Here is a 114,013-nt window from a genome sequence, read left to right as displayed (position 1 = left end):
GCCGACGGAGATGCCGGTGCCGTGGCCGAGGGCCCGTAGGGACTCGGACTCCGGCCGACCACCCGGTGCGAGACGAACGACCACCCCACGCACCCGGCGCACAGCACCGCGGCGATCACCACACCAGCAAACGCCTTGCCCAGCCGCTCGTCCACGGTACGCCGCTGCCGCTGCCCTCCGAAGAGCACCGCATCCCGCAACCGCCTGCGCCGCACCGAGACGGACTCGAGTAGCTGGCTGTCGTAGTCCTGGGCTGACATGACTCATTCCTTGTTCGTCCGCCGGGGGAGGGGGCCGACGCCTCGGTCAGCCCGTGATGGAGAAGAAGATCGTGTCCTGGGTGTACCAGTCGACGTTCTTCGTGGCGTACTCCCATTCCGTGTGCTCGAATTCGAGCTTGTCGATGATCTCTTGGACGTCGTACCGCAGATTTTCGTCCATCCGGTCCAGCACGGCACGGTAGGCATCGGCCGCCGGCTTGGCCTTGACCAGCGGAAACATACCAATGTGCGGACCATCCACGGGATACGGAATGCGGAACGGTATCTCCTCGGGCGGACCGGCGAACAGGTGGTCGTGCAACAGCAGATCGGCGCTCACACCCAGGCGGCGCAGCTCGTCGTCCACCAGCCCGAAGAAGGTGGAGGGCCTGGAGTACACGCCCAGTTCGCTGGGATCGGACGCATTGCAGTCGATGATGCGCTGGAGGGCGCAGTAGTAGGCGCCTGCCGCGTACTCCGCGTCCGAGTTCGCATGACCGGCCACGAGATGGTCGAGCGCGTCGGGGACGCTCAAGCCCCAGTCAAGTCCCTGCCGTTCGATTTCGAGCTGGCTCGCCCGCGCCTTCTCACGCATCACGCCGAGAAGGCGCTGCTGATCGGCTGTGAAGTCCCCGCCGCCTACGAGAAACGCCACGACATCGGCCTTGCCAGCCGTGCTGTACGAGATGATCCGGCTCATGCTCCCCATGCTGCCAGCCGCCACTGACATCGAGCCTTGGCGGGCGGGGTCTGGAGCGATGGCGGCGGTCATGAGGCTGCGCCCGTCGGCGCGGTGGTGCCGACCTCGGCCCAGACCGTCAGACCACCGTCGCCGCTTCGACTGGTACCCCAACGAGCAGCGAGGGCAGCGGTGATCAAGAGCCCTCGTCCGTGTTCCTGCTCGGGGCACGGTGGCCGGGGCAACGCGGGGACCGTCGGCGCCGTGCGGCCGTTGCCCTCGTCCGTCACACTGATCGCGAACGTTCCGGCGCTGAGGGCGCAGGTGACCGTGACGGTATGACTGTCGCTGTGCTCCAGGGCGTTCGCCATCAGCTCCGCGGTGATCGACTCCAGGTCGTCCGCCGCTTCCCGGGAGAGATCCCAGGCTCGGGCGATGCCACGGACGTGACGCCGGGCGAGACATGCGGATGCGAGATCGTGGCCGGGCAGGGTGAGCAGGCTGTACACCCGGGGGCTGGGCGGTTGGTACGTCAGTGGGGCAAGGACATTCTCAGCAGGCGACGGATCGGCGGAATCCGCGTCCGAGTCGGCCGGTTGCCCCTCTCCGAGCCGAGCACCCCGGGATCTGGCGATGAGCAGCGCGTCGGCCAGGGCTTCCGCCAACTGCAGCTTCAGCAAACGTAGTTCTTCGCCTTGTGGCCCTCCCCCGTTATGTTTTCCGCGGTCCTGCAAGAGGACCGCTGGCCTCCGGGCCCGGCATGGCTGTTCCCCCCTGTCGAACGGATGACCTGGGGGGTGGTGTCACCGGGCCCGAGAGGCGCCGTTGGAGACGCTGATGAGAGGTCCGACTACCGCCTGGCCCGGTGCAATGCCGGGCCGTTTGCGGGCGGCAGGTCTGCATAACGTGGATGCGCGCATACGACGCCAACGCCTGGGCCAGCACCGCACGAACCCCGCTTGGGAGGATGGGTTGGACGACATCGACGACGTGGGCGTCTTCCTCGGCCTGGACGTCGGCAAGAGCGCCCACCACGGGCACGGGCTGACCCCCGCCGGCAAGAAGGTCTTCGACAAGCAGCTGCCCAACAGCGAGCCGAAGCTGCGGGCCGTCTTCGACAAGCTGGCCGCGAAGTTCGGCACCGTCCTGGTGATCGTGGACCAGCCCGCCTCGATCGGAGCCCTGCCCCTGACGGTCGCCCGGGACGCCGGCTGCAAGGTCGCCTACCTGCCGGGTCTGTCCATGCGGCGGATCGCCGATCTCTACCCGGGCGAGGCGAAGACCGACGCCAAGGATGCCGCAGTGATCGCGGACGCCGCACGGACCATGCCGCACACCCTGCGCTCGCTGGAGCTGACCGACGAGATCACCGCCGAGCTGACCGTGCTGGTGGGCTTCGACCAGGGCCTGGCAGCCGAGGCCACCCGCACCTCGAACCGGATACGCGGCCTGCTCACCCAGTTCCACCCCAGCCTGGAGCGCGTCCTGGGCCCGCGCCTGGACCACCCCGCCGTGACCTGGCTGCTGGAACGCTACGGATCTCCGGCCGCCCTGCGAAAAGCCGGACGCCGCAAGCTGGTCGAGGTGATCCGGCCCAAGGCTCCGCGCATGGCCCAGCGGCTGATCGACGAGGTTTTCGACGCGCTCGACGAGCAGACCGTCGTGGTCCCGGGCACCGGCACCCTCGACGTCGTGATTCCGTCGCTGGCCCGCTCGCTCGCGGCCGTCCACGACAGCGACGGGCCCTGGAAACGCAGATCGGGCAGCTGCTGGAGGCTCACCCTCTTTCCCCGGTCCTGACCTCGATTCCGGGGGTCGCGGTCAGGACCGCCGCCACGCTGCTGGTCACCGTCGGCGACGGCTCCAGCTTCCCCACCGCCGCTCACCTGGCCTCCTACGCCGGCCTCGCCCCGACCACGAAATCGTCGGGGACCTCGATCCACGGCGAACACGCGCCCAGAGGCGGCAACCGGCAACTCAAACGGGCGATGTTCCTGTCCGCGTTCGCCGCCTTGCACGATCCCGCCTCACGCACCTACTACGACAAGTGCCGGGCCCGCGGGAAGACCCACACGCAGGCCCTTCTCCGCCTGGCCCGACACCGCATCAGCGTGCTGTTCGCGATGCTCCGCGACGGCACCTTCTACGAACCCCGAACCCCACGCCTCGCTTGACCAAAGACATAGAGGCACCCCCCCGCGAGTAAGAAGCCGCGCAGATAGGCATCGAGGGCTGGGCGAACAAGTGGGCGAAGGAGGAAGGTTCCGGGACCTTCGCGGCTCTGGTCGTCGTCACCATGTGCTTCGGCGACCGCGAGACCGTCGCCGCCTTTGATGAGGTCCTCGTCCCAACGTCCTTCAGAACTTGCCCGTTTGATCAGGTGGGCAGTCCCGCGTCGCGGGCCAGGAGGGCGGCCTGGACGCGGTTGGTGACGCCCAGGGCAGTGAGGATGCGGCTGACGTGGGCTTTGACGGTGCTTTCCCGCATCGTGAGGCGGGTGGCGATGTCAGCGTTGGTCTCGCCATGGGCAAGCAGGGCCAGAACGTCCAGCTCCCGGGGGGTGAGCCGCTCAAGCCGGGCCCGCGCGGCGGTGGCCTTCGGCTGGTTGCCGGTGTGGTAGCGGTCGATGAGTCGGCGGGCTGCTGTGGGGTGGAGCATGGCGGAGCCTGCCGCGACCAGGTGGACGGCGCGCAGGATCTCGGCCGGGTCGGTGTCCTTGAGGAGGAAGCCGTCGGCTCCGGCGGCAAGGGCGTCGTAGACGTACTGGTCGAGGTCGAAGGTGGTCAGGGTGATGACCTTCGGCGGGTGGGGCAGTGCCCTCAGCCGGGCGGTGGCGGTGATGCCGTCCATGCGGGGCATGCGCACGTCGACCAGGGCGACATCGACGCGGTGGGCGCTGGCCCGTTCGATCGCCTGGAGGCCGTCGGCTGCCTGGGCGACGAGGTCGATCTCTGGGTCGCTGTCGAGGAGGTCGGCCAGGCCGAGGCGGACCAGGGCGTCGTCGTCGACGATCATTGCGCGGATCATGCGGGAGTGCCGTTCTCTTCCGTGCCGGCCGGGTGGGGGATGCGGGCGGTCAGGCGCCAGGAGCCCGCGCCGGCCGGTCCCGCGGTGAGATGGCCGCCGAGGGCGCTGACGCGTTCGCGCAGGCCGACGAGCCCGTAGCCGGAGCTGACGGCGGCCGCCTGTCCGGGGGGACCGGCGGGGTTGGTGACCTCCACCAGCGTGGCCGGCGGCCGGTAGTCGATCGTCATGGTCACCAGGGGGCCGTCGGCGTGCTTGCGGGCGTTGGTCAGGGCTTCCTGCACGATGCGGTACACCGCCAGGCGGTGGGTGGTGGGCGCGTCCTCCGGCCGGCCGTGGACCGTCATGGCAATGGGCTGGGAGGCGGCGCGGGCGTCGTCCACCAGTTGCTGGACGTCTCCGGGAACCGGCGAGGGCACAGCATCGGCACTGTTCGGTGATGTGCCGGGAGCACGCAGCACACCGAGCACGTCCCGCAGGTCGGCGAGCGCTTCCGTGGAGGCGCCCCGCAGTAGAGCCAGTCGTTCGGCGACCGGTCCGGGCAGGGTGTCGCCGCGGGTGGCCAGCACGCCCGTGTGCAGGGCAATCAGGCTGAGGCGGTGGGCGAGGACGTCGTGCATCTCCGCCGCGATCCGGGACCGCTCCGCGATGCGCGCGGCCTCCTCGCGCAGCTGCGCCTCGACGCGCAGGTGCTCCACATCGGCGGCCAGCGCCCGCACCAGACGCCGACGGCTGCCGATCCACATGCCGACCACATACGCGAAGGCCCACAGGAACAGCGCGGTGACGTAGTCCTGGTGGTGCCACAGCCGGGTCGGCGGATAGCCGAGGAGGTTGGCGCCCAGCACCGCGGCGACGCACAGGACCGCCGCCTTCGTCCGGCGGGCCGCGGCCAGGTCGTACAGGACAACCGTCAGCAGCAGTGTGCCGAGCCACCCCCACCACGCGGTGACCGCGGCGACCACGACGGGCGCGAGGGGCCAGCGCAGCCGCGGCACGAGCAGCACCACCGCGCACGCCACGGCCGAGGCACCGATGGGAACCCCATACCGGCCCTCGCTGACCAACTGCGCGCCGTTCACTGCGGTGACGCCGGCGAAGAACGTCACGGTCGCGCCGCGCCCGACGGCGGCCGCCCTCGCCTGGATCTTGCTGCTGTTCACCGTCAGAATCCTAGGCAGGCACCCGCCTGCCGCCCCTCGACGACCGGCGACGCCCACCCCCTACTTTCGTCGGGGGAAGCCGTCGAACAACGGCGGATCCGCTGTCGGGCGGCGATTCCTAGCGTCGTATGCATGGATGACTGGACCACCTCCCACCAACGTGTCCTGGCGCAGCGCGAAGCCGACGGCTGGATGTTTCTGATCGAAGCAGCCCGTGATCTGCGCACCACCGGCGCGATCGCCCCCAGCAGTAAGGCCCTGGCCCGCGCCCTGACCGACCCCGTGCGGGCCCAGGCGTCCCATCCGCTGGCCGTCCTGGAAGCCGGCGCCGGCACCGGCCCCATCACCAGGGCCCTGATACCCCACCTGACCGGCGGCAGCCGCCTGGACATCGTGGAGGCCAACCCCCGCTTCGCAGCCCAGCTGCGCCGCCTTATCGCCGCAGACCCGGACCTGGTCCACGCGTCCGGACGGGTGAGCGTGCACGAGACTTTCGTCGAGCAGTTCGACACCGACCAGCGCTACGACGTCATCGTCTCCGGCCTGCCCCTCACCAACTTCACCCCCGCCCAGGTCGAGCGGATCATGGCCCGCTACATGGACCTGCTGCATCCTGGCGGCACACTCACCTACTTCGCCTACGTCGGCACCCGCAGGGCACGCGCCCTGACCGCCTCCCGGGCCGAAGCACGCCGCCACGCCGCGGTGGACGAGGTCATGACGACCTACCAGCGCGCCTACGCCACCGGCCGCTGGACGGTCTGGGCCAACCTGCCCCCCGCCCACGTCTGGCACCTGCGCCGCCCCCTGGTGCCTTCCCAGCCCTCCGCCGACGGCCAGCAGCACCGCCCGGACCAGGTGAGTCAGTAGATGCACGTCCTGACCGACCTCCTCGCCCACCTCCCGGCGCCGGCCGCCTACGGGGTGCTGGCCCTGGCCGTGCTGGCCGAGTCGATCCTCCTGGTCGGCGCCTTCGTCCCGACCCTCACCCTGCTGCTGACCGCCGGCGCGCTGGCCCGCGCCGGCCACATCAGCCTCCCTCTCGTCATCGCCACCGCGGCCGGCGCCGTCATCGCCGGAGACCTCCTCGCCCACCGCACCGGCCGCCTTCTCGGTCAGCGGCTCCGCACCGGCCGCGCGGCCCGCCGCATCCCCGCCCCCCTCTGGCACCGCGCTGAGGCCCTGACCGCCCGCCACGGCGGCCGAGCCATCCTGCTGGCCCGCTTCATTCCCGTCGTACGCACCCTCGCCCCCCACTTCGCGGGCGCCACCAGCCTGTCCTACCGCCGCATCGCCCCCTACAGCGCAACCGCCGCCTGCCTGTGGGCCACCGCCGAAGCCGGCGCCGGCTACGGTGCCGCCGCGTCCCTCCAGCGAATCATCACCCTCGGCGGGCCCGCCCTTGCCATCGCCGGCGTGATCACGGCCGGGGGCGCGGCCCTGTGGATGAAGAAGCGCCGACGGTTCCCGCAACCGCAGGACGCCAGCTGACAGTCAGCCCCGCCCGGTGCGGACGTGACTGACCGACAGCCGGTACCTCCAACGCCACACAGATCACAGGGCCGCACCATCTCGGCACATCCATCCGAGGCTTCCGGTACAGCGCCGCACTCCTCGCGCCCCGATCTTCCGCGCCGTCAGGCTCACGGAGCAGCCGGAATCGGTACTCCGCACGCCAACCCTGCCGCGTCCACGCCGCGACGGGCGGGGGCCGCGCGGACTGATCTTGAGCGGCACCGTCTCATCCAGTACGCCTTCAGGGCCTTCGACAGAGCCCCCGGTGCACGGGTGCACAAGAGCCGCCGGCCGGTGTGCTGATCACAACACCTGAGATCATTTACGAGACAGTTCGTGGAGAAACCTGTGCCTGTGCTGCCGTCATGGCTGACCGAACCGCTGTGGGAGCAATTCGCCGCCCTGCTGCCCAAGCGGCCGACGTTCGATCCAGCCCACCCGTTGGGCTGTCATCGACGCCGGATCAGCGAGCGGATCGTATTCGACAAGCTGCTGCAAACCCTGCGATTTGGCTGCTCCTACGAAGCGATCGCCGACGCGACCTGCTCGGCCACCACTATTCGCAACCGCCGCGACGAGTGGATCAGCCTGGGAGTCTTCTCCCGACTGAAGCAGATTGCGCTCGACGCCTACGACCGTGTCGTTGGCCTCGTCCTTGACCAGATTTCCGTGGACGGTGCCATCACCAAGGCCCCCGGCGGCGGCGAAGCGGCCGGACGCTCACCCGTCGACCGGGGTAAACAAGGTATGAAACGGTCGGGTATGACCGACGGCTACGGCATCCCGCTCGGTCGCGTCCTGGCAGGCGCCAACCGTCACGACTCGCCACTTCTGGCACCAACTCTGGATCTCTTAAACGGACTTGGTCCACTTCCTGACCAGGTAACCGTCCACCTCGACGCCGGCTACGACTCGGTCACGTCCCGCTCCGTACTCAATGAGCGGAATCTGCAAGGTCAGATCGCACGCAAGGGGACCAAAGCGCCCGTCCAGGCAACCCGGCGGTGGCACGTCGAGCGCACCCACGCCTGGCAGAACTCCTTCCACCGCCTCGCCCGCTGCTACGAGCGCCGCACCAGCGTCATCGAAGCGTTCTTTGACCTTGCCGACACGGTCATCACCGTACGTAATCTGCTCCGCCGAGCTTGGACCACCCACCGCTGGGACACACGTCCCCGACGCCGCCCATGACCGGCCACCTATCTGCGCGGCCTCTAAGTCCCAAGTCCGACCAAGCAGCCTTCCTGCGAGACCGAGTTGCGTTTCCTCAATCCGGTCCGCCAGCCGGGACACGAAGCCGCTGACGCCGTCCGCGAGCAGGAGAGAGGACTGGCCGTGCGAACCGGTCCAGGGCAGGAGCCGTACGAGGACGGGCCGGCCGCTCATGACGCCGCTCCCAGGAAAGCGTGGATGTCGCGGGTGTCGAGGTCGACGCCGTACGCGGCCAGCCACAGGGCGTCGCGCCGCAGGCGCTGGAGGCGGGCCTTCTCCTCGCGCTCGTGTGCCGTGAGATAGGGGCGGACGAGAGGGGTGGTGGAGCCGTCGATGGGCTCGCACCAGGGGCGAACACCGACGGTGAGGCGGTGAGGTGGCGGCCCGGAACAGGGGACTCTCGGCGCCCTCGGACCCGCGAGCCAGTCTTGCGTTGCGCTGTCGGCTGCCGTTTCAGGCCGATGCCTCCCGCGCGGGGCGAAGAAGACTCGGATGTGGTCGAGTCGGCGAGAGATCACATCAAGCATAAGAACAACTCCGTTCTACAGATCAGGTGTTGCGGCTTCAGCGCTGTCCCCGCCGCCGACCTCGGCCCAGACGGTGGCACCGCACGACGTCACGTCATGGCCGTACCGATCCGCCTCGGCGAGAGCCACGAGCAGGGAACAGCGCCGTATGTCATTGAGCTGCGCGGGGAGTGCGACGATGACGCGAATGCGGTCGGCGAGTTCTTCGACGTGCGCCACTTGACCGGTCAGCGCGGTGAACCTGGCGGCCAGGGCGACAGCTCGCGTCTTCGCAGAGCACACGAAGAAGCCCTCCGTACAGAAGTGAGTGCGCTGAGTAATGCTTCTTAAGAAGCTTCTACCTAATGCAGTAGCTTGTCAACGTCATTGGAATCACCCGCCGCCCCACGGCAGAGGAACCGGAGAGCCGCCCATGCCTCGCGAGGCGCCGTATCTGCAAGTAGCCGAGTCCCTGCGCGCCCGAATCCTGGCGGGAGAGTGGGAGGTTGGCGCTCGCCTGCCTTCCGGGGCTCGGCTCGCCGAGGAGTACGGCGTCGGGCGCAACGTCACGCAGCGCGCCATGGACCGGCTGATCATCGAAGGGATCCTGGAAGGACGCGCAGGATCGGGAACGTACGTCCGCAAGCCACGCGAGCGGACGCGGATGGTCCGCTCCCGGCACGGTGAGCGCCGGGGCGCCTCGCCCTTCCGGGCGGACATGAAAGACCACGGCAGAACGGGCACTTGGGAGTCACACAGTCAGGCCCGCGTACCCGCACCCGAGGCCATCGCCGAACGGCTCGCCATCAACCCCGGCGATCTGTGCGTGACCACCCGGTACGAATTCCTGGCCGACGGCCGACCCGTCCAACTCTCCACCTCGTGGGAGCCCATGGCTGTCACGGATGGAACACCGATCGTGCTGCCGGAAATGGGGCCCCTCGCGGGAATGGGTGTCGTCGAGCGTATGCAGTCGATCGGCGTGGAGATCGCCACCGCGGTCGAGGTACCCCGCCCCGCGCGCGCCACCCAGGCCCAGGCGAACCTACTGGGCATCAGCGTGGGCGACCTGCTGCTCGAGATCGAGCGGACGTATTACGACACCGACGGCCGACCCGTGGAGACCGCGGACATCGTCGTGCCGCACATCCGGTGGGAAGTGGCCTACGAGTTCGGGGTGGAGCGGCCTTAGCCGCGCCTTCACCTGGGCCGCCTATGACCGGCGACCGACCCCCGTGTGCAGCGTGTTCGGCACTGCGGAGACGAGGTTCCTGACCTGCTGGTCAACAGGTCAGGAATCCGGCGCGAACGTCGTTACTCCGTATGGAGGGCGATCGTCACCAGCGGCCCGAGAGATCTTCCAGTGAGTCGAGGTTCGGGCACGCTTGGGGCTCGTCCTCTGCGATGTGGCCGATGACGTGCGGGGCGGCCTGCTGGGCAAGCCAGGTGAGGACATCCGGCGCCTGCAGACCCAGGCGATGAGCCTCTCGCAACCGAAGCAGCCAGGCCCGTCCTGCCTCAAACGCCCGTTTGCCCGCTGCAGTCCGAGGCTCGAATCCGGCTGCATTGTCCGCCTGCGCAGCCCACACGTAGCCCAGAATCTGTCCCTGGTCCCGCACGGTGTAATAGTGCACGGGATGCTCGGTGGTCTCCGGGTACTCCTCCTCGGAAGGCGGCAGCAAAGACCGGAGCCGTCGTGACCGGGCAGGGACCTCGAAGGTGCCCCATGCATCGACGTACGCGGGCCCCTCAATCCTGAGGTCCTCGAAGCCGGTTTCGGTTGGGGTCGCGTAGCGGTTCTCATCACCGGGAGTGGGAGCGCAGCCGAACAGCTCGGAAATCTCTTTCAAGGCCAGCGCCAGCCGGGGGGCGTTCTCGTCGTACGTGGCGATCTGCTCACGACCGCGCGTGTCCATCGTCAGCCATACGTCGGAGTAGGTCTCCAACGTCACCGCCACGAGACTGCGCTTCCAGACATCGGCCTGAATGGTGAAGAGTTGCTCGGCACGATGCCGGGTTCCCGGGACCGACCACACTCCAGGGCAGCGCATGCGGACAGCGACAACGAAGTCACCCTGGAGGGCATCAGTATGAGATGCCGCACGGGCCAGCGCGGTATGGGGCGCAAGCGGATCCTCTTCCAGGGGGATCCCGGTCGCCTCGAATCGGATGTCACGCATGTCCCCCATAGAACGCACGGTGACACTGACCTCGGCAACAGGGGCTGCGATGCCGACCCCGGCCAGGACGTTCCAGATCGCTGCGGCAATTTGGATGGCTCGCGAGGGCTCAACGCTGCGGCCTTCGGGGGTGATCTCCCAAGTCCACTCGCCGATCGGGTCCGTCGTAATCACAGCATGTCCTGGCGCCCATCGTGGCACTGGTCAGCGCGGAGGCCGTCGACACCTTCGCCAGGTTCTTCCACGCCTCACCCGCCGCGTGCCAGCCGTCCCAGCCGACCATCGTGCCCACACCATGAACGGTGCCGAGGACACCGTCCTGCCAGACGCCGTCCCACACCTGCTTGCCCTGATGCGCCAGCCACGCCCAGCCCTCGTACTCCCGCTCCACCGGCGCACCCCACGGCGTCTCCTTCGCCTGATCCAGGGCCTCGGCCGTGCAGCCGTACGTGTTCGTGCCGTGCGAACCGTCGTCCGCCCTCAGCTGCGTCCCGCCGATCAGCGCCATGACCCGGTCGTACGCCGTGCGCTCGGCCGTCCGGAACGCGGCGACCGTGTGGTTCACGTCGTGCCACAGGTCGTTGTTGTGCTCGACCTTGTCCTGGTCCCGGCGCCAGTGCCCGTCCCCCGCCAGCGAGTTCACGAACGCGGTCGCATCCGACCTGAGCGCCTCCAGCCTCGCCACCAGGGGCTGGACCTCCGCGCCGTAGTCCGACAGCACCGAGGCCACCTTCTCCAGATCGCCCGCGAACGCGTCCGACTTCTCCTTCACCGGGAGCGTCGAGGCGAACAACTGCTCCGCCTCCGGCGCCCGATAGAACGCGGACAGACCCTGGAAGTCCGTGTGCACGTCCGAGCCGGCGGCGCGGAACTGGGCCGCGTCCGCCGTCAGCAGCATCACATCCGTGTCCAGCGTCGACAGATCACCGACGAAATGCGGAATCCCCGACGGATCGATCAGCTTCGCCTCGTCGGCCACTGCTAACGGTCCTTGTTGCCGGGCAGATCCACCCTCGGTTCCCTGGCCGCCGCTCGCTGCGCGTTCGCCGCCTGCTCCAGGGAGCCGGTCACGTAGTGGTAGGTGGCCTGCTCCGCTCCGTTCAGGGAACTCGACGTCCGTTTGGCGATGTAGAGAAGATCCCGGGTCCAGTGCTCCAGGAACTTCGCGAGCGCCGAACCGACCAGCCCGGCCGTGCTGGTGTACGGGCCGTACTGATCGGTCAGCGTCCCCGCCGCGGACGCCGCTTCCCGCAGGTTGCCCTGCATCGCGCTGCCCGCGTCCGACATGTCCTTCGCCGCCGTACGGGTCTTGGACAGCACGCTGTGCACGCCTGCCGGTTCGATGTCCCACCCCGTCACGGGATTCCCCCTCGTTCCCACACCGTCGGCGTGTCAGCCGATGTTGTCGACGGCCGCCTTCGCCTTGGCGAGGGTCGACTGGGCGGTGCCGTCGTTCTGCTCCAGCGTCGTGCGCACGAGCCGGATGATGTCGCGGACCTCGTTGGCCGCCCGGTGCCAGCGGACCTCCTTGCCGTGGTACTCGTCCGAGACACCGTCGGCCTGGTAGTCGGCCATCGCGGCCTTCACCGCGCGGTCACGGTCGCCGAGCACCCGCTCCAGCTGTCCGATGACACCCTGCAGACTGGTCTGTACGTCGGCGGAGGCGCCGGTGTCGTAGGAACGACGGTCCAGGTTGCCCATTGCTGCTCACATCCCCCTCGTGGTTCAGCCGCGAAAGCTCGTAGCTCAGCCGCGGAAGCGGGCCGCTTCGAAGTTGGCGGCGCTCATCGTCCTGTGCGCGTTCTCGGACTGTTCCTGATCGCCGCTGGAGAAGGCGGTGTCCATCCCGGACTGGCCACCCAGAATCGCGCCGAGCGAACCGTTCAGATCGCTGGTGATCTGGTCGGCGTGCGCCTTGAACGCGTCGAACGCCGCCTTGCCCTCGCCGTTGAACTTCCCCTCCAACGGCTCCGCCGCCCGAATCAGCCACTTGATCAGCGTGCCCAGGTCGTCCACCGAGCCGGTCGTGCTCTTCCCCAGATCCGACAGGGTCGTCGCACCCATGTCGAACTTCATCTGCCCACCCCCGTGCGTCACTTGTGTCGCATCACATCGAACATAGTCTCCCATCCCTGGTTGCATACGCAACGTGATGGGGGGTCGTATGGCGGGATCCGGACGGTCGACGGCCAAGCTTCAAACAGCCACCCCCGCCGACTCCTCCACCTCCAGCAGGGACGCGCTGTGCCGCTCCTCCTCGAACGCCCTGCGGCCACCCCGCAGGCCGAACAGCCGCTTGGCGACGGCGATGTAGAGGACCGCGAGGATGTTGAGGACCAGGGTGGCGATCTTCAGCCAGCTGACGTGATCGGTGAGTTCGTAGATCTCCAGCGGCAGGAAGGCGGCGGTGGCGACCACGGTCAGGTACTCCGCCCACCGCTTGGCGTACCACAGGCCGACCGCCTCGACCAGCTCGATCAGCGCGTACGCCAGCAGCAGCACCGCCACCAGCAGCAGCGTGGAGTGCTTGTAGCCGAACGCCTTCTGGATCGAGCCGACCACCGGCGAGTGGTCGAGGTCGTAGTGGAAGTGCCGGAACACCGGTCGGAAGACGTCCATGTTCTCGTTGAACAGCCGCCGCACCGCGTCCTGGCTATTGCTGAACTTCCACACCGCCACCGCGACCAGCACGATGAACACCCCGCGCACGGCCCGCTCGATCGCCAGGAAGCGGAGGATGAACAGGTCGCGCAGCACCTTGCCGCGCGGCACCAGCGGCGCGTCGTCGGCCGCCCCCGAGCCGTGCGGTTCGCCGAGCACGAAGTCGCCGCAGCGCAGACAGCGCCAGACGTCGCCCAGCGCGGTCACGGCGTGCAGCCGTACCCGCAGTCGGGGGTCGTCCGGCGCGTAGGTCACGTGCCCCTTGCGGGCGCAGGTCCGCCGGTCCCAGTCGATCTTCATCCCCCGTGCCTCCACACGTCACTCGCGCACTCACGCACGCACACCTTCACGAACTCGCGTACTCCCGAACCATACGGACGTACGAACGTGCCGCTCCGGTTGTCCGGTGACGGCACGTTAGTGGATGAGCCCGGGCGATGAGGACCCGGGCGGCTGAGCTTACGGGGGGAGTCTCAGCCGCCCGGAGCGGTGGGCCGGGCGCCCGGCCCAGGTTCAGGCAGGGCCGGGCGCCCGGGGTGCGGGGGACGTCGTACGGCGGAAGAGCGGTACGGCGGTCAGGCCTTCGCGAGCTGCTTCTCGTCGCCCTCGCTGGGCTCGGGCAGCTCGGCCGCCGGGGCGGGAGCTGGGGCGTGGCCCTCGTCCAGCAGGGTGGTCTCGTCGAAGGGCAGCTCACCGGCGAGGACCCGGTGGACGCGGTCCCGGTCGATCTCCTTGGTCCAGGTGCCGATCAGGACGGTGGCGACGGCGTTGCCCGCGAAGTTGGTCAGGGCGCGGGCCTCGCTCATGAAGCGGTCGATGCCGACGATCAGGCCGACGCCGTCGACCAGCGCGGGCTTGTGCGACTGCAGGCCACCGGCCAGGGTCGCGAGGCCGGCGCCGCTGACGCCCGCCGCGCCCTTGGAGGCGAGGAGCAGGAAGAGCAGCAGGGGGATCTGCTCACCGACCGACATCGGCGTGCCGAGGGCGTCCGCGATGTACAGCGACGCCATGGTCATGTAGATCATGGTGCCGTCGAGGTTGAACGAGTAGCCGGTCGGGACGGTGATGCCGACGACCGGCTTGCTGACGCCCAGGTGCTCCATCTTCGCGATCAGCCGGGGCAGCGCGGACTCGGAGGAGGAGGTCGACAGGATCAGCAGGAACTCGCGGCCCAGGTACTTGAGCAGGGAGAAGATGTTCAGACCGGTGACCACCCGGAGAACGGCGCCGAGGACGACGAAGACGAAGAGCACGCAGGTCACGTAGAAGCCGAGCATCAGCACGGCGAGGCTCTTGAGGGCGTCCAGGCCGGCCGAGCCGACCACCGCGGCGATGGCGCCGAAGGCACCGACGGGGGCGGCCCACATCACCATGGACAGGATGCGGAAGACGAGCCGCTGGATGTGCTCGATGCCGCGCAGCACCGGCTGCCCGGCCGATCCCATGCCCTGCAGCGCGAACCCGGCGAGCAGGGCGACCAGCAGGGTCTGGAGGACCTGGCCCTGGGTGAAGGCGGACACGAAGCTCAGCGGGATGATCGACAGCACGAAGTCGACGGGCGGCAGCGCGTCGCTGGAGACCTGGGCGTGGCCGGTCTGCTTGAGCGCGGCGGTCAGGTGCAGCCCGTCACCCGGGTGCAGCACGTTGCCGACGACGAGGCCGATGGCCAGCGCGACCAGCGACATCACCAGGAAGTAGCCGAGGGCTATGCCGCCGACGGCGCCGACCTTGGCGGCCTTGCGGACGGAGCCGATCCCGAGCACGATCGTGCAGAAGATGATTGGCGAGATCATCATCTTGATCAGGTTCACAAAGCCGGTGCCCAGCGGCTTGAGCTGGACCGCGGCGTCCGGCCAGATCAGTCCGACCGCGATGCCGAGTCCCACCGCGACGATCACGGCGATGTACAGGTAATGGGTGCGGTCCCGCTTCGCGGCGGGTGCGGCAGGTGCCGTATCGGGGGTGCTGGCGGCCACGGCTGCCCTCCTTGACGTCTTCGTCGGCGAACACCGGCGTGCGGCTCACGTCCGGGCGTTATAGGGGAATGCCGTGACTATCTCCCGCCCTGTGAGGGCGGTCACCCTTCCGTTCATTTAGTTCACGCTTGACCCGGAGGCAGACTGACGACATGCGTGTTCCAGCCATCCCGAGGCCCCGCAGCCTGGCCGGCCAGCTCTTCGCCATGCAGGCCGTGCTGATAGCGGTGGTCGTGGCCGGTTACGCGCTGTTCACCTACGTCAACGACCGCGGCCAGGCCAAGGACGCGGCGGCCAGCCAGGCCACCGCTGTGGCCCGCTCGGTGGCGGACGCGCCCTCCGTGCGGGCGGCGATCCTCACGGCGAACCCGACGGCCCGCCTGGAGTCGTACACGCTGCGGGTCCAGCGGGACACCGGCGTCGACTTCATCACGATCATGGACCCGCAGGGCATCCGCTGGACCCACCCGGTCCGGTCGCAGATCGGCAAGCCCTTCCTCGGCCACATCGCCGTGGCCCAGCGCGGCGGTACCTTCACCGAGACGTACACCGGCACGCTCGGCGCCTCCGTCCGCGCCGTCACCCCGGTGTGGGACGGCAAGCGCGTCATCGGACTGGTCAGTGCCGGCATCCGGGTCGAGGCGATCAGCAAACGGGTCGCCGACCAGGTCACGGCGCTGCTCGGGGTGGCCGCGGGCGCCCTGGCCCTGGGCGCCATCGGCACGTACGTCGTCAACGCCCGGCTGCGCCGGCACACCCATGGGATGAACGCGGGCGAGCTGAGCCGGATGCACGACTACCACCAGGCAGCGTTGCACGCGGTACGTGAGGGGCTGCTGATGCTCGACGGGCAGTACCGGGTGGCGCTGATCAACGACGGCGGCCGGGAGCTGCTCGGGGTGGGCGCGGAGGTCGACGTGGTGGGGCGTTCGGTGGCGGAGCTGGGCCTGCCGGCGCCGCTGACGGGGGCGCTGCTGGCCTCCGGGCCACGGATGGACGAGGTGCATCTGACGGCGTCCCGGGTGCTGGTGGTGAACACCTCACCGGTGTCGGGGGGCGAGCGCCGGGGCACGGTCGTCACGCTCCGCGATGTGACCGAGCTGCAGTCGCTGATGGGCGAGCTGGACTCCGAGCGGGGCTTCACCCAGGCGCTGCGTTCTCAGGCGCACGAGGCGGCGAACCGCCTGCACACGGTCGTCTCGCTGATCGAGCTGGACCGTGCGGAGGAGGCGGTGGACTTCGCGACGGCGGAACTGGAACTGGCCCAGGCGCTCACCGACCAGGTGGTGGCGGCGGTGAGCGAGCCGGTCCTCGCCGCCCTGCTGCTGGGCAAGACGGCCCAGGCGAACGAGCGGGGTGTGGAGCTGGTGGTCTCCGACGACAGCCGACTGGATGACGGCGTGCTGCCGCAGAGCTTGTCCGCACGGGATCTGGTGACCATTCTCGGCAACCTGATCGACAACGCGGTGGACGCGGCACAGGGAAGTGTGAGGGCACGGGTGACGGTGACGGCGTATGCGGACGCGGATGCCTCCGAGGTGGTCCTGCGGGTCTCGGACACCGGCCCGGGGGTGGATCCGGCGCAGGCGGAGCAGGTGTTCGAGCGGGGGTTCTCCACCAAGCCGGCGGGGCCGGGCGGGCGGGGGCTGGGTCTGGCGCTCGTACGGCAGGCGGTGACCCGGCAGGACGGGACGCTGTCCGTGTCGGACGCGTCCGGCGGCGGGGCGGCCTTCGAGGTGCGGCTGCCGCTGAAGGGCGCCGGGACGTGAGACCGGCCGAGGACCCCATTCGGGTGCTGGTGGTGGAGGACGATCCGGTCGCCGCGGACGCGCATGTGATGTACGTGGGCCGGGTGCCGGGGTTCGTCGCGGTGGGCAAGGCGCACACCGGTGCGGAGGCCCGGCGCCTGCTGGACCGTACGCCGGTGGATCTGCTGCTGCTGGATCTGCATCTGCCGGATGTGCACGGGTTGCAGTTCGCGCGGTCGCTGCGGGCGGCCGGCTACCACGCGGACGTGATAGCGGTGACGTCGGCGCGCGATCTGACCGTGGTCCGGGAGGGGGTGTCGCTGGGGGTCGTGCAGTACGTGCTGAAGCCGTTCACCTTCGCAACGCTGCGGGACCGGCTGGTGCGGTACGCCGAGTTCCACGCGGCGGCGGGCGAGGCGAGCGGCCAGGACGAGGTGGACCGGGCTCTGGCCTCCCTGCGCGCGCCGTCGCCCGCGGCGCTCCCCAAGGGGCTGAGCGCGCCGACGCTGGAGCGGGTGACGGCCGTGCTCCGGGAGGCACCGGAGGGGTTCACCGCGGCGGGGGTCGCGGAGACGGTGGGGATCTCCCGGATCACGGCCCGCCGCTATCTGGAGCACCTGGTCGAGGCGGGCAGAGCCGAAAGAAAGCCGGTGTACGGGCAGGTGGGAAGGCCGGAACTGGTATACCGATGGGTTCCGCAGGGCCGGTGAGCACCCGCACCACGACCCGACCAGAACCGTAGGTTCGCACGTTCGCACGGTCCGTGATCCTGTCCGAACCGCCCGTAGCCGCCGAAGGGACGCGCCCCTAGCTTGTGCCGGGTGCGCCCGACCCCAGCTCCCCCGTTCAACGCCCCCGCCGTCCGCAGGCTGCGCGCCGCGCTCGGCATGGGCCCCGAGCACGTCGCCCACGGCATGCGGACCTCGTACGGGCTGCGGTACGTCACCCCGGACCTGGTGATCGCCTGGGAACGCGGGATCGCCGCCCCCGCCGGCCCCGAGGTGACCGCGCTGGCGGGTGTGCTGTGGTGCTCGCCGGGCGAACTCCTCGCCCGGCCCCGGACCCTGCGCGAACACCGGATCGCCCGGGCCGTCGCGCCCGAGGACGTCGCCCACGCCGTCGGCATGGACCTGCGCGGGTACCTGCGCACGGAGGAGACCGGGCAATGGCGGGGCAACGAACGCCAGTCGGCAGCGCTCGCCCGGGTGCTGGAACTGGCCCTGCCCGACTTCGTCGCCGTCACGGGCCGCGAGGCGAGGCTGGCCGAACTGCTGCACAGCGCGGTGACCACCCGCTGGCAGGCCTATGTACGGCCGGTGATGAAGGTGGCCCCGGTGGACCGGAGCGTCCTGGAGGAGGTGCTGAGGGGGCTGCACCGGGACTACCAGGGGCACATGGCCGCCACCCTCAGCTGGGGCGGTGGCGGCAGCGGTGCCAGCGACTCCGGCCGTGACTTCCTCGACCGGATCGTGCGGTACTTCTGGGAGAAGGCCGGGGAGGCGGCCTAGCGGAGCGAACGGGGAGAGCGGGAAGGGTGGGAGGTACGGGAAGCGCGGGTCAGAAGACCGACTCCGTCTCGTCCATCCGGTCCTTCGGTACCGTCTTCAGTTCGGTCACCGCGTCCGCGAGCGGCACCATCACCACGTCGGTGCCGCGCAGGGCGGTCATCCGGCCGAACTCGCCCCGGTGCGCGGCCTCCACCGCGTGCCAGCCGAAGCGGGTGGCGAGGACGCGGTCGTACGCGGTCGGGACGCCACCGCGCTGGACGTGCCCGAGGATGACCGGCTTGGCCTCCTTGCCCAGGCGGCGCTCCAGCTCGTACGCCAGCGCCGTGCCGATGCCCTGGAAGCGCTCGTGGCCGAACTGGTCGATCTCGCCCTTGCGGTAGTCCATGCTGCCCTCGGCCGGGTGGGCGCCCTCGGCCACGCAGATCACCGCGAACTTCTTGCCCCGGGCGAAGCGCTCCTCGACCATCTTGACCACGTCGGCCGGGTCGAAGGGCCGCTCGGGCAGGCAGATCCCGTGGGCGCCGCCGGCCATGCCGGACTCCAGGGCGATCCAGCCGGCATGGCGGCCCATGACCTCGACGACCATCACCCGCTGGTGGGACTCGGCGGTCGTCTTGAGGCGGTCCATCGCCTCGGTGGCGACACCGACGGCGGTGTCGAAACCGAAGGTGCGGTCGGTGGAGGAGATGTCGTTGTCGATGGTCTTGGGGACACCGACGACCGGCAGACCCGCGTCGGACAGCATGCGGGCCGCCGTCAGGGTGCCCTCGCCTCCGATCGGGATCAGGGCGTCGATGCCGAACTCCTCGACCATGTCGGTGGCCCGCGAGCAGGCCTCGCGCAGCCGGTCGCGCTCCAGTCGGGAGGAGCCGAGGATGGTGCCGCCACGGGCCAGGATGCCGCTGACCGCGTCCAGGTCTAGGGTGCGGTAGTGGCGGTCGAGCAGACCCCGGTAGCCGTCCTCGAAACCGATGACCTCGTCGCCGTACTGGGCGACCGCCCGGTGCACGACCGACCGGATCACTGCGTTCAGGCCGGGGCAGTCGCCGCCTGCGGTGAGAACTCCGATGCGCATCGTGCTGTGTCTCCTGCTCGCTGTGGGTACCGGTGAGCCAGTCCGATTGTTTCACGTCCCCTGACACGGTGCCGCTCCCCTCTGACGCGGTACTGACGGGCGCCTTAACCAGCCCCAGGGGTATTGTCAAGAGGGTTCTGCTCACCCTGGTGGGCGTTTTTTCTGGCCACGCGAACGGAGAGGGAGAGCGCACGTGACGCGCAGCGTGTACGTGACCGGGATCGACCGCGGAGACGGCCGTCAGGTCGTCGAGCTGGGTGTCATGGAGCTGCTGACCCGGCAGGTCGACCGGGTAGGGGTGTTCCGTCCGCTCGTCCATCACAGCCCCGACCGCCTGTTCGAGCTGCTGCGTGCGCGCTACCGGCTGTCCCAGGACCCGGCGACCGTCTACGGCATGGACTACCACGAGGCCTCCGCCCTGCAGGCCGAGCAGGGCACGGACGAACTGGTCTCCACCCTGGTCGAACGCTTCCACCTGGTGGCGCGGGAGTACGACGTCGTGCTCGTGCTCGGCACCGACTTCGCCGACACCCAGCTCCCGGACGAGCTGTCTCTGAACGCCCGGCTCGCCAACGAGTTCGGCGCGTCGGTGATCGCTGTGGTGGGCGGCCGCAGGCAGACCGCCGAGTCCGTGCTGGCGGAGACCCGCAACGCCCACCGGGCCTACGAGAGCCTCGGGTGCGACGTGCTGGCCATGGTCGCCAACCGGGTGGAGCGCGCCGACCGGGACGAGATCGCCGCGCGGCTCGCGACCCGGCTGCCGGTGCCCTGCTGGGTGCTGCCCGACGAGCCCGCGCTGTCCGCGCCGACGGTCGCGCAGATCACCCAGGCCCTCGGCGCGAAGGTGCTGCTGGGGGACGACTCGGGGCTGGCCCGGGACGCGCTCGGCTTCGTCTTCGGCGGCGCGATGCTGCCGAACTTCCTCGCCGCGCTGACCCCGGGCTGTCTGGTGGTCACCCCCGGGGACCGCGCGGACCTGGTGGTGGGCTCGCTGGCCGCGCACAGCGCAGGCACCCCGCCGATAGCCGGGCTGCTGCTCACCCTGAACGAGGTGCCCAGCGACGAGATCCTCACCCTGGCCGCCCGTCTCGCCCCGGGCACCCCGGTCGTCTCCGTGCCCGGCACCAGCTTCCCCACCGCCGAGCAGCTGTTCTCCATGGAGGGCAAGCTGAACGCGGCCACCCCGCGCAAGGCCGAGACCGCGCTCGGCCTGTTCGAGCGGTACACCGACACAGCCGAGCTGGCCCGCCGGGTCTCGGCGCCGAGCAGCGACCGGCTCACCCCGATGATGTTCGAGCACAAGCTGCTGGAACAGGCCCGCTCCGACCGGCGCCGGGTGGTCCTGCCGGAGGGCACCGAGGAGCGCGTCCTGCACGCCGCCGAGGTGCTGCTGCGCCGGGGCGTGTGCGACCTGACCCTGCTCGGCCCCGTCGAGCAGATCCGCAAGAAGGCCGCCGACCTGGGCATCGACCTCGGCGACAGCCGGCTGATCGACCCGGCCACCTCCGAGCTGCGCGACTCCTTCGCCGAGCAGTACGCCCTGCTGCGCGCCCACAAGGGCGTGACCGTGGAGCAGGCCTACGACGTCGTCAGCGACGTCAACTACTTCGGCACCCTGATGGTCCAGGAGGGCCTGGCCGACGGCATGGTGTCGGGTTCCGTGCACTCCACGGCGGCCACCATCCGGCCCGCCTTCGAGATCATCAAGACCAGGCCCGAGGCGTCGATCGTCTCGTCGGTGTTCTTCATGTGCCTGGCCGACAGGGTGCTGGTCTACGGGGACTGCGCGGTCAATCCCGACCCGAACGCCGAGGAACTGGCCGACATCGCCATCCAGTCGGCGTCCACCGCCGAGCGGTTCGGTGTGGAGCCGAGGATCGCGATGCTGTCGTACTCGACGGGTACGTCCGGTTCGGGCGCCGACGTGGACAAGGTGCGCGAGGCCACCGAACTGGTGCGCTCGCGCCGGCCCGATCTGAGGATCGAGGGGCCGATCCAGTACGACGCCGCCGTGGAGCCCACGGTCGCCGCCACCAAGCTGCCGGGCTCCGAGGTCGCCGGACAGGCCAGCGTGCTGATCTTCCCGGACCTCAACACCGGCAACAACACCTACAAGGCGGTGCAGCGCTCGGCCGGGGCGATCGCCGTCGGACCGGTGCTGCAGGGTCTGCGCAAGCCGGTCAACGACCTGTCCCGGGGGGCGCTGGTGCAGGACATCGTCAACACCGTCGCCATCACGGCGATCCAGGCCCAGAACTCCGAGAACCCCGCGAACCCCGTCCAGCCCCCGAACGAGAAGGCGACCGTCCAGTGAGCTCCAGCCGCGTCCTCGTCCTCAACTCCGGCTCGTCGTCGGTGAAGTACCAGCTGCTGGACATGCGCGACCGCAGCCGGCTGGCGGTGGGCCTCGTCGAGCGCATCGGTGAGCAGTCCTCCCGGCTCAGGCACACCCCGGCGGGCGGGGAGTCCCGCGAGCGGACCGGACCGGTCGCGGACCACGACGCCGCCCTGAAGGCCGTCGCCGAAGAGCTGGCGAGGGACGGCCTCGGGCTGGACTCGCCCGAGCTGGCCGCGATCGGCCACCGGGTGGTGCACGGCGGCAAGTCCTTCACCCGGCCGACCTTGATCGACGAGGCGGTCCTGGCCGAGATCGAGCGCCTGATACCGGTGGCCCCGCTGCACAACCCGGCCAACCTCACCGGCATCCGCACCGCCCGGGCGCTGCGCCCGGACCTGCCGCAGGTCGCGGTGTTCGACACCGCGTTCCACACCACCATGCCGGAGTCGGCCGCGCGGTACGCGATCGACGTCAAGACGGCCGACGAACACCGCATCCGCCGTTACGGCTTCCACGGCACCTCGCACGCCTACGTCGCCCGGGCCACCGCCGAGCTGCTGGGCAGGGCGCCCGAGGACGTCAACGTGATCGTGCTGCACCTGGGCAACGGGGCGTCCGCCTCGGCCGTGCGGGGCGGCAGGTGCGTGGACACCTCCATGGGGCTGACGCCTTTGGAGGGGCTGGTGATGGGTACGCGCTCCGGAGACATGGACCCGGCCGTCATCTTCCATTTGATGCGTGTTGGTGGAATGTCCGCCGACGAGATCGACAATCTCCTCAACAAGAAGAGCGGTCTGATCGGACTGTGCGGTGACAACGACATGCGGGAGATCCGCCGCCGGGTCGACGAGGGTGACGAAGAGGCGCGACTCGCCTTCGACATCTACATTCACCGGCTGAAGAAGTACATCGGCGCTTATTACGCCGTGCTCGGCCGGGTGGACGCGGTGGCCTTCACGGCGGGGGTCGGGGAGAACGCGAGCCCCGTGCGGGAGGCCGCCGTCGCGGGCCTGGAAGGGCTGGGCCTGTCGGTGGACGGCGCGCTGAACGCAGTACGCGGCGACCGGGCGCGGCTGATCTCGCCCCGGAACGCGCGGGTGGCCGTGGCCGTGGTGCCCACGGACGAGGAACTGGAGATCGCCACCCAGACTTACGAACTGGTCGGAAAGAACAGCTGAGCGCCGAGCAACTCATTTGTATATTCCGCCAGACGGAATATTCCGTAGCGAAACAAACCGATAGGATCGCCCCATGCGCCGTTCGAAAATCGTCTGTACTCTCGGCCCCGCGGTCGACTCCCACGAGATGCTCGTCGCCATGATCGAGGCGGGTATGAACGTGGCCCGGTTCAACTTCAGCCACGGCACCCACGCCGAGCACCAGGCGCGGTACGACCGCGTCCGGGCCGCCGCCAAGGAGACCGGCCGGGCCATCGGTGTCCTCGCCGACCTGCAGGGCCCGAAGATCCGTCTGGAGACCTTCGCCGAGGGACCGGTGGAGCTGGAGCGCGGTGACGAGTTCGTCATCACGACCGAGGACGTCCCCGGCGACAAGCAGATCTGCGGGACGACGTACAAGGGCCTGCCCGGTGACGTCTCCCGCGGCGACCAGATCCTGATCAACGACGGCAACGTCGAGCTGAAGGTCCTGGACGTCGAGGGCCCGCGGGTGCGGACGATCGTCATCGAGGGCGGTGTCGTCTCCGACCACAAGGGCATCAACCTGCCCGGCACGGCCGTGAACGTGCCCGCGCTGAGCGAGAAGGACGTCGAGGACCTGCGGTTCGCGCTGCGGATGGGCTGCGACATGGTCGCGCTGTCCTTCGTGCGGGACGCCAAGGACGTGGCCGACGTCCACAAGGTGATGGACGAGGAGGGCCGCCGGGTCCCGGTCATCGCCAAGGTGGAGAAGCCGCAGGCGGTCGAGAACATGGAGGACGTCGTCGCGGCCTTCGACGCCGTCATGGTGGCCCGCGGCGACCTCGCGGTCGAGTACCCGCTCGAGAAGGTCCCGATGGTGCAGAAGCGCCTGATCGAGCTGTGCCGGCGCAACGCGAAGCCGGTGATCGTGGCGACCCAGATGATGGAGTCGATGATCACCAACTCCCGTCCGACCCGCGCCGAGGCGTCCGACGTGGCCAACGCGATCCTGGACGGTGCCGACGCGGTCATGCTGTCCGCCGAGTCGAGCGTGGGCGCCTACCCGGTCGAGACCGTCAAGACGATGTCGAAGATCGTCGCCGCGGCCGAGAAGGAACTGTTCTCCAAGGGCCTGCAGCCGCTGGTGCCGGGCAAGAAGCCGCGCACGCAGGGCGGCTCGGTGGCCCGCGCGGCCTGCGAGATCGCCGACTTCCTCGGCGGCAAGGGCCTGATCGCCTTCACGCAGTCCGGTGACACCGCCCGGCGCCTGTGCCGCTACCGCGCGTCCCAGCCGATCCTCGCCTTCACCACCGACGAGGCCACCCGCAACCAGCTCACCCTCAGCTGGGGCGTGGAGCCGCACGTGGTGCCGTTCGTCAACAGCACCGACGAAATGGTCGACATGGTGGACCAGGAGGTGGCCAACCTGGGCCGCTTCAACGCGGGCGACATCATGATCATCACGGCCGGCTCGCCCCCCGGCGTCCCCGGCACCACCAACATGGTCCGCGTCCACCACCTCGGTGGCGGCGACGGCAGCTGACGGCCCCCGCGAAGGCCCTGTACGGCGCTGAGGGCGCCCCCCGCGACGGGGGGCGCCCTCAGCTTTTCGCGGCTCCCGAACTGGCCTGTGCGGCCGCTCAGTCGGTCGTGTACAGGTGCATGCCGGGCACGTGCAGGTTCCCACCGAACTGGCCTGCCTGGGTCACCTTCACATTGGTGAAGTAGATCAGCGGGATGTTCAGGGGCGGCGGGCTGTCCGGGGTGAACGTGATCGGGATCAGACCGAACAGGTTGCCCGAGATGCTCTCGGTGTACATCACGGTGGCGCCGCCCCGGAAGGTGGACGTCGAGCCGGAGGCGGCCTGCACGTGGTACGTCTTGCCCGACAGCTTGTCCTTCACCGTCTGGTGCAGATCGCCGATGTCGACGCCGCCGGAGACCACGTACTTCAGCACCTTCTTCTTGGTGCCGTTGGCCGTCTTCACCTCGACGATGCCCTGGTAGTCGGCGCTCTTGAGCAGCAGCGAACTTGCGTTCAGGTACCAGGGGTCGTCCGGCAGCGGCACCTTGTTGTCGACGCCGCTCTCGTCGGTCGTGGCCGCCGGGCAGTCGGACGGGGAGGTGCTGGAACCGGCCGAGGGGCTCGGCGTGGCCGACTCCGCCGCCTTCTCGGCCGCCTTGGTGGCGTCCGAGACCGTCTTGGACGCCGTGTCGGTGGCGCCCTTCACGGTGTCCGTGACCGTCTTGGTGGCCTTGGAGGCGGTGTCCGTGAGGGTGCCGGAGGCACCGCCGCCCTTGCCGCCGCTCGACGAGGAGGAACTCGAGGACGACGACGATGACGAGGACGACGAGGACGACGCCGTCGACGCGGACGGGGTCGGCGTCGGGCTCGCGGTGGAGCCGGAGCCGGAACCGCTGCCGCCCGTGAAGATCCCGCCGATCGCGTTGCCGATCGTGTCGAGCAGGTTGCCGCTGCTCGGGGACGCCGACGGGGCCGGGGTGGCGGTGCCACCGGACGGCTTGTCCGACGTACCCGACTTGTCGGAGGTACCCGACGAGGACGGGGACGAGGCGGTCGGCGCGGGCGTGGCCTTGCCGCCGGAACCCGAATCCGACGAGGAGGTCTTGCCCGAGTCCTGCTTGGTGCCGGCCGACGCCGAGGGCGACGGCGTGGAGGCGTCCGCGGACTTGCTCGCGCTCGCCGAGGCGGAGGGCGACGGCGTGGCCGAGGGGTTCGCGGAGTCCTTCAGGGCCGCGACACAGTCCTTGTACTCCTTCGCCGTCAGGCTCTTCGACGACGGCGCCGCCGAGGGGTTGCCTGCGGCGAGGGCGAGAGAGGACGTGAAGCCCATGCCCACGAGCACCGCGGTCGGCATGGCCACCGTGGCGATCGCCTTGCCGGCCGGCATGTGGAACCTGGTGAACAGCGGCTTCTTGGGTGCCGCGTGGCGCGGCCCGGTTCTCACACGGGACTCGTCCACATCAGCCCCGTGGGTCACCTCGTCAGCCGGCACTGTGCCTCCCGTTCGCCCCGTTGGCCGGGCTCGTTCCTGACAGGTCGTTCGACTCGCTCCACGCGCCCGGACCCTGGTCGAGCGGAGCGGCCCCGGGGGCACCGCCCTCGCCCGGCGCGGCCTCGGGGGCCGCCTGCGGCTGCGGATCCGCGCCCGGCGCCCAGGCCACGGCCATCGCTCCGCCCACCAGGGCGAACAGGAAGCCCGCGACGAAGCCGCCGAAGTTGGACACGGGGAGGGACACCAGCGCCAGCAGGATCGACGCGACACCCGCGAAGACCCGTACGTGCTTCTGGAACCAGAGGCTGATGCCCAGAACGATGAGCAGCACGCCGATGATCAGGGATCCCGCTCCCGCGGTGGTGGCCATCGCCAGCGTCAGATGCCCGAGCTGGAGGTGGAAGTACGGGAAGTAGATGATCGGAAAGCCGCTGAGCAGGACGAACAGACCGGCCCAGAACGGCCGCGTGCCCCGCCATGCGCGGAACTGCGACCTCCGGCTGGTGGACGGGCCGGATGCGGCGGCAGGGGTCTCGGCGCTCATGGAAAACAGCTCCCTGGTGCGGCGTTGCTGTGGTGGTGATGTGCACCGCGCGTGAAGACGCGGCAGGAAGTGGACAGGCGGGGGCGCCAGAGGCTCCCCCGCCCGTCACCGAGTGCCTAGTAGCACTCCTTGGTACCCGTCGCCAGCGACATGTGCAGTCCGCTGAGCTTGAAGGTTCCGGCGGTGGTCGCCCACGCCGTCTGCTTCACGCCGACCAGTGTCGCCGAGTCGGCCTGCTGGGCGAAGCCGAACGGGTTGGCCTGCTCGCCCCCGCCCTTCATGCCCGGACCCTTGTTGGCGTCCTGGGCGGCCACACCGATGTCGATGTTGTTGAACGTCGCGTCGGCCTGCAGGTCGGCAACGTCGATGTAGATGTTGTCGGCCTCGACCGGCGTGCTGCCGCCGCCCGCCTTCAGGATCAGGCTGACCGATCCGAAGATCGGGATGTCCGGGGTGACCACGGACTGGCACAGGTTGGTGATCTCGGCCTTCTTGAACGCCGAGACCGCGACGGGGTGAGCCGTCTTCTTGCCGTCGAGCGTGTAGCCCGAGTCGATCGCACCGTACTGCTCGAAGCCGGTGCCCTCGAGCTTGTCGGCCGAGACCTTGAAGGACTGGCCGGACACGCTGAACGACGCAGCGAGAGCGCCCTGCGCGAGGGCGACACCTATACACGCCGTGGCGGCAACGCTGGGCACCATGACCACAGCGAACCGCTTCCATCTGGTCCCGCCACGCACCTGGGACTCCATATTTCCTCCTTCTCGGACGTACATCTCCGGCCCGGGCCCGCCACCGGTCGGCGGCTCGGCCAGGCAGGGATGGGAGAAGTGCTACGCCCTCGGGAAGGAGAGCGCCTGCACTCGGAGGCGCGTACCGCGCACCGATCACCGGCGATCACCCCCGAGCGACAACCACTGGTCGCGCCTGACACGCATCACGCACAACCTTGCTGGACAGGCTTCGCCGTACCGGCGAAGACCCCCCTGTCCGAGGAACGGCGCCACTGCCGCCGTCCCTGCTCGGTGGGGACCCAGAGTCTCCCGTGACCCAACCGGCTGTCGGGGTACGGGAATGGACCGAGCGTCGCCGATCGTGGTGCATTCTCGCCGCCCGCACAAGGGGCTTCGTTACTGGGTAGTAACGGCCGGATAACCGAACAACGACCCGACGGTCTCGAAGGGCGACGCTCGGTGGCAGTCGGGGGCGGAACAAAACTGTTGATCCGTGGACGGAATCAGACACATCAACGCCCAGGATTTACTGCGAGTAACAGCGGCCGCGTTTCCCAAGATTTGGCAAAGCGCGGCCGCCCTGACGACTCGTTGGCGAATCTTTCACTCCGGCATCACATGCCGTGACGTTTAGCGACTGGTCAGAACAACGCCCGCGCCAGCGCCCGTCGCGCCCCCACGACCCGCGGATCGTCGGCCCCCACGACCTCGAACAGCTCCAGCAGACGGCGCCGCACGGCATCCCGGTCGTCACCCGCTGTGCGCCGCACCGTCTCGATCAGACGTCCGAAAGCGTCCTCGACGTGACCGCCCACCAGATCCAGGTCGGCGGCGGCGATCTGTGCCTCGGCGTCGGCCGGCCGGTCGGCGGCCTCCTCGCGCACCCGCTGCGGGTCCGCGCCCTGCACCCGCTGGAGCAATTCGGCCTGCGCCAGCCCCAGTTTGGCCTCCGGGTTGGCCGGGTCGTCGCTCAGCACGTTCTTGTACGCCTGGACGGCCCCGCCCAGGTCTCCCGCGTCCAGCGCCTGCGCGGCGGCCTCCAGCAACGCGTCGTACGGTCCCGCCGGCACCTGCGCGGCCGCCACCGGGGCACCGCCCGGTTCCGCGTCCGGGTCGACGGACAGGCCGGTCAGCCCGAAGCGCTGCTCGGCGACCTGCACCAGCTGGTCCAGGGTCTGCCGGATCTGCTGCTCGGCGGCCGCGCCCTGGAAGAGCGGCAGCGCCTGCCCCGCCACCACGGCGAAGACGGCCGGGATCCCCTGGACCCCGAACTGCTGCATCAGCATCTGGTTGGCGTCGACGTCGATCTTGGCGAGCAGGAAGCGGCCGTTGTACTCGACGGCCAGCCGCTCCAGGACCGGGCTCAGCTGCTTGCAGGGCTGACACCACTCGGCCCAGAAGTCGATGACGACCGGTACCTCGGCGGAGCGCTGCAGGACGTCGCGCTCGAAGGTGGCCTCATCGACGTCGATGACGAGATCGGCCGGGGAGACGGCGCCGGCCCCACCCTGGCGGGCCGCTTCGGCGCGCGCCTGCTCGGCCTTGGTCTTGGCCTCCTGGGCCGCCTTCACCGCGGCGAGGTCGACGACTCCGCTCATGGACATGTTCCGTGGCTGCATGCGTCTATCCTCCCCCGTTCCCGCGCGTGAGTGAAAAGCGTTGTGAAAGCCAGGTCGGCGTACTGCGTCGGCGCCGGGTCCCCACCCCGCACCAGTGGTTTCGCTACGAGTCGTAGCGTAATGCCACCGGGAGCCTCCGCGACACCCCACCCCGGTGATCTCCCTCACGGCATCACAGGAACCGGCGGTTATGGTCGTGGGATGCACAGCCACGCCCCCACCGGCCGCGCCGGCCGCCCGCGCAGCGCCGCCGCGGACGCCGCCATCCTGGCCGCCACCCGGGAGGCCCTGGTCGAGCTGGGCTGGTCCAAACTCACCCTGGGGGACGTGGCCACCCGGGCCGGGGTCGCGAAGACGACCCTCTACCGCCGCTGGGCGGGCAAGAACGAACTCGTCGTGGACGCCGTCGCCGAACTCTTCGACGAACTCCGGCTCCCCGACCGCGGCAGCCTGGCCGCCGACATCGAGGGCGTGGTCCTGCAGTTCGCGGCGATCCTGGCCCGCCCGGAGGCGGCGAGCGGACTGATGGCGGTGGTCGCCGAGTCCACCCGCGACGACGCCCTGCGCGAGCGCATCCGCGCCTCCGTCGTGGACCGCCAGAAACGCCTCGTCCTGGAGGGCCGGGCCCGCGCCCGGGCCCGCGGCGAGCTGCCTCCCGACAAGGACCCCGGCGAGGCGGCCCGCACGGCCGACCTGATCTTCGACGTGGTGGCGGGCGCGGTGGTCCACCGCACCCTGGTCAGCGGCAAACCGGCGGACGAGGAGTGGGTGCGCGAATTCACCCGACTCCTGCTCCTCGGCGTCACCGGGGCACCCTAGGTTTCCGGCCCCGGCGCCGTACCGCTCAGAAGCCCGCGGGCTCCGTGTACACGCCCCACTCGTCCCGCAGCACCCCGCAGATCTCGCCCAGGGTCGCCTCGGCGCGTACGGCGTCCAGCATCGGCCCGATCATGTTGGCGCCGTCACGGGCGGCCGCGAGCATGGCGTCCAGGGCCGTGCGCACGGCCGCCTCGTCACGCGCCGCCCGCCGGGACCCGAGCGCCCGCACCTGCTCCCGCTCCACCTCGTGGCTGACCCGCAGGATCTCCAGGTCGCCGGTGACCGAGCCGGTGTGCACGTTGACGCCCACGACCCGCTTGTCCCCCTTCTCCAGGGCCCGCTGGTACTGGAAGGCGGACTCGGCGATCTCCCCGGTGAACCAGCCGTCCTCGATCCCGCGCAGGATGCCCGAGGTGATCGGTCCGATGGGGTGCCGTCCGTCCGGGTGCGCCCTCAGCCCGCGCTCCCTGATCCGCTCGAAGATCTTCTCCGCGTCGGCCTCGATCCGGTCCGTCAACTGCTCGACGTACCACGAACCGCCCAGCGGGTCGGCCACGTTGGCGACCCCCGTCTCCTCCATCAGCACCTGCTGGGTGCGCAGCGCGATCTCCGCCGCCTGCTCGCTGGGCAGCGCGAGGGTCTCGTCCAGGGCGTTGGTGTGCAGCGAGTTGGTCCCGCCGAGCACGGCCGCCAGCGCCTCCACCGCCGTACGCACCACGTTGTTGTACGGCTGCTGGGCGGTCAGCGAGACCCCGGCGGTCTGGGTGTGGAAGCGCAGCCACTGCGCCTTCTCGGACTTCGCGCCGTAGACGTCCCGCATCCAGCGGGCCCAGATGCGGCGGGCCGCGCGGAACTTGGCGATCTCCTCGAAGAAGTCGACGTGCGCGTCGAAGAAGAAGGAGAGCCCGGGCGCGAAGACGTCGACGTCGAGGCCGCGGCTGAGCCCCAGCTCGACGTACCCGAACCCGTCGGCCAGCGTGTACGCCAGCTCCTGCGCGGCCGTCGCGCCGGCCTCCCGGATGTGGTAGCCGGAGACGGACAGCGGCTTGTAGGCGGGGATGCCGGCGGCGCAGTACTCCATCAGGTCACCGATCAGCCGCAGATGGGGCTCGGGCTGGAAGAGCCACTCCTTCTGGGCGATGTACTCCTTGAAGATGTCGGTCTGGAGGGTGCCGTTGAGCACGGAGGGGTCCACGCCCTGCCGCTCGGCGGCGACGAGGTACATGCAGAAGACGGGCACGGCCGGCCCGCTGATGGTCATGGACGTGGTCACGTCACCCAGCGGGATGTCCTTGAACAGGACCTCCATGTCGGCGGCCGAGTCGATGGCCACCCCGCAGTGCCCGACCTCGCCGAGCGAGCGCGGGTCGTCGGAGTCGCGGCCCATCAGCGTCGGCATGTCGAAGGCCACGGACAGACCGCCGCCGCCCGCCGCGAGGATCATCTTGTACCGCTCGTTGGTCTGCTCGGCGTTGCCGAACCCGGCGAACTGCCGGATGGTCCAGGTCCGCCCCCGGTAGCCGGTCGGATGGAGCCCGCGCGTGAAGGGGTACTCCCCGGGCCACCCGATCCGCTCGAACCCCTCGTAGGTGTCCCCGGGCCGTGGCCCGTAGACCGGCTCCACGGGATCACCGGAGAGCGTCGTGAAGTCGGCGTCGCGCTTGCGCGCCCCGTCGTAGCGGGCCTGCCAGCGACGGCGGCCGTCCTCGATCGCGTGAGCATCCATACCCACGAATTTACTAGGACGTCCAAGTAAATGTCGATGGCTGACCGCCGCACGTGACTCGTACGGCGGTGGAGGCCGGGGTGTCCAGTGCTGTGGCCGGAAAGGTCTGCCGAGAAGCTCGCGGCGTCCGGTGCTGGGGGCACCTCCCACGCCGTTCAGGCAGTGGGGGAACATCGCAAGGCGGAGCGTCGCCCGCGTACCGGATGTACTCGGGTGATGCGACAACGCGGCGTGGGGGTACCCCCGGCCGAAGGCTGGAGGAGTACCGCGCCGGGCGCCGCGAGCCGGCGAACCCTTCCGGTCGCAGCACTAGGCCTTGGCGACGGCCGGCGCCGGGTCGGCGACCCTGGCCTCCAGCTCGTGGCTGATCCTGCGCTCGACGAAGAAGGCGGCGGTGGGGATGGTGCCCGCGAGCAGCACCCACAGCTGCTTGCCGACCGGCCACTTCGCCTTGGAGCCCAGGTCGAAGGCGAAGACCAGGTACACGACGTAGAGCCAGCCGTGCGCGATGGCGACGACACGGGTGAAGTCCGCGGCGCCGCTGACGTCCAGCCCGTACTTGGCGATCATGCTCAGGCACAGGAGGACCAGCAGCACACCGGTGGTGTACGCCATGACGCGGTAGCGGGTCAGCACGCTCTTCTTCATGCCGACGAGCGTAACCGCCCGTTCCGGGGGATCTTGCCCCGGGTCACTCCTCGTCGAAATCGTGCGCCGCGACCCTGAGCGGACGCAGCATCGCGAAGATCTCCCCGCACTCCTCCGCGTCGTACACCCCGAGCCCGAAGTCCATCGCCATCAGGTCCCGGGTGGCGGCGTCGACCACCTCGCGGCCCTTGTCGGTGATGACGGCGAGGGTGCCGCGCCCGTCGTTGGGATTGGGCCGCTTGTCCACCAGACCTGACCTCACCAGCCGGTCGACGGTGTTGGTCACGGACGTGGGGTGCACCATGAGCCGTTCACCGATCTTGGACATCGTCAGCTCGCCGGCCTTGGAGAAGGTGAGCAGCACCAGCGCCTCGTAGCGCGCGAACGTCAGCCCGTACGGCTTGACCACCGCGTCGACCTCGGCCAGCAGGATCTGGTGTGCGCGCATGATCGAGGTGATCGCGGCCATGGACGGCACGTTTCCCCAGCGCTGCTTCCAGAGTTCGTCGGCGCGGGCGATGGGGTCGAACGGGAGACTGAGGGGCTTGGGCACGTCATCAGACCCTACCGGTCGGTCACATGCCGGTCAGCCCCGTCTCGGCTTTCGGTCACCCGGCCGTCGCCCAGTGCTGTCAGGGGCCCTGACGGCGGCCGGTCCTGCGCAGGTGGTGACGGACCGCGCGCTGGGCCACCGGGCCCAGTTCCTCCAGGGCCGCCACCAGGGCGCCGAGCTGCTCCAGGGCGTCCAGGGCCGCGTGGGCGCCCGTCTCGTCGACGCCCTCGTACAGCTCGATGCCGACGAAGGAGGCGGCCACCGCGCGGGCCAGGCCCGCCGGGTCGGTGAAGTCACCTAACGGGGTGCCCGCCAGGACCCGGGCGAGCACCTGCTCGATCTCGGCGATCCACAGGTCCAGACCGGCCGCGGTGGCCGGGACGAGCGGCTCGTGGGTCTGGGCCCCGGCGAGCAGCTGGCCGAGGAGCGCGACATGCCCGCCGGCCCGTTCCTGGTCGTGGATCTCCCGGCCGACGGCGAGGAGCTCGGAGAGGGAGGCGACGGCGGCCAGTCGCGTACGGTACCGGGCCACGGCCTTCTCCGCGCCGTAGCGGCAGGCCGCCGCGAGGAGTTCGTCCACCGAACCGAAGTGGTAGAAGACCAGTGCCTGGTTGACACCGGCCGCGGCCGCGACCGTACGGGCGGAGGTCTTCGCGATGCCCTGCTCGGTGAGGACGCGCAGCGCGCCCTCCAGCAGCCTGGTCTTGGTCTCCTGGGCCTTGCTGCCGCCCTTGGCCTGCGGCTTCGAAGTCTCCGGGGTCACGCCCGCGCCTCCTCCCGCACCGGTCGCAGTCCGGGCCGCACCCCGGCGCGGCGGATGTCGGTGTACGAGGCCGTGAACGACCCCTCGTAGCCGAAGAGGGGACCGACGTACTTGTTGACCACCCGGACCCGGATCCGGAACCGCCCGGCGGTGTCGTCGTACGACTCGCGGACCTCGGCCGTGGCGCCGATCAGCTCGGGCACCCGGACGTCCACCGGACCCTCCCGGAACCGGTGTTCGCCGGAGCGGACGAGCAGGGAGCCGTCCGGCTCGGCGTGGAAGCTCAGCTCGCTGGCGAGGTGCTGGTGGGTGCCGAGGTAGTCGAGGATGCGGTCGCCCTTGGGGCTGAGCACCATCTGGGCGTCGAAGCGGCGGGCGCGGCCCGGCAGGTCGAAGGTGCGCACGAAGGACACCGTCTCACGGCCGAAGGTGTCGGCGTAGGGCACGTTCTCGATCACGAACCGGATGTTGCGTCCCGCCCTCGGCACCAGGATGTTGCGGGTCGCGCCCAGGGCCAGGAACGGCTTCACGAAGGCCGGCCCGTGCCAGACACGGTCCATGACGCCCCGGCCGGTGCAGGCCTCCCCGCCGGCCAGGCCCACCGAGAACCGGCGCCGCAGCTGCGGGTGGAGGCGGTCGAAGTCGGCGCCCATGACGGTGCGGAACATGGAGGGCGTGAGCGGGGTCGTGGACGTCATCCGTGCTTCTCCAGGGTGCGCAGGAGGCGGGGGGCGCGTACGGGGGTGACCGGGGCGCGCAGACAGCGGCGGGCGGCCGGGGTGGTGGCGAGCGGCGGCTTGAGGAGCGCGAGGCCGATGGCGACGAGGAGGAGCAGCGGGCACGCGTAGGCCACGGTGGGGGCGAGCGAGCCGAAGACGCGCAGGGCGGAGCGGAGGCCGAGGCCGGCGCAGCAGACGGTGAGGAGGAGCGCGCGTACGGCCATCTCGGCCAGCCAGTTGATCAGCGCCCGCTCCGGTGTGACGCCCCGCTCCAGCCACAGCCGCAGCCGGTCGAAGGACCAGGCCGTGGCCCATCCCATCAGCGGCCGGAACACCAGCCGGTCGGCGACGGCGCCGAGCCGGCCCCAGCGAGGCCGGTAGTCGTAGCCGGTGAGGAAGCGGACGCCCTGCGGGTCGGGGACGTAGCGCCAGTACCCGCTGCCCTCGGCGATCAGGGACAGGGGGTGGGGCGAGGCGAAGCGCAGGGCGGAGGTACGGGTTCCGTCGGGTCGCTCCCTCTCCCCCGCCGCCACGCCCGTCCCGGCGACCGTGAGGAACGGCAGCACGCGTGTGGCGTACCGGAAGCGCTGCGGCTCGCCCTCCGCGCGCGGGAGGTGGGCGATCTCGGTGAAGCGCAGGTCCCAGCGCTGGTGCTGGGCGGGTTCCTGGGTGCGCGCCCACACCTCCTCCAGGTCCGCGCGAACGTGCGTCTCTATGTAGAGCCCCACCGCTGCTTCCCCCTGCCACCTGCTCGTCCCAGCAGATTTAAGCGACTGCTCAAATTACTCGGGGAGACGGTATCACCGTTTTGAGCGACCGCTCAAACACCAGGACGAGAAAAACCCCGGCCCTCGCGGACCGGGGTCTGGAATTCCGGGGCTACCGGGCCAGATACCGCTCGACGGTCTCGACCTTGGAGGTGAGGCCGTCCGTCACACCGGGACGGATGTCCGCCTTGAGGACCAGGGACACGCGCGGCGCCCGCGCCTCCACGGCGGCCACGGCTCGCCGGACGACGTCCATGACCGCGTCCCACTCGCCCTCGACCGAGGTGAACATGGCGTCCGTGCGGTGGGGCAGGCCGGACTCGCGGACCACGCGCACGGCGTCGGCGACGTACTCCCCCACGTCCTCGCCGACGCCCAGGGGCGTCACGGAGAAGGCAACGATCATGCGTTGACGACCCCTTCCTGGCGGGCCCGGGCGGCGATGACCGCGTCCTCGGCCTCGCGGCGCAGCTTGCGCTCGGCGAAGAAGCCGCCGGTGGGCAGGACCGAGAGGACGAAGTAGAGGGCCGCGGTGCCCTTGCCCCACTTGGCCCGGTTCCAGGCGTCGGCCCAGAAGACCACGTAGAGGACGAAGAGGACGCCGTGGACCGCTCCCATCACGGGTACCGCGTTGAAGTCCGTGGTCCGCTTCAGCACCGAGCAGACGAGCAGGACGAGGAAGGACACGGCCTCGGGGGCGGAGACCAGGCGGAGGCGGCGGAGGGCGGTGGCGGTCTTGATGTCCACGGGTCACCTTCGGTCGGAGACGGGTCGCTCTTTTGTGAACGGATGCACAAGCGTTGTCCCATTGTGGCAAACCCGACGGGCCCACCCGGCCTGGGGTGGGCCCCTGTCGGCAATGTCACCCTGCGGCTACCTTCACCCCGTGGCGATGTTCCGACTTCAAGGCAGCAAGGTGCTGGCCGTCGACATGACCGGGGACGCCGTGAAGGCGAAGAACGGCTCCATGGTCGCGTACGACGGTCAGATGGCCTTCAAGAAACTGAGCGGCGGCGGTGAGGGCCTCCGGGGGATGGTGACCCGGCGGCTCACCGGCGAGCAGATGACCGTGATGGAGGTGAGAGGCAGTGGCACGTGCTGGTTCGCCGACCGGGCCTCCGAGATCAACCTGGTCGGTCTCCAGGGGGACAAGCTGTACGTCGAGTCGAGCAACCTGCTCGCGACCGACGCCGGCCTGCGGACCGGGACGACCTTCACCGGCCTGCGGGGTGCCTCCCAGGGGAACGGGCTGTTCACGACGACCGTCGAGGGGCACGGGCAGGCGGCCATCATGTCCGACGGCCCGGCGGTCGTCCTGCGGGTGAGCCCCCAGTACCCGCTGATCGTCGACCCGGGCGCCTACATCGCCCACCAGGGGAACGTCCGGCAGTCCTTCCAGTCCGGCGTGACCTTCCGCACCTTCCTCGGCGAGGGCGGCGGGGAGGCCTTCCAGATCCGCTTCGAGGGGGACGGCCTGGTGTACGTACAGCCGAGCGAGCGCAACACGATCGCGGGGGACGTGTGAGATGAGTCTGCGCGAGATCAACTCGAAGATGGTCGAGGCGACCGTCCTGCCCGGTCAGCGGCTGTTCAGCCAGCGCGGCGCGATGCTCGCCTACAAGGGGGACGTCTCCTTCACGCCCAACATCCAGGGCGGCCAGGGGGGTCTGATGTCGATGCTCGGACGGCGCGTGGCGGGCGAGGCGACGCCGCTGATGACCGTCGAGGGCAGCGGCACCGTCTTCTTCGGGCACGGCGGCCACCACGTCCACGTCATCGGCCTCACCGGCGACACCCTCTACGTGGAGGCCGACCGGCTGCTCGCCTTCGAGGGCACCCTGCGGCAGGGGACGATGTTCATGGGCTCGCAGGGCGGGGTGATGGGCATGGTGCGGGGGCAGGTCACCGGCCAGGGGCTGTTCACGACCACGCTGCAGGGGCACGGCTCCGTCGCGGTGATGGCGCACGGCGGCGTCTTCGAGATCCCGATCACCCCCCAGCGTCCGGTCCATGTCGACCCCCAGGCCTACGTCGCCCACCACGGCGACGTCCGCAACAAGCTCTCCGCCGCCCTCGGCTGGCGCGAGATGGTGGGGCGCGGCTCCGGCGAGGCGTTCCAGCTGGAGCTGAGCGGCAGCGGCACGGTGTACGTCCAGGCCTCGGAGGAGAAGCTGTGAGCACGTACGGGGCCGCGGGCGGCCGTCCGGCGGTGTACGACCCGATGACGCTGCCCGTCGACGACAACGTCAACAAGTACACCTTCTGCGTGGAGCTGAAGGGCGGGCAGTGGTTCCTGCAGAAGGGGAAGATGATCGCCTACTACGGGGCGATCGACTTCAACGGCGTCGGCCACGGGCGACTCGACCGACTTGTCCGTACGTCTTTTCATTCGCCTCTGCACGCCAGCGACTGGGTGGTGGCGGCGGGCTCGGGCAAGATGCTCCTCGCCGACCGGGCGTTTGATGTGAACTCCTACGACCTGGACGACGGCAATCTGACCATTCGCTCCGGCAACCTGCTCGCTTTTCAGCCAAGTCTCGCCCTCAAGCAGTCGATCGTGCCGGGTTTTCTGACCCTTATCGGAACCGGCAAGTTCGTGGCCGCGTCAAACGGTCCGGTGGTGTTCATGGAACCCCCGGTCCGGGTGGACCCCCAGGCACTGGTCGGGTGGGCCGACTGCCCGTCCCCGTGCCATCACTACGACCACGGGTACCTGACAGGTGTAATGGGCGGTCTACGTGCGATGACAGGGCTTGGCGGGGCTTCCGGGGAGGAGCACCAGTTCGAGTTCGTGGGAGCCGGAACGGTGCTGCTGCAGTCCACCGAGACCCTGATGGCGGAGCTGGCGACGGGGGCCGTTCCGTCCGAGCCGGGAGTCCCCGGCGGTGGCTCAGGGGCACCGGGTGGGCACGCTCCGCAGTCGCTCGGCGCACCGCGTCTTCCCGGACAGCTCGGAGACCTCCAGCGTCGCTTCGGGCTGTGAGCGGTAGTCTGCGGAGTGTGACATCGAACGCGTGCGCGCAGTCACACCACCCTCACTAGTTCGCCTTTCAACAATTTAGGTAGACTTCATTCATGGAGACCGAGACGGCCACGCGCTGGCTGACCGATGCGGAGCAGTGCGCCTGGCGCACCCACCTGGAGGTCAACAGGCTGTTGACGTACCAGCTCGAAAAGGACCTGCAGCCGTTCGGCCTGACTATGAACGACTACGAGATCCTGGTGAATCTGTCCGAGTCGGAGGACGTCCGGATGCGGATGAGCGACCTCGCGTCCGCGACCCTCCAGTCCAAGAGCCGGCTCTCGCACCAGATCACGCGCATGGAGAACGCGAACCTGGTGCGCCGCGAGAACTGCGAGTCCGACCGGCGGGGGCTGTACGCCGTGCTCACCGAGCACGGCATGGAGACGATGAGGAAGGTGGCGCCACATCATGTCGCCTCCGTGCGCCGGCACTTCATCGATCTGCTGTCGCCGGAGGCACTGGTGGAGCTGGACAAGGGGCTGAAGCCGATCGCCGAGCACCTCAGGGGGCAGCGGGGGCGTCCCTAGGCTGAGCGGCCGGGGGTGACCCCGGGGTGAAACGGCAGGCGGGTGTTCAGGTCCCGCCTGCCGTTTCGCCGTCCCAGGGCGCGTCGCGCGGGACCGCGGCTCGGGCGTTGCCGGGCGCCGTCGCGCTGCCGCCCTTACGCGGCCAGCTGCCCGTCGGCGGTGGCCTCGGCGACACTCCCGCCGGCCGCGGCCAGCGCGGCCACGGCCGCCGTCGCCAGGGCCACCGCGCCGGCCGCCGCGAAGCACCAGACGAGCGGCAGCCGGCCGATCAGCAGGCCCGTCACCGCCGCGCCCGCGGAGCTTCCGGCGTTGACCGCCATGTTCACCCAGGCCCCCGCCCGCGTCCGTGCCCCGGGATCCGCCGTCTCGTCCGCGAGGAGGTACGCCGTGGTCAGGGCGGGGGCGACGAACAGGCCCGCACACGCCACGGCCGCCGTCAGGGACCACAGCCCCGGGGCGAGGCCGGTGACGGCCAGCACCAGGCCCAGACCGGCCGCGAACCGGGCCAGTCGGGCCCGGGCGGGGGTGCGCCAGTCGATCGCACCGTTGAGCATCCCGCCGACCGCGCTGCCCGCCGAGAGGGCGGCCAGGATCCAGGGGACCACGGCGGTGTCGTAGGAGCGCTGCGTCGCGAAGGCCATCACCAGCAGGTCCACGCCGCTGAGCGCGAGCCCCATGCCCGCGGCGACCACCACCGGGCAGAACAGGCCCCGGCCGACCGGGGGACGACGCCGGGACCCGTCCTGGCGCGGCACCGGGCGGCAGGGTCCGGGCAGCACCGGGGACGACACGAACGCGCAGGTGCCGAGCACGTTCAGCAGCGCGCTCAGGAGCACCGCGGCGGCCGGCGAGGTGACCGGGACGAGCACGCCGACCAGGGCCGGACCGGACACGAAGATCAGTTCCTCGGCGACGCCGTCCAGGCTGTAGGCCCGCCGCAACAGACCGGGATCGTCGGCGATCCGGGCCCACACCGTGCGCATGGTGGGGCCGAGCGGGGGCGCGCAGGCGCCGGCCAGGGCGGCGGCCGTGCCGAGGACCAGCGGCGAGGCTCCCGGCTGCCGGGTCAGCGCCGCCAGGGCGCACAGCAGGGCTCCGTGGAGCGACGTCATGGGCAGCAGGGCCCGGCGGGCGCCGTACCGGTCGACCAGGGCCGCACGCAGCGGCGTGAGGAAGACGGTCGCGGCGCCGAACAGGGCCAGCACGGTGCCGGAGACGGCGTACGAGCCGGTCGACCGGGTCACCGCGAGCAGCACGGACAACGAGACCGTGCCGTAGGACAGCCGGGCCAGCAGGGCGGCGGCGAAGGTGCGGCGGGCGTGCGGGAGGCGCAGGACGGCGGCGTACGAGGGCCGCGAAGGATGCGTGGACACGCTGAGTTCCTCTGGGAGAGGCGGAAGAGGGGACACCGAGGGACGCGAGGGCCTTTCGGCGGTCTCGCGGTCCGGTGCGTGCTCTATGCCAGGAGGAGGAACATGCCCGTCAAGGTAGCAAGGAGATCCCGGGGCGGCCAGGGTCAGCGCTGCGTCAGGCCCGCCACCAGCTCGTCCGCCGCGCGGTACGGGTCGAGCTCGCCGGCCACGATCCGCTCCGCCAGCGCGCTCAGCCGGCGGTCGCCGTGCAGGTCGCCGATGCGTTCGCGCAGGGCGGTGACGGCGATGGTCTCCACCTCGTGGGCCGCGCGGGCCCTGCGGCGCTCGGTGAGGACTCCGCGCTCCTCCATCCAGGCGCGGTGCTTCTCCAGGGCTTCCACGACCTCGTCGACGCCCTCGGAGCGGGCGGCGACCGTCTTGACGATGGGCGGGCGCCAGTCGCCGGGCCCGCGGGACTCGCCGAGGCCCAGCATGTGGTTCAGTTCGCGGGCGGTGGCGTCCGCGCCGTCCCGGTCGGCCTTGTTGACGACGTAGACGTCGCCGATCTCCAGGATGCCCGCCTTGGCCGCCTGGATGCCGTCGCCCATGCCCGGGGCCAGCAGCACCACGGAGGTGTCCGCCTGGGAGGCGATCTCCACCTCGGACTGGCCGACGCCCACCGTCTCGACCAGGATCACCTCGCAGCCCGCCGCGTCCAGGACACGGATCGCCTGGGGGGCCGCCCAGGCCAGGCCGCCCAGATGGCCCCGGGTGGCCATCGAGCGGATGTAGACGCCCGGGTCGGAGGCGTGGTCGGACATCCGGACCCGGTCGCCGAGCAGGGCGCCGCCGGAGAACGGCGAGGACGGGTCGACGGCCAGGACGCCGACCCGCCTGCCCTGTTTGCGGTAGGCGGTGACCAGGGCGGAGGTGGAGGTCGACTTGCCGACGCCCGGTGAGCCCGTCAGCCCGACGACGTACGCGTTGCCGGTCAGCGGGGCCAGTGCCGCCATGACCTCCCTGAGCTGCGGGGACGCCCCCTCCACCAGGGAGATCAGCCGGGCCACGGCCCTCGGCCGGCCTTCCCTGGCCTGGGCCACCAGAGTGGAGACGTCCTGCATCACAGCTCCGATCACTTGCGCTCGCCTACGCGTCGAACAGGGAACTCAGGCCTTCGGTACCCGCACGATCAGGGCGTCACCCTGGCCGCCGCCACCGCACAGCGCCGCCGCGCCGACCCCGCCGCCCCGGCGCTTGAGCTCCAGCGCCAAGTGGAGCACGAGCCGGGCGCCGGACATGCCGATCGGGTGGCCGAGCGCGATGGCGCCCCCGTTGACGTTCACCTTTTCCGTGGACACGCCGAGGTCCTTCATTGACTGGACGGCGACGGCGGCGAAGGCCTCGTTGATCTCGATGAGGTCCAGGTCGGAGACGTCCAGGCCCTCCTTCCCCAGGGCGTGCCGGATCGCGTTGGAGGGCTGCGACTGGAGGGAGTTGTCCGGTCCGGCCACATTGCCGTGCGCGCCGATCTCGGCGAGCCACTCGAGGCCCAGCTCCTCGGCCTTGGCCTTGCTCATCACGACCACGGCGGCGGCGCCGTCGGAGATCTGCGAGGAGGAGCCGGCGGTGATGGTGCCCTCCCGCGAGAAGGCCGGACGCAGCTTGGCCAGGGACTCCGCGGTGGTGTCGGCGCGGATGCCCTCGTCCTTGCTGAAGACGACCGGCTCGCCCTTGCGCTGCGGGATCTCGACCGGGGTGATCTCGGCCTCGAAGACGCCGTTCTTCTGCGCGGCGGCGGCCCGCTGGTGGGACAGCGCGGCGATCTCGTCCTGCACGGGACGCTGGATGCCCAGACGGGTGTTGTGCTTCTCGGTGGACTCGCCCATGGCGATGTTCTCGAAGGCGTCGGTCAGACCGTCGTACGCCATCGCGTCGAGCATCTCGACCGCCCCGTACTTGAAGCCCTCGCGGGACTTCGGCAGCAGGTGGGGGGCGTTCGTCATGGACTCCTGGCCGCCGGCCACCACGATGTCGAACTCGCCCGCGCGGATCAGCTGGTCCGCCAGGGCGATGGCGTCGAGACCGGACAGACACACCTTGTTGACGGTGAGCGCCGGGACGCTCATCGGGATGCCGGCCTTGACCGCGGCCTGGCGCGCCGGGATCTGCCCCGCCCCGGCCTGGAGCACCTGGCCCATGATCACGTACTGCACCTGGTCGCCACCGATCCCCGCACGGTCGAGGGCGGCCTTGATCGCGAAGCCGCCCAGATCGGCCCCGGAGAAGGACTTGAGCGAGCCGAGCAACCGTCCCATCGGGGTGCGGGCACCCGCGACGATGACGGAGGTCGTACTGGTCGTTGCTGCCATGAGGTGCGATCCCCTTCCAGCTGCGAAAAGCTGAGGAGTGAACGAGGGTTTACTTCGAATGTACTGAGCGGTAGTCCGCGCCGTCATCGGGCCGTCGGTGTGATCGCGCGCACGTTGCGTAACCACCGCGGGAGCGCTGCACTGAAACCATGCTGACGCGAATCGACCACATCGGGATCGCCTGTCACGACCTCGACGCCACCGTCGAGTTCTACCGGGCCACGTACGGCTTCGAGGTGTTCCACTCGGAGGTCAACGAGGAGCAGGGCGTACGCGAGGCCATGCTCAAGATCAACGACACGTCCGACGGCGGCGCCTCCTACCTGCAGCTGCTGGAACCGACCCGGGAGGACTCGGCGGTCGGCAAGTGGCTGGCGAAGAACGGGGAGGGCGTCCATCACATCGCCTTCGGTACGGCGGACGTCGACGGGGACGCCGCCGCCATCCGCGGCAAGGGCGTACGCGTCCTGTACGAGGAGCCACGCATCGGTTCCATGGGGTCGCGGATCACCTTCCTTCACCCCAAGGACTGCCACGGCGTACTGACAGAACTGGTCACTTCCGCGCCTGTTGAGTCACCTGAGCACTGACCCTCGTACATAGGGGCCGGTAGGGTTGGGGGCGGTCGTTCCCACAACCGGGGCGACCGCATGCCGGGGTCCGGGTTTCGGGGGACGAGCGTCGGGGCAGCAGCCCGTGCTCCGCCGTTGATCTGACACCATTCCCCGGGGGCCCCGTTCGGCGGATGGACGGAGCTCGTTCGAGAAGGTTGCGACCAGGGGACGGATGGGACCGCGCAGTGCGGGGCTACGAGAGCCAGGAGCGAGAGCCGGCGGCTGACGTCGACCACCTCTCTCGGTTCGAGGCCGAGATGAAGCGGCTGAAGACCGAGCGGGAAAAGGCGATCCAGCACGCCGAGGACCTCGGCTACCAGGTCGAGGTGCTGCGCGCCAAGCTGCACGAGGCGCGCCGCACCATCATGACCAGGCCCGCCTACGACGGCGGTGACATCGGCTATCAGGCCGAGCAGTTGCTGCGCAACGCCCAGATCCAGGCCGACCAGCTGCGCCAGGACGCCGAGCGGGAGCTGAGCCAGGCCCGGGCGCAGACCCAGCGCATCCTCCAGGAGCACGCCGAGCAGGCGGCCCGGCTCCAGGCGGAGCTGCACCAGGAGGCGGTCACCCGCCGCCAGCAGCTCGACCAGGAGCTGGCCGAGCGCCGGCAGACCGTCGAGTCGCACGTCAACGAGAACGTGGCGTGGGCCGAGCAGCTGCGGGCCCGCACCGAGTCGCAGGCGCGCCGTCTGCTGGAGGAGTCCCGCGCCGAGGCCGAACAGGCGATGGCCGCCGCCCGCGCGGAGGCCGAGCGGGTGACCCGGGAGGCCCGCGAGCGGCTGCAGAGCGACGCCGAGGCGGCCCGCGCGGAGGCCGAGCAGTTGTTGCGCCGTGCCCGCACGGACGCCGAACGGCTGCTGAACGCGGCCTCGACGCAGGCCCAGGAGGCCACCGACCACGCCGAGCAGCTGCGTACGTCGACGGCGACGGAGTCGGACGCGGCCCGCCGTCAGGCGAGCGAGCTGAGCCGGGCCGCCGAGCAGCGCATGGCGGAGGCCGAGGAGGCGCTGCGCAAGGCGCAATCCGAGGCGGAGAAGCTCGTCACCGAGGCCAAGGAGGCCGCCGGAAAGGCCCTCTCCAGCGCCGAGTCGGCCAACGAGCAGCGCACGCGGACCGCGAAGGAGCAGGTCGCCCGGCTGGTCAGCGAGGCCACCAAGGAGGCCGAGTCCACCAAGGCGGACGCCGAGCAGATCGTCGCCGACGCCCGCGCCGAGGCCGAGAAGATCCTCGCCGAGGCGGGCGAGAAGGCCCGCAGCGTCACCGCCGAGGAGGCGGCCTCCCAGCTGTCGAAGGCCGCGAAGACCGCCGAGGACGTCCTGAACAAGGCGTCCGAGGAGGCGCAGCAGACCACCCGGGCGGCCGCCGAGGAGGCCGAGCGGATCCGTACCGAGGCCGAGGCCGAGGCGGACCGGCTGCGCGCCGAGGCGCACGACATCGCCGCGCAGCTCAAGGGCGCGGCGAAGGACGACACCAAGGAGTACCGCGCCAAGACGGTCGAACTGCAGGAGGAGGCCCGCCGGCTGCGCGGCGAGGCCGAGCAGCTGCGTTCGGAGGCGGTCGCCGAGGGCGAGAAGATCCGTGCCGAGGCCCGGCGCGAGGCCGTGGCACAGATCGAGGAGGCGGCCAGGTCCGCCGAGGAGCTGCTCGCCAAGGCCAAGGCGGACGCGGACGAGCTGCGGCAGTCCGCGACCACGGACAGCGAGAAGGTCCGCACCGAGGCCATCGAGCGGGCCACGACGCTGCGCCGGCAGGCCGAGGAGACCCTGGAGCGCACCCGCAAGGAGGCCGAGCGGCACCGCGCGGAGGTCCTGGAGCAGTCCGAGGCGCTCCAGGCGGACGCCGAGCGGGCCGCGCGCGAGCTGCGCGAGGAGAGCGAGCGGGCGGTCGAGGCGCGCCGCGCCCAGGCCGCCGAGGAGCTGGCCCGGCTGCACACCGAGGCCGAGGAGCGGCTCGCGTCGGCCGAGCAGGCGCTCACGGAGGCCCGTGAGGAGGCCGCCCGGATCCGCCGGGAGGCCGGCGAGGAGGGCGAGCGGCTGCGCTCGGAGGCCGCCGAACGCCTTCGTACGCTCCAGCAGCAGGCCGAGGCGGAGGCCGAACGGCTGCGCGACGAGGCCGCCGCGGACGCGTCCGCGTCCCGGGCCGAGGGCGAGGCCATCGCCGTACGGCTGCGTTCCGAGGCCGCCGCCGAGGCCGAGCGGCTCAAGGTGGAGGCCCAGGACACCGCCGACCGGGTGCGCGCGGAGGCGCAGGCCGCCGCCGAGCGGCTGGGCGCCGAGGCGTCCGAGACGCTGGCCGCGGCGCAGGAGGAGGCCGCCCGGCGGCGCCGGGAGGCCGAGGAACTCCTCGGTGCCGCCCGCCAGGAGGCCGGCCAGGAGCGCGAGCGGGCCCGCGAGCAGAGCGAGGAGCTGCTGGCCTCGGCGCGCAAGCGGGTGGAGGACGCGCAGGCCGAGGCTGTCCGACTGGTCGAGGAGGCCGACCGGCGCGCGAACGAGATGGTGTCCGCGGCCGAGCAACACGCCCAGCAGGTACGGGAATCCGTCGCCGGGCTGCACGAGCAGGCGCAGGACGAGATCGCCGGGCTGCGCTCGGCCGCCGAGCACGTGGCGGACCGGATGCGCCGGGAGGCCGAGCAGGAGGCGGACCGGGTCCGCTCCGACGCCTACGCCGAGCGGGAGCGGGCCAGCGAGGACGCCGGCCGGATCCGGCGGACGGCGGGCGAGGAGTCCGAGGCCGCCAAGGCACTGGCCGAGCGTACGGTCACGGAGGCCATCGCGGAGTCGGAGCGGCTGCGCTCGGAGGCGGCGGCGCACGCCCAGCGGGTGCGCACCGAGGCCTCCGACACGATCGCCCAGGCCGACCAGGACGCCACGCGCACCCGCGCCGAGGCCCGGGAGGACGCCAACCGCATCCGTTCCGACGCGGCGACCCAGGCGGACACCCTCATCACCGAGGCGCGCAACGAGGCGGAGCGGCTGCAGAGCGAGACGGTCGCGGAGGCCGAGCGGGTCCGCACGGAGGCGCTCACCGAGGCGGAGCGGCTGCAGTCGGAGACCGTGGCCGAGGCGGACCGGGTGCGCTCGGACGCCATCGCCAAGGCGGAGAAGCTCATCGCGGACGCCACCGGCGACGCCGAGCGGCTGCGCGCGGAGGCCGCGGAGACCGTGGGCTCCGCGCAGCAGCACGCCGAGCGGCTGCGCACCGACGCCGAGCGGGTCAAGTCGGGTGCGGAGGCCGAGGCCGAGCACCTGGTCAACTCCGCGCGCGAGGAGGCCCAGCGGACCCTCGACGAGGCCCGCAAGGACGCCAACAAGCGGCGTTCGGAGGCGGCCGAGCAGGTCGACACGCTCATCACGGAGACCACGGCCGAGGCCGACAAGCTGCTCACCGAGGCGCAGCAGCAGGCGCTGAAGACCACCGCGGACGCCGAGGCGCAGGCCGACACCATGGTGGGCGCGGCACGTCAGGAGGCCGACCGGCTGGTGTCCGAGGCGACGGTCGAGGGCAACTCGCTGGTGGAGAAGGCACGCACGGACGCGGACGAGCTGCTGGTCGGCGCCCGCCGCGACGCCACCGCCATAAGGGAGCGCGCGGAGGAGCTGCGCGAGCGCCTGACCACCGAGATCGAGGAGCTGCACGAGCGGGCCCGCCGTGAGGCCGCCGAGACGATGAAGTCGGCCGGCGACCGCTGCGACGCGCTGATCACCGCCGCCGAGGAGCAGCTGGCCAAGGCGCAGGCGAAGGCCAAGGAGCTGGTGTCGGAGGCCAACTCCGAGGCGGGCAAGGTGCGTATCGCCGCCGTCAAGAAGGCGGAGGGGCTGCTGAAGGAGGCCGAGCAGAAGAAGGCCACGCTCGTCCGGGAGGCCGAGGAGCTGAAGGCCGAGGCGATCCGCGAGGCCCGGCGCACGGTCGAGGAGGGCAAGCGCGAGCTGGAGATCCTCGTGCGCCGCCGGGAGGACATCAACGCCGAGATCTCCCGTGTCCAGGACGTGCTGGAGGCGTTGGAGTCCTTCGAGGCCCCGTCGGCCGGCAAGGACGGCGGAGTCAAGGCGGGCGCCAGCGTGGGCGCCCCCCGATCGGGTGGCAAGTCGTCAGACAGCTAGCGGACAGGGTCGGTTCTGGTGTCTTCTGGGCGCTTTGACCCTGTCTTCGGCGTGCCCGTTGGCAAGCCGTCCGGGGATCAGCCACCCAAAAGTGGTGTCATTCTCCAGATCAAACACGTATCCGCTCGATGACACACCGCTTCGGCCCCTAGGATTCCCCCTATCACCTCACCGGTCTCATTTGACAGGAACCCCATGAGCGACACTTCCCCCTACGGCTTCGAGCTTGTGCGGCGTGGGTACGACCGCGCTCAGGTGGACGAACGGATCTCCAAGCTCGTCTCCGACCGTGACAGCGCTCTCGCCCGCATCACCGCTCTGGAAAAGCGCATCGAGGAACTCCACCTCGAGACACAGAACGCCCAGGCGCAGATCACCGACGCCGAGCCGTCGTACGCGGGTCTCGGCGCACGTGTGGAGAAGATCCTCCGGCTCGCGGAGGAAGAGGCCAAGGATCTGCGTGAGGAGGCACGGCGCGCGGCCGAGCAGCACCGCGAACTCGCGGAGTCGGCGGCCCAGCAGGTCCGCAACGACGCAGAATCGTTCGCTGCGGAACGCAAGGCGAAGTCCGAGGACGAGGGCGTCCGGATCGTCGAGAAGGCCAAGAGTGACGCCTCGCAGCTGCGCGCCGAGGCCCAGAAGGACGCGCAGTCCAAGCGTGAGGAGGCCGACGCCCTCTTCGAGGAGACCCGCGCCAAGGCCGCGCAGGCCGCCGCCGACTTCGAGACGAACCTCGCCAAGCGCCGCGAGCAGTCCGAGCGGGACCTCGCCTCGCGCCAGCAGAAGGCCGAGAAGCGCCTGGCGGAGATCGAGCACCGGGCGGAGCAGCTGCGCCTGGAGGCGGAGAAGCTGCGCACCGACGCCGAGCGCCGTGCCCGTCAGACCGTGGAGACGGCTCAGCGCCAGGCCGAGGACATCGTGGCCGACGCCAACGCCAAGGCCGACCGCATCCGCTCGGAATCCGAGCGCGAGCTGGCCGCGCTGACCAACCGCCGCGACTCGATCAACGCGCAGCTGACGAACGTCCGCGAGATGCTCGCCACGCTGACGGGCGCCGCGGTGGCCGCCGCCGGTTCGCCGGCGGACGACGAGCCGATCTCCCGTGGGGTGCCGGCCCAGCAGACCCGGTAAGCAGATCCGGTAAGTGGTGCCGGTTTCATCCGGTATCACCCGGTGCGATCCGCACGGAGCCCCCTGTCACCGCGGTGACAGGGGGCTCCGTGCGTGACGCCTGGCTTTACTTCCCTTTGGCCGGAACCGTCAGCGCCCCGATAAGCTCCTAACCCTTACGGGGGCGTGCACCCCGCTGTCCTGACCTTTTCGACGGATACCTCCGACGGGTGTGAAGCATGATCGAGGCTGTCGGCCTGACCAAGCAATACGGCGACAAAACCGCCGTGTACAACCTCTCCTTCCAGGTGCGGCCCGGGGCCGTGACCGGCTTCCTCGGGCCCAACGGCTCGGGCAAGTCGACGACGATGCGGATGATCCTGGGTCTGGACAACCCGACGTCGGGCACGGTGACCATCGGCGGCTACCCGTACCGCAAGCTGCCCAACGCGCCGCGCCAGGTCGGCGCGCTGCTCGACGCCAAGGCGGTGCACGGCGGCCGGCACGCCCGCAACCACCTGCTGTCCCTGGCCCAGCTGTCGGGCATCCCGGCCCGCCGGGTGGACGAGGTGCTCGGTGTCGTCGGCCTCCAGGAGGTGGCGCGCAAGCGTTCCAAGGGCTTCTCGCTCGGCATGGGCCAGCGGCTCGGGATCGCCGCCGCGCTGCTCGGCGACCCGCAGGTGCTGCTGTTCGACGAGCCGGTCAACGGCCTCGACCCCGAGGGCATCCTCTGGGTCCGCAACCTGATGAAGGCGCTCGCGGCGGAGGGCCGCACCGTCTTCGTCTCCTCCCACCTGATGAGCGAGATGGCGCTCACCGCCGACCACCTCATCGTCATCGGGCGCGGTCAGCTGCTCGCCGACATGAGCGTGACGGACTTCATCTCCGCCAACTCCGCCGACTTCGCGCGGGTGCGGACGCCGGACACCGAGCCGCAGCTGCGCGAGAAGCTGACCTCCGCGCTGACCGAGGCGGGCGGCCATGTGCTGCCCGAACAGGACGGCGCGCTGCGGGTGACCGGGCTGCCGCTGCCCCGCATCAGCGACCTGGCGCACGAGGCGGACGTACGGCTGTGGGAGCTGTCACCGCACCAGGCCTCGCTGGAGGAGGCCTACATGCGGATGACGCAGGGCGCCGTCGACTACCGCTCGACCATCGACCAGAAGGCGGGTCTGCAGCAGCCCCTGCCGCCCGGCGCGCAGCCGCCGGTGCCGGTGCCGGGCCAGGGCCAGCCGGACTGGTACGCCCCGCCGCCGCCCCAGCAGGGCGGCCGGCCGTTCGGCGCGCCCGCCGGGCCGTACGGCGGTCAGGGCGCGCCCGCGGGCGGCTACGGCGCTCCGGCCGCGGCCAACCCCTACGGTGCGCCCATGGCGCCCGTCGGCGCTCCGGGCGCCGGTCAGCCGAACCCGTACGCGCCGCCGGCCCCGGCCCCGGCGCAGGCTCCCGCCGCACCCGCCCCGGCAGTCCCCGCGGCCCCGGCAGCCCCGCCCGCGCAGCCGTCGGCCCCGCCCGCCGAAACGTCCCAGCCCGCCGAAACGTCCCAGCCCGTCGCCCCCGCCGACCTGACCAAGCCCGAGGACGCCCGATGAGCACGCCCCAGCCCCCGATGCAGCCGGCCGCCGCGCCCACCTGGCAGGCGGCGCCCGGTGGTTCGTACGCCGGTTACACCTCGCCGATCCCGGTCGTGCGCACCCACCTCGGGCACGCGCTGTCCTCCGAGTGGACGAAGATCAAGTCGGTGCGTTCGACGATGTGGACGCTCGGTGTGTTCGTGCTGCTGGTCGTCGGCATCGGTCTGCTGGCCGGCGCGGTGGTCAGCAACTCCTCCTCCGACCTGTCCGGCCAGAACCCGCTCTCGCTGGGCTTCTTCGGGCTGCTGCTGGGCAGCATGTGCATCATCACGCTCGGCGTGCTGACCACGGCCTCGGAGTACGGCACCGGCATGATCCGGACGACCATGACCGCCTGCCCCACCCGGGGCCGGGTGCTCACGGCGAAGGCGATCGTGTTCTTCGCCGTCGCCTTCGTGGTCACGCTGGTCTCCGCCACCCTCGTGGCGATGGCACAGGCGTCCATGACCAAGGGCAACGGCGCCCGGACCCCGTCGGCCCAGGAGTGGCTGAAGGCCACGCTCGGCATCAGCCTCTACGTCGCGCTGCTCGGGCTGCTCTCGCTGGTCATCGGCTCGATCATCCGGCACTCGGCGGGCGCCATCACCATCATGATCGGCGCCGTGCTCGCCCCGCTGGTGATCGCGCTGTTCATGTTCGCGTCCTCGCTGGACAAGGTCCGCCAGGCGCTGCTGGAGTACTCGATCCCGAACCAGATGAGCGTGTTCTACTCCAACTCCCTCACCAATTCCGGGCCGTCCGGCTGGGACCCGCTGTGGATCATGCTGGGCGTGACGGCTGCCGCGTTCGCGGGAGCGTACGCGCTGCTGGAGAAGCGGGACGTCTGACCGGATCGTCCGACCGGGTCATCCGGCCGGGTCATCCGGCCGGGCTCAGAACTTCGGCGCGTTACGGGACCGCTGCACCCGTGTGGTGCGGCGGTCCTTCGCGTTCCAGCACGCCTTGTGCCAGTGCCTGCGGTCGTCGACGCCCGCGTGCTCCGGCCAGGCCACCACGTGCGGGACGCCGGAGGGGATCACCTGGTCGCAGCCCGGGCAGCGGTAGGTCTTGCCCTGCGCGCTGGCCCCCGCGACGTGGCGCACGCTCCACTCCTCGCCCTGCCAGCTCTCCGTGGACTGCCAGCCGCCGTACCGGCCGGTCCGGTCGTCCTCGGCGCTGCGGCCGGACGATCCGGCTCCGTTCGGTCGATTACGACGCGGGGACACGGGACACCTCTCGGGGCTATACAGGAAGCACGGGCTGCGTCTCCAGCCTACGCGGCACCGACAGGGGTACGCGTAGGGAACCAACCCGTACAAGTCCCCCTCCAGGGCGACCCATTCTGCAGACAATCCGCAAATCCCTTCGCCAGGCCGTGTCCTCGTCACGTGTCACACGGTTATGCCGGGTGGGGGAGCTCCGGGTCAGGAGCCAAGGAAGCAGGAAAAGCGATGCGCGTAGGAAGTTTTGTGCTGGCCGCCCAGTTCCCGGGTCAGGGCCAGGGGGAGGCCCTGCACCGGGCGGTCCGCTCGGCGGAGGTCGCCGAGGAGGCCGGGCTGGACACCGTCTGGCTGGCCGAGCACCACTTCGTGCCCTACGGCACGTGCCCGTCGGCCGTCACCCTGGCCGCGCTGCTGCTGGGCCGCACCCGCAGGATCCGGGTGGGTACGGCGGTCAGCGTGCTGCCCACCGTCCACCCCGTCGCCCTCGGCGAACAGGCCGCGCTCCTGCACGTGACGAGCGGCGGGCGCTTCACCCTGGGGCTGGGGCGCGGTGGGCCCTGGGTGGACCTGGAGGTGTTCGGCTCGGGCCTCGATGCGTACGAGCACGGGTTCCCGGAATCACTCGATCTGCTGGTGCGCTGGCTGCGCGAACCCTCGGTCGCCGCGTCGGGTGAACGGTTCTCCTTCCGTGAGGTGCCGGTCGTACCGCGCCCGTCGGAATCGCTGACGGAGGCCCCGGGCCCCGAGGTCGTGGTCGCCTGCACCTCACCGGCGAGCGTGCGGCTGGCCGCCGAGCGCGGGCTGCCGATGCTGCTCGGGATGCACGTGGGGGACGAGGAGAAGGCGGAGATGGTCGCCCTGTGGCGGCAGTGCGCGCGGGCGGCCGGGCGGCCCGCCGAGGAGGTGCGCGGCGCGGCCCATGTCTCGGCCGGGGTCTGCCAGATCGCGGACCGGCGCACGGAGGCGGTCGAGACACTGCTGAAGGCGATGCCGGGCTGGCTGAAACAGGGCCTGGAGGCCCATGTCACCGTGGACGGCCGGAAGCGGTCCATGCGCGATCCCCTCGCCTACACCGAACTGCTCTGCGGGCTGCACCCGGTGGGCACCCCGCGGCTGTGCGCCGACCGTCTCGCGGCCACCTCCGAGCGCACCGGGATCACCCGCTTCGCCCTGCTGGTCGAGGGCTCGGGTGACCTGGCGGCGACGGAGGAGAACCTGCGACGGCTGGGCGGCGAGGTGCTCCCGCAGCTGCGCTGAACTCCCGTCCTGACCGAAGAGCTTGCCGCCCCAGCCCCGAACGCACCCCCCGCGAGTGGAGCGGCAAGCAAGCGGCCTTCGTGTCAGCGGTCCCGGCGCTCCGCGTCAGCAGTCCCGGAATTCCGGGGACTGGTTGAGCACCTGACTGCGCACCGAGGTGAAGCGGGCCAACGTCTCGTCGACCGAGGCCTCCAGTGGGAACACCGCCACCCGGTGGCAGTTCTGGAAGGCCAGCCGCACCCCGAAGTGCCGCTGCAGCGCGCCGCGTATGGCGTCACTCGCGAGCGCACGCAGCAGCTGACCGCGTGCCCGCTCGTCCGGCGGGGGCGTCTGGTTGTCGGCGAACTGGCCGCCGTCCACCTTCAGCTGGGCCACCAGGGAGCTGATCATCTCCCATGCGTAGGGCAGGGAGGTCCGGACGCAGTCGACGAATTCAGCTTCGTCGACCTCGCCTCGCTCGGCCTGTTCGAGTAGGGCCGGTGAGACGTCGAGCGACATGGGTACTCCTCTCGCACCCCCAACGAGCAGGGGTTGCCGGACAGGTAGGGGGAGTACGCGATATCGAACACGCTCAGTACACGCACCGCGACCTCCCGTTCCCTACGGTAGGCAACGGTCGGTGACCACACCAGCAGAATGCGTATATGGAACGGTCCCTTTGCGTACACAATCGGCCAAGGATGAACAAGAGGTTCCAGGGACAAATGGTGTGGCCCGGCGGGCCCCGGTTGACGGTGGGGATCCGCGACCGAAGGGCGAATCGCGTACACCAGTGGGGGTCGAGTAGCGTTGCCGACCATGCGTCTCGTCATTGCCCGGTGCTCGGTCGACTACGCCGGCCGGCTCACCGCCCACCTTCCCTCGGCCCCCCGTCTGATCCTGGTCAAGGCGGACGGCAGCGTCTCCATCCACGCCGACGACCGGGCCTACAAGCCCCTCAACTGGATGTCGCCGCCCTGCACGCTGAAGGAAGGCCCCGGGGACGCCTCCGACGGCACGGACGCCGTCTGGACCGTCGTCAACAAGGCGGGCGAGAAGCTGATCATCACCATGGAGGAGATCCTCCACGACTCGTCGCACGAACTCGGCGTCGATCCCGGCCTGATCAAGGACGGCGTGGAAGCGCACCTCCAGGAACTCCTCGCCGACCGCATCGACACGCTCGGCGAGGGCTACACGCTCATTCGGCGCGAGTACATGACCGCCATCGGCCCGGTCGACATCCTGTGCCGGGACGCCGAGGGCCGGACCGTCGCCGTGGAGATCAAGCGGCGCGGCGAGATCGACGGCGTGGAGCAACTCACGCGCTACCTGGAGCTGTTGAACCGCGACCCGCATCTCGCCCCGGTGCGCGGCATCTTCGCCGCGCAGGAGATCAAGCCCCAGGCCCGCGTCCTGGCCACCGACCGCGGCATCGGCTGCCAGGTACTGGACTACGACGCGATGCGGGGCATCGAGGACGACAAGCTGCGGCTGTTCTGAGCCGACGTCACCGCGGCCCTCCGGCCGGCCTCACATCACCGAGCCCGATCCTCTCCCGGTGCTCTGCGAGGCGCCGGGGGAGCTGGAGGTGGCGGTGGGGGTGAGGGAGGCGGGGCCGCCGGCGGTGTTGGTGGTGGAGGGGGTCTCCGTCGGCGTCTGCGACGGAGCCGGCGTGTCCGTCGGCGTCTGCGACGGCGATTGCGACACGGACTTGGAGGGTGTCGGGGTCGGCTTCGACGACGTCGGAGTCCCCGGCTTCGACGACGTGGGCTTCGACGGCGTGCTCGAACCCCCGCCCCCCGGCCCCTGCGTCCCGGTCGGCTGGTCCGAGGGCCCGGCCGTGTCCTTCGGCGGTGTCGGGTCGTCCGAGGTGCCGTACGTGCCGTCGGGGCCCGGGCCGGTCGGCCGGCTGATCGGCGCGCCGACGCCGGAACCGCTGCCGGTGTCCCTCTTCGGGTCGGCGCCCAGGCCGCCACCGTCCGTGCCCTGGCTCGCCGACGGGTTGGTGTTCACCCGGTCGGCGGGGTTGTCGGCGTTGTTGGAGGTCATGCCGAGCGTGACGACCGTGCCGAGCACGGCCGTGAGCAGGGCGCCGGAGCCCACCGCGACCAGGTTGCGCCGGGCCACGCCCCGGATGCCGCCGCCCCGGGGCCCGGCGGCGGGCGGGGCCGTCTGGGGCGAGACCCGCTGCGTCACCAGCGTCTCCGAGGCGGACGAATACACCGGCGGGAACGGGAACGCGGGCACCCCGCTCAGCGGCGACGCCGACTCCTCGTACCGGGCGTCGGGCACCTCCTCGCCCACCATCGCCCCCAGGCCGGGCACATCGCCCGTGCGGTCGGCGACCAGGGCCAGGGCCCGGCGTCCGGCGACCGTGCCCCGCTTGTCGGCGAGGGCACCGCGCAGCCCGATGGAGGCCTCCAGCTCGGCGCGGGCCCGGTCGAACTGTCCGGCGCAGAGCGCCAGTATCCCCAACTCGTGGTGGAAGTAGGCCTGTTCGGAGACCTCACCGGCCAGCCGGGAGGCCTCGGAGCCATGGCGCAGCACGCGTTCCCAGGCGCTCCAGTGCAGTCCGGCGGCGAAGGCCGGGGCGGCGGTGCGGGCGAGCCGTACCGGGATGCTCTCCGTGTCCTCTTCCGGGGGGACCGTCGCCGGCGCCAGCACGGCCAGCGCGGCGAGGATCGCGTCGGCCTCGGCGCACACCCGCTCGGGGGTGACCGAGGGGTGGCCGGCCCACCAGGCGTAGTGCTGGGCGGCGGCCAGGGCCTGCGCCTCGGTGTCGTCGCCGTACCCGGCGGCCTCCAGTTGCTGCTGCACACCGGAGGCGAGGCGGTAGCGGGCGCCGACCGGGGAGACCAGTCCGCAGCCCACCAGTTCGCCGAGGGCGGCGTCGGCGTGGGTGTCGCCGACCAGCGCGGGCAGGTGCGCCTGGTGCGGCACCTCGCCGCCGAGGGCGACGGCGAAGCGCAGGGTGGCGCGCGCGGAGGGGCTCAGCCGGGAGGCGAGCAGCGGGGCGGGCGCGGCGGCCTCGCCGAGCGAGGGCAGGGCGACGCCCTCGGCGTACTCGGCGTCAGCGCCGGGTACGGCGTCGAACGGTGCGTCCACGGGCGGCCGTACGTCCGCGAAGACGCCGAACTCGTCCACCGCGCCCGCGCCGGCCCGCAGCTGGTCGCGCTGCCGGAGCAGGGCGCCGGCCTGGACGAACCGCAGGGGCAGGCCCTCGGACTCGAACCAGAGGTCGCCCGCCCAGTTGGCCTCCTCCTCCCGGAGGACGCGGTCGACGGCGCGCTCCAGGATCTCCACGCCTCCGGCGCGGTCCAGACCGCCGAGGAAGACCTCCTCCACGGCCGAGTCGGCGGAGGGTGCGGGGATGTCCGGGGTGGCGGCGATCAGGAAGGCGCACTCGGGGGTGGCGTCGATCAGCTCGTCGAGGGCGGCGCCGCCGAACTCCAGGTCGTCGAGGACGACGACCGCGCCGATCTCCCGGACCGCTTCGAGCAGTTCGTCCCGTTCGGGGCGGTGCAGGGGCGCGTCGTGGACGGCGTAGAAGAGGTCGTACAGGAGGTCGGTGGCGGTGTGGTGGAAGCCGGTGAGGCGGACCACGCCGTCCGGGGCGAGGTCGGCGCAGTCCTCGGCGACCAGGTCGAGCAGGGCGCTGCGGCCGGATCCGGCGGGGCCGGTGAGGCGTACGGAGCGGCCGCGGGCGAGGAGCCGCACGAGGCGTTCGCGTTCGTCCTGGCGTTCCAGCAGGGGCAGCTCGGGCCGGGCCGGACCGGCGGGCACGGGCGGCCGGGCGGCGCGGGCGGTCTCGGCGCGTTCGGCCGGAGACAGCTTGGCGGGCCTGCCCGGGCGCTCCCCGGGCGGGCAGATCTCTATCTCGCTGCCGTCGACGGGGTTGACGGTCAGCAGGTAGTCGCCGGAGACGAGTTGCACCGTGCGGGCGAGTGCCGGCGCGCTCTGGCCGAAGTCTGAGGTGAGGGATTCCCTGGGCGGGCGCTGGCGCGGCGCGCTGCCGTCGCCGTCCTGGCCGTGCTCCCCGGGTCCCCGGTTGATCGGGTCCATAGGTCCAAGCCCCCCAAAAGCGTTCGTGTGCCCGTGTCCGGCCCCTCCCGGCCTGTTGCACACCGCGCTGTCGCTTCTGGTCCGGGCCCGCTTGAGGGTTTGCTGGTAAGCGGGCGACCGAACCCTAAACCTTCGCACAGTATCTACGACAGTCCGGGGTGCCGCGCCGTCCGAGACGTCACAGTCTCGTGAGGATTGCGCGTTGACGTGCGGTTCGGCGCCGTCCGGCCGGGTCTCCCCCGTCGCCCGGTTCACACCTGGTCGCCACGTCACATCCGGTCGCCACGTCACGTCCGGGCCGTCCTCGGGGTCGCCCCGGCTCGTCCTCGGGGTCACACCCGAGGCAGTGACTCCACCCCGATGCCGCCCTCGATGGCCAGGATGCGGTGCAGCCGGGTGGCCACCAGCAGGCGCTGCATCTGCGCCGGTACGCCACGCAGCACCAGGCGTCTGCCGCAGCGGCCGGCCCGCCGGTGGGCGCCCATGATGACGCCGAGTCCGGTGGCGTCCCAGGAGTCCAGCTCGGACAGGTCGAGCACCAGGTCACCGACTCCGTCGTCGACGGCCGAGTGCAGGACCGTACGGGCGTCCGCCGCGCTGCGGACGTCGAGGCGGCCCCCGACGACCAGCTCGGTGTGGTCGCCCCTGATGTGCATATGCGCTCCCCGTGAGTGCGGTGGCGTACTGCGTGACGGTGGCTGTGCAACGTCTGACTGCTTCAGCGGCGACCAGGTTGCCGTCTGTAAGCGAACCGATACCGAATTCACCCGAGGGGGCGATACACCGCACGAATGCTCAGTACGTGTAGAAGCCCTGCCCGCTCTTGCGGCCGATGTCACCGGCGTCAACCATCCGGCGCATCAGCTCCGGCGGGGCGAACTTCTCGTCCTGGGACTCGGTGTAGATGTTGCCGGTGGCGTGCAGCAGGATGTCGACGCCGGTGAGGTCGGCGGTGGCGAGCGGGCCCATGGCGTGTCCGAAGCCCAGCTTGCAGGCGAGGTCGATGTCCTCGGCCGTGGCCACGCCGGACTCGTAGAGCTTGGTGGCCTCGACGACGAGGGCCGAGATCAGACGGGTGGTCACGAAGCCGGCCACGTCGCGGTTGACGACGATGCAGGTCTTGCCGACGGACTCGGCGAACTCCCGTGCGGTGGCGAGGGTTTCGTCGCTGGTCTTGTAGCCGCGGACGAGTTCGACGAGCTGCATCATCGGCACCGGCGAGAAGAAGTGCACACCTACCACGCGTTCGGGGTGCGCGGTGGCCGCCGCGATCTTGGTGATCGGGATGGCGGAGGTGTTGGAGGCGAGCACGGCGTCCGGGCGCACGATCTTGTCGAGCGCGCGGAAGATCTCGTGCTTGACCTCCAGCTTCTCGAAGACGGCCTCGACCACGACGTCCGCGTCGGCGGCGGCGTCCAGGTCGGTGGTGGCGGTGATGCGGCCGAGGGCGGCCTCCGCGTCGTGCGCCTCCAGCTTGCCCTTGCTCACGAACTTGTCGTAGGAGGCCTTGATCCCGTCGGTGCCGCGCTTCAGGGCCTCGTCGGTGACATCCCGCAGGACGACGTCCCAGCCCGCCTGCGCGGAGACCTGGGCGATGCCGGAACCCATGAGACCGGCCCCGATGACGGCGAGCTTCCGTGCCACTCCGACTCCCCTTACACGCTGTTTACGTATGCCTCTTCGGCGGAGAGTAGCGGTCGTGAGGCGCTGTGAAACCCCGTAAGTAATGCGTGTCACGGTCTCAGCGGGTGAGACAACCGTCACGTCCCGGCGTCGACAGGCCGGTTGGGGCTTTCCGCACCGGCTGCCGCCGGGGTGCGACGCCCGGAGCGCTCGTCCGGGAAGCGTCTAGATTGTCCTCATGGTCAATCTGACGCGCATCTACACCAGGACCGGCGACCAGGGCACCACCGCCCTCGGTGACATGAGCCGGGTCGCCAAGACCGACCTGCGGATCTCCGCGTACGCGGACGCCAACGAGGCGAACGCGGTGATCGGTACGGCGATCGCGCTGGGCGGGCTGGAGGAGGAGGTCGTCAAGGTCCTCACCCGCGTCCAGAACGACCTGTTCGACGTGGGCGCGGACCTGTCGACGCCGGTGGTGGAGAGCCCCGAGTTCCCGCCGCTCAGGGTCGAGCAGTTCTACGTCGACAAGCTGGAGGCGGACTGCGACCGCTTCAACGAGCGGCTGGAGAAGCTGCGCTCCTTCATCCTGCCGGGCGGCACCCCCGGAGCGGCCCTGCTGCACCAGGCGTGCACGGTCGTACGACGGGCCGAGCGGTCGACGTGGGCGGCCCTGGAGGCGCACGGCGAGGCGATGAACCCGCTCACCGCGACCTACCTCAACCGTCTGTCGGACCTGCTGTTCATCCTGGCGCGCACGGCCAACAAGGACGTCGGGGACGTGCTGTGGGTGCCGGGCGGGGAGCGCTGAGTTCCGGCGCTCCCCTCCCCTGCCGATCAGTGGTCCTGGGCCGCGTCCTTGTCCGCCTGAGCGACGGCGGACTCGGCCGCGGCCACCTTCTGCTGCATCTCCGAGTAGCCGGAGGGGGTGGCGGCCGCCTTCTGCGGTGTGCCGCCGTGGTGCGCGCAGCCCGCGGTCAGCCCGACGACGAGCACGACCGCGGCGGCCGCGAGCTTCGGGCGCATCAGCTCGCGCCCCCCTTGTTGTTCTTGCACCAGTTCTGCACTCCGGCCAGGTCCTTCTGCCGTTGCTGCAGGGTCGTCACCAGGGACTTGCGGAAGGTCAGCTTGTCCTGGAGGTAGGTCGCGATCTCGCTGTGTCCGGCCGCCTTCGCCTTGTCCACGCGCTGCTGCAGCCGGGCGATCGAGCCGCGCTGGTTCGGGCCCGCGTTCAGGCGCTCGAGCGCCCGGTCGATCCGGTGCTCGATCCTCGGGGCCCGCTTGCACAGGGCCTTGGCCCCGTCCCCGGCCGGGGTCGACTTGGCCGTGGGCGCGGACGCGGGAGTGCTCTCGGCCACGGCCGCCCCGGTGCCGCCCGCCAGGATCGCCGCCACGGCCGCTCCCACGAGGAGCGTGCGCCGGTGCCGTCGTACGTACATCTCAGCCTCCGTTCCGCGGACGGCCCCCTTCGTCCGTCCGCCTGCCGGGAGGCTAGGGAGCGTCTTTGGGGAAACTCTGTGACCGGTTTGTCCCCACCGTGTCGATCAGCCAGTCGCGGTGCGCGGGCAGCGGACCGCCGGTGGAGGGCAGGCGCACCACGAAGCGGGCGCCCACGCCGGACGGTCCGTCCTCGACCGTGACGCTCCCGCCGTGCAGGGCCGTCTGCTGGGCGACGAGGGTCAGGCCGAGACCCGAACCGGAGCTGGCGGGCCCGCGCTGGAAGCGCTCGAAGATCCGGGCGCGGGCCTCCGCGGGCACGCCCGGGCCCTGGTCGTCGACGGTGACGACGACCTCGTCGCCGGTGCGCCGCACGCCGACCGTCACCGTCGCCCGGCCCGCCGCGTCCCGCCCGTGCGCCAGGGCGTTGGCCAGCAGGTTGTCCAGGAGCAGGCGCAGGCCCGGTTCCCAGCCGTGCACCGTCGCCCCGGGTTCCGCCGCAAGGTCGATCCGGGCGTCGGGGGCGCGGCGCCGGGCGTCCGCCACCGACGCGTCCGCCGTCTCCGTCACGTCCACGGTGCGGAAGGCCTCCTCCTCCACCAGGTCGCCGCGGCCCAGCTCGCGCAGCATGACCAGGAGGTTCAGCAGCCGGGCGTGTTCGGTGCGCAGGTCGGCCAGTACCTCCGTGCGGTCCGGTTCGGGCAGGTCGGGGTGGGCGGCGAGGATGTCGAGGTTGGTGCCCATGCTCATCAGCGGGGTGCGCAGTTCGTGGGCGGCGGCCGAGGAGAAGGACCGGGCGGTGTCCAGCGCCTCGGCGGTTCGGGCGGCCTGCTCGTCGTAGCGGGTGAGGACGGTGCGCAGGGTGGCCGCCAGCTCGTCGACCTCGGTGACACCGCTCGGCTGGTCCGCGAGACGGGCCGCGCTGGTGCGCGGGTCGAGTCCGGCGGTACGGCGGCCGAGGCGGCGCAACGGTCCGGTCGCGCCGGTGGCCACGCCCCACGCGAGCAGGCCGGACAGCGGGACGGCGAGCAGGGTGGTCACGGCCACCCGGTGCCGTACGAGCCGGAGTTGGGCCTGGTCGGCGGCGTTGGGCGAGAAGACCCAGAGGGTGCCCGAGCCGCGCGGGGTGCTGATCGGCCGGGCCAGCGCCCGCCAGCTCTCCCCCGCGGCCCGGACGGTGACCGGTCCGGTGGCGATCTCGGGCAACGGCACCGAGGCGTCCGGCTGGGGGCCGCCGCTGAAGGTGGCGTCGGGGCCGATCATCCGTACGCCGACGTCGAGGGCGGCGCTGAACAGCAGGCGTTCGCGGGTGTCGGCGACCTTGGGCCGGCCGTTGAGGCTGGCCCGCAGCAGGGAGCGGGCCTCGGGGACCATGGCGGTGGCGCGGGTGCGCAGGTGCTGGTCCTCGGCGCGGTGCAGGTCGTGGTCGACCAGCCGCAGCAGCAGCCAGCCGGAGGCCAGGACGAGCAGCGGCACGGTGAGGCCGACGGCGAGCCCGATGCGGGTGGAGAGCCTCACTGGTCTTCCCTCAGGACGAAGCCGACGCCGCGCACGGTGTGGACGAGCCGGGGCCGTCCGCCCGCTTCCAGCTTGCGGCGCAGATAGCTGACGAACGTGTCGACGGCGTCGGTGCGGACGTCGAAGTCGTAGCCCCACACCCGCTCCAGCAGCTGGTCGCGGGTGAGGACGAGCCCGGCGTTGCGCGCCAGCACCTCCAGCAGCTCGAACTCGCGCCGGGTCAGCTCCAGCGGACGCCCGTCCCGTTCGGCGGTGCGGGCGCCCGGGTCGATCACCAGGCCGGCGACCCGCAGCACCTTCCCCGCGGGCGGCCGGCGGCGCAGCAGCGCACGCAGTCGCAACACCAGTTCCTGCAGGGCGAACGGCTTGACCAGGTAGTCGTCGCCGCCCGCCTGGAGCCCGGCGATGCGGTCGGCGGTCTCGTCCAGCGCGGAGAGCATCAGCACGGGCAGGTCCAGACCGTCGGCCCGGAGCCGTTCGCACACCTCGATGCCGCTCATGCCGGGCATCGACACGTCGAGGACCAGCACGTCGGGGGGCGTCTCCTGGATCACCGCCAGCGCCTCCCGCCCGCCCTCCGCCGTGCGGACCCGGAACCCGCTCAGCCTGAGCCCGCGTTCCAGCGAGCGCCGGATGGCCGCGTCGTCGTCCACGACCAGCACGGCACCGGCCCGCTCCGCCTCACCCATGCGCCTCTCCCTCACTCACCGCCCGGTCAGGGTACGGTCCGGTGCGGGTACGGTGCTGTGTTGGGCGGACGGCAGCGGTGGCTCAGAGGCGGCGGTGGATCTCCCGCCGGTGTCCGACTTCGACCACGAGGATGAGAAGCCTTCCTTCCTCGATCATGCAGGCGATCCGGTACGAGCCCACGCGGAGCCGGTACAGGTCGTCATGGCCCGACAGCTTCTTGACGTCCGCGTCGTCGCGGTACGGATCGTCGCCGAGTCGGCTGAGCGCGTGGAGGATGCGCAGGGCGGTCGTCTGATCGATCGGGTTGAGCTGACGGCGGGCGGCGGCGGTGAACTCGAAGGCGTACTTCACGCGACGTCCGGCTTGGGTGTGCCGAAGATGTCCGCGATCACGCGCGCGGGGAGGAGATCGTCGACCCGGCCGTCACCCGCCGCCTGATCGCCGAGTTCGCCGCGAAGCCGGTACGGCCGTCGAGGGACCCGGCGGTGCTCGACACCCTCACCCGGTGCGAGCGCGAGGTGCTGGCCTGTCTCGGCGAGGGGCTGTCCAACGCGGCCGTCGCGACCCGCCTCGACATGGCCGAGGCGACGGTGAAGACGCACGTGGGCCGGTTGCTGGGGAAGCTGGAGCTGCGCAGCAGGGTGCAAGCGGCCGTACTGGCCCAGGAGTTGGGGATCAGGTAGCGGCCCGTCGAGAGTGGTCCAGACCTATTGACCGATGGTCCAGACCTTTCTATTCTCGCGGCACTGTGGGCGTGAAGGCTCAGTCACGCCCCCCAACTCCCCATAGGAGGCGCACGATGCGCTTCAGACACAGAGCCGCGGCGGGGTTCGCGACCCTGTTGCTCCCCCTGGCCGGACTGGTCGGTCTCGCGAGCCCGGCTCCGGCCGCCGCGGACGCCTCGGGCGTCACCGCCACCTACGCCAAGACCCAGGACTGGGGCACCGGCTTCGAAGGCAAGTGGACGGTGACCAACACCGGCAGCACGGCCGTCAACTCCTGGACGGTGGAGTGGGACTTCCCCTCCGGTACGTCCGTCACCTCCGCCTGGGACGCGGACGTCACCTCGTCCGGAACCCACTGGACCGCCAAGAACAAGTCCTACAACGGCTCCCTGGCCGCCGGCGCCTCCGTCTCCTTCGGCTTCAACGGCGCCGGCACCGGATCACCCGCGAACTGCAAGCTGAACGGCGGCAGTTGCGACGGCACGACGGCCCCGGGCGACGCGGCCCCCTCCGCCCCCGGCACCCCCACCGCCTCCGCCGTCACCGACACCTCCGTCAAGCTCGCCTGGAGCGCGGCCACCGACGACAAGGGCGTCAAGAACTACGACGTGCTGCGCGACGGCAAGACGGTCGCCACCGTGACGAGCACCTCGTACACCGACACCGGACTGACCGCCGGCACCGACTACTCCTACACCGTCCAGGCCCGTGACACCGCCGACCAGACCGGCCCGGCCAGCGGCGCGGTCACCGTGCACACCAGCGGCGGCTCCACCACTCCCCCGACCGGCGGCGACAAGGTCCGGCTCGGCTACTTCACCGAGTGGGGCATCTACGGCCGCAACTACAACGTCAGGAACGTGGTGACCTCGGGCTCCGCCGCGAAGATCACGCACATCAACTACGCCTTCGGCAACGTCACCGGCGGCAAGTGCGCGATCGGCGACTCCTACGCCGACTACGACAAGGCCTTCACCGCCGACCAGTCGGTCAGCGGCGTCGCCGACACCTGGGACCAGCCGCTGCGCGGCAACTTCAACCAGCTGCGCGAGCTGAAGGCCAAGTACCCGAAGCTCAAGGTGCTGTGGTCGTTCGGCGGCTGGACCTGGTCCGGCGGCTTCGCGGACGCGGCCAAGGACCCGGCGGCCTTCGCCCAGTCCTGCTACGACCTGGTGAAGGACCCGCGCTGGGCCGACGTCTTCGACGGCATCGACATCGACTGGGAGTACCCGAACGCCTGCGGGCTCAGCTGCGACACCAGTGGGGCCGCGGCCTTCAAGAACGTGATGGCCGCCCTGCGCGCCAAGTTCGGCTCCTCCGCCCTGGTCACCGCGGCCACCACCGCCGACGGCTCCACCGGCGGCAAGATCGACGCCACCGACTACGCGGGCGCCGCGCAGTACGTCAACTGGTACAACGTGATGACGTACGACTTCTTCGGCGCCTGGGCGGCCCAGGGCCCGACCGCCCCGCACTCCCCGCTCACCTCCTACAGCGGCATCCCCACCGCCGGTTTCACCACGGCGGACGCGATCGCCGCGTACAAGGCCAAGGGCGTGCCCGCGAGCAAGCTGCTCATCGGCATCGGGCTGTACGGCCGCGGCTGGACCGGCGTCACCCAGGACGCCCCGGGCGGCACGGCCACGGGCCCGGCGGCGGGAACCTACGAACAGGGCATCGAGGACTACAAGGTGCTCAAGACGTCCTGCCCGGTCACCGGCACCGTCGCGGGCACGGCGTACGCGCACTGCGGAAGCAACTGGTGGTCCTACGACACCCCGTCGACCATCGCCGGGAAGATGAACTGGGCCAAGGCCCAGGGGCTGGGCGGCGCGTTCTTCTGGGAGTTCAGCGGCGACACCGGCGACGGCGAACTGGTGAACGCCATCAACAGCGGACTGTCGTAAAGGATTGACCGAAAGAACTAAGCAACGTTGACACGCTGACCGGGCGGGGCTGCTTCCAGCCACGCGAGGAAACCGGTCAGCGCGTCTTCGCTCATGGCCAGTTCCAGACGAGTGCCCCGGTGGGTGCAGGCGAGGACGACGGCGTCGGAGAGCAGGGCCAGCTCCTCCTCGCCCTCGGGCAGACGGCGGCCGGCGACCTCGATCGCGGCGCGGTCCAGGGTGCGGCGCGGACGGTAGGCGTAGGAGAAGACGCGGTACCACTCGATGCGGTCGCCGTTGTAGCGGGCGACGCCGTAGCTCCAGCCCTTGCCGGCGGTGTCCGGTTTCTCCGGCAGGTCCCAGCGCAGGGAACAGTCGAAGGTCCCGCCGGAGCGCTGGATCAGCCTGCGCCGCAGACCGAAGAAGAACAGTCCCACCACCACGAGCGCGACCACGATCCCGCACACAGTCAGAGCGAGGACCATCGGCACCGACCTCCTCGTCTCCCAGTAGTGGAACTTGGTAATGGAACGGAAAAAACACCCACATCTGCCTCAGCCGCGGGGGGGGGGGGGGCCCCCCCGGCCCCCCCCCGGCCCCCGGCCCCCCCCCGCCCCCCCGGCCCCGCCCCCCCCCCCCCCCCCGCGCCGCCCGCCCCCCCCCCCCCCCCCCCCCGGGGCGCCCCTCGGCAACCTGGGTAATGCCCCGGACACCACCCCCACATCTGCCTCAGCCGCGGCTGGGACCGGATCGCTCCGGTCCCAGCCGCGGCTGAGTGACGTCAACGTACGCCGTGAACGGTCAGCGCGCCGCCGCCGCGCGCAGACGGACGTCCGCGCGGCGCTCGGCGGTGGCGTCGCCCTCCGCCTTCGCGCGCTCCAGCTCCCGCTCGACGCGCTGGACGTCGATCTCGTCCGACAGCTCGGCGATCTCGGCCAGCAGCGACAGCTTGTCGTCGGCGAACGACAGGAAACCGCCGTGCACCGCGGCGACGACCGTTCCACCATCACTCGTACGGATGGTCACCGGGCCCGACTCCAGCACACCGAGCAGCGGCTGGTGACCGGGCATGACGCCGATGTCGCCGGACGTGGTGCGCGCGACGACCAGGGTGGCCTCGCCGGACCAGACCTGGCGGTCCGCGGCGACCAGCTCGACGTGCAGCTCAGCAGCCAAGGGTGGCTCCTCGGGTCACCACCCGGCGGTAGTGCCGGGTGTGGGTCAATTCTAGAGGGCGTGGAGAGAGGGGCGGACACACCCCCGCGGATGCGAGATCCCGCGGGGAGTGCCCAGCCCCTCTCTGACGAGCACGGGGCTCAGGAGACGCCCAGCTCCTTGGCGTTGGCCTTGAGGTCCTCAAGACCACCGCACATGAAGAACGCCTGCTCGGGGAAGTGGTCGTACTCACCGTCGCAGATCGCGTTGAACGCGGCGATCGACTCGTCCAGCGGCACGTCCGAACCGTCCACGCCGGTGAACTGCTTGGCGACGTGGGTGTTCTGGGACAGGAAGCGCTCCACGCGACGGGCACGGTGGACGACGAGCTTGTCCTCCTCGCCGAGCTCGTCGATACCGAGGATCGCGATGATGTCCTGGAGGTCCTTGTACTTCTGCAGGATGTTCTTCACGCGCATGGCCGCGTCGTAGTGCTCCCGCGTGATGTAGCGCGGGTCCAGGATCCGGGACGTGGAGTCCAGCGGGTCCACGGCCGGGTAGATGCCCTTCTCGGAGATCGGACGGGAGAGCACCGTCGTCGCGTCGAGGTGGGCGAAGGTGGTGGCCGGGGCCGGGTCGGTCAGGTCGTCCGCGGGGACGTAGATCGCCTGCATCGAGGTGATCGAGTGACCACGGGTCGAGGTGATGCGCTCCTGGAGGAGACCCATCTCGTCGGCCAGGTTCGGCTGGTAGCCCACCGCGGAGGGCATACGGCCGAGCAGCGTGGAGACCTCGGAACCGGCCTGCGTGAAGCGGAAGATGTTGTCGATGAAGAACAGCACGTCCTGCTTCTGGACGTCACGGAAGTACTCGGCCATGGTGAGGCCGGCCAGCGCGACGCGCAGACGGGTGCCCGGGGGCTCGTCCATCTGGCCGAAGACCAGCGCGGTCTTGTCGATGACGCCCGAGTCGGACATCTCCTCGATGAGGTCGTTGCCCTCACGGGTGCGCTCACCGACGCCGGCGAACACGGAGACACCGTCGTGGTTGTTGGCGACGCGGTAGATCATCTCCTGGATGAGCACCGTCTTGCCGACGCCGGCACCGCCGAACAGGCCGATCTTGCCGCCCTTGACGTACGGGGTCAGCAGGTCGATGACCTTGACGCCGGTCTCGAACATCTCGGTCTTCGACTCGAGCTCGTCGAAGTTCGGGGCCTTGCGGTGGATCGGCCAGCGCTCGCCGTCGTACTTCTCGTCGACGTTGAGCACCTCACCGAGGGTGTTGAACACCTTGCCCTTGGTGAAGTCACCGACCGGGACGGAGATGGCGGAGCCGGTGTCCGTCACGGCGGCCTGGCGGACCAGACCGTCGGTGGGCTGCATGGAGATGGTGCGGACCAGGCCGTCACCCAGGTGCTGGGCGACCTCCAGGGTCAGGATCTTCTTCTCGCCGGCGTTGGCCGGGTCGGCCACCTCGACGTGAAGGGCGTTGTAGATCTCCGGCATCGCGTCGACGGGGAACTCCACGTCGACGACCGGGCCGATGACCCGGGCGACGCGGCCCGTAGCCGTCGCGGTCTCAACAGTGGTGGTCATTAGCGGTCACTCCCCGCGGTCGCGTCGGCCAGGGCGCTCGCGCCACCGACGATCTCGCTGATTTCCTGGGTGATTTCGGCCTGGCGGGCCGCGTTGGCAAGACGGGAGAGCGTGTTGATCAGCTCGCCCGCGTTGTCGGTGGCCGACTTCATCGCGCGCCGCGTGGCGGCGTGCTTCGAAGCGGCCGACTGAAGCAGCGCGTTGTAGATACGGCTCTCCACGTACCGCGGCAGCAGGGCGTCGAGGACGTCCTCCGCCGAGGGCTCGAAGTCGTACAGCGGGAGGATCTCGCCCTGGGGCTTCTCCTCCGCCACCTCTTCGAGGCGCAGCGGCAGCAGCCGTGCGTCGAGCGCCGTCTGGGTCATCATCGAGACGAACTCGGTGAAGACGATGTGGAGTTCGTCCACGCCGCCCTCGTCCGTCTCCGTCTCGATCGCCTCGATCAGCGGGGCCGCGACCTTCTTGGCGTCCGCGTACGTGGGCTCGTCGGTGAAGCCGGTCCACGACTCCGCGATCTTGCGCTCACGGAAGTTGTAGTGGGCGACACCACGGCGGCCGACGATGTACGTGTCGACCTCCTTGCCCTCGCGCTCCAGGCGCTCGGTCAGCTGCTCCGCCGCCTTGATGGCGTTGGAGTTGAAGGCGCCGGCCAGACCGCGGTCGCTCGTGAGGAGCAGGACCGCGGCACGGGTCGGGTTCTCCGCCTCCGTGGTGAGCGGGTGCTTGGTGTTCGACCCCGTACCGACCGCCGTGACCGCGCGAGTCAGCTCGGTCGCGTACGGCGTGGAGGCCGCCACCTTGCGCTGCGCCTTGACGACGCGCGAGGCGGCGATCATCTCCATCGCCTTGGTGATCTTCTTGGTCGCGCTGACGGATCGGATGCGACGCTTGTAGACCCGGAGCTGGGCTCCCATGAGTCAGGTCCCTTCCTTACGTCACTTGGCGGCAGCGGCAGGAGTGTCCTCGCCGAGCAGCTTGCCGTCCGAGGTCTCGAACTGCTTCTTGAAATCGGCGATGGCGTCGGCGACGGCCGTGAGCGTGTCGTCGGACATCTTGCCGCCCTCCTTGATGGAGGTCATCAGGCCCTGCTCCTTGCGGTGCAGGTAGTCCAGCAGCTCGCGCTCGAAGCGGCGGATGTCGGCGACCGGGACGTCGTCCATCTTGCCGGTGGTGCCGGCCCAGACGGAGACGACCTGGTCCTCGGTGGCCATCGGCTGGTACTGGTCCTGCTTCAGCAGCTCGACCATGCGCTGACCGCGCTCCAGCTGGGACTTCGAGGCCGCGTCCAGGTCCGAACCGAAGGCGGCGAACGCCTCCAGCTCACGGAACTGGGCGAGGTCGACACGGAGACGGCCGGAGACCTGCTTCATCGCCTTGTGCTGCGCGGAACCGCCGACTCGGGAGACGGAGATACCGACGTTCAGCGCGGGGCGCTGACCGGCGTTGAACAGGTCCGACTCCAGGAAGCACTGGCCGTCGGTGATGGAGATGACGTTGGTCGGGATGAACGCCGAGACGTCGTTGGCCTTGGTCTCGACGATCGGCAGACCGGTCATCGAACCGGCACCCATGTCGTCGGAGAGCTTGGCGCAGCGCTCCAGCAGCCGGGAGTGCAGGTAGAAGACGTCACCCGGGTAGGCCTCACGGCCCGGCGGGCGGCGCAGCAGCAGGGACACGGCGCGGTAGGCGTCGGCCTGCTTCGAGAGGTCGTCGAAGATGATCAGGACGTGCTTGCCCTCGTACATCCACTGCTGGCCGATGGCCGAACCGGTGTACGGCGCCAGGTACTTGAAGCCGGCCGGGTCGGACGCCGGGGCGGCGACGATGGTGGTGTACTCCAGCGCGCCGGCGTCTTCGAGGGCACCGCGCACGGAGGCGATGGTGGAGCCCTTCTGGCCGATGGCGACGTAGACGCAGCGGACCTGCTTCTTCGGGTCGCCGGTGCGCCAGTTGTCACGCTGGTTGATGATCGTGTCGACGGCCAGGGCGGTCTTGCCGGTCTGGCGGTCGCCGATGATCAGCTGACGCTGGCCGCGGCCGACCGGGGTCATCGCGTCGACGGCCTTGTAGCCGGTCTCCATCGGCTCGTGCACCGACTTGCGCTGCATGACCGTGGGGGCCTGCAGCTCAAGGGCGCGGCGGCCGCTGGTCTCGATCTCGCCGAGGCCGTCGATGGGGTTGCCGAGCGGGTCGACAACGCGGCCGAGGTAGCCCTCGCCGACCGCGACGGAGAGGACCTCACCGGTGCGCTGCACCGGCTGACCCTCCTCGATGCCGCTGAACTCACCGAGGACGATGGCGCCGATCTCGCGCTCTTCCAGGTTGAGCGCGAGGCCGAGGGTGCCGTCCTCGAACTTCAGCAGTTCGTTGGCCATGGCCGAGGGCAGGCCCTCGACCTTCGCGATGCCGTCGCCGGCAAGGGTGACCGTACCGACCTCCTCGCGCGAGGCCGCGTCCGGCTTGTACGACTGGACGAAGTTCTCCAGCGCGTCCCGGATCTCCTCCGGCCGGATCGTGAGCTCCGCCATCTGGGTTCCCTGCTCTCCTTGTTGGGCCCGAAGTTTCACTTGGGGGGATGGGGGACTCCCCCCATGAGAGGTGAATCCTCTGCACGGCCCAACCAGGGCCGCAATTGCTTACTGCTGTTCTCGGATGTCTCGTGTTACCGCGGTGCTGCTAGCTCGCCATGCGGCGGCCGGCGTCGTCCAGCCGGTCCGCGAGGGAGCCGTTGATGACCTCGTCACCGACCTGCACCCGCATCCCGCCGACGACCTCGGGGTCCACGTCGAGGTTGAGGTGCATCCGGCGGCCGTAGAGCTTCGCCAGGGCGTCGCCCAGACGTCGCTTCTGCGTCTCGCTCAGCGGCACCGCCGAGGTGACGGTGGCGACCAGGCGGTCCCGGCGTTCGGCGGCGAGCTTGGACAGGGACTCCAGTCCCGCTTCCAGGCTACGTCCCCGCGGGACGGTCACCAGGCGCGTCACCAGACGCTCGGTGGCGGGCTTGGCCCGGCCGCCGAGCAGCCGGTGCAGCAGCTCGGTCTTGGCCGCGACACCCGCCGTGCGGTCGGTCAGCGCGGCGCGCAGCTCGGTGGTGGAGGCGACGATCCGGCCGAACCGGAACAGCTCGTCCTCGACGTCGTCGAGCGTGCGCGTGCGCTCCGCGGCGGCGAGGTCCGCGATGTCGGCCAGCACCTCCAGCGCGTCCACCAGGTCGCGGGACTGCGACCAGCGGGCCCGGGCCAGGCCGGACACCAGGTCGGCGGCCTCGCCGCTGACCTGGGCGCCGATCAGGCGGCGGACCAGTTCGGCCTTCGCCTCGGCGGCCTTCGCCGGGTCGGTGAGGACCCGGCGCAGGCCGGCCTCGCGGTCGAGCAGCGCGGTGACGGCCGCCAGCTCGTCGGCGAGCGCGGCCGCGTCCACGGACGTGGTGTCCGTCAGCGCGTCGAGACGCTCACGTCCGGCTGCCAGGGCCTCGCGGCTCGCTCCGTTCATCGCGCGGCCTCGGCCTTCTCCTCGAGGTCCTCGAGGAAGCGGTCGATGACACGGCTCTGCCGGGCGTGGTCCTCGAGGGACTCGCCGACGAGCTTGCCGGCCAGTTCGGTGGCGAGCTTGCCGACGTCCTGGCGGAGCGCGGAAGCGGCGGCCTTGCGGTCGGCCTCGATCTGGGCGTGACCGGCGGCGACGATCTCCTCACGCTGCCGCTGGCCCTCGGCCCGCATCTCGGCGATGAGCGAGGCACCCTGCTCCTGAGCCTCCTGGCGCAGGCGCGCGGCCTCGTGCCGGGCCTCGGCGAGCTGGGCCTTGTACTGCTCCAGAACGCTCTGGGCCTCGACCTTCATGGCGTCGGCCTCTTCGATGCCGCCTTCGATCGCCGCGCGACGCTCCTCCAGAACCTTGTTGATGTTCGGAAGCAGCTTCTTCCAGAAGAAGAAGAACACGATGGCGAAGGCGATGGTGCCGACGAGCAGCTCGGGACCCTCGGGAAGGAGCGGGTTGCCGCCCTTTTCCGGGGCCGCCAGCTGTACCAGGTTGGCGATCACATCAGTGCCTTTCGTCGATACGTGTCGGTACGGAGGTCTTACTTGGTACCGAACACGAACGGCATGACGATGCCGATGAGGGCGAGCGCCTCGCAGAAGGCGAAGCCGAGGATCTGGTTGGCGCGGATCAGACCGGCGGCCTCGGGCTGGCGGGCGAGCGCCTGGGTGCCGTTACCGAAGATGATGCCGACGCCGATGCCGGGGCCGATAGCCGAGAGGCCGTAACCGACGGAACCGATGGAACCGGAGACAGCGGCGAGGGTCTCAGTGGCAGCCATGCTGAATCTTCCTTCTCTTTACGGACCGGTGGGGGTTGACCACCGGACGACCGGGGGGTGAGGTGGGGCGGCTCAGTGGTGCTCGGCGAGAGCGCCCTGGATGTACGAGCAGGCCAGCAGTACGAAGACGTACGCCTGGACGGCCTGCACGAAAAGCTCGAAGCAGATCATGGCCATGGACATCACGAAGGAGACACCGGCGGCCGGGATCATCCAGCTGTTCAGCAGGTACCAGGAGGCGACGGTGAACATCACCAGCATGAGGTGACCGGCGAACATGTTCGCGAAGAGTCGCACCGCGTGCGTGAACGGGCGGACGAGCAGGTTCGAGAAGAACTCGATGACCATGACCAGCGGCAGCACCGCGCCGAGCGACTTGTCGTAGCCCGTGATGTTCTTGAAGAACCCCACGAAGCCGTGCCTCTTGAAGGTCAGCCCGACCCAGAGGACCCAGACGAGCACGGCCATCACCATCGGGTAGGCGATGATCGAGCCGACCGGGAACTGCGCCAGCGGGATCACGGACCACACGTTCATGATCCAGATGAAGAAGAAGAGGGACACCATCAGCGGGACCCACTTCTCGCCCTCGCGCTTGCCGAGGGTCTCGTACACGATGCCGCGGCGCACGAAGTCGTAGCCCGCCTCGCCGATCATCTGCAGCTTGCCCGGCACGACCTTGGCCTTGCCGAACGCGGCCCAGAAGAAGGCGACGACGAGGGCGGTGGTGACCAGCGCGAGCAGCATCACCTTGTTGAAGTCGAAGCCCCCGACCGTGGCGATCGGCTTGAACAGGAAGGAGTGCAGGCCCGGAGCCGGGAAGCCACACCCGTTGTCGGACATGATCCGACAACTCCAGTCAAAGGCGAGCTGGGTCTGTTCAGCACTCACCGCGGGCTCCTTCGGCGTGACGCATGGGTACGGCAACCTCGTTGTGTCGGCGCGGCACACGGCCGCGGAGCGGCACCGGACTGGTGTTACGGATGTGAGGGCGGCTGGGGGGCATCGAGCCTCGCGATCGAGCAGGCGTCAGCTCAGATGCCCGCGCCCGCGATGCCGCAGTTGGCACCGGACGATAGCAGGAGATCTCACAGGCCTTTATCCCGCCCCTACCCCTCACGACGACGGGCCCGTCTTCTCGTGCGTCTCGCTCTTCGAGGAGTCCGGATCGATGTAGAAGATCTTGGCCTTCAGATGCGCACGAGCCTGCGCGGCCATCCACACCACCGTCGCGAGGACCAGTGCCGCGGCGAACGCCTTCGGGTTGAAGAGGGAGGTGCCCTTGAAGACGGCGACGAAGATCAGGAGGAGCAGCAGTTGGGCGGCGTAGAGCATCAGCCCCATCGCCTGGAACAGCTGCGGGAGCGTTTTTGCCGTCCACTGCAGCACGTAGAGGCCGATTCCCATGAACAGGACGGCCAGCACCGTGCCGACAGCCGCGCCGAGCGCGCCCTTGCCACCCGCGACCGCGGCGCTCACGGCGACGGCGATCACGCCGGCGGCCGCTGAGGGCACAGCGATCTGCAGAAGGTTCCGGGCGTCATTGGACGGCATGGCGGCAACTCCGCTTTCACAGGGGGCAGGGTGTCGTCATGGACGAGCGTAGTCCCGGGTGGAGTGTTGGTGACCTCGTGCCAGGGGACCGTCGCACTACGGTCCTTCGGCTCTGTCCCGGGTTCTCGTGAACCGTATCACAAACTATTTGATGAGGTCTTTACCTGTTGGGTGTGCCTGCTGTCACACATGAGAGTGACAGCGCCCGTCTGCGCAAAAACCGTGCCCTGTTGTCTGGTATTGGGGGTCTTTGCTCCCCCACGAGATGGCAATGCTCTCGTCAGATTCTTACCTTGGAAGCCGCGATCGGGGGCCGATGGCAGTCGCCCCGTTGACCCCTTTGACCCCACCCGCACCAGCGGTGACGGGTGCGCGCCGGTCCCCCGCGACGGGCTCGGCGGGCTCCACGCCCTCAACGGACTGCGTCGGCTCGGGAGTTGCGACGGCCGCCAGGGCGGCCCGGCGGCGCCGGTAGCGCCGGTAGCGCGGCGGCACGAACCGCTCGGCCCACCTCGGGATACGCGGCGTGAAGCGCGGCAGCAGGAGCAGCACCAGCCCGATCGCGCTCAGGAAGACCACCCCGAGGACGATCCACATGGACGCGGAGTTCACCGAGTAGGCGAGCGCCCCGAAGGCGATCAGCGCCGACCAGAAGTACATGATCAGCACGGCCCGGCTGTGCGAGTGGCCGATCTCCAGCAGCCGGTGGTGCAGATGGCCCCGGTCGGCGGCGAACGGCGACTGGCCGCGCCAGGTGCGGCGCACGATCGCCAGCACCAGGTCGGCGGCCGGCACCGCGATGATCGTCAGCGGTAGCAGCAGCGGGATGTAGACGGGCACCGTCTGGTGCACGGCCGCCTTCTCGGAACCGGTGAACAGCGCCAGCGCGTCCGGGTCGACCTGCCCGGTGATGGAGATCGCGCCCGCCGACAGCACCAGGCCGATCAGCATCGAACCCGAGTCGCCCATGAAGATCCGGGCCGGATGCATGTTGTGCGGCAGGAAGCCCAGGCACATGCCCATCAGGATCGCCGCGAACAGCGTGCCCGGGGCGGCGGCCTCGATGCCGTACGAGTACCAGATCCGGTAGGCGTACAGGAAGAACGCGGCGGCGGCGATGCACACCATGCCGGAGGCCAGACCGTCGAGTCCGTCGACGAAGTTCACCGCGTTGATCGTGATGACGACCAGCGCCACCGTCAGCAGCGTGCCCTGCCACTGGGTCAGCGCCACGTTGCCCACGCCGGGGATGGGCAGCCACAGGATCGTCAGACCCTGCATGACCATCACGCCCGCGGCGATCATCTGACCACCGAGCTTGATCAGCGCGTCGATCTCGAACTTGTCGTCCAGGACGCCGATCAGCCAGATCAGGGCGGCGCCGGAGAGCAGCGCACGCGGCTCGTTGGACTTGGCGAAGACCTCGTTGAGGTTGGTCAGGTGGTCGGCGACCAGCAGACCCGCGCACAGTCCGAAGAACATCGCGATCCCGCCGAGGCGCGGAGTGGGCTCCCGGTGCACGTCACGTGCCCGGATCTCCGGCATGGCTCCGGCCACGATCGCGAACTTCCGTACCGGCCCTGTCAGCAGATACGTCACCGCGGCCGTGATGCAGAGCGTCAGCAGGTATTCACGCACAGGCTTCCCCACAGGTCTCGCTGGCCATCTCAGCCCCACACCCTAGCGAGGCATGTATATGGATGGGGACTTTCGGGTAGCGACGATGGTTGCACGTGTGGCTGTGGACCACGGTGCACGAGGGTGTACGCACGTGCGCCTACCCCGGCTCAACCGGGATACGGCGGAAATCCAGCGGCCAGCTCCCGCACCCGCTCACGCGCGCCGACCGGGTCCGTCTCGCCCCTCAGCACGCCCCCGAGGAGCCCGGCGATCAGCACCATCTCCGGCTCCCCCATGCCCTGTGTGGTCACCGCGGCGGTCCCCAGGCGCAGCCCGCGGCCGTCGCCGTGCGGCAGCACGCAGCAGTCCAGGACGATGCCCGCGGCGGCGAGCCGGCCGCGTGCGGTGCGCCCCTCGACGCCGAGCGGCGCCGGATCGGCGGTGATCAGATGCGTGTCCGTGCCGCCGGTGGTGACGGCCAGTCCCTCGGCGGCGAGGTGACCGGCGAGCACCCGCGCGTTGGCGACCACCTGACGGGCGTACGCGGCGAACGCGTCAGTCGCCGCCTCCCCGAACGCGACCGCCTTGGCGGCGATGGTGTGCATCTGCGCCCCGCCCTGGGTGAACGGGAAGACGGCCCGGTCGACCCGCTGGGCCAGCTCGCTCCCGCACAGGATCATCCCGCCGCGCGGCCCGCGCAGCACCTTGTGGGTGGTGGCGCACACGATGTCGGCGTACGGCACCGGGCTGGGCGCCGCTCCCCCGGCGACCAGCCCGATGGGGTGGGCGGCGTCGGCGATGAGATGGGCGCCCACCTCGTCGGCCACGGCGCGGAAGAAGGCGTAGTCGATGTGGCGCGGGTAGGCGATCGACCCGCACACGATGGCCTTGGGCCGGTGGGCACGGGCCAGGGCGCGCACCTGGTCGTGGTCGATGAGCCCGGTCTCGGCGTCCACCCCGTAGCCGACGAAGTCGAACCAGCGCCCGGAGAAGTTCGCGGGCGAGCCGTGCGTGAGGTGGCCGCCGTGCGGCAGGCCGAGGGCGAGGACGGTGTCGCCGGGGCGCAGCAGGGCCGCGTAGGCGGCCAGGACGGCCGAAGAGCCGGAGTGGGACTGCACATTGGCGTGCGCGGCCCCGAACAGCGCCTTGGCCCGCTCCACGGCGAGCCGCTCGGCCATGTCCACGATCTCGCATCCGCCGTGGTGCCGGGCGCCGGGATAGCCCTCGGCGTACTTGTTGGCGAGCGGCGAGCCGAGGGCCGCGAGGACGGCCGCCGAGGTGAAGTTCTCGGCGGCGACCAGCTGCAGCGTCGTCGACTGCCGGGCCAGCTCCCCCCACAGGATCTCGGCCAGCTCCGGGTCCTGCCGGCGCAGGACATCGACCTCTTGGGCAGGCATGACCGACATGACGGACTCCGGGCGGTCGGTGGTGACGTAGGTCCAATGTAGGCCCGGGGCGGGTGGGGTGCGCGTTCGCTACGTCCGTGCGGGTACGCCGGTGAGCGCGGTGACCACCGGGTCCAGCGCCTCGTGTATCTCGTCCCCGACGGAACGGAAGAACGGCAGCGGGGCGCCGTAGGGGTCGTACACCTCGTCGGCCTCGGCGGTGGGCGCCAGCAGCCAGCCGCGCAGCGCGGCCGCCGCCCGCACCAGCGCCCGCGCCCGCAGCACCACGCCGTCCTCCAGGGGAGGCAGGGTGGCCGGGTCTATGGCCCGCACCAGCCGGGTGAACTCCTTCAGCGTGAAGGTGCGCAGCCCCGCCGAGTGCCCCATCGAGATCACCTGCGCCCGGTGGTCCCGGGTGGCGGTCAGCACCAGGTCGGCCATGATCACGTGCTCGTCCAGCAGTTCGCGGCCCACGAAGCCGGATGCGTCCGCGCCGAACTCGCCCAGCACCGCCTCGGCGTTGGCCTCCATGGGCGCGCCCTCGTGGCCCCAGGTGCCCGCGCTCTCCACGATCAGCCCGCCGCCCAGGACGCCGAGCCGCTCCCGCAGGAAATGCCGGGTCAGCCGCTCGGTGATCGGCGAGCGGCACACATTGCCGGTGCTGACATGGAGGATGCGGAAGGTGTCGCGCGGAAACCCGAACGTCGTCGTCTGTTCCGCAGCACGTTCCCCGTTGCCTATGCCACGCCCCGCGTCAGGGGCCGTCAATTCGCCACCTCGAGGTCGGGTACGACCTTGCGCAGCTCGTCGGGGGAGATCGCGCCCTCGCGCAGCAGCACGGGCACCTCGCCGGTGACGTCGACGATGGAGGACGGCACGATGCCGGGGGTGGGGCCGCCGTCGAGGTAGACGGAGACGGAGTCGCCGAGCATCTGCTGGGCCGCGTCGCAGTCCTCCGGCGCCGGGTGGCCCGTGATGTTGGCGGAGGAGACGGCCATCGGGCCGACGTCGGTCAGCAGCTCGATGGCGACCGGGTGCAGCGGCATGCGCACGGCAACCGTGCCACGGGTGTCCCCCAGGTCCCACTGCAGGGACGGCTGGTGCTTGGCGACCAGGGTGAGGGCGCCCGGCCAGAACGCGTCGACCAGCTCCCAGGCCAGCTCGGAGAAGTCGGTGACCAGACCGTGCAGGGTGTTCGGGGAGCCGATCAGCACGGGGGTGGGCATGTTGCGGCCCCGGCCCTTCGCGTCGAGCAGCTCGGCCACGGCCTCCGAGGAGAACGCGTCGGCGCCGATGCCGTACACCGTGTCGGTGGGCAGCACCACCAGCTCGCCCCGGCGGACGGCGGACGCGGCCTCGCGCAGACCCGTCGCGCGGTCGGTCGCGTCATTGGTGTCGTATCGCCGTGCCATGTCTAGCTGGCCTCCTCGTACACGAAGTACCCGTACTGCCGGGCTGAAGTCTGCGGGGTGCTCACGGCAGCGCCTTGCGGGCGGTGGCGAAGCGGGGGCGGTTGTTGAGGTCGGGGTGATCGGCCGCGTCGGCCCAGCCCCGCTCCTCGGTGAAGATCCACGGCACCTGGCCGCCCTGGGTGTCGGCGTGCTCGATGACGACGACGCCGCCGGGGCGCAGCAGCCGGTGGGCGGTGCGTTCCAGGCCGCGGATGAGGTCCAGGCCGTCCTCGCCGGAGAACAGGGCCAGTTCGGGGTCGTAGTCCCGGGCCTCGGGAGCGACGTACTCCCACTCGGTGAGCGGGATGTACGGCGGGTTGGAGATCACCAGGTCGACCTGGCCGTCGAGGTCCCGGAAGGCGTCCAGGGCGTTGCCCTGGCGCAGGTCGACCCGGGAGCCCTCCACGTTCTTGCGGGTCCACCGGAGGGCTTCCTCGGACAGCTCCACGGCGTGCACCCGGGAGCGCGGGACCTCCTGGGCGAGGGCGAGGGCGATCGCCCCGGAACCGGTGCACAGGTCGACGATCAGCGGCTCGACCACGTCCATGGCGCGCACGGCGTCTATGGCCCAGCCGACCACCGACTCGGTCTCCGGCCGGGGTACGAACACCCCGGGGCCGACCTGGAGTTCCAGGTACCGGAAGTAGGCCCGCCCGGTGATGTGCTGCAGCGGTTCACGCTGCTCCCGGCGGGCGATGACCTCCCAGTAGCGGGCGTCGAAGTCCGAGTCCTTCACGGAGTGCAGCTCGCCCCGCTTCACGCCGTGCACGAACGCGGCCAGTTCCTCCGCGTCGTTGCGCGGCGAGGGCACGCCGGCGTCGGCCAGCCGCTGGGTGGCCTGTGCCACCTCTGCGAGCAGCAGGTTCACGCAAGTCCTCCGTGTCGTACTCGGTCGTGCGTACGTGCCTCGTCCCGCGGCCTCTACGCGGCTGCCAGCTTCGCCGCCGAGTCCGCGTCGACGCAGGCCTGGATCACCGCGTCGAGGTCGCCGTCCAGGACCTGGTCCAGGTTGTACGACTTGAAGCCGACGCGGTGGTCCGAGATGCGGTTCTCCGGGAAGTTGTAGGTGCGGATCTTCTCGGAGCGGTCGACGGTGCGGACCTGGCTGCGACGGGCGTCCGCGGCCTCCTTCTCCGCCTCTTCCTGCGCCGCCGCGAGCAGCCTGGAGCGCAGGATACGCAGTGCCTGCTCCTTGTTCTGCAGCTGGCTCTTCTCGTTCTGGCAGGAGGCGACGACTCCGGTGGGCAGGTGCGTGATGCGCACCGCGGAGTCGGTGGTGTTGACGGACTGGCCGCCGGGGCCGGAGGAGCGGTAGACGTCGATGCGGAGGTCGTTCGGGTTGATCTCGACGTCGACCTCCTCGGCCTCCGGGGTGACCAGCACACCGGCAGCCGAGGTGTGGATGCGGCCCTGGGACTCGGTGGCCGGCACACGCTGCACGCGGTGCACGCCGCCCTCGTACTTCAGCCGGGCCCAGACGCCCTGCCCGGGCTCGGTGGCGCCCTGGCCGCCCTTGGTCTTCACGGCGACCTGGACGTCCTTGTAACCGCCCAGCTCGGACTCGGTGGAGTCGATGATCTCGGTCTTCCAGCCGACGCGCTCGGCGTAGCGCAGGTACATGCGCAGCAGGTCGCCCGCGAACAGCGCCGACTCGTCACCGCCGGCCCCGGCCTTGATCTCCAGGATGACGTCCTTGTCGTCACTGGGGTCGCGCGGGACGAGCAGCAGGCGCAGCTTCTCGGTCAGCTCCTCGCGCTGCTTCTCGAACTCCTTGACCTCGGCGGCGAAGTCCGGGTCGTCGGCGGCGAACTCGCGCGCGGTCTCGATGTCGTCGCCCGTCTGCTTCCAGGAGCGGAACGTGGCGACGATGGGGGTCAGCTCCGCGTAGCGCTTGTTCAGCTTGCGCGCGTTGGCCTGGTCGGAGTGGACCGACGGATCGGCGAGCTTCTTCTCCAGGTCGGCGTGCTCGGCGACGAGTTCCTCGACGGCCTCGAACATCTTGGGCTCCTGTACTGCGGGGTGAAGGGCTGACGGGCGACCAAAAACGCCGGTCCCGGCGCGCCCTCGGGAAGGGCGCGGCCGTGGACCGGCGATTCGGTGCTCGCTACTTCTTGGAGCCGGCCGCAGCCTTGCCGAAGCGGGCCTCGAAGCGGGCCACACGGCCACCGGTGTCGAGGATCTTCTGCTTGCCCGTGTAGAACGGGTGGCACTCGGAGCAGACCTCGGCGCGGATGGTGCCGCTCTCGATCGTGCTGCGGGTGGTGAACGACGCGCCACAGGTGCAGCTGACCTGCGTCTCGACGTACTCGGGGTGGATGTCGCGCTTCAAGGTGTCTCCTAGGTTCGGGAGGGCGCCGGGTCGCAGCCGCGGGATGCGGAGGCGTGAACCGGAGCCGACGGACCAGTCTGCCAGGACTGGGCCCATCCCCCAAAACCGAGGGGCGCGGCGGTCTATTCCCCGGGTGCGGGAGGGGTCAGGGAGTGACGACGCCCCGGGCCTCGCCGGTGGCCGTTCCCCGGGTGGCGGACGCCGGGATCGCCCGGTCGTTCTTCAGGGCCGTCCAGACCTGCCGGGCCTTGGACTGCTCGGGCAGGACGCGGTTGGGGTCGGCGGGGTCGTACCGGACCGGCATGGTGACCATGTGCATGTGCGCGGAGCTGATGCCCTTGAGGCCGTCGGCGAAGTCCACCAGGGAGTTGACCGAGCCGAGGTCGGAGTCTGTGGTGACGGCCTTGGTGGCGGTGTCGGCGAGGTCGTAGAGCTTCTTCGGGCTGGTGAACACGCCCACGTGCTTGACCTGGTCGATCAGTGCCTTGACGAATGCCTGCTGGAGCTGGATGCGGCCCAGGTCGGAGCCGTCGCCGACGCCGTGCCGGGTGCGGACCAGGCCGAGCGCCTGCTCACCGGTGAGGTCGTGGGTGCCGGCCTTGAGGTCCAGGTGGCTCTGGGGGTCGTCGATGTCCTTGGTCGTGGTGACCTTGACGCCGCCCAGGTCGTCGACGAGCTTCTGGAAGCCGGCGAAGTCGACCTCCAGGTAGTGGTCCATGCGGATGCCGGACATGGACTCGACGGTCCTGACCGCGCAGGCCGCGCCGCCGGTGGTGTAGGCGGAGTTGAACATCACGCCGGAGGCGGCCGGGTGCGCGGTGCCGTTCGCGTCCGTGCAGGCGGGGCGGTCGATCAGGGCGTCGCGCGGTATGGAGACCACGCTGGCCCGCTGGTGCCCCTGGTAGACGTGGACGACCATCGCCGTGTCGGAGCGGGCGCTGCCGTCGTCCGTTCCGCCGCCGAGCTTCCGGTTGGCTCCGGAGCGGGTGTCGGAGCCGAGGACCAGGATGTTCTGGGAGCCGTTGTCGGCCTTGGTCGGCCGGTCACTGCCCAGGGCCGAGTTGATGTCGACGCTTCTGATGTTGCCGTTGAGCTTGAAGTACACGTATCCGGCGCCGGTGCCGCCCAGCACGATCACGCCCGCGGCGGTCCAGGCCGTGACCAGCAGGGCCTTGCGGCGCCCGCTGCGGGTCCTGCGGCGGCGGCCCCCCGCACCGCGGCGCGGGCCCTTCGCGCCCAGCTCCGTGATCTCGGGTTCCGGCGTGCTCTCGACGGACACTGTGCTCCTCGGTTCTCGTCCGGTCGGTTACCCCCTGCTCTCAGGGTCGGGTGCGGTCCGTACCGCACCATCGTCGCCCCGCCCGGGCGGACGGAGAAACTCGGGAAAGACTTGCACAACACAGAGTGCCCACCGCGTGCGACGGTAAGCACTCTGCGTAGTCGATTCGGCGGACGGGTCCCCGGGTCACCTGCGTTTTCGGCCGAAAACGCCGTACCGCTGGAGGGGGGTGCCGGCCGAGAACCGTGTGGCAAAGGTCTCGCCGACCCGGCGCGGGACAGCGGCCGGCGGCGGCGTCCCTTCCTGTTCATGGTCCTGCACATCGGCAAAAGGCCGCCCCCCGCCACCGAGGTGACGGGGGGCGGCCTTCGCTACCCGGGGACCGGCTAGTCGCCGTTGCCCGGCGTCGGCGTGGTCTTCTGGATCTGCATCAGGAACTCGGCGTTCGACTTCGTCTGCTTCATCTTGTCGAGGAGCAGCTCCACGGCCTGCTGCTGGTCGAGGGCGTGCAGCACCCGGCGCAGCTTCCAGACGATGGCCAGCTCGTCGCTGGCGAGCAGGATCTCTTCCTTACGGGTACCGGACGCGTCCACGTCCACCGCGGGGAAGATGCGCTTGTCGGCGAGCTTGCGGTCGAGCTTCAGCTCGGCGTTACCCGTGCCCTTGAACTCCTCGAAGATCACCTCGTCCATGCGGGAACCGGTGTCGACGAGTGCCGTCGCCAGGATGGTGAGCGAGCCACCGTCCTCGATGTTGCGCGCGGCACCGAAGAAGCGCTTCGGCGGGTACAGGGCGGTCGAGTCGACACCACCGGACAGGATGCGGCCGGAGGCGGGCGCGGCCAGGTTGTACGCACGGCCCAGACGCGTGATCGAGTCGAGCAGGACGACCACGTCGTGACCCAGCTCGACCAGGCGCTTGGCGCGCTCGATGGCCAGCTCGGCGACCGTGGTGTGGTCCTCGGCCGGGCGGTCGAAGGTCGAGGAGATGACCTCGCCCTTGACCGACCGCTGCATGTCGGTGACCTCTTCCGGACGCTCGTCGACCAGGACGACCATCAGGTGGCACTCGGGGTTGTTGTGCGTGATCGCGTTGGCGATCGCCTGCATGATCATGGTCTTGCCGGTCTTCGGCGGGGCCACGATCAGACCGCGCTGGCCCTTACCGATCGGCGAGACCAGGTCGATGATGCGGGTGGTGAGCACGCCCGGGTCCGTCTCCAGGCGGAGGCGGTCCTGCGGGTAGAGCGGGGTCAGCTTGTTGAACTCCGGGCGGCCACGGCCGTGTTCGGGCGCCATGCCGTTGACGGAGTCGAGGCGGACCAGCGCGTTGAACTTCTCGCGCCGCTCGCCCTCCTTCGGCTGCCGGACCGCACCGGTGACGTGGTCACCCTTGCGCAGACCGTTCTTGCGGACCTGGGCGAGGGAGACGTACACGTCGTTCGGACCCGGCAGGTAGCCCGAGGTGCGAATGAACGCGTAGTTGTCCAGGATGTCCAGGATGCCCGCGACGGGGATCAGGACGTCGTCGTCGGCCACCTGCGGCTCGGCGATCTCGTCGCGGCCGCGACGGCCCCGGCGGTCGCGGTACCGGCCGCGACGGCCCCGGCGGCCACCGTCGAAGTCGTCGTCGTCCTGCGGGCCGGCGTTGCGGTCCTGACGGGCGCCGCCCGGCTGCTGGCCCTGCTGCTGGCGGTCCTGACGGTCCTGCCGGTCCTGACGGCCCTGACCCTGACCCTGCTGGTCGTCGCTCTTGCCCCGGCGGTCCCGGTCCCGGCCGTCACGGCCGTCCCGGCTGTCCCGGTTGTCCCGGCCGTCGCGGTTGTCCCGGCCGCGCTCACGGCGGTCGCGGCGACCGCGGCCCTCGCCGTCACCGGCGTCGCCCTGCGGCTGCTGCACGGGCGCCTCGACCCTGGTCTCGCTCTTCGCCTCGGCGGCGATGGTTTCGGTGCTGCCGGCGGCCGGGCTGCCCGCCTCGGCGGTGGCACGGCGACGGCGGCGCTCCGCGGGGGCGTCGTCGCGGGCGGGGCCGCCGGCGGGCTGGCCGGGGATCTCGATCTGCTGCTGGGCCACGGCCTGCTCGGCGGAGGCGTCCGAGGCGCTCTCCGCCTTCTTCTCGGCGGCGGGCTCGCCCGTACGGGCCTTGGAGGTGGCGCGGCGCTTGGGCTTGGTCTCGGTGGCGGCCTCGGCCTTGGGGGCGGCACCCCCGGCGGCCTGCGCCTCCTTGATGACCTCGATCAGCTGGCTCTTGCGCATGCGCGCCGTGCCCCTGATGCCGAGGCCGGATGCGACCTGCTGCAGCTCGGCCAGCACCATGCCCTCGAGGCCGGTACCGCGGCGCCGCCGGGAGCCGGCACCGGTGGCAGGCGCGGAGGCGTCCGTGGCGGGCGCGGCAGCGGTCTCCTCGACACGTGCGCCCATCAGATCGGTGGTGTCGCTCACGAAGGGTCCTTCCCTGGAGCGGACGTCGGCCTGTCTGGCTCGGCGACCGGTTGTGCTGTCCGGCTTCGGTCCTGTCTTCTGTGGACCGTGCCGGGGCGGTGGTCCGCCAAAGCGGCGGAAGAGAATTTCTGGTGATGGCGCTTCCGCGAGTCGTGACACCCGGTGTCACGTGGCGTGGTCGCACCGATTCCGGAGCGTGCCCGGCAACCCGCTCAGTGCCCGCGTACGGCGTACTGCCCGATCACGACGTACTGAACACAGAGTGGCTTGGGAGGCTCCCGGAAGAATGTCTGTCCCGGACGGGGACACGAAGCACCTCGCCATGGTGGGGTCGGGTGCAGACTTGAGATTAACACTACCGGATCCAACAAACATTCCCCCTCTCCAAATCCGGCAACCGTGTGTCAGGACGCAAGCGGCAGCACGCTCGCTCCCTGGGCGTCCAGGCTCAGCCGGTTGGCGGCCCAGCCCGAGCCGGCCAGGGCCTGGACCTTGTCGGCGGTGCCGGCGTCGGCCAGTGCCATGACGGTGGGTCCGGCGCCCGAGATGACGGCCGGGATCCCGTCCCCGCGCAGCCGCTCCACCAACGCGGCGCTCTCCGGCATGGCCGGTGCGCGGTACTCCTGGTGGAGGCGGTCCTCGGTGGCGGGCAGCAGCAGCTCGGGACGCCTGGTCAGGGCCTCGACGAGCAGGGCCGCGCGGCCCGCGTTGGCGGCGGCGTCGACGTGCGGCACGGAGCGCGGCAGCAGGCCGCGCGCGGTCTCGGTGAGGACCGGCTTTCCGGGCACGAAAACCACCGGAACGATGGAATCGGCGGGCTCCATCCTGATCGCCCGCGCGGCCCCGGCCTCCATCCAGGAGAGGGTGAAGCCGCCGAGCAGACAGGCCGCCACGTTGTCGGGGTGGCCCTCGATCTCGGTGGCCAGCTCCAGCAGGGCCGCGTCGTCGAGACGGGCCTCGCCGCCTATGGTCACCGCCCGCGCGGCGACGATGCCGGCGCAGATGGCGGCGGACGAGGAGCCCAGGCCACGGCCGTGCGGGATGCGGTTGGCGCAGACGATCTCCAGGCCGCGCGGCTGGCCGCCCAGCAGATCGAAGGCGGTGCGCAGCGAGCGGACGAGAAGGTGACTCTCGTCTCGTGGCAGGGTCTCGCTGCCCTCGCCCGCGATGTCGATGTGCAGCCCGGAGTCGGCCACCCGGACGACGACGTCGTCGTAGAGCCCCAGCGCGAGGCCCAGGGCATCGAAGCCCGGGCCGAGGTTGGCGCTGGTGGCGGGGACGCGCACCCGGACGGCGGCGGCGCGGAACGCTGGACCGGCCATCGCTCGTTGACTCTCCTTGAGCTGCGTGATGGTCGAATGACATTCGATGACGTACGTGAGAGACCCTCAGGCCGCACGGACGGCGCGGCACCGCGCCATATGCGGGGGCATATGCGGTGGGCGGGTTCAGTACAGCCTATCGAAGGAAGGTTCTGTGGCGACATAGGGCGCACAGGAGGCGCACGATGCGTGTCGTAAGCCCCTTGTGCACCCCTCCCGGGCAGTTCCCAGGGTAGGACGCCACGAGGTGTCCACCGGTTGCCTCGCCCGGGATCCCCGAGCGGAACTCCGGCTTCCGTCGGGCGAGGGTCAGACGAGGCCCAGTCGCTCGGCCGCGGTGGCCGCGTCGACCGGCACGGTGACCGGCTGGGGGGCGCCGGCCACGGCCCAGTCGGGGTCCTTCAGGCCGTTGCCGGTGACGGTGCACACGATCTTCTGCCCCGGGTCCACCTTGCCCTGCTCGGCGGCCTTGAGCAGACCGGCGACGGAGGCGGCGGAGGCGGGCTCCACGAAGACGCCCTCCTGTGCGGCCAACAGCCGGTAGGCGCGCAGGATTTCACGGTCCGTCACCTCGTCGATGACACCGCCCGACTCGTCCCGCGCGGCCAGCGCGTACTGCCAGGAAGCCGGGTTGCCGATGCGGATGGCGGTGGCGATCGTCGAGGGGTCCTTGACGACCTCGCCCCGCACGATCGGCGCGCTGCCGGAGGCCTGGAAGCCCCACATCCGGGGGGTCCGGGAGGCGATGCCGTCGGCGGCGTACTCGCGGTACCCCTTCCAGTACGCGGTGATGTTGCCCGCGTTGCCGACCGGCAGGACGTGGATGTCGGGGGCGTCGCCGAGCATGTCGACGATCTCGAAGGCGGCCGTCTTCTGACCCTCGATACGCACCGGGTTGACCGAATTGACCAACGCCACCGGGTAGTTCTCGCTCAGGCTGCGAGCGAGCGTCAGGCAGTCGTCGAAGTTGCCGTCGACCTGGAGGATCTTCGCGCCGTGCACGAGGGCCTGGCCCATCTTGCCGAGCGCGATCTTGCCCTGCGGGACGAGGACGGCGGACACCATCTGGGCCCGTACGGCGTAGGCGGCGGCGGAGGCCGAGGTGTTGCCGGTGGAGGCGCAGATGACCGCCTTCGCGCCCTCCTCCTTGGCCTTGCTGATGGCCATGGTCATGCCGCGGTCCTTGAAGGACCCCGTGGGGTTGGCGCCCTCCACCTTGAGGTGGACCTCGCAGCCCGTGCGCTCGGAGAGCACCTGCGCGGGCACGAGGGGCGTACCGCCCTCACGGAGGGTGACGACCGGTGTGGTGTCGGACACCGGCAACCGGTCCCGATACTCCTCGATGATTCCGCGCCACTGGTGGGTCATTGCTGGTTACTCTCCTTCAACCCGCATGATGCTGGCGACACCCCGCACGGTGTCGAGCTTGCGCAGCGCCTCGACGGTCCCGGTCAGGGACGCGTCGGACGCGCGGTGGGTGACGACGACGAGGGAGGCCTCGCCGACGCCGTCTTGTCGCCCTTGCTGCCGCACGGTATCGATGGAAACCCCGTGTTCGGCGAACACGGTGGCAACCTGGGCGAGAACACCCGGTTTGTCCGCGACATCGAGGCTGATGTGATACCGGGTGACGACGTCACCCATCGGCGAGACGGGCAGAGCGGCGTACGCCGACTCCCCGGGACCGGTCGCACCATTGAGCCGGTTCCGGCACACGGCGACCAGGTCGCCGAGCACGGCCGAGGCGGTCGGCGCACCGCCGGCGCCGGGGCCGTAGAACATGAGCTGCCCGGCGGCGTCCGACTCGACGAAGACGGCGTTGTACGCGCCGCGCACGGAGGCGAGCGGATGGGTCAGCGGAATCATCGCGGGGTGCACACGCGCGGTGACGGACCCCCCGTCGGCCGCCCGCTCGCAGATGGCGAGCAGCTTGATGGTGCACCCCATCTCCTTGGCGGAGGCGAAGTCGGACGCCGTCACCTCGGTCATGCCCTCGCGGTAGACGTCGTCGAGGCGCACGCGCGTGTGGAAGGCGATCCCGGCGAGGATGGCGGCCTTGGCGGCGGCGTCGAAGCCCTCGACGTCGGCGGTCGGGTCGGCCTCCGCGTACCCGAGGGCGGTGGCCTCGTCGAGGGCCTCCTGGTAGCCCGCGCCCGTGGAGTCCATCTTGTCGAGGATGAAGTTGGTGGTCCCGTTGACGATCCCCAGCACCCGGTTGACCTTGTCCCCGGCGAGGGATTCGCGCAGCGGCCGGATCAGCGGAATCGCGCCGGCGACGGCTGCCTCGTAGTAGAGGTCCCCGCCGTGCTCCTCGGCGGCGGCGTGCAGCGCGGCACCGTCCTGGGCGAGCAGGGCCTTGTTGGCGGAGACCACGGACGCGCCGTGCTCGAAGGCGGTGGTGATGAGCGTGCGGGCGGGCTCGATCCCGCCGATGACCTCGACCACGACGTCGATGTCGCCGCGTTTGACGAGGGCGGTGGCGTCGGTGGTGACGAGTTCCGCGGGGATGCCCTCACGGACCTTGGAGGGCCGCCGTACCGCGACCCCCGCCAGCTCCACCGGTGCGCCGATCCGGGCGGCGAGGTCGTCGGCGTGCGTCGTCATGATGCGCGCCACCTCTGAGCCGACCACTCCACAGCCCAGCAGCGCCACCTTCAGCGGACGCGTACGCATCATCCGACCTCGTTTCCTCATACCGTCTACGGTTGGACCAGTCTCACTCACCGGACGGGAGTTTCTACCCTTCGTCCGGATCGTGAGACATGTATTTCATTTGTCCGGGGGTGGAAGACCGAAGATCTTCCACCTGGGATCATCCGACGTCGAGACGCAGGAGGTCCTCCTCCGTCTCGCGCCGGACGATCAGCCGGGACGTGCCGTCGTGCACGGCGACCACCGGCGGCCGCGGCACATGGTTGTAGTTGCTGGCCATGGACCGGCAGTACGCGCCGGTGGCGGGTACGGCGATGAGGTCACCCGGTGCCAGGTCGGCCGGCAGGAACGCGTCCTTCACGACGATGTCACCGCTCTCGCAGTGCTTGCCGACCACGCGTACGAGCATCGGCTGGGCATCGCTGGTGCGGGAGACGAGGGCAACGCTGTACTCGGCGTCGTACAGCGCGGTCCGGATGTTGTCGGACATGCCGCCGTCGACGGAGACGTACGTACGCAGCCCGTCGAGGGGCTTGATGGTGCCGACCTCGTAGAGGGTGAAGGCGGTGGGCCCGACGATGGCGCGCCCCGGCTCGACGGAGATGCGCGGGGTCCGCAGCCTGGCCGCCTCGCACTCGCGGGTGACGATCTCGGTCAGCGCCTTGGCGATCTCGTGGGGTTCGCGGGGGTCGTCGTCGCTGGTGTAGGCGATGCCGAGACCACCGCCGAGATCGATCTCGGGCAGCTCCACCCCGTGCTCGTCACGAATGTCCCGGAGCAGCCCGACGACCCGGTGGGCGGCGACCTCGAACCCGGACATGTCGAAGATCTGCGACCCGATGTGGCTGTGGATGCCGATCAGTTCCAGTCCGTCGAGCTGCAGGGCCCGCCGTACGGCCTCGGCGGCCTGCCCGCCCGCGAGCGGAATCCCGAACTTCTGGTCCTCGTGGGCGGTGGCGATGAACTCATGGGTGTGCGCCTCCACACCCACGGTGATCCGGATCTGCACCCGCTGCCGCTTGCCCAGTTCCCGGGCGATGTGGGCGACGCGGACGATCTCCTGGAAGGAGTCGAGGACGATGCGTCCCACGCCCGCCTCTATGGCCCGGCGGATCTCGTCCACCGACTTGTTGTTGCCGTGGAGGGCGATGCGCTCGGCGGGCATACCGGCGGACAGCGCGGTGGCCAGCTCACCGCCGGAGCAGACGTCGAGGTTGAGTCCTTCCTCGTGCAGCCACCGCACTACGGCCCGGGACAGGAACGCCTTCCCGGCGTAGAAGACGTCGGCGCCGGTCCCGAAGGCACCGCGCCAGGCCCGTGCCCGGGCCCGGAAGTCGGCCTCGTCGAGGACGTAGGCGGGCGTGCCGTACTGCTCGGCGACGGCCTTGACGTCGACCCCGCCGACGGTCACGACGCCGTCGTCGTCCCGGGTGACGGTCTGGGCCCACACCTTGGGGTCGAGGGTGTTGAGGTCGGCGGGCGGGGCGGAGTAGTGGCCCTCGGGGAGAACGTCGGCGTGACGGGGCCCGGCGGGGTGTGCGGAACGGCTCATGACTTCAGGTGGCTCTCTGTGTCGCGTTCGTTCGGTCGGTCGGTCGGTCTCGGTCGGATCTTCGTCGGATCTCTGTCGAATCTCTGTCGACGCTGACGTGCTTTCGCTGACGTCCTTTGCTGACGCGTTTCGCTGACGTCTTTTCGTGACGCCTTCTCGCTGACGCCTTCTCGTTGACGCCATCTCGCTGACGCCTTCTCGGGAGGGCGGTGGTGCTGTCGTCAGAGGTGGTCGGGTGCGTCGATGCCGAGCAGGGACAGGCCGCCGGCCAGCACCGTCCCGGTGGCTTCGGCGAGGGCGAGCCGGGCACGGTGGGCGGCCGAGGGTTTCTCCTCGCCGCGCGGAAGCACGGTGGGCAGGTACGGCAGGGCGGCATCGGCGACGGTGACGAGATGCCGGGCGAGCCGGTCCGGGGCGCGACGGGTGGCGGCCGCGGTGAGGATACGGGGGTGATCGGCGAGGGTGGCGACGAGGGCGCGGGCATCGGCACCGCCGACGTCACCGGGTTCCGCGCCGAACCCGAGACGGGCGGCGTTACGGCTGAGGGCCCGGCAGCGGGCGTGGGCGTAACGGACCCGGAAGAGCGGATTGGCCTCGCGCTGCACGAGCAGATCGGCGGTGATGCGGGGCCGGTCGTGCGGGGCCGGGTGGAGCAGGGCCCACTGGGCTGCGTCGGGCCCGAGCGGCGCGGGGTCCTCCGGCGCCGGGACGGGCCGCAGGCTGACGGGCTCCCCGTGCTCGACCTCACCCCGGCCGCCCTGGGTCGCGACGATCCGTACGACCGCGTCGGCGACGGCCTCGGCACGCGCCTCGTACGGCACGCGCAGCACGACGACCTGACCGGCGAGCGCGTCACTGTGCCCGTACTCCGCGCCCTGCCGGCGGATCTCCCGCACGAGCGAGGCGGTGGTGTCCGCTTCCCGGCTGAGGCTGATGTTGAGGAACCCGGGCCCGGTGACGACGACGTCCCCGATGCCGTCGAGGCCGACGAGCCGGGGAAGCAGGATCTCCGCGACGCGCCGGGGCGGCTGCCCGGCCGGCCTGGCGAGCTGCAGGGCGATGTTGGTGGCGTAGTCCCCGCACCCACCCGGCCCGGGCGGCGTGACCACGACCCGCTCCGGCACGGCGACACTCAGCTCCCCCGCGTCCACGGCACAACGCACCGCGTGCAGCACGGTGCGGGAGAGCTCGACGGGAGTCACGGGACAAGCGTAGGGGAGGAGGGGGGTGGGTATGCGAGCAGGTTTGGGGAGGGTCCGGCATGTGGACGGTATGGGACGCTCGGGGCAGGGTGGACGACCTGAGGCGAGTGGATGATCCTCGGGGCGGGTCCGACTGGGCCGGTCCTGATCAGTTGCCGCCGCCGCTGCCGCTGTGGCCGGCATGCTCGGTCGCCACGTCGACGTCTCGGCCGGCGTGCCCACTGACACCACCACCGACTACCAGACCACCCTCTCCCCTGCTCTCCGTCCTGCCCTCTCCTCTGCTCTCCGTCCTGCCCTCTGCCTTGCCCGCCATCTTGCCCTCTGCCCTGCTTTCCGCTCTCCCCTTCGCCTGACCGATCAACTCCTTCACGAGTCGAACGAGTTCGGTCGGCTCGAAGGGCTTGGCGAGGAAGGCGTCGACGCCGACTCCGAGGCCGGCCTCGACCTCGTACTGCGTGCAGGCACTGACGATGGCCAGCGGCAGATCATGGGTGCGCGGATCGGCCTTGAGCTGAGCGGCGGTACGGAGCCCGTCGAGACGGGGCATGACCACATCCAGGGTCACGACATCGGGCCGCACCTGATGGACGACATCCAGACACTCGGCACCATCGGCCGCGGTCACGACCTCGAGCCCCTCCAGCTCAAGGTTGACCCTGATCAGCTGCCGGATGACCTTGTTGTCGTCCACAACAAGCACCCGGCCCGACGCGCCTGGCACAACTCGAGAGTAGGTCGGGACCGGCCACCGCGTCCGGCTTTTCCCCACTTCCACCCCTCCGAGCGAGCCCCGTCCTCCCCCACCTCCGTAAACCCGTTCATGAACACCCCGAGCAAGCTGGTAGTGTTCTACCCGTCGCCGCGAGCGAGCAGCTCAGCAGCGGACACGCCCCCGTAGCTCAGGGGATAGAGCAACGGCCTCCGGAGCCGTGTGCGCAGGTTCGAATCCTGCCGGGGGCACCCGTCATAAGGTGCCCAAAGACCCCGTCACCAGCGGAAACGCTGAGGCCGGGGTCTTCGCGTATGTGCAGGCGTGTGCCGCCCGGAGTGGCCGTATGTCGGGGTCTGTGGACGAGGCGTGGACGGGATCTTGGAGCATCGCCGCAGGTCGCTGCCCCCTTCCGGCGCTCGGCTTTGCTCGCCTCGATGACAGGGCAACCGGCGCGGCTCCAGCCGTGGAGTCCGCGGCACCCGACTGCTTAGATCGCTGGCATGACGGACTGGTCCCAGCTCCACCACGCCTACGGCACGGCAGAAGACATTCCGAGCCTGCTCGGCGCAGTGAGCCCGGCCCCGAAGGATTCAGGCTGGACCGCGCTTTGGTCCCGGCTGTGCCATCAGGGCACCGTCTACTCAGCAAGCTACGCAGCCTTGCCGGCTCTGCGAGACATGGCACGCCAGTGGTCGCCCGCGGACAGACAGATGCCACTCGTGCTAGCCGGGGCCATCGCGGCCAGCACTGATCAGCCCTACGGCGAGCAAGATCCCCACGTGGCCTACGCCTCGGAGATGTCCGACCTGACGCAACTGACCGAGGAGGCTCTTCGCGATCCGGCCCTCGGCGACGACCCCGGCACTTACGTCTACTTGCTTGCCGCACTCCTCAGCTTCGAGGGGGTTGACGTCTGGGGCGAACAGCTCGACGGACTGAACGACGATGAATACGAAGTGTCCTGTCCAGCGTGCAGTACAGAGAACTTCATAGCCTTCGGCGAGTACGGCTTCTTCTCGACCACGGACAGCATGTACATGAACGAGACCGCGGCAAAGAAGACGCCGCTGCAGCCTGCGGACGCCTCAGCCCTGAAGGGGCTGGCCCAAAGACTCCACAGTCGCGCACTCGGAGACGGTCAGACCGATGTCGCGCAGAAGTTGACTTACGTGTTCGGCAAAGCACAGTGCGCCGAGTGCGATGAGGTCTTCAGCGTCGCGGAAGCCATCACCACTCGCTGGGACGCGTGAAACACGCGACTGAGGCAAACTGAAGCCTCTCACGGAGGCACACCGAATCAGGCCTTGCTCCAAGCTTGCCGATGGCGAGCCACGCTGTAGACCTGCTCCACCTGGTCGGCCGTGAGCACGCCTGAGAGCGGAGCGAGTGCCGATAGCTGGCGCTCCTGGTACACCCGGACATCGAGCTGCGTAGCGACCACCTTCAGCTCGGTGACACCGACGAAGACGAGCACCGGCTCCACCGGTACCGGGAAGTCGCAATAGCGCTGAAGCACTCGGACGACTCGCTTGGCCTCCGCCCGGCTCTTGCGTGCGTAGGGCGCCGGTTTGCCGTGATCGACTTTCACGGAATCGTCGCCGACCCATACGGCCCGCTTGTGGTGGTGCTTCGTATTGATGCTGAACACTCCACCAGGCCCGATCAGTAAGTGATCGATATCCACTTTGTTGGCCAAGGGAACGGAGTGCAGGACGTGCCAGCCGTGGGGCCGTAAGCGGTTCAGCTCGGCTCCCACTCGCCGCTCCCCCGCCAATCCCTTTCGCCAGGAGTCCCACTCAGTGGGGCGCCGCAGAAGCCGTGAGACGACCCGCTCCATCAGCCCAGGGCCGGATTCGGCGAGCAGATCACGCAGGGACTGCCCGGGAGGGTTGACGGCCAAGTCGTCGGCCGACGTCAGAGGCGGCAGCATCGGGCGCGCCTGAGTCTCCGGCGCCCTGTCTGGCGAGAGGGGCCCGGTGAGGTTCTGTAAGTGCTTCGTGAGCACTGCGATCACGTCGTCGCGGCACTCGGCTCGCAAGATCGTGATGTCCCCCGTCATGACGTCCGCCCAACCGACCGCGGTGCCATCAGGCAGGTTGGCATACAGCCGATCATGCCCGTACCGCTTCCAGCGCGTGACGTTCAGCTCCACAAGGCCCCCCTGTGCTCTCGCGTTGGCGTTGCCGACATGTCAACAGGAAGCGAGACGCGGCCACCGTGGTGCGTCACTTGATCCCCACCAGCGGCGTCGCTTCCCCGCTCCCACCTTCAAAGGGCCCTCTCAGGGCTCGGGGGTCCATTCCACGGGAGGGGGTGTGCGGCTGTAGTGGGTTCCCCTGGTGCCGTAGTGGGCGAGGTGCAGGGTCTCACCGTCGACTTGGAGCTCTGCCGGCGGAGGGTTAGGAACGGAGATCCACGGGTGGGAGTGGCCGTCGATGCGGACGGGCTCCCGGGGTTGGTTCCAGGCGTCCGCCCTTTTCTGGGCCAGCTCGCGGCTCCAGGGGTTCTGCAGGGTCCGCGGGGCGGCCGGGTCGTGCTCGTACCCGTTGAGGGCACGCACCAGAGCTTCGCTGTAGACACCCTTGACCCGGAAGTTCTCCAGGTCCTCAGCGCGTACGACCATGTTGACGTACCGGCGGCCGTTGCCCCGGTGCCGGCCCACCACAGGCCAGCGACAGTGGCCGGGGTCCCAGCGGACGGGCGGGAGCCACAGCAGGGCTCCTGCGCGGAAGTGCTTCGTGCCGTGCTGGATGTCAAGGCCGCTCTCGCCGTGTGCGGTTTCTCGCGCCACGTTGGCCACCAGGCACCAGCCCAGCAACCCGTCCGGCGGCTCTTCTTCGGTGGGTCCCGTGTCTGTCACGCCCAGAATTTTGAGGCACGGGACGGGGCGCGAGCTAGCTCTTATCAGCTGAACCGACCGGAGCGAACCACATGACGTGACAGTGGACAGCCGTGAGTCCGGAGAGCGAGCGGCGCTATCCAGCTCGCGTCCTTCCGTTTGAAGAGTCGCCGCAGTTAGGCGCGAAACGAGGGAGGCCCCAGGCAACATGCCTAGGGCCTCGGGGTAGGTGCAGGTTGTCTCACTCGTACTCGCGCAGCAGGTCCTCGATGCGCCGGTTGGCGACGTCCTGCCGACCGTCGAGGCACTTCGCGTAGCGCGTCAGCAGCACCTCAACGCTGTTGCCGGCGCGCTCGGCGACCTCGGTGGGATCCACTCCCGCATTGAGCCACGTCGACAGCGCCGAGTGCCGAAGATCGTACGGCCTACTCGCGAGCGGCGAGGCCGCGACGGCCGGCGGAAGCGCCAGAAGCCGAGCCTCCTGCCACACGCGGTAGTAGGTCGAGGACGGGACGACCGAACCCTTCTCACTGAAAAAGAGCCGCCCGTCTTCCGCCGTGCCGAACGTGGCAAGGTGCTCGCGCAGGACTGCGACGAGCTGGGGCGGAATGGGCACGCGCCGAACGTCCTCAGTCGGCCGATTCTTGAGTCCGCGGTCGTCGTGGGTCTCCCCCGAGTCCGTCCACTGCTTGCCGACCGAAGGACGAGTCCGGTGGAGCAGCGCCGAGCCCCAGCCCTGCTCCGGGAGGACAAGGTCAGTCTCGACCAGGCCGACCGCCTCAGCGGGCCGGAGGCCGCCGAAGTACATCGCCGCGAAGAGTCCGACGAGGCGCCGGCCGCGAGCACGCCGGTAGCCGCCCACGTAGGACACCGCCGCCAGGAGGTTGCGTGCCTGCTCCGGATTGGCGACAACGCGCGGATCGACCTGGTTCGAGACCTTGGGCTTCTGCCAGCGAACCGCCGTGATCGGATTCTCTCGCAGCTCCCCCAGGTCGACCGCGTAGTTCGCAGCGTTGACGAGGGTCCGCCGCTTCCGCCGCACGGTCTCGGCAGCTGCCGCGGTGCCGTCGAGCTTCAGCTTCAGCCCGTCGAGCACCGCACGGGCCGTTGCCGGCTCAGCGAGATCCGCAAGCGGCCGGGATGCCTTGGCCACCCAGTGCAGAACGTTTCGAACGTGATCCGGAACCTCCCGGTCGTTGGGCCCCGGCATCACGAAGGCCCAGTTGCGTAAGGCCTTGCGGATCTCCTCATCGGACGGCCGTCCTGCGCGCTCCACGAGCAGTTCCATGGTCACGCTGGTTAGAGATTCGTTGATGCCGTCGCGCGTATTGGGCGCAGCATGGGGCCATTTCATCGCGAGGTACCTGAGGGCGAAGTCGTACCAGGACAGCGGCGACTTCTTCTGTTCCATCGAGGCTGGAAGACCAGTCTCCGTGTCGAATTCTTCGCCGCCCCGCATGGCACTCATGAGCTTCGCTCGGTAGTGGTCAGCGAGCGCCTTGGTGCGGAACGAGTCCGAGAAGACGTTGCCCGCGACAGACCAGCGCACCCCGTACGAGGGCGTCTTGGTGTCCCGCTTACGTACGCCCCAGACCTTGGCGTCGAGAGACTTCACGCGGCCTCCTCCTGCCGGAGCCACGAAGCGAAGTCACTACGCCAGACCCGAAGCTCGCCATTGGGGAGCTTGAACGCGGCCGGCCCCTGTCCCAGCTCGCGCCAGCGGTAGAACGTCCGGCGAGAAACGCCCCCCAGCTCGGCCAGGACTTGGCGAACAGTCATCAGTTCGTCGCGGCGGACGTCCATGTCGGTTCTCCTTTCGTTCCGGGGGCGGGTTCGAGTGAGGCGGTGAGCCAGGCTTCGGCGGTGCTGAGGCCGGTGCCGGCGAAAACCCAGTGGGCAAGGACGAGCGTGGTTTCGCCGTCTCGCTGCGTGGCGGCCGGGGTGGCTTGTGCGCGGCGCCATTCAGCGCGGGCGTCGCGGAGGGCGCCGAGGGTGGTGGAGTAGCGGCGGGACTTGGTGGAGAAGTGGCCGCGGAAGCCGAGCATGTGGGCCCAGGCGCGCAGGCGGAGGTCTGCCAGCTCGGGGCGCGCGCCCAGGGCCCAGGCAGTACGGATCAGGCGCCGGGCGTGCTCGGTGATCCGGGCTTGGGCCAGCTCGGCGAGGAACCTGATCGGCCGGTCCAGGGTGCCGGTCGCGGTCTCGGCGCCCTTGGTGGCGTACTTGGCGATGTACGCCGCCACGGCCCGCTCGGTCAGCTCCTGGCCGCCGTCGAAGTCGGTGGAGCGGATCGGGCGGACGTCGAGCTGTCGGCCCAAGACGAACGAGTGCGCCTGGCCGTCGATCTCCGGTCCGTCGATGCGTGCCGCAGTGGCAGCCGCGCGGATGGCGTCGGTCAGCAGCTCGGTCGTGGCCCAGGCCGGCGGAGCCGTGTCGCCGCCGTCGGGGCCGTCGAGCCGGATGACCGCGTGGAAGTGGACGGCACCGCGCTTCTGGTACTCGGCGACCTTGGCGAACGAGATCCGCGCGTGATCGCGGAAATCGCGTTGGGTGAGTCCGGCGCGCTTGGCGACCTCTCGGCGGAGGTAGATCGAGAAGCGCCGCCACAAGGCTCCGGCGTGCGCGTTCCAGAGCACGGCCGCTTCGTAGTCGTAGCTGTCCGGGTCGAGGGGCGAGCCGAGGGCAGGGTCTGTTTCGTCGTGCCGGATGCCGCACCGGCAGTCCCTCCCGCTGGTGGGGCGGTTGTGGACCGGGCCGAAGCCGGGGGCGGTGAAGGTGGCGAAGACGCGCGGGTGGGCGCCGACCTGTTCCGGGGTGCCCTTGCCGCCCCGGAGTCCGGCGGTGATCAGGTGGAAGGTGTCGCGGCGGTAGGTCTCGGCGCAGGCCGCACAGCGCGTGGCGCGGCGGTTGTTGCAGCGGACCAGGAGCTGACCAGCAGGGAGCGAGCCGGAGTCGAGGTGGTGCAGGACTCGGCCGATCTCGCCGGTCGTGGCGTTGACCTCGTATTCGGTGCGGTGGCCGTCGAGGCGCACGGGGTTGGTGCAGCCGCCCAGGCCCGAGAGCTGTCGTGCGAGCGCGGGCATGGTGCCGAGGCTGGCCAACATGCTGAGTTCCGCCAGCGGGGGCGGAGCTTGGCGCGTAATGATGGGGGTTCCTTTCGGCTGTTTCGGCGGTCGGGAAGGGACGACTCCGGGGCGACGGGATGCTTGGCGGTGTTGTTGTCGCCCCGGAGGCCGGTCAGCGCTTGTACGCGTTGCTGAGGAGGGAGCGCAGGACCACGGCGGCGATGGCCACGGCCACGGCCGAGATGGCGACGGCCGCCAGGAGCGCGGTCAGGACGATGCCGACGGCGACCACCGCGGCGACCGCGCTCACATACGGGGTCAGGGGACGGCCGGCGTAGGGCACCGGGGCCTGGCTCTGTTGGGTGGTGAGGGTCGTCGGCAGTGTGGGGATGTCGGGCAGCTTGGGGCGGAGCATGGCGGTCCTCCTTGTCACTTGCGGGTGCCGTTGACGACGCCGACCCCGGATCGGGTGCCGGTGTCGATGGCGGGAGCGAGGAAGGTGTGGGAGAGGTAGAAGCCGAACAGGGCGATCACGACGGCGACCCAGAGGCGGATGCCGAGGAACTTGATCGCGGCCCAGGCGATGACGCCCAGGACGAAGACGAGCGGCAGTGAGACGGTCACGACAGCTCCCTCAGCGGACGGCGCAGCGGTGGGTGCGGGCGGCCAGTTCGGCGGCGGCGCGGCTGTCGTAGTCCGTGGAGAAGCCGCAGCGCGGGGCCGTGCAGGCAGCGGTGTGCTTCTCACGGCCCCGGCCGTCGTAATAGGTGCCGACCTGGACGGGACCGATGCGGACGACGTTGCGGAAGCGGCGGTTGGCGGGCATCAGCGGATCTCCTTGTCGGCTTCTCCGGTGAAGTCGGTGACGTGCTCGGCGAGCCAGCGCAAGATCTCGTCGCCCTCGTAGCTGTCGGCGGCGAGGATCACCGGTTCGGCGATCAGCACGGCTTCGGTGAGGCGGTTCTGTCGGGTCAGCTCGGCGGCGCGCTTCAGCGCACGGAGCGTGGACGGACGCAAGGGGAAAGTTCCTCCGGGTCAGGTGAGCTGGGCTGCGACGGCTTCGGCGAGCGGCAGTGGGACACCGAGCCGGGCGCGAAGGGTCGAGGTGTCGATGGCGGATCCGGTCCGAGCGCGGTGTTCGTCGGCGACCTTGCGGCCCAGGGCGACGAGCGCGGGCGGGACGGGGGCTGTCGAGGACGGAGCCGGTTCGGGTTCGGCAGCGGGCAGTTCAGGGGCCGAGGGAACAGCCGGGGCCGGGTTCTCTTCCTGTCCGTGGACCGGTGTGCCTTCTGGCTTCGGGGCGCCGTGGACGAGCAGGGTTCCGCCGAGGAAGGCGACGGCAGGCCATCCGGCGACGAGGATGCGCAGCCAGGCCGGTACGGCACCCAGGTCGAGGAGTCCGGCAGTGGCGACGTTGGCACCGAGCGACGCGACCAGCGCGACGAGGAACCAGCACCAGGCCGCCGCTTTCGACCCGCCGGAGCGGAGCCGCCGCCAGGCAGCGACCAGCAGCAGGTCAACGCTGATCGGGTAGGCCCATGCCTTCCAACCGGCCTGTCCGGCGGCGGCAGCGAGGTCATGGAGGTGAGCGAAGGACAGGGCGCCGGCGATTACGGCCTGCACCAGGACCGCGTCCACACGCGGGGCGGGCCGGGCCATCAGGACGACTCACCGGGGTAGTCGAAACCGTCCTCGCAGCGGGGGCGCATGGCGAGTGATCTCCCTTCTCCAGGCATGGCGGGGGTAGGGACTTGGCGCGGGACGGCCACGCCGGCCGTTGGGTGCGGTGGGCTACTCGGTGACCGGACGAGAGGCGGTGACCGGCCCGGAGGTCTCTATGGGCGCGGGCGGCACGTACGGCCGGAAGGGCGTGAGCGCCGGTACGTCCGGGGCGAGGTGCGCGGACTGTCGGCACATGGCCGCAGCATCGGCGAGGGACAGGTAGGGCGTGCGGATCCGGGACCAGCCGCCGGAGGTGTCCCCAGCGACGGCCAGGCCTGGCTTCTCGGCGGCGATGGCGCAGGCGGCGGAGGCCGCATCGGGGGCGATGTCGCCGAGCGCCATCTTGGCGGAGGCTTCGTCGTTGACGCGGTGGCAGACACGTCCGGTGAGCTGGGCGCGGAGCATGGTCGCGCCCTTGCCCAGCTCGGCACCGAATCGCTGCCCGCACACCTCCAGATAGATGCCGGCCGCGCGGCCGAGCTGGGCGAGGCGGATGAGCTGGGTGACCATCTCGTCCCGCCGCTCTTCTTCCTTCCGCGTGGCGACGAGGAAGAGTTCGGCCACCTCATCGATGAACAGCACGATGGGAGCCGGGCGTTCACCTTCCGGCAGACCCCAGATGTCCGAGGTGATCAGCTCATCCGGGGTACCGGGCGCGATGCCCTGTCGGGCCTTGATCAGGTCGTATCGGTCCTCCATCTCCTTCACGAGCACGGGCAGCAGCTCGGCTGCCTGATCCGGATCGGTCGCCAGCGCGGAGAGCCGGGCGGCGAACGGCGCCAGCTCGACTCCGCGCTTGCAGTCGATGCCGACCAGGACCACCGGCTGAGCTGCCAGCCCGGTGAGCAGGTTCCGCAGGAACATGGACTTGCCGGACAGCGTGGCGCCGAGGACGAGTTCATGCGGCACGGTGCGGTAATCGCGGACGAAGGCGGTCGCGTCCTCCCGCAGGGCCACCGGCACCTGGAGAAGGCCGGCTTCGCTCCGGCGGGGCATCCGCACCTTCCGCAGGACATCGAAGCCGACGAGCCGGAGTTCGACCACGCCAGGCTTGATGTCCCGCACGTACACAGCATGGACGCCCCAGGCGTGGCGGAGCCGTTCCGCCGAGGCCGCCACGTCCGCCGGTTCCTGTCCCGGAGCCAGCCTCAGCCGGATCCGAAGACCGGTCGAGGTGGGTCGGATCAGGCCGCGGCGGGGCGGGACGGGCCGGACCTCACGACGGCTGGTCGCCTTGACGGCCAGCGCTCGCCACCGGGACGGTTCGACGGTCAGGCCGCACGCGTCCATGGTGGACGAGTACGAGGCCACGAACCGGGCCACCGAGACCGGCAGCCCAACCGTGGACCAGTACAACGCCGGGCGAGCGTGGCGGGCGTAGGCCGCGCCGCCTATTGCAGCGAGCGGCCCTCCCAGCTCGGCCACCGTCATCAGGTCGGTCACGTCGATCAGCCCGCCTGAGCCATCGGGAAGGCGCCCGGCGTAACGGCAGTGGCCCGGTAGGCGATGCCGTGACGCTGCTGACCGTTGAACACGCTTTCCCACGGTCGGGCCACGAGTCCCGGCAGCGAGACGGGAGCACCGACGGTCAGGCCGTCCGTGACACCGCTCTCCGGAACGGTGACCTGGAACAGAGACGACTCGCCCTCATCGATGTAGACGACGCCGACGGTCATCAGCGCCTCACCGGACACGGCGTCCTTGGCGATCTCACCGGTCTGCCGGTCGCGCACCTTCGGCGCCGGCGCTTCGGTCAGCAGGATCGTGGCGGAGGAGGCGTCAACACGGATCACACGCACAGAAAGTGTCTCCTTCGAGTTCGTCCAACCTGTCGCCTGACAAGTTGACTTAGCAAGTTCGAAGGTAGAGATGCTAGGTTGACTTGTCAAGTGGAAACGGTGGGGAAGGTGGCCCCGTGCCGGGCTCAGTTCAAGCGGTAGGTGTCTTCGAGTTCCTGCCGGTCGGCAGGCAGTAGCACGTCGGAGACCTGCAAGGCTTGGCCGGCGGCGTCGCAGGCGATGACCAGGACACTGAGAACCGGCACCCCTTCGGGTAGGCCGAGGAGAGCAGCTTCGTTCGCTTCGGGCAGCCGAGCCGAGACCCGCTCGGTCACATGGTCGAAGCGGATCTTCTTCCGGGTCTCCAGGTGCTCACGGACACCGCCGACCAGCACCTCTTCGCTTGCCAGATCGGTACCGTCGACCAGGCCGACGGGGAAGTAGGTGGAGACCAGCTCGACGATTTCGGCGTCCTCTTCGACGAGGAATCGCCGCACGAGCACCTTGGCCCGCTTGGGCAGACCGAGCGCGGAGGCGACACGCGCAGGTACAGGGACTTCGCCGACCTCAACGAGGCGCCCCGGTGTCTGCGACTCGTCGCGCTCCAGTGCCTCACGGCCTCGACGGTCCTTCTGTTCCACGCCGGCCGGGCGCCCGCGGACGATCGTGCCGTAGCCCTGACGCGATTCGAGCCAGCCGTCACGCTTCAGCAGCTCCAGAGCCCGCACGACCGTCGGCCGGGACATCCCGAACGCCTGCACCAGCTGATTCTCGCTGGGTACCCGCGTGCCGGGCGGGTAGGTGCCGTCCTCGATACGACGCTGGATGGTCTGCGCGAGGCGTACGTACTTTGGTGCCTCCACCTCATACGCCATGAACGCCGCCTATCGAGATTGGCCAAGTCAACTGGTCAACCAGACTAGCGGTGCCTGGCAACGCGCCGCCAGAGGCGGGTGCCCTCATTGCCAGGCATCAGCCATTGCGAAGGACACGACGGTGCCGCCGAAGCGGCTGGGGCCCGAGTGCCACGAGTCGGCGATGGAGTCGACCAGGAGCAGGCCCCGACCGTGCGCGTCGTCCTGCCCCGGCCGGCGCATCCGCACGTTCGCGGGGAAACCCGGATTGTGCACCTCGATCCGAAGCGAGCTTCCCTCGCGGTACCACTCCACCCGGACGACCCAGGGCTCATCCGACCGGCCGTAGAGGATTGCATTGGTCACTAACTCCGAGATCAACAGGACACAGTCCTCGATCGAGCAGGTAGGGCAGTACGGGGCGATGAATTTCTGGAACCACCGCCGTGCGCGAGGCACCGACTCGGCGGTCGGATGCAAGGTCATCGCTCCGAGCCGAGGTGACTCGGGGCATGGGTCACGGTCGAGCATGTAGGCCATCCGTGCTCACTCCTTGCCGGTGCCGTCACAGTCGAGGCACCGTCGCTTCGATGTGGCGCGGGCACGGTCATTGACGGTGGAATGCGCCAGCGTGGTACGCGTGCTGACGCGCTTCCAACCGCGCCCCCGGCAACCCCGGCAAGCTAAGGGCGCGTCCTGTTCCGGCCGCCGACTCGTCACGCCGTGCCCCCTTCCAGTGAAGTGGCCTTAGCCACTTACTGGATAGTGGCATTAGCCACTCACGCTCTGCAAGCACTTCGACGCAACTGGAGGCAGATCAGGTGAGCGGGTAGCCCTGCTCGAACGCCCAGCGATGCGGCGGGTAGGTGGCTTCGGCGAACTCCAGAGGTCGATCCTGGAGGTCAAAGACCACGTGATGGACGATCAGGACAGCCGAGCCTGGCTCCAGTCGAAGGTCAGCCGCTTCTTCGTCCGTCGCAGATCGCGCACACATACGGTCCTCGGCATAGCTGCCCTGGCGCCCCGTCATATTCTCGACGTACATCAGGGTTCCCTCTTGGATCCGCTCCGGATCCAGGAGCTTCGGGGCCCTTTGGCCGACGTCCGGACCGAACCACGAGGTGGACAGCGTGATGGGCCCGTCCTGGTTGTTGGTCACGCGACGCCGATGCACGGCCCTGAGATCCTTGGTCAACCCCAACGCCTCGGCGACGTGGTCCGGTGCGGCCGACCAGCCGGCAGACGTGATGACCGCGTACTCACCGGGGGTGTAGATCTTCCCGGTCTGACGCGCGCGGCCGTACAACTCGCGTGCTCGTCGGTTCACTTCGAGACTTCGGACGAACGTCCCGGATCCCTGCCGCTTCTCGACCAGGCCCTGATGGCTCAAGGCCTCCAGCGATCGAGCCGCAGTGGGCCTGGACACCTTCCAGTCCGCCGCGAGCTGCCGTTCCGAGGGGACTTCGTCCCCTGCCCGCAGGTCGCCTCGGAGGATCTGATCCCGGATGAAGTGAGCGATCTGGAGATACTTCGGCTGAGCCTCCTCGATCTGAGGCATGGTCCCTCCCTGTCCAAGTGGCTATGGCCTCTAGCCACTATAGGGTGAGTGGCCAACATTGAAACCCGTACGCTGGGTGGCATGACGCGGTTGATCGTCGCAGCAGGAGGAGGGGGCGACGCTGTCGCCGCCGCAATGCTTGACGCCGCCTTGTACGGCGACGAGGACCAGGCCGTGGTCCTCACGTACGCGTGGGATCGCTTGCTCATCGACCCCGTACCGGGCCCGCGAGGAGCCCACGATTTCACCGGCCTCAGCCAGATCACCCCGACTGTCTCGGCAGTGCCGGCCGAAGCCCGCCCGGTCGCTCCGGCGGGGTCCACCGTCCCGCGACTCGCAGCAGAGCTCCCGCACACCTTCGCGCTGCTCGACCCCCACCAGGGGGCCGAGGGCGTCACGCGCCAGCTGGAAGAGTTGGTCGACCATCTGAAACCGGAGACGATTGACCTCTTGGACGTCGGCGGCGACATTCTTGCGCGGGGCGACGAGCCGACGCTGAAGAGTCCGCTCGGCGATGCCATCACCCTCGCTGCCGCCTCTCAGGTCAACGCGTCCACCCGCCTGTTGGTTGCCGGGCCTGGCCTGGACGGCGAGCTCTCCGCAGATGACCTTCGCCCCGTGCTCGGTGCCGTCGTGTACACCCTCGCGGCGAAGGACGTAGAGCCGGTCAGCGCGGTCCTGGAGTGGCACCCCTCCGAGGCGACGGCGATGCTCGCCGCCACAGCCCGGGGGGTGCGGGGTACCTGCGAAGTCCGACACGCCGGCCTTCCCGTGCCGCTCACCGACGAGGGCCCGAGGGTGCACGAGGTCGAACTGGACGAAGCACTGAGCCGCAACGCCCTGGCCCGCGCCATCATGACGACCGCCACCCTGGATGAGGTCGAGGCTTATAGCCGCGAAATCTGCGGCTTCTCCGAGATCGACTACGAACGCAACAAGGCTGCGTGGTTGAAGGACCAACCGCCCATGCAGCTCGACACCGAGGCCGTGCTGTCCCGGCTCGACCAGTTCGAGACGGAGGCCCACAACCGCGGAGTCACCCACACGACGTTCCGCCACATCACAGAGGCCCTGAACCTCAACGGCTCCCAGCGCAGCGCCCTGCGCCGACTGCTCATCAACAGCCGCCCGGAGCAGTACGACGAGCCCCTGTGGCGCATCACGACTAAGCCTGAGTAACAACTTTCTTCACAGGTTCAAGGCGGCTCGCTCCGCTCACCGCGCGCGGCCCGGCCCCCGGCCGGGCCTGCGCTCCTGCCTTCGTCCCGCTCCAGCCCGGCCGACGTCCGCGCCGCGCGTATATCAACGAGCCAAAAGCCAGAAGTCGATCACCGCATAGAGCGGCCTGCGGTCAAGACAGTGCCTCCGGCGGGGGATCGGCCGGCACCGGGATGAAGGGGGCGCCGTTCCCGACTGCGGGTCCGTTGTGGCGTGCGCGGAGTGCTCCCATCCCGTACGCCGTCGACCCAGGCAAAGCCGAGCAGACGCGGCTCATGGCGTCCAGGTCGTTCGTACAGTGGCGCGCTCCACCTGGACGCCATGAACCACGCCCGCTCCACGGTGTGTGGGTCGACGGCGTACGGGATGGGACCGGGGGAGGCTGTTGGGTGAGAGGCCGTCGCGCCCGCGCGCCCAGTAGCGACTCCCTCCATGCACGCGCCGCCACCGCATCCAGTTTGACGTGGGCACTCACAGACTCATGTCCACACCATCAATCTGCCTGTTGACGTATGTAAGCCCCACGATCGCCCGTAATATCTGACCCCGCACCGCACGTGCACTGCCCTCCGACGTCCCGCAGGAGCAACTCTGTGCCTGAGATCTTTGACAACCTCAACGATCAGCAGTTGGGACCAGCGCTCAAGCAGTCACTGACCGCCTTCACCACTGTCGATGTCGCAACCGGGTACTTCGACATGCGGGGGTGGGAGGCGTTCCAGGAGCTAGTAGAGGCCAGGCGAGACTACAGCGTCGACGACGCAGCACCCAGCCCGACGGTGCGGCTCCTCGTGGGCATGGTCGCTCCGAGCGACTCCCAGACGATGCTCGATTCACTGCAGCGTGAGATACAGGCTGCGGACGCCGACGCTGAGCAGTTTCACGATATGGAAACGGCCCATTCACGCAAAGCGCAACTAGTTAAGCACTTGCGGAATCAACTCATGCGAGGTCTAGCAACCAACCGAGGCCGTGCCACTCTGCAGGCACTACGAAGTCAACTTGCCCACGGATTGGTACAGGTGAAAGTATTCACCGAAAAACCACTACACGGCAAGACTTACATTTTCCACAAGCCTGGCGATCACCACACCCCTCGGTTTGCATATGTCGGCTCTTCGAATTTCACCGGCGCCGGCCTATACAGCAACTTGGAACTCAACATCGAAGTTGCCGACAAAGACGCTACCCAGAAACTAGCCGACTGGTTTAGCGATCGATGGGACGATCCATTTTCACTACCGATAACTGCGGAGATTATCGACCTGATCTCTGCCTCCTGGGCCGGCGAACAGCCCACACCCTTTGAGGTGTATCTGAAGGTTTGCCATGAGCTATCCCAAGACGCCCGCGCCGGTATGGGATATGTCCTACCGCCTTCGATGAAAGATCTTTTGCTGGACTACCAGGAGACGGCTGTTCGCACACTTGCGCGACGAATCGTACGCCGGGGCGGCACAATGCTCGGTGATGTCGTGGGCCTAGGTAAGACTCTTACTGCCGTTGCAACCGCTCTAATGCTGCAAGGAGCAGAAGACTACTCCACCTTGATTCTTTGCCCGAAAAACCTTGAACCGATGTGGCTGAAGCACATCGAAAAGTACGACGTAAATGCTCGTGTTGTACCGTACTCAATGGCAGCCAAGCGGCTTCCTGAACTGAAGCGCTTCAACCTCGTAATTTGCGATGAGTCCCACAATCTACGGAACAACACTCGTATCGACTACGAAGCGATCCATCAATACATTCGCGACAACAGCGCCAAGGTTCTACTGCTCACCGCAACGCCCTTCAATCTCGCCTTCGAGGACGTCGCCAATCAAATAGGCTTGTACTTGGATGACGATGACGACCTCGGCATCGAGCCGACTGTCGCCCTGAGCAAGGATCCAAGCCTACGGTTCAAGGTCGATGGCAAGACCAACACGCTGACGGCCTTCCGCAGGTCGACGGAGGCCGAGGACTGGAAGCGGCTTATGAGTGACCATCTCGTTCGGAGAACACGGTCATTTGTTAAGCGGACCGCAAAAAAAGAACTAGTAACGGCGGCAGACGGGACACAAACCGAAAGAGAATATCTACAGTTTGCGAATGGCCAACGCTTTCATTTTCCCACTAGGGTTCCAGTCCCACTGGTTCATCACTTTGCTGCCGATGATGCGGCTCGGGAAATGGAAAGTGACACCACACTCGACGCTGTAGCTTCGCTCTTGCTGCCCCGCTATCGGTTGGCATCCTATGACAACGTTAAAGCAAGTCATACGGAGCAAGACCTGGCAATCCTGGAGGATATTCGATCTGGTCGAGGTAACGTCGTCGGGTTCGTTCGCACTGGTCTCTTCAAACGGCTGTCCTCGTCCGGTCATTCCTTCATTGTGTCACTCACCCGCCAGCGGACACGCAATGAGCTGTTCATCTACGCGATCGAAAACAATCTACCTCTGCCAATAGGATCGTTCACTGACGCTCAACTGCAATTCACCGACCTAGACCCCGACGCCGAAACGCGCTCTGACGGCGCGTTGCGACATGGCGATATGGGTGGACGCTACAACCGGTTGACTCAGTCGCTTCCTAAAAGCACAAAGTGGATCAACTCCACCGTGTTCACTCCGGCACTTCTGGCGGATCTTAAAAGAGACAACGCCACCATCAGTCGACTGTTGTCCGAGTTCGGAACCTGGGACGTCACGCGCGACTCCAAAGTCAATCGTCTCGTAGATTTGCTGCGTAACGACCACCCGGGTGAAAAAGTGTTGATCTTCAGTGAGTATGTCGACACAGCGGCCTACGTAGCGCAAGCACTCACAGACGCCGGCATCGGCAGAGTTGGTCTCGTTAGCGGGGACACGGAAGACCCGGCTGAAGTCGCCAGGCGCTTCTCTCCACGCTCAAACGCCTTGCCGACCGACGAAATCGACCCACTTACAAGAGTGGCTGCCGATGAGGAACTGGATGTGCTGGTAGCCACTGACGTACTGTCTGAGGGGCAGAACCTGCAGGACGCGCACATCGTGGTTAACTACGATCTACCCTGGGCTATTATCCGCATAATTCAACGCGCTGGTCGCGTCGATCGCATTGGACAAACCTCCGACAAGGTCTACGTCTACATAATCACTCACGACAAGGTCGAACAGCAGATCAACCTACGCCGGCGCATCAAGCAGCGCCTTGCCGATAGTGCGGAAGCTTTCGGCTCCGACGAACAGTTTTTCGGATCGGAGCGGGAAGTCGAAATTCTTGAAGACCTGTACCACGGCAAGCTTACTGACAGCGATGAGGACGAAGGCGAAGCCGACGCTGTCAGCGAAGCATTCCTGGTTTGGTCCAATGCCGAGGAGCGCTATCCTAGCGTCGTCAAGCGCGTCCTGTCGTCACAGGACAACATCGGTAGCACTCGGTCGCCGCGCATAGCCGAAACAGGTAATCAAGTTGCCTGCTTCATCAATACTCAGTCTGGCGTTGAGGCGTTCGCCATCTCTTCACCAGGAAATGATGGAGTTGTGACGGAGCGGCTTGTGACACCGCTTGAGGCGCTCAAGGTATTTGAGGCCGAACCTGATACTGCGACCCAGGTACCACTTCAGGACCATTTCGAGCGCGTTGAAAGTCTCGTACACGGCCCGCTGACAAATGAGGCTGTCGCTGAAGGAAACCTCACGGGAACGCGAAAGCGGGTGTGGGAAAGGCTGCACGGCAGTACTGGCACCCTATTCACAGATCAGGCACGCGAGGCGCTCAACGCCCTGCATGAGCGCCCTCTTACGGAGCATGCCAATGCACGACTACGCATAGCGCTCCGCAACCGGTATAGCTATGACGACCTAATCGAGGTCTTGAATCAGCTACACCAAGACGACAGGCTGGTTATCAGGACCAGCGAGACCGATCCCATTAAGATTGTTTGCTCGATCGGAGTACGCCCCGTATGAGTGACCACCTGATCGAGCGCGTCGAGGCGCACGACTACCGCAAGTTGTTTCTGCAGGACTTGCACTGGTCTGCGCCGACGCATCGAGCGCCTGTCAGCTTGTCCACTGACGATGGCCAAACAGTAGCCGCTGTAAACGTATCCAGCTATAAGGGCGTCTCTGTTTGGGTATGCGATCAACGGCCGGGGTCCGCAATAGAAGCACAGCTTGACCAACTCATCGCCAAGCAATCTGTCGACCGACTCACGATCTTCTACGACACGAATGAACAGGTTTGGCGCTGGCCCGTTCGTCGTACGGCCGGCGGTAACACGACCACTCGTCTGTCGTCGCACAAACACATTACAGGGCAGTCGAACCCAAATTTTGCGCACCGACTCGACTCAATCAGAATCGACTGGAATCAGCCGCTAGACGCAACAGGGCTGATCGCGCGAGTCCGTGAAGCATTCGATGTCGAAGCGCAGAATGAGACTCGGCAAGCGTCCAAATTGATGGCACGCATGTACACTTCGCTCGAGGCATGCGGAACTCCTGAGCACGATATTTCTGTCACTCTAGCTCGGATACTGTTCCTCATGTTCGGCGATGACACCGATATGTGGGAAGAAGGTCTCTTCCAGTACTTCATCGCGGGCAACACTCGACCGGACGCCTCCGACTTGGCCAATCGGCTACGTGAATTGTTCGACTGGCTCGACACAGCCGACAATGATCGAGGCCCTACACCTGAGCACCTTCGCGGGTTTAAGTATGTCAACGGCGGAATTTTCGGCGAGAGAATCAGCCTACCGACGCTGAACCCCGATTTTAGAGATACGGTACTCGAGGCATGTCAGCGAGACTGGGCCGCAGTCAGCCCCGCAATCTTCGGATCGATGTTCCAGTCGGTACGGGATGCGAACACTCGCCGCACTCTTGGCGAGCACTACACATCCGAAGAGAACATCCTCAAGACGCTGAACCCACTTTTCCTTGACGAGTTGCGTACCGACTTCGAGGTCGCCAAGACAAAGGCCAACGAAAAATTGGCCTTGACCCGGCTCCGCAACAGGCTTGGAGAGATTAAGTTTCTGGATCCAGCTTGCGGGTGCGGAAACTTCATTATCATCGCCTACCGGGAATTGCGGGAAATCGAGCTGCGAATCATGGAGCGGCTACAGGAGATCACTGGCGAAGACCAGATGCTCCTAGCCAATGTCGGCCTCAAGGTGAACCTAGATAACTTCTATGGCATCGAGATCGACGAATGGCCGGCCAAAATCGCCGAGACAGCCATGTTCCTGATGGATCGCCAGGCAGACCTCAAACTTATCGAACGACTCGGCTGGGCCCCTGATCGGCTGCCAATCAAACGTCAAGCCACTATCGTTGTCGGCAACGCTCTGCGCCTCGATTGGGAGGAAGTGTTTCCGGCAAGCGACACCTCCATCATCGCCGGCAACCCTCCGTTCGTGGGAACGAAGGAGCGATCCCCCAGTCAGACTAGCGATCTACAAATCGCGTGGGGAAAGCGTTACGACGGATACATGGACTATGTCACTGGCTGGTTCGCTAAGGCGGCGAATCACCTTGGAGACAAGAAGGCTAGATGGGCCTTCGTTTGCACGAACTCAGTGACAATGGGGCAAGCGGTTCCGTCAGTATTCGGCACCTTGCATGATGAAGGCTGGAAGATAAAATTCGCCTATCGCACTTTCCCTTGGACGTCGGAGGCGTCAGGGAAGGCAGCCGTTCACTGCGTTATTGTTGGTTTTTCAAAAGAGTCAACGTTCAAGCAGAGGCTCTTTGGGTACTCTGAGGGGCGCACACATCATCAGATCCCCGTTTCCCATGGCGTAAATGCATACTTGGTTGACGGCCCCAATGTACTCGTTCGAAAGCGCATGAAACCGCTGGGCCATGGACTTCCAGAGGTCACAGCAGGATCGAAGGCTGTGGATTGGGGATATCTTACTCTCGATGAATCCGAATGCCTGAAGCTTTCTGAAGATCCAGCTGTTCGACCGTATATTCGCCCTTACCTCGGCGGCGAGGAGCTGATCAACAACGAGCGTCGGTGGTGCCTGTGGTTGGTCGATGCCGACCTTCAAGCCATCCAAGAAAACCCGAATGTCGCTGAACGGCTGGCCACCGTGCGCAAGCTAAGGCTTGAGAGCCCCAAGGAAGCCACCCGAAAAGCGGCTGCGACACCGCACCTCTTCGAGCAGCGACGCCAACCGCTGGGAGCTTACCTGGGGATCCCCCAAACGTTTTCTGATTCGCGACGGTATGCAACCGTCGCAAGACTCCCTGAGACAGTTATTGCCTCAATCAAGCTTTTTACCGCACAAGACTCAGACGGGTACCTGTTTGGCGTGATCTCTTCCTCTATGTTTCTCACATGGCAGCGGACCGTGGGTGCTCGCATGAAATCTGATCCGAGCTTCACCAACACAATCGTGTGGAACACCCTGCCCCTGCCGCCTGTCTCGCAAGACCTTCGAAATCAGATCGCCTTGGCTGGTAAGTCGATCTTGGCGGCACGCGACCTCGCACCAGACAAATCACTAGCCGATCACTACAAGGCAAACTCGATGGACGCCGCGCTCCTCGCGGCGCACGACGCCCTAGATGCTTTGGTGGATGAGGCATTCGGTTCCGCCGACCGCTGCCGTAGTGAACAGGAAAGGCAAACGGTTCTATTTCAGCGCTATCAAGAAATGACGGCAGACTTGCTGAATTACCAAACCATCAAGAAGCCTAGGGCGCGTAAGTAGCGGTTGCTCCATCGAGCCCTGTCGCGGGTTCCGATTGAGGAGGAAGGTTCGTTTCCATCCACCGAGGGGCGAATCGGCCGCAGTGCGAGGCGAACTCGGACCAGGGTGTCACGGCTCCACAGGAACCGAGACGCCGGCTTCCAGCGCGTTCTCCGCCGCCTGGACCGCCGCCTCCGGGCGCTGACCCGGGAGGTGGTCGTCCACCACCGGCTTGCCCATCGCCGCGGCGATGTGTTCCTGAAGCACCTTCCGCCGTCCCTCGAAGAAGGCGTCGAAGTCGTCGGCCCGCATCAGCTCGGGGTCCGCGAGGTGCGTCCTGATGCGCTGCTCGACGCCCTCCGGGCTCGTCTCCGCCGCCTTGGCGAGCCGCTGCAGGTACTCGGAGGGTGCGTGGCCGCCGATGATCCGGTTGGTGCGTGCTGTCAACGGCGTCTTGTTGACAATGGAGTTGTAGACGGAGCGCTCGTAGCCGTTCTTCTGGCACCAGACCTGCGGGAAGATGTGATGGATGTCCATCGCCTCGTCGAAGTAGACGCTGACCTCCGCCTTCTCCCCCGTCCGCCAGTCCGCGGCGCCCGCCTTGAGCAGGAGCGCGTAGATGCCCTTGTACGCGGCGCTCTGGCGGGTCCGCAGGGTCAGGAGACGGTTCGCCGCGAACTGTGCCTGTGTGACCGTACGAGGTTCGTGCGTCGCCCCGTGGATCCAGTCGACGACGTCGGGGAGGTCGAGGTTGAACCGGGTCTCGGTCGTGCCGCCGTACAGCTCCCCGAACACTCCGCACCAGTACCAGCGTGCCAGCTTCTCCTGCGCACCCGCGGTCTCCGCGTCCTTGCCGGCGAGGGCGAAGATCGCGGCCAGCGGGATGAGTTGCGTGCCGTATGGGAGGAAGCGCGTGTCGAAGACGAACTGCTGGCGCAGGAACTTGGCGGCGACCTTGAAGCCGGCGACGATGTCAGGCGCGTATCGCCGGTAGTCCTCCAGGCTCAGCGCGAGCATGTCTTTGCGCTTGCAGCCGATACGCGGCAGGCGCTCCTCTTCCGTACCGGCCTCTTCCTCTCGACGCCGCCGCTCGGCGGTGGCGAGGAGGGTGACCGCCTGGAGGAAGTCGGTGTTGGAGACGTCCCGCAGGATGGCGTACTCGGGCGCCTCCCAGGCGGAACGGCACTCATGCCAGTGACGCCGCAGGTCGAACTCGTCGGCAGCGTACGTCGCCGTCAGCAACTCGAAGACGGTGAGCGTGACTCCGCCTGTGTTGACCTTCTCGAAGACCTGGCAAACGGCCTGACGTGGGGTGTCCTTGCCGAGTTCGATGACCGGGAAGTGGTAGAGGTCGAACGACCGGATGAAGCCGTCCCGGAAGCCGTACCAGAGCTCCATCGCATCCTGTGCGAAACCCCAGTGGCGGGCGAAGCCGTCGCCCCAGGAATTGTCGAAGAGGCATCGCAGCGGGAAGACGCGGTTCTGGTACTCCAACTCCCGTATCGAATAATCCTCCAGAACCTCACCTCGGAAGTTGACCACCTTGCGTGACGGTGGGACGAAACGGATCGCGTCCTCACGGTCCTCGTTCTCGTCGAGTGCTTTGACCATGTCGACGTAAAACCAGCCGCTCACCCGGCGCTTGCGCTCGTCCTGAGTCTCCACGGGGCTGTCCATCGCAAGCGACTGGAACAGCGAGGTGAGCCGCTGCTGCCCGTCGAGGACCAGCGACTCCGGTTGCACCTGTTCGCCCGGGACCGCCCCCTCGATCGGCCTGTACTTGAACCGAACGTCCCCGCCGCCCTCGAGCAGCATTACCGTACCGATCGGGTAGTTGAGGGACACCGAGGCCAGCAGACTCGCGATGTTGGGCCAGGGCCAGACCCAGCCACGCTGGAACTCAGGCAACTGGATCTTCCCTGCCTCGACCTGCCGCAGCAGGTCCCGCAAGGGCCGCTTGTCGATGCTGAACGTCTCGGTCGCCACATCTCCTCCTTGTGCAGCACAACGCGCCCGTCGGCGCTCGGTCGTCGGGCCCGAGCGGATGTGGAGGGTTCAGGTCCGCCCGACTCCTGACCTCGCCGACCCACCGGCCTATGACTTGTAGCTCCCACACTGCCTGAGCTTCTGCGCGTCAGCTCCCTTCTTGGTCATTTTGGTGGCCCCCAGGCAGCTGTCCTGCCTGCTGTGCGGGCATGGCAGTTGACATCCGTGCGTCACCAGTCCCGGCATTCCCCGGTACGTACATGCATCTGGCTCACTGAGGAGTTAGCTGCCGACGCCCGTAGCACACAGGTCAGCCGTGGACTACATGTGGGCGGATTGCGTGGCGTCGACTGGTTATGAGCCTGTGACTTGTGCAACCGCCGGAGTTCGAAGGACCCTCCGGAGAGAGTGCCCGTCCGGGAGGCACGGCGATGTCGTAGGCGTGCGGAAGGATGGTTCGGTATGAACCTCAATGAGGACCAGCGCCCTACCGTAGCCAGCGGCAACTTCATGTCCGAGCCCTGGCATGCCTCCGACCTGCTCCGTGAGCTGCACGCCTTGCGCGCGATCTCGAATGCCCAGCGGCGCGGGTACAAGTTGGAAGTCCTGCTGGAGCGGGCGTTTCGGCAGGCACACTTCGAAGCAGAGCACAATCCCAGGATGGCCGGCCCTCGACAGACGGATTTCGCCGTCGTCTCCCGCAGCCATCGCTATCTCGTCGAGGTGAAGTGGGAGAACGACGCGGCTGGCACTGACGTCGTTGACGCGGTCCGAAGCAGGCTGCGGCGCGGCGACGGCACCGTGGTCGGTGTCCTGTTCACCATGCTGGGCATCAACGACGCGGCGATCCGTGAGATCGTTGGGCACCGCGAGTACGGTCTAGTGCTGGTCTTCGACGAGGCTGATGTCCTCACCGCTCTGAAGGATCCGCACGAGCTTGATCGGCTCCTCCGCCTAAAGCATGACGAGCTGGTCGTCCACGGGCGGGTGCACCTCGGCGCACAGCATCGCGAGGGCCAGCGGTTCCCGCGGGATCAAGCCCGAAAGTCTCGGCGCCTCCCGGAATCGCATTACAGGCTGCTGAACGCAGACGGGGACGAAGTGCCATGGTTCTACGGGGCGGGCGGCTTCGGCTCCACAGTCTTCTGCCTCGAACTGCCTGACGTGGATTGGGTACCAGCGGCAGGTAGCGGTGTGTGCTTGGACATACCCGTTGCTGCTTGGGATCAGCGCGAACTACTCCGCCTCCTCGACGACCTGAACGCACTCGGGTGGATCAGCAACCGGGGCCAATGGAGCATTCAACAACACAGACGAAACTGGCACGGCACCGGCGCTAGTTCGTTCGTTGAGTCCCTGAAGGGTTGGAAGGCACGGACCAGCGAACTCGAAGATCCCCACCACAGCGAGGAGTTCGCCTATTTTGAAGCCTGTGACGGCGGTTTCTACACCCTGTCTGGCAACATCTCCGCGGGCCACGCCCGTCGAGTGGCGCGATGCAACGTCTCCCTCCAACTGGTCGGCGTGCCTTTGGACCCGGGGCCCCTACAGCAACTGTACGGACGTTTCGACGCACCCAGTCGGGGTTACTTCCGCCCCCTCGGGTCACGTCCGCGGGAGTGGTGTATCGACGGCCACTCGGTGATCTCTTCTTTGAGGCTATGCGGTGAGTTCGGTCGGGACGATGGTCTCGTCGGTTTGTGACTCGATCGGGTGGAGGCGGGCCTTGGCCAGGAGGTCGAGTCCC

Annotated in this window: 109 protein-coding genes, 1 tRNA gene and 2 pseudogenes (1 of these 112 cut by a window edge); 32 read left to right on the top strand and 80 right to left on the bottom strand. The window is 69.3% G+C overall.

Annotated elements, in window-relative coordinates; all coding sequences use genetic code 11:
- The 3 genes from ACFYMM_RS34485 to ACFYMM_RS34475 all read right to left on the bottom strand — a co-directional run.
- Positions 1-260, bottom strand: partial view of a hypothetical protein gene (locus ACFYMM_RS34485; protein WP_388394073.1) — the 5' portion only. Its footprint begins 34 nt before the window's first position; the window shows 260 of its 294 coding nt (coding positions 1-260); the start codon lies at positions 258-260; the stop codon falls past the left edge of the window.
- Positions 261-306: 46 nt separating this feature from the next.
- Entirely contained in the window at positions 307-960 is a 654-nt protein-coding gene (locus ACFYMM_RS34480; protein ID WP_388394070.1) for a hypothetical protein, read from the bottom strand.
- Between the two features lie 68 nt (positions 961-1,028).
- Positions 1,029-1,673: an ATP-binding protein gene (locus ACFYMM_RS34475; protein WP_388394067.1), complete on the bottom strand. Its 645-nt coding sequence runs from the start codon at positions 1,671-1,673 to the stop codon at positions 1,029-1,031.
- 238 nt (positions 1,674-1,911) lie between these two features.
- Between ACFYMM_RS34475 and ACFYMM_RS34470 the strand changes: the two are divergent.
- A pseudogene (locus ACFYMM_RS34470) lies at positions 1,912-3,113 on the top strand (IS110 family transposase).
- A 202-nt stretch (positions 3,114-3,315) separates the two neighbouring features.
- Here the strand turns inward: ACFYMM_RS34470 and ACFYMM_RS34465 are convergent.
- A complete protein-coding gene (locus ACFYMM_RS34465; protein WP_388394064.1) occupies positions 3,316-3,966 on the bottom strand; it encodes a response regulator in 651 nt (216 codons plus the stop codon).
- On the bottom strand, positions 3,963-5,126 hold the full coding sequence (locus tag ACFYMM_RS34460; RefSeq protein WP_388394061.1) for a sensor histidine kinase: 1,164 nt from the start codon (positions 5,124-5,126) through the stop codon (positions 3,963-3,965). Before ACFYMM_RS34460 ends, ACFYMM_RS34465 begins: the two co-directional genes overlap by 4 nt.
- A 132-nt stretch (positions 5,127-5,258) precedes the next feature.
- On the opposite strand from ACFYMM_RS34460, the gene ACFYMM_RS34455 reads away from it, so the two are divergent.
- The 3 genes from ACFYMM_RS34455 (at position 5,259) to ACFYMM_RS34445 (ending at position 7,832) form a co-directional block, all read left to right on the top strand.
- A complete protein-coding gene (locus ACFYMM_RS34455; protein WP_388394059.1) occupies positions 5,259-5,996 on the top strand; it encodes a class I SAM-dependent methyltransferase in 738 nt (245 codons plus the stop codon).
- Complete coding sequence (locus ACFYMM_RS34450; protein WP_388394056.1) at positions 5,997-6,617, top strand: DedA family protein; 621 nt, start codon at positions 5,997-5,999, stop codon at positions 6,615-6,617. It begins immediately after the preceding gene.
- Positions 6,618-6,989: 372 nt separating this feature from the next.
- Complete coding sequence (locus tag ACFYMM_RS34445) at positions 6,990-7,832, top strand: IS5 family transposase (protein WP_388394053.1); 843 nt, start codon at positions 6,990-6,992, stop codon at positions 7,830-7,832.
- Positions 7,833-8,395: 563 nt separating this feature from the next.
- On the opposite strand, the gene ACFYMM_RS34440 is transcribed toward ACFYMM_RS34445, so the two are convergent.
- Entirely contained in the window at positions 8,396-8,662 is a 267-nt protein-coding gene (locus ACFYMM_RS34440; protein WP_388394050.1) for a hypothetical protein, read from the bottom strand.
- 130 nt (positions 8,663-8,792) lie between these two features.
- Between ACFYMM_RS34440 and ACFYMM_RS34435 the strand changes: the two genes are divergently transcribed.
- Positions 8,793-9,551, top strand: coding sequence for a GntR family transcriptional regulator (locus tag ACFYMM_RS34435; RefSeq protein ID WP_388394047.1), 759 nt, complete (start codon positions 8,793-8,795; stop codon positions 9,549-9,551).
- Between the two features lie 145 nt (positions 9,552-9,696).
- Here the strand turns inward: ACFYMM_RS34435 and ACFYMM_RS34430 are convergent, their stop codons facing one another.
- The 7 genes from ACFYMM_RS34430 to ACFYMM_RS34400 form a co-directional block, all read right to left on the bottom strand.
- Positions 9,697-10,713: a hypothetical protein gene (locus tag ACFYMM_RS34430; protein ID WP_388394044.1), complete on the bottom strand. Its 1,017-nt coding sequence runs from the start codon at positions 10,711-10,713 to the stop codon at positions 9,697-9,699.
- A complete protein-coding gene (locus tag ACFYMM_RS34425) occupies positions 10,649-11,518 on the bottom strand; it encodes a hypothetical protein (protein ID WP_388394041.1) in 870 nt (289 codons plus the stop codon). Before ACFYMM_RS34425 ends, ACFYMM_RS34430 begins: the two co-directional genes overlap by 65 nt.
- 2 nt (positions 11,519-11,520) lie before the next feature.
- Positions 11,521-11,898, bottom strand: coding sequence for a DUF6507 family protein (locus ACFYMM_RS34420; protein WP_388394038.1), 378 nt, complete (start codon positions 11,896-11,898; stop codon positions 11,521-11,523).
- Between the two features lie 33 nt (positions 11,899-11,931).
- The gene (locus ACFYMM_RS34415; RefSeq protein ID WP_388394035.1) at positions 11,932-12,240 is read right to left on the bottom strand and encodes a pore-forming ESAT-6 family protein; all 309 of its coding nucleotides are present in this window, start codon (positions 12,238-12,240) and stop codon (positions 11,932-11,934) included.
- 45 nt (positions 12,241-12,285) lie between these two features.
- Positions 12,286-12,615, bottom strand: a complete 330-nt coding sequence (locus ACFYMM_RS34410) for a hypothetical protein (RefSeq protein WP_388394033.1) — start codon at positions 12,613-12,615, stop codon at positions 12,286-12,288.
- A 120-nt stretch (positions 12,616-12,735) separates the two neighbouring features.
- Positions 12,736-13,500 carry a DUF2127 domain-containing protein gene (locus tag ACFYMM_RS34405; RefSeq protein WP_388394030.1) on the bottom strand — a complete coding sequence of 255 codons (765 nt, stop codon included), beginning with the start codon at positions 13,498-13,500 and terminating at the stop codon, positions 12,736-12,738.
- A gap of 275 nt (positions 13,501-13,775) precedes the next feature.
- Positions 13,776-15,176, bottom strand: coding sequence for a cation:dicarboxylate symporter family transporter (locus ACFYMM_RS34400; RefSeq protein ID WP_388394027.1), 1,401 nt, complete (start codon positions 15,174-15,176; stop codon positions 13,776-13,778).
- Positions 15,177-15,328: 152 nt separating this feature from the next.
- On the opposite strand from ACFYMM_RS34400, the gene ACFYMM_RS34395 reads away from it, so the two are divergent.
- From ACFYMM_RS34395 to ACFYMM_RS34385, 3 genes are all read left to right on the top strand, one after another.
- Positions 15,329-16,945 (top strand): ATP-binding protein, encoded by a 1,617-nt coding sequence (locus ACFYMM_RS34395; protein ID WP_388394024.1) that lies wholly within the window; start codon positions 15,329-15,331, stop codon positions 16,943-16,945.
- A gap of 68 nt (positions 16,946-17,013) precedes the next feature.
- A complete protein-coding gene (locus tag ACFYMM_RS34390; RefSeq protein WP_388394107.1) occupies positions 17,014-17,634 on the top strand; it encodes a response regulator in 621 nt (206 codons plus the stop codon).
- A 111-nt stretch (positions 17,635-17,745) separates the two neighbouring features.
- Positions 17,746-18,432 (top strand): helix-turn-helix domain-containing protein, encoded by a 687-nt coding sequence (locus tag ACFYMM_RS34385; protein ID WP_388394021.1) that lies wholly within the window; start codon positions 17,746-17,748, stop codon positions 18,430-18,432.
- 49 nt (positions 18,433-18,481) lie between these two features.
- On the opposite strand, the gene ACFYMM_RS34380 is transcribed toward ACFYMM_RS34385, so the two are convergent.
- On the bottom strand, positions 18,482-19,507 hold the full coding sequence (locus ACFYMM_RS34380) for an ATP-dependent 6-phosphofructokinase (RefSeq protein ID WP_388394018.1): 1,026 nt from the start codon (positions 19,505-19,507) through the stop codon (positions 18,482-18,484).
- A gap of 193 nt (positions 19,508-19,700) precedes the next feature.
- Here ACFYMM_RS34380 and pta point away from each other — a divergent pair, with 193 nt between their 5' ends.
- The 3 genes from pta to pyk all read left to right on the top strand — a co-directional run bounded on the left by pta (position 19,701) and on the right by pyk (position 24,527).
- Positions 19,701-21,821 carry a phosphate acetyltransferase gene (gene pta / locus ACFYMM_RS34375; protein ID WP_388394015.1) on the top strand — a complete coding sequence of 707 codons (2,121 nt, stop codon included), beginning with the start codon at positions 19,701-19,703 and terminating at the stop codon, positions 21,819-21,821.
- A complete protein-coding gene (locus tag ACFYMM_RS34370) occupies positions 21,818-23,023 on the top strand; it encodes an acetate kinase (protein ID WP_388394012.1) in 1,206 nt (401 codons plus the stop codon). Before pta ends, ACFYMM_RS34370 begins: the two co-directional genes overlap by 4 nt.
- A gap of 73 nt (positions 23,024-23,096) precedes the next feature.
- A complete protein-coding gene (pyk, locus tag ACFYMM_RS34365) occupies positions 23,097-24,527 on the top strand; it encodes a pyruvate kinase (RefSeq protein ID WP_388394009.1) in 1,431 nt (476 codons plus the stop codon).
- Between the two features lie 97 nt (positions 24,528-24,624).
- Here pyk and ACFYMM_RS34360 read toward each other — a convergent pair whose 3' ends face one another.
- From ACFYMM_RS34360 to ACFYMM_RS34345, 4 genes are all read right to left on the bottom strand, one after another.
- The gene (locus tag ACFYMM_RS34360; RefSeq protein WP_388394006.1) at positions 24,625-26,001 is read right to left on the bottom strand and encodes a hypothetical protein; all 1,377 of its coding nucleotides are present in this window, start codon (positions 25,999-26,001) and stop codon (positions 24,625-24,627) included.
- A complete protein-coding gene (locus ACFYMM_RS34355) occupies positions 25,991-26,545 on the bottom strand; it encodes a DUF6114 domain-containing protein (RefSeq protein ID WP_388394004.1) in 555 nt (184 codons plus the stop codon). Before ACFYMM_RS34355 ends, ACFYMM_RS34360 begins: the two co-directional genes overlap by 11 nt.
- Before the next feature lie 116 nt (positions 26,546-26,661).
- On the bottom strand, positions 26,662-27,297 hold the full coding sequence (locus ACFYMM_RS34350; protein ID WP_388394001.1) for a DUF6230 family protein: 636 nt from the start codon (positions 27,295-27,297) through the stop codon (positions 26,662-26,664).
- Positions 27,298-27,920: 623 nt separating this feature from the next.
- Positions 27,921-28,898 carry a tetratricopeptide repeat protein gene (locus ACFYMM_RS34345; protein ID WP_388393998.1) on the bottom strand — a complete coding sequence of 326 codons (978 nt, stop codon included), beginning with the start codon at positions 28,896-28,898 and terminating at the stop codon, positions 27,921-27,923.
- A 201-nt stretch (positions 28,899-29,099) separates the two neighbouring features.
- Between ACFYMM_RS34345 and ACFYMM_RS34340 the strand changes: the two genes are divergently transcribed.
- Entirely contained in the window at positions 29,100-29,717 is a 618-nt protein-coding gene (locus tag ACFYMM_RS34340) for a TetR/AcrR family transcriptional regulator (protein WP_388393995.1), read from the top strand.
- A 25-nt stretch (positions 29,718-29,742) separates the two neighbouring features.
- On the opposite strand, the gene ACFYMM_RS34335 is transcribed toward ACFYMM_RS34340, so the two are convergent.
- The 8 genes from ACFYMM_RS34335 to ACFYMM_RS34300 form a co-directional block, all read right to left on the bottom strand.
- Positions 29,743-31,443, bottom strand: a complete 1,701-nt coding sequence (locus ACFYMM_RS34335; protein WP_388393992.1) for a methylmalonyl-CoA mutase — start codon at positions 31,441-31,443, stop codon at positions 29,743-29,745.
- Positions 31,444-31,752: 309 nt separating this feature from the next.
- Positions 31,753-32,091 carry a DUF3817 domain-containing protein gene (locus tag ACFYMM_RS34330; RefSeq protein ID WP_388393989.1) on the bottom strand — a complete coding sequence of 113 codons (339 nt, stop codon included), beginning with the start codon at positions 32,089-32,091 and terminating at the stop codon, positions 31,753-31,755.
- 43 nt (positions 32,092-32,134) lie between these two features.
- A complete protein-coding gene (locus ACFYMM_RS34325) occupies positions 32,135-32,644 on the bottom strand; it encodes a MarR family winged helix-turn-helix transcriptional regulator (RefSeq protein WP_388393986.1) in 510 nt (169 codons plus the stop codon).
- A gap of 79 nt (positions 32,645-32,723) precedes the next feature.
- Complete coding sequence (locus tag ACFYMM_RS34320) at positions 32,724-33,407, bottom strand: TetR/AcrR family transcriptional regulator (RefSeq protein WP_388393983.1); 684 nt, start codon at positions 33,405-33,407, stop codon at positions 32,724-32,726.
- Positions 33,404-34,105: a DUF4166 domain-containing protein gene (locus tag ACFYMM_RS34315; RefSeq protein WP_388393981.1), complete on the bottom strand. Its 702-nt coding sequence runs from the start codon at positions 34,103-34,105 to the stop codon at positions 33,404-33,406. Before ACFYMM_RS34315 ends, ACFYMM_RS34320 begins: the two co-directional genes overlap by 4 nt.
- Positions 34,102-34,854, bottom strand: a complete 753-nt coding sequence (locus ACFYMM_RS34310) for a hypothetical protein (protein ID WP_388393978.1) — start codon at positions 34,852-34,854, stop codon at positions 34,102-34,104. The genes ACFYMM_RS34315 and ACFYMM_RS34310 overlap by 4 nt, the downstream gene beginning before the upstream one ends.
- Before the next feature lie 151 nt (positions 34,855-35,005).
- Positions 35,006-35,299: an MTH1187 family thiamine-binding protein gene (locus ACFYMM_RS34305; protein ID WP_388393976.1), complete on the bottom strand. Its 294-nt coding sequence runs from the start codon at positions 35,297-35,299 to the stop codon at positions 35,006-35,008.
- On the bottom strand, positions 35,296-35,640 hold the full coding sequence (locus ACFYMM_RS34300; RefSeq protein ID WP_388393973.1) for a DUF3817 domain-containing protein: 345 nt from the start codon (positions 35,638-35,640) through the stop codon (positions 35,296-35,298). The genes ACFYMM_RS34305 and ACFYMM_RS34300 overlap by 4 nt, the downstream gene beginning before the upstream one ends.
- Positions 35,641-35,785: 145 nt before the next feature.
- On the opposite strand from ACFYMM_RS34300, the gene ACFYMM_RS34295 reads away from it, so the two are divergent.
- From ACFYMM_RS34295 to ACFYMM_RS34280, 4 genes are all read left to right on the top strand, one after another.
- A complete protein-coding gene (locus ACFYMM_RS34295) occupies positions 35,786-36,418 on the top strand; it encodes an AIM24 family protein (protein ID WP_388393969.1) in 633 nt (210 codons plus the stop codon).
- A 1-nt stretch (position 36,419) separates the two neighbouring features.
- Entirely contained in the window at positions 36,420-37,070 is a 651-nt protein-coding gene (locus ACFYMM_RS34290) for an AIM24 family protein (protein WP_388393966.1), read from the top strand.
- Positions 37,067-37,876: an AIM24 family protein gene (locus ACFYMM_RS34285; RefSeq protein WP_388393964.1), complete on the top strand. Its 810-nt coding sequence runs from the start codon at positions 37,067-37,069 to the stop codon at positions 37,874-37,876. The genes ACFYMM_RS34290 and ACFYMM_RS34285 overlap by 4 nt, the downstream gene beginning before the upstream one ends.
- A gap of 92 nt (positions 37,877-37,968) precedes the next feature.
- Positions 37,969-38,445, top strand: a complete 477-nt coding sequence (locus tag ACFYMM_RS34280) for a MarR family winged helix-turn-helix transcriptional regulator (RefSeq protein WP_388393961.1) — start codon at positions 37,969-37,971, stop codon at positions 38,443-38,445.
- Positions 38,446-38,579: 134 nt separating this feature from the next.
- On the opposite strand, the gene ACFYMM_RS34275 is transcribed toward ACFYMM_RS34280, so the two are convergent.
- From ACFYMM_RS34275 to ACFYMM_RS34265, 3 genes are all read right to left on the bottom strand, one after another.
- On the bottom strand, positions 38,580-39,818 hold the full coding sequence (locus ACFYMM_RS34275) for an MFS transporter (RefSeq protein WP_388393958.1): 1,239 nt from the start codon (positions 39,816-39,818) through the stop codon (positions 38,580-38,582).
- Between the two features lie 143 nt (positions 39,819-39,961).
- On the bottom strand, positions 39,962-40,918 hold the full coding sequence (meaB, locus tag ACFYMM_RS34270) for a methylmalonyl Co-A mutase-associated GTPase MeaB (protein WP_388393955.1): 957 nt from the start codon (positions 40,916-40,918) through the stop codon (positions 39,962-39,964).
- Between the two features lie 45 nt (positions 40,919-40,963).
- Positions 40,964-42,166: an acetyl-CoA C-acetyltransferase gene (locus ACFYMM_RS34265; protein WP_388393952.1), complete on the bottom strand. Its 1,203-nt coding sequence runs from the start codon at positions 42,164-42,166 to the stop codon at positions 40,964-40,966.
- Between the two features lie 149 nt (positions 42,167-42,315).
- Here ACFYMM_RS34265 and mce point away from each other — a divergent pair, with 149 nt between their 5' ends.
- From mce to ACFYMM_RS34240, 5 genes are all read left to right on the top strand, one after another.
- Positions 42,316-42,756 carry a methylmalonyl-CoA epimerase gene (gene mce / locus ACFYMM_RS34260; RefSeq protein WP_388393949.1) on the top strand — a complete coding sequence of 147 codons (441 nt, stop codon included), beginning with the start codon at positions 42,316-42,318 and terminating at the stop codon, positions 42,754-42,756.
- 209 nt (positions 42,757-42,965) lie between these two features.
- Positions 42,966-46,880 carry a polarized growth protein Scy gene (scy, locus tag ACFYMM_RS34255; RefSeq protein ID WP_388393946.1) on the top strand — a complete coding sequence of 1,305 codons (3,915 nt, stop codon included), beginning with the start codon at positions 42,966-42,968 and terminating at the stop codon, positions 46,878-46,880.
- 195 nt (positions 46,881-47,075) lie between these two features.
- Complete coding sequence (locus ACFYMM_RS34250) at positions 47,076-48,011, top strand: cellulose-binding protein (RefSeq protein ID WP_388393943.1); 936 nt, start codon at positions 47,076-47,078, stop codon at positions 48,009-48,011.
- A 218-nt stretch (positions 48,012-48,229) separates the two neighbouring features.
- On the top strand, positions 48,230-49,579 hold the full coding sequence (locus ACFYMM_RS34245; protein ID WP_388393940.1) for an ABC transporter ATP-binding protein: 1,350 nt from the start codon (positions 48,230-48,232) through the stop codon (positions 49,577-49,579).
- Positions 49,576-50,448: an ABC transporter permease subunit gene (locus tag ACFYMM_RS34240; RefSeq protein WP_388393939.1), complete on the top strand. Its 873-nt coding sequence runs from the start codon at positions 49,576-49,578 to the stop codon at positions 50,446-50,448. The genes ACFYMM_RS34245 and ACFYMM_RS34240 overlap by 4 nt, the downstream gene beginning before the upstream one ends.
- A 45-nt stretch (positions 50,449-50,493) precedes the next feature.
- On the opposite strand, the gene ACFYMM_RS34235 is transcribed toward ACFYMM_RS34240, so the two are convergent.
- Positions 50,494-50,826 (bottom strand): ATP/GTP-binding protein, encoded by a 333-nt coding sequence (locus tag ACFYMM_RS34235; protein WP_388393936.1) that lies wholly within the window; start codon positions 50,824-50,826, stop codon positions 50,494-50,496.
- Positions 50,827-51,051: 225 nt separating this feature from the next.
- Here ACFYMM_RS34235 and ACFYMM_RS34230 point away from each other — a divergent pair, with 225 nt between their 5' ends.
- Positions 51,052-52,080, top strand: a complete 1,029-nt coding sequence (locus ACFYMM_RS34230) for an LLM class flavin-dependent oxidoreductase (RefSeq protein ID WP_388393933.1) — start codon at positions 51,052-51,054, stop codon at positions 52,078-52,080.
- A 105-nt stretch (positions 52,081-52,185) separates the two neighbouring features.
- Here ACFYMM_RS34230 and ACFYMM_RS34225 read toward each other — a convergent pair whose 3' ends face one another.
- Positions 52,186-52,578 (bottom strand): SCO5389 family protein, encoded by a 393-nt coding sequence (locus tag ACFYMM_RS34225; RefSeq protein ID WP_388393931.1) that lies wholly within the window; start codon positions 52,576-52,578, stop codon positions 52,186-52,188.
- 300 nt (positions 52,579-52,878) lie between these two features.
- On the opposite strand from ACFYMM_RS34225, the gene nucS reads away from it, so the two are divergent.
- Complete coding sequence (gene nucS, locus ACFYMM_RS34220) at positions 52,879-53,562, top strand: endonuclease NucS (protein WP_388393929.1); 684 nt, start codon at positions 52,879-52,881, stop codon at positions 53,560-53,562.
- A gap of 30 nt (positions 53,563-53,592) precedes the next feature.
- Here nucS and ACFYMM_RS34215 read toward each other — a convergent pair whose 3' ends face one another.
- From ACFYMM_RS34215 to ACFYMM_RS34205, 3 genes are all read right to left on the bottom strand, one after another.
- Positions 53,593-56,124: an ATP-binding protein gene (locus tag ACFYMM_RS34215; protein WP_388393926.1), complete on the bottom strand. Its 2,532-nt coding sequence runs from the start codon at positions 56,122-56,124 to the stop codon at positions 53,593-53,595.
- A 332-nt stretch (positions 56,125-56,456) separates the two neighbouring features.
- Complete coding sequence (locus ACFYMM_RS34210; RefSeq protein ID WP_388393924.1) at positions 56,457-56,780, bottom strand: STAS domain-containing protein; 324 nt, start codon at positions 56,778-56,780, stop codon at positions 56,457-56,459.
- Between the two features lie 139 nt (positions 56,781-56,919).
- The gene (locus tag ACFYMM_RS34205) at positions 56,920-57,768 is read right to left on the bottom strand and encodes a 3-hydroxyacyl-CoA dehydrogenase family protein (RefSeq protein ID WP_388393921.1); all 849 of its coding nucleotides are present in this window, start codon (positions 57,766-57,768) and stop codon (positions 56,920-56,922) included.
- A 217-nt stretch (positions 57,769-57,985) separates the two neighbouring features.
- Between ACFYMM_RS34205 and ACFYMM_RS34200 the strand changes: the two genes are divergently transcribed.
- A complete protein-coding gene (locus tag ACFYMM_RS34200) occupies positions 57,986-58,558 on the top strand; it encodes a cob(I)yrinic acid a,c-diamide adenosyltransferase (protein ID WP_388393918.1) in 573 nt (190 codons plus the stop codon).
- Positions 58,559-58,584: 26 nt separating this feature from the next.
- Here ACFYMM_RS34200 and ACFYMM_RS34195 read toward each other — a convergent pair whose 3' ends face one another.
- The 5 genes from ACFYMM_RS34195 to ACFYMM_RS34175 form a co-directional block, all read right to left on the bottom strand.
- Entirely contained in the window at positions 58,585-58,773 is a 189-nt protein-coding gene (locus ACFYMM_RS34195) for a hypothetical protein (RefSeq protein WP_388393915.1), read from the bottom strand.
- On the bottom strand, positions 58,773-59,186 hold the full coding sequence (locus tag ACFYMM_RS34190; protein ID WP_388393913.1) for a hypothetical protein: 414 nt from the start codon (positions 59,184-59,186) through the stop codon (positions 58,773-58,775). The genes ACFYMM_RS34195 and ACFYMM_RS34190 overlap by 1 nt, the downstream gene beginning before the upstream one ends.
- A gap of 52 nt (positions 59,187-59,238) precedes the next feature.
- Positions 59,239-60,702, bottom strand: a complete 1,464-nt coding sequence (locus ACFYMM_RS34185; RefSeq protein ID WP_388393911.1) for a sensor histidine kinase — start codon at positions 60,700-60,702, stop codon at positions 59,239-59,241.
- Positions 60,699-61,391 (bottom strand): response regulator transcription factor, encoded by a 693-nt coding sequence (locus ACFYMM_RS34180; RefSeq protein ID WP_388393909.1) that lies wholly within the window; start codon positions 61,389-61,391, stop codon positions 60,699-60,701. The genes ACFYMM_RS34185 and ACFYMM_RS34180 overlap by 4 nt, the downstream gene beginning before the upstream one ends.
- An 82-nt stretch (positions 61,392-61,473) precedes the next feature.
- Positions 61,474-61,743, bottom strand: coding sequence for a type II toxin-antitoxin system RelE/ParE family toxin (locus tag ACFYMM_RS34175; protein ID WP_388393906.1), 270 nt, complete (start codon positions 61,741-61,743; stop codon positions 61,474-61,476).
- A gap of 29 nt (positions 61,744-61,772) precedes the next feature.
- Here ACFYMM_RS34175 and ACFYMM_RS34170 point away from each other — a divergent pair.
- Positions 61,773-62,075, top strand: a pseudogene (locus ACFYMM_RS34170) (response regulator transcription factor); the annotation flags it as partial.
- A 116-nt stretch (positions 62,076-62,191) separates the two neighbouring features.
- Entirely contained in the window at positions 62,192-64,024 is a 1,833-nt protein-coding gene (locus ACFYMM_RS34165; protein ID WP_388393903.1) for a glycosyl hydrolase family 18 protein, read from the top strand.
- 17 nt (positions 64,025-64,041) lie between these two features.
- On the opposite strand, the gene ACFYMM_RS34160 is transcribed toward ACFYMM_RS34165, so the two are convergent.
- The 25 genes from ACFYMM_RS34160 to ACFYMM_RS34040 all read right to left on the bottom strand — a co-directional run bounded on the left by ACFYMM_RS34160 (position 64,042) and on the right by ACFYMM_RS34040 (position 90,585).
- Complete coding sequence (locus ACFYMM_RS34160) at positions 64,042-64,488, bottom strand: DUF2550 domain-containing protein (protein ID WP_388393901.1); 447 nt, start codon at positions 64,486-64,488, stop codon at positions 64,042-64,044.
- A 316-nt stretch (positions 64,489-64,804) separates the two neighbouring features.
- Positions 64,805-65,179: a F0F1 ATP synthase subunit epsilon gene (locus tag ACFYMM_RS34155; protein ID WP_388393898.1), complete on the bottom strand. Its 375-nt coding sequence runs from the start codon at positions 65,177-65,179 to the stop codon at positions 64,805-64,807.
- A gap of 140 nt (positions 65,180-65,319) precedes the next feature.
- A complete protein-coding gene (gene atpD / locus ACFYMM_RS34150) occupies positions 65,320-66,756 on the bottom strand; it encodes a F0F1 ATP synthase subunit beta (protein WP_388393896.1) in 1,437 nt (478 codons plus the stop codon).
- Positions 66,756-67,670 carry a F0F1 ATP synthase subunit gamma gene (locus tag ACFYMM_RS34145; RefSeq protein ID WP_388393893.1) on the bottom strand — a complete coding sequence of 305 codons (915 nt, stop codon included), beginning with the start codon at positions 67,668-67,670 and terminating at the stop codon, positions 66,756-66,758. Before ACFYMM_RS34145 ends, atpD begins: the two co-directional genes overlap by 1 nt.
- A 21-nt stretch (positions 67,671-67,691) precedes the next feature.
- Positions 67,692-69,284: a F0F1 ATP synthase subunit alpha gene (gene atpA, locus ACFYMM_RS34140; protein WP_388393890.1), complete on the bottom strand. Its 1,593-nt coding sequence runs from the start codon at positions 69,282-69,284 to the stop codon at positions 67,692-67,694.
- A gap of 148 nt (positions 69,285-69,432) precedes the next feature.
- Positions 69,433-70,248, bottom strand: coding sequence for a F0F1 ATP synthase subunit delta (locus tag ACFYMM_RS34135; RefSeq protein WP_388393887.1), 816 nt, complete (start codon positions 70,246-70,248; stop codon positions 69,433-69,435).
- Entirely contained in the window at positions 70,245-70,796 is a 552-nt protein-coding gene (locus ACFYMM_RS34130) for a F0F1 ATP synthase subunit B (RefSeq protein ID WP_388393884.1), read from the bottom strand. Before ACFYMM_RS34130 ends, ACFYMM_RS34135 begins: the two co-directional genes overlap by 4 nt.
- Before the next feature lie 38 nt (positions 70,797-70,834).
- Positions 70,835-71,074, bottom strand: a complete 240-nt coding sequence (locus tag ACFYMM_RS34125) for an ATP synthase subunit C (protein ID WP_053670587.1) — start codon at positions 71,072-71,074, stop codon at positions 70,835-70,837.
- A gap of 72 nt (positions 71,075-71,146) precedes the next feature.
- Entirely contained in the window at positions 71,147-71,917 is a 771-nt protein-coding gene (gene atpB / locus ACFYMM_RS34120) for a F0F1 ATP synthase subunit A (RefSeq protein ID WP_388394104.1), read from the bottom strand.
- Between the two features lie 273 nt (positions 71,918-72,190).
- Positions 72,191-72,628 (bottom strand): hypothetical protein, encoded by a 438-nt coding sequence (locus tag ACFYMM_RS34115; protein ID WP_388393882.1) that lies wholly within the window; start codon positions 72,626-72,628, stop codon positions 72,191-72,193.
- A gap of 288 nt (positions 72,629-72,916) precedes the next feature.
- Positions 72,917-74,266, bottom strand: coding sequence for an MraY family glycosyltransferase (locus ACFYMM_RS34110; protein WP_388393879.1), 1,350 nt, complete (start codon positions 74,264-74,266; stop codon positions 72,917-72,919).
- A 149-nt stretch (positions 74,267-74,415) separates the two neighbouring features.
- A complete protein-coding gene (glyA, locus tag ACFYMM_RS34105) occupies positions 74,416-75,654 on the bottom strand; it encodes a serine hydroxymethyltransferase (protein WP_388393877.1) in 1,239 nt (412 codons plus the stop codon).
- 69 nt (positions 75,655-75,723) lie between these two features.
- Positions 75,724-76,401 carry a protein-tyrosine-phosphatase gene (locus tag ACFYMM_RS34100; protein ID WP_388393874.1) on the bottom strand — a complete coding sequence of 226 codons (678 nt, stop codon included), beginning with the start codon at positions 76,399-76,401 and terminating at the stop codon, positions 75,724-75,726.
- A complete protein-coding gene (locus tag ACFYMM_RS34095; RefSeq protein ID WP_388393871.1) occupies positions 76,398-77,045 on the bottom strand; it encodes an L-threonylcarbamoyladenylate synthase in 648 nt (215 codons plus the stop codon). The genes ACFYMM_RS34100 and ACFYMM_RS34095 overlap by 4 nt, the downstream gene beginning before the upstream one ends.
- Positions 77,046-77,106: 61 nt before the next feature.
- A complete protein-coding gene (prmC, locus tag ACFYMM_RS34090) occupies positions 77,107-77,952 on the bottom strand; it encodes a peptide chain release factor N(5)-glutamine methyltransferase (protein ID WP_388393869.1) in 846 nt (281 codons plus the stop codon).
- Between the two features lie 53 nt (positions 77,953-78,005).
- The gene (prfA, locus tag ACFYMM_RS34085; protein WP_388393867.1) at positions 78,006-79,082 is read right to left on the bottom strand and encodes a peptide chain release factor 1; all 1,077 of its coding nucleotides are present in this window, start codon (positions 79,080-79,082) and stop codon (positions 78,006-78,008) included.
- A gap of 106 nt (positions 79,083-79,188) precedes the next feature.
- Positions 79,189-79,413, bottom strand: a complete 225-nt coding sequence (gene rpmE, locus ACFYMM_RS34080) for a 50S ribosomal protein L31 (protein ID WP_019326867.1) — start codon at positions 79,411-79,413, stop codon at positions 79,189-79,191.
- 145 nt (positions 79,414-79,558) lie between these two features.
- Positions 79,559-80,692 (bottom strand): LCP family protein, encoded by a 1,134-nt coding sequence (locus ACFYMM_RS34075; RefSeq protein ID WP_388393864.1) that lies wholly within the window; start codon positions 80,690-80,692, stop codon positions 79,559-79,561.
- Between the two features lie 386 nt (positions 80,693-81,078).
- Positions 81,079-83,133, bottom strand: a complete 2,055-nt coding sequence (gene rho / locus ACFYMM_RS34070) for a transcription termination factor Rho (protein WP_388393862.1) — start codon at positions 83,131-83,133, stop codon at positions 81,079-81,081.
- Positions 83,134-83,537: 404 nt separating this feature from the next.
- Positions 83,538-84,455: a homoserine kinase gene (gene thrB, locus ACFYMM_RS34065; RefSeq protein WP_388393859.1), complete on the bottom strand. Its 918-nt coding sequence runs from the start codon at positions 84,453-84,455 to the stop codon at positions 83,538-83,540.
- A gap of 309 nt (positions 84,456-84,764) precedes the next feature.
- Positions 84,765-85,823, bottom strand: a complete 1,059-nt coding sequence (gene thrC / locus ACFYMM_RS34060; RefSeq protein ID WP_388393856.1) for a threonine synthase — start codon at positions 85,821-85,823, stop codon at positions 84,765-84,767.
- 6 nt (positions 85,824-85,829) lie between these two features.
- On the bottom strand, positions 85,830-87,128 hold the full coding sequence (locus ACFYMM_RS34055) for a homoserine dehydrogenase (RefSeq protein ID WP_388394101.1): 1,299 nt from the start codon (positions 87,126-87,128) through the stop codon (positions 85,830-85,832).
- Between the two features lie 139 nt (positions 87,129-87,267).
- Positions 87,268-88,659, bottom strand: a complete 1,392-nt coding sequence (gene lysA / locus ACFYMM_RS34050) for a diaminopimelate decarboxylase (RefSeq protein WP_388393853.1) — start codon at positions 88,657-88,659, stop codon at positions 87,268-87,270.
- 221 nt (positions 88,660-88,880) lie between these two features.
- A complete protein-coding gene (nrtL, locus tag ACFYMM_RS34045; RefSeq protein ID WP_388393850.1) occupies positions 88,881-89,861 on the bottom strand; it encodes an ArgS-related anticodon-binding protein NrtL in 981 nt (326 codons plus the stop codon).
- Between the two features lie 148 nt (positions 89,862-90,009).
- Entirely contained in the window at positions 90,010-90,585 is a 576-nt protein-coding gene (locus ACFYMM_RS34040; protein WP_388393847.1) for a response regulator, read from the bottom strand.
- A gap of 167 nt (positions 90,586-90,752) precedes the next feature.
- Between ACFYMM_RS34040 and ACFYMM_RS34035 the strand changes: the two genes are divergently transcribed.
- A tRNA-Arg gene (locus ACFYMM_RS34035) sits at positions 90,753-90,824 on the top strand.
- Positions 90,825-91,076: 252 nt separating this feature from the next.
- Positions 91,077-91,826, top strand: a complete 750-nt coding sequence (locus ACFYMM_RS34030; RefSeq protein ID WP_388393844.1) for a hypothetical protein — start codon at positions 91,077-91,079, stop codon at positions 91,824-91,826.
- A gap of 47 nt (positions 91,827-91,873) precedes the next feature.
- Here ACFYMM_RS34030 and ACFYMM_RS34025 read toward each other — a convergent pair whose 3' ends face one another.
- The 15 genes from ACFYMM_RS34025 to ACFYMM_RS33955 all read right to left on the bottom strand — a co-directional run bounded on the left by ACFYMM_RS34025 (position 91,874) and on the right by ACFYMM_RS33955 (position 102,389).
- Positions 91,874-92,728 (bottom strand): nuclease-related domain-containing protein, encoded by an 855-nt coding sequence (locus ACFYMM_RS34025; RefSeq protein ID WP_388393842.1) that lies wholly within the window; start codon positions 92,726-92,728, stop codon positions 91,874-91,876.
- A gap of 129 nt (positions 92,729-92,857) precedes the next feature.
- On the bottom strand, positions 92,858-93,436 hold the full coding sequence (locus tag ACFYMM_RS34020) for a hypothetical protein (protein WP_388393840.1): 579 nt from the start codon (positions 93,434-93,436) through the stop codon (positions 92,858-92,860).
- 220 nt (positions 93,437-93,656) lie between these two features.
- Positions 93,657-95,030 carry a tyrosine-type recombinase/integrase gene (locus ACFYMM_RS34015; RefSeq protein ID WP_388393838.1) on the bottom strand — a complete coding sequence of 458 codons (1,374 nt, stop codon included), beginning with the start codon at positions 95,028-95,030 and terminating at the stop codon, positions 93,657-93,659.
- Positions 95,027-95,218 (bottom strand): helix-turn-helix transcriptional regulator, encoded by a 192-nt coding sequence (locus tag ACFYMM_RS34010; protein ID WP_388393836.1) that lies wholly within the window; start codon positions 95,216-95,218, stop codon positions 95,027-95,029. The genes ACFYMM_RS34015 and ACFYMM_RS34010 overlap by 4 nt, the downstream gene beginning before the upstream one ends.
- Positions 95,194-96,516, bottom strand: a complete 1,323-nt coding sequence (locus ACFYMM_RS34005) for a replication initiator (protein WP_388393835.1) — start codon at positions 96,514-96,516, stop codon at positions 95,194-95,196. Before ACFYMM_RS34005 ends, ACFYMM_RS34010 begins: the two co-directional genes overlap by 25 nt.
- Positions 96,517-96,649: 133 nt before the next feature.
- Entirely contained in the window at positions 96,650-96,892 is a 243-nt protein-coding gene (locus ACFYMM_RS34000) for a SpdD protein (RefSeq protein WP_388393834.1), read from the bottom strand.
- Positions 96,893-96,906: 14 nt separating this feature from the next.
- Positions 96,907-97,101: a hypothetical protein gene (locus tag ACFYMM_RS33995; RefSeq protein ID WP_388393832.1), complete on the bottom strand. Its 195-nt coding sequence runs from the start codon at positions 97,099-97,101 to the stop codon at positions 96,907-96,909.
- Between the two features lie 10 nt (positions 97,102-97,111).
- Positions 97,112-97,303 (bottom strand): mobile element transfer protein, encoded by a 192-nt coding sequence (locus tag ACFYMM_RS33990; RefSeq protein ID WP_351925844.1) that lies wholly within the window; start codon positions 97,301-97,303, stop codon positions 97,112-97,114.
- Positions 97,303-97,494 carry a hypothetical protein gene (locus tag ACFYMM_RS33985; protein WP_388393830.1) on the bottom strand — a complete coding sequence of 64 codons (192 nt, stop codon included), beginning with the start codon at positions 97,492-97,494 and terminating at the stop codon, positions 97,303-97,305. Before ACFYMM_RS33985 ends, ACFYMM_RS33990 begins: the two co-directional genes overlap by 1 nt.
- Positions 97,495-97,512: 18 nt before the next feature.
- A complete protein-coding gene (locus tag ACFYMM_RS33980; RefSeq protein ID WP_388393828.1) occupies positions 97,513-98,136 on the bottom strand; it encodes a DUF2637 domain-containing protein in 624 nt (207 codons plus the stop codon).
- A 132-nt stretch (positions 98,137-98,268) separates the two neighbouring features.
- A complete protein-coding gene (locus ACFYMM_RS33975; RefSeq protein ID WP_388393826.1) occupies positions 98,269-99,642 on the bottom strand; it encodes an FtsK/SpoIIIE domain-containing protein in 1,374 nt (457 codons plus the stop codon).
- 5 nt (positions 99,643-99,647) lie between these two features.
- On the bottom strand, positions 99,648-99,998 hold the full coding sequence (locus tag ACFYMM_RS33970; RefSeq protein ID WP_388393825.1) for a hypothetical protein: 351 nt from the start codon (positions 99,996-99,998) through the stop codon (positions 99,648-99,650).
- A gap of 125 nt (positions 99,999-100,123) precedes the next feature.
- A complete protein-coding gene (locus ACFYMM_RS33965) occupies positions 100,124-100,852 on the bottom strand; it encodes a GntR family transcriptional regulator (RefSeq protein WP_388393823.1) in 729 nt (242 codons plus the stop codon).
- A gap of 84 nt (positions 100,853-100,936) precedes the next feature.
- The gene (locus ACFYMM_RS33960; RefSeq protein ID WP_388393820.1) at positions 100,937-101,371 is read right to left on the bottom strand and encodes an ATP-binding protein; all 435 of its coding nucleotides are present in this window, start codon (positions 101,369-101,371) and stop codon (positions 100,937-100,939) included.
- Between the two features lie 277 nt (positions 101,372-101,648).
- Positions 101,649-102,389: a GntR family transcriptional regulator gene (locus ACFYMM_RS33955; RefSeq protein ID WP_388393817.1), complete on the bottom strand. Its 741-nt coding sequence runs from the start codon at positions 102,387-102,389 to the stop codon at positions 101,649-101,651.
- A gap of 81 nt (positions 102,390-102,470) precedes the next feature.
- On the opposite strand from ACFYMM_RS33955, the gene ACFYMM_RS33950 reads away from it, so the two are divergent.
- The 3 genes from ACFYMM_RS33950 (at position 102,471) to ACFYMM_RS33940 (ending at position 110,301) form a co-directional block, all read left to right on the top strand.
- Positions 102,471-103,568: a DUF1152 domain-containing protein gene (locus tag ACFYMM_RS33950; RefSeq protein ID WP_388394098.1), complete on the top strand. Its 1,098-nt coding sequence runs from the start codon at positions 102,471-102,473 to the stop codon at positions 103,566-103,568.
- 632 nt (positions 103,569-104,200) lie between these two features.
- A complete protein-coding gene (locus ACFYMM_RS33945) occupies positions 104,201-107,542 on the top strand; it encodes a helicase-related protein (protein WP_388393815.1) in 3,342 nt (1,113 codons plus the stop codon).
- The gene (locus ACFYMM_RS33940; protein ID WP_388393812.1) at positions 107,539-110,301 is read left to right on the top strand and encodes a class I SAM-dependent DNA methyltransferase; all 2,763 of its coding nucleotides are present in this window, start codon (positions 107,539-107,541) and stop codon (positions 110,299-110,301) included. The genes ACFYMM_RS33945 and ACFYMM_RS33940 overlap by 4 nt, the downstream gene beginning before the upstream one ends.
- Before the next feature lie 108 nt (positions 110,302-110,409).
- Here the strand turns inward: ACFYMM_RS33940 and ACFYMM_RS33935 are convergent, their stop codons facing one another.
- Positions 110,410-112,266, bottom strand: a complete 1,857-nt coding sequence (locus ACFYMM_RS33935; protein ID WP_388393809.1) for a DUF262 domain-containing protein — start codon at positions 112,264-112,266, stop codon at positions 110,410-110,412.
- Positions 112,267-112,728: 462 nt separating this feature from the next.
- Here ACFYMM_RS33935 and ACFYMM_RS33930 point away from each other — a divergent pair, with 462 nt between their 5' ends.
- Positions 112,729-113,970 (top strand): hypothetical protein, encoded by a 1,242-nt coding sequence (locus tag ACFYMM_RS33930; protein ID WP_388393808.1) that lies wholly within the window; start codon positions 112,729-112,731, stop codon positions 113,968-113,970.
- The last annotated feature ends 43 nt before the right edge of the window (positions 113,971-114,013 follow it).

This window comes from Streptomyces sp. NPDC006739, assembly GCF_042869815.1.
GTDB lineage: Bacteria > Actinomycetota > Actinomycetes > Streptomycetales > Streptomycetaceae > Streptomyces.
Note: the sequence above shows the minus strand (reverse complement) of the source record. Positions and strands in the feature narration are given on the sequence as shown.

Coding starts and splice junctions, on each gene's coding strand:
- ACFYMM_RS34450 (WP_388394056.1), top strand. CDS start 5,997: ATGCACGTCCTGACCGACCTCCTCGCCCACCTCCCGGCGCCGGCCGCC.
- ACFYMM_RS34250 (WP_388393943.1), top strand. CDS start 47,076: ATGAGCGACACTTCCCCCTACGGCTTCGAGCTTGTGCGGCGTGGGTAC.
- ACFYMM_RS34480 (WP_388394070.1), bottom strand. CDS start 960: ATGAGCCGGATCATCTCGTACAGCACGGCTGGCAAGGCCGATGTCGTG.
- ACFYMM_RS33930 (WP_388393808.1), top strand. CDS start 112,729: ATGAACCTCAATGAGGACCAGCGCCCTACCGTAGCCAGCGGCAACTTC.
- ACFYMM_RS34215 (WP_388393926.1), bottom strand. CDS start 56,124: ATGGACCCGATCAACCGGGGACCCGGGGAGCACGGCCAGGACGGCGAC.
- ACFYMM_RS33940 (WP_388393812.1), top strand. CDS start 107,539: ATGAGTGACCACCTGATCGAGCGCGTCGAGGCGCACGACTACCGCAAG.
- lysA (WP_388393853.1), bottom strand. CDS start 88,659: ATGAGCCGTTCCGCACACCCCGCCGGGCCCCGTCACGCCGACGTTCTC.
- ACFYMM_RS34335 (WP_388393992.1), bottom strand. CDS start 31,443: ATGGATGCTCACGCGATCGAGGACGGCCGCCGTCGCTGGCAGGCCCGC.
- ACFYMM_RS34390 (WP_388394107.1), top strand. CDS start 17,014: ATGTACGTGGGCCGGGTGCCGGGGTTCGTCGCGGTGGGCAAGGCGCAC.
- ACFYMM_RS34410 (WP_388394033.1), bottom strand. CDS start 12,615: ATGAAGTTCGACATGGGTGCGACGACCCTGTCGGATCTGGGGAAGAGC.
- ACFYMM_RS34195 (WP_388393915.1), bottom strand. CDS start 58,773: ATGCGCCCGAAGCTCGCGGCCGCCGCGGTCGTGCTCGTCGTCGGGCTG.
- ACFYMM_RS34095 (WP_388393871.1), bottom strand. CDS start 77,045: ATGGCACGGCGATACGACACCAATGACGCGACCGACCGCGCGACGGGT.
- ACFYMM_RS34330 (WP_388393989.1), bottom strand. CDS start 32,091: ATGAAGAAGAGCGTGCTGACCCGCTACCGCGTCATGGCGTACACCACC.
- ACFYMM_RS33960 (WP_388393820.1), bottom strand. CDS start 101,371: ATGGCCTACATGCTCGACCGTGACCCATGCCCCGAGTCACCTCGGCTC.
- ACFYMM_RS34055 (WP_388394101.1), bottom strand. CDS start 87,128: ATGCGTACGCGTCCGCTGAAGGTGGCGCTGCTGGGCTGTGGAGTGGTC.
- glyA (WP_388393877.1), bottom strand. CDS start 75,654: ATGTCGGTCATGCCTGCCCAAGAGGTCGATGTCCTGCGCCGGCAGGAC.
- ACFYMM_RS33980 (WP_388393828.1), bottom strand. CDS start 98,136: ATGGCCCGGCCCGCCCCGCGTGTGGACGCGGTCCTGGTGCAGGCCGTA.
- ACFYMM_RS34190 (WP_388393913.1), bottom strand. CDS start 59,186: ATGTACGTACGACGGCACCGGCGCACGCTCCTCGTGGGAGCGGCCGTG.
- ACFYMM_RS34465 (WP_388394064.1), bottom strand. CDS start 3,966: ATGATCCGCGCAATGATCGTCGACGACGACGCCCTGGTCCGCCTCGGC.
- ACFYMM_RS34145 (WP_388393893.1), bottom strand. CDS start 67,670: ATGGGAGCCCAGCTCCGGGTCTACAAGCGTCGCATCCGATCCGTCAGC.
- ACFYMM_RS34405 (WP_388394030.1), bottom strand. CDS start 13,500: ATGAAGATCGACTGGGACCGGCGGACCTGCGCCCGCAAGGGGCACGTG.
- ACFYMM_RS34395 (WP_388394024.1), top strand. CDS start 15,329: ATGCGTGTTCCAGCCATCCCGAGGCCCCGCAGCCTGGCCGGCCAGCTC.
- ACFYMM_RS34435 (WP_388394047.1), top strand. CDS start 8,793: ATGCCTCGCGAGGCGCCGTATCTGCAAGTAGCCGAGTCCCTGCGCGCC.
- ACFYMM_RS33990 (WP_351925844.1), bottom strand. CDS start 97,303: ATGCCCGCCAACCGCCGCTTCCGCAACGTCGTCCGCATCGGTCCCGTC.
- pyk (WP_388394009.1), top strand. CDS start 23,097: ATGCGCCGTTCGAAAATCGTCTGTACTCTCGGCCCCGCGGTCGACTCC.
- ACFYMM_RS34455 (WP_388394059.1), top strand. CDS start 5,259: ATGGATGACTGGACCACCTCCCACCAACGTGTCCTGGCGCAGCGCGAA.
- ACFYMM_RS34125 (WP_053670587.1), bottom strand. CDS start 71,074: ATGGCTGCCACTGAGACCCTCGCCGCTGTCTCCGGTTCCATCGGTTCC.
- thrB (WP_388393859.1), bottom strand. CDS start 84,455: ATGGCCGGTCCAGCGTTCCGCGCCGCCGCCGTCCGGGTGCGCGTCCCC.
- ACFYMM_RS34265 (WP_388393952.1), bottom strand. CDS start 42,166: ATGGCAGCAACGACCAGTACGACCTCCGTCATCGTCGCGGGTGCCCGC.
- ACFYMM_RS34245 (WP_388393940.1), top strand. CDS start 48,230: ATGATCGAGGCTGTCGGCCTGACCAAGCAATACGGCGACAAAACCGCC.
- ACFYMM_RS34380 (WP_388394018.1), bottom strand. CDS start 19,507: ATGCGCATCGGAGTTCTCACCGCAGGCGGCGACTGCCCCGGCCTGAAC.
- ACFYMM_RS34000 (WP_388393834.1), bottom strand. CDS start 96,892: ATGCTCCGCCCCAAGCTGCCCGACATCCCCACACTGCCGACGACCCTC.
- meaB (WP_388393955.1), bottom strand. CDS start 40,918: ATGCAGGACGTCTCCACTCTGGTGGCCCAGGCCAGGGAAGGCCGGCCG.
- ACFYMM_RS34225 (WP_388393931.1), bottom strand. CDS start 52,578: ATGTCGCTCGACGTCTCACCGGCCCTACTCGAACAGGCCGAGCGAGGC.
- ACFYMM_RS34010 (WP_388393836.1), bottom strand. CDS start 95,218: ATGGACGTCCGCCGCGACGAACTGATGACTGTTCGCCAAGTCCTGGCC.
- ACFYMM_RS34005 (WP_388393835.1), bottom strand. CDS start 96,516: ATGTTGGCCAGCCTCGGCACCATGCCCGCGCTCGCACGACAGCTCTCG.
- ACFYMM_RS34230 (WP_388393933.1), top strand. CDS start 51,052: ATGCGCGTAGGAAGTTTTGTGCTGGCCGCCCAGTTCCCGGGTCAGGGC.
- atpA (WP_388393890.1), bottom strand. CDS start 69,284: ATGGCGGAGCTCACGATCCGGCCGGAGGAGATCCGGGACGCGCTGGAG.
- ACFYMM_RS34115 (WP_388393882.1), bottom strand. CDS start 72,628: ATGCCGTCCAATGACGCCCGGAACCTTCTGCAGATCGCTGTGCCCTCA.
- ACFYMM_RS34295 (WP_388393969.1), top strand. CDS start 35,786: ATGTTCCGACTTCAAGGCAGCAAGGTGCTGGCCGTCGACATGACCGGG.
- ACFYMM_RS34165 (WP_388393903.1), top strand. CDS start 62,192: ATGCGCTTCAGACACAGAGCCGCGGCGGGGTTCGCGACCCTGTTGCTC.
- atpD (WP_388393896.1), bottom strand. CDS start 66,756: ATGACCACCACTGTTGAGACCGCGACGGCTACGGGCCGCGTCGCCCGG.
- ACFYMM_RS34240 (WP_388393939.1), top strand. CDS start 49,576: ATGAGCACGCCCCAGCCCCCGATGCAGCCGGCCGCCGCGCCCACCTGG.
- ACFYMM_RS34350 (WP_388394001.1), bottom strand. CDS start 27,297: ATGGAGTCCCAGGTGCGTGGCGGGACCAGATGGAAGCGGTTCGCTGTG.
- ACFYMM_RS34345 (WP_388393998.1), bottom strand. CDS start 28,898: ATGCAGCCACGGAACATGTCCATGAGCGGAGTCGTCGACCTCGCCGCG.
- ACFYMM_RS34180 (WP_388393909.1), bottom strand. CDS start 61,391: ATGGGTGAGGCGGAGCGGGCCGGTGCCGTGCTGGTCGTGGACGACGAC.
- ACFYMM_RS34030 (WP_388393844.1), top strand. CDS start 91,077: ATGACGGACTGGTCCCAGCTCCACCACGCCTACGGCACGGCAGAAGAC.
- ACFYMM_RS34340 (WP_388393995.1), top strand. CDS start 29,100: ATGCACAGCCACGCCCCCACCGGCCGCGCCGGCCGCCCGCGCAGCGCC.
- ACFYMM_RS33950 (WP_388394098.1), top strand. CDS start 102,471: ATGACGCGGTTGATCGTCGCAGCAGGAGGAGGGGGCGACGCTGTCGCC.
- ACFYMM_RS34210 (WP_388393924.1), bottom strand. CDS start 56,780: ATGCACATCAGGGGCGACCACACCGAGCTGGTCGTCGGGGGCCGCCTC.
- ACFYMM_RS34135 (WP_388393887.1), bottom strand. CDS start 70,248: ATGAACGGAGCGAGCCGCGAGGCCCTGGCAGCCGGACGTGAGCGTCTC.
- ACFYMM_RS33955 (WP_388393817.1), bottom strand. CDS start 102,389: ATGCCTCAGATCGAGGAGGCTCAGCCGAAGTATCTCCAGATCGCTCAC.
- ACFYMM_RS34200 (WP_388393918.1), top strand. CDS start 57,986: ATGGTCAATCTGACGCGCATCTACACCAGGACCGGCGACCAGGGCACC.
- ACFYMM_RS34315 (WP_388393981.1), bottom strand. CDS start 34,105: ATGACGTCCACGACCCCGCTCACGCCCTCCATGTTCCGCACCGTCATG.
- prfA (WP_388393867.1), bottom strand. CDS start 79,082: ATGTTCGAGGCCGTCGAGGAACTCGTCGCCGAGCACGCCGACCTGGAG.
- ACFYMM_RS34415 (WP_388394035.1), bottom strand. CDS start 12,240: ATGGGCAACCTGGACCGTCGTTCCTACGACACCGGCGCCTCCGCCGAC.
- ACFYMM_RS34355 (WP_388394004.1), bottom strand. CDS start 26,545: ATGAGCGCCGAGACCCCTGCCGCCGCATCCGGCCCGTCCACCAGCCGG.
- mce (WP_388393949.1), top strand. CDS start 42,316: ATGCTGACGCGAATCGACCACATCGGGATCGCCTGTCACGACCTCGAC.
- ACFYMM_RS34280 (WP_388393961.1), top strand. CDS start 37,969: ATGGAGACCGAGACGGCCACGCGCTGGCTGACCGATGCGGAGCAGTGC.
- ACFYMM_RS34305 (WP_388393976.1), bottom strand. CDS start 35,299: ATGATCGTTGCCTTCTCCGTGACGCCCCTGGGCGTCGGCGAGGACGTG.
- nucS (WP_388393929.1), top strand. CDS start 52,879: ATGCGTCTCGTCATTGCCCGGTGCTCGGTCGACTACGCCGGCCGGCTC.
- atpB (WP_388394104.1), bottom strand. CDS start 71,917: ATGTCCGACAACGGGTGTGGCTTCCCGGCTCCGGGCCTGCACTCCTTC.
- ACFYMM_RS34160 (WP_388393901.1), bottom strand. CDS start 64,488: ATGGTCCTCGCTCTGACTGTGTGCGGGATCGTGGTCGCGCTCGTGGTG.
- ACFYMM_RS33965 (WP_388393823.1), bottom strand. CDS start 100,852: ATGGCGTATGAGGTGGAGGCACCAAAGTACGTACGCCTCGCGCAGACC.
- thrC (WP_388393856.1), bottom strand. CDS start 85,823: ATGACCCACCAGTGGCGCGGAATCATCGAGGAGTATCGGGACCGGTTG.
- ACFYMM_RS34290 (WP_388393966.1), top strand. CDS start 36,420: ATGAGTCTGCGCGAGATCAACTCGAAGATGGTCGAGGCGACCGTCCTG.